Annotated in this window: 123 protein-coding genes, 1 tRNA gene and 1 pseudogene; 57 read left to right on the forward strand and 68 right to left on the reverse strand. The window is 50.1% G+C overall.

Annotated elements, in window-relative coordinates; all coding sequences use genetic code 11:
* The 25 genes from O4H47_RS16690 to dcm form a co-directional block, all read right to left on the reverse strand.
* A partial coding sequence (locus O4H47_RS16690) for a hypothetical protein (protein ID WP_269395150.1) occupies positions 1-2,333 on the reverse strand: 2,333 nt, incomplete at its 3' end.
* 9 nt (positions 2,334-2,342) lie between these two features.
* Complete coding sequence (locus O4H47_RS16695; protein ID WP_269395151.1) at positions 2,343-3,608, reverse strand: phage tail protein I; 1,266 nt, start codon at positions 3,606-3,608, stop codon at positions 2,343-2,345.
* On the reverse strand, positions 3,598-4,461 hold the full coding sequence (locus O4H47_RS16700; RefSeq protein ID WP_269395152.1) for a baseplate assembly protein: 864 nt from the start codon (positions 4,459-4,461) through the stop codon (positions 3,598-3,600). The genes O4H47_RS16695 and O4H47_RS16700 overlap by 11 nt, the downstream gene beginning before the upstream one ends.
* Before the next feature lie 8 nt (positions 4,462-4,469).
* A complete protein-coding gene (locus tag O4H47_RS16705) occupies positions 4,470-4,829 on the reverse strand; it encodes a baseplate assembly protein (protein WP_269395153.1) in 360 nt (119 codons plus the stop codon).
* Positions 4,826-5,017 (reverse strand): hypothetical protein, encoded by a 192-nt coding sequence (locus O4H47_RS16710; protein WP_269395154.1) that lies wholly within the window; start codon positions 5,015-5,017, stop codon positions 4,826-4,828. The genes O4H47_RS16705 and O4H47_RS16710 overlap by 4 nt, the downstream gene beginning before the upstream one ends.
* A gap of 10 nt (positions 5,018-5,027) precedes the next feature.
* A complete protein-coding gene (locus O4H47_RS16715; RefSeq protein WP_269395155.1) occupies positions 5,028-5,564 on the reverse strand; it encodes a hypothetical protein in 537 nt (178 codons plus the stop codon).
* Between the two features lie 10 nt (positions 5,565-5,574).
* Positions 5,575-6,336 (reverse strand): hypothetical protein, encoded by a 762-nt coding sequence (locus O4H47_RS16720; protein WP_269395156.1) that lies wholly within the window; start codon positions 6,334-6,336, stop codon positions 5,575-5,577.
* Positions 6,333-6,731, reverse strand: a complete 399-nt coding sequence (locus O4H47_RS16725; protein ID WP_269395157.1) for a hypothetical protein — start codon at positions 6,729-6,731, stop codon at positions 6,333-6,335. Before O4H47_RS16725 ends, O4H47_RS16720 begins: the two co-directional genes overlap by 4 nt.
* Positions 6,732-6,743: 12 nt before the next feature.
* Complete coding sequence (locus O4H47_RS16730; RefSeq protein WP_269395158.1) at positions 6,744-7,073, reverse strand: capsid cement protein; 330 nt, start codon at positions 7,071-7,073, stop codon at positions 6,744-6,746.
* Positions 7,074-7,141: 68 nt separating this feature from the next.
* Positions 7,142-9,103: a prohead protease/major capsid protein fusion protein gene (locus O4H47_RS16735; protein ID WP_269395159.1), complete on the reverse strand. Its 1,962-nt coding sequence runs from the start codon at positions 9,101-9,103 to the stop codon at positions 7,142-7,144.
* Between the two features lie 2 nt (positions 9,104-9,105).
* Entirely contained in the window at positions 9,106-10,623 is a 1,518-nt protein-coding gene (locus O4H47_RS16740; RefSeq protein WP_269395160.1) for a phage portal protein, read from the reverse strand.
* A gap of 2 nt (positions 10,624-10,625) precedes the next feature.
* On the reverse strand, positions 10,626-10,832 hold the full coding sequence (locus O4H47_RS16745; RefSeq protein WP_269395161.1) for a phage head-tail joining protein: 207 nt from the start codon (positions 10,830-10,832) through the stop codon (positions 10,626-10,628).
* Between the two features lie 3 nt (positions 10,833-10,835).
* Positions 10,836-12,929, reverse strand: a complete 2,094-nt coding sequence (locus tag O4H47_RS16750; RefSeq protein ID WP_269395162.1) for a terminase gpA endonuclease subunit — start codon at positions 12,927-12,929, stop codon at positions 10,836-10,838.
* A gap of 2 nt (positions 12,930-12,931) precedes the next feature.
* Positions 12,932-13,558, reverse strand: coding sequence for a DUF1441 family protein (locus O4H47_RS16755; protein WP_269395163.1), 627 nt, complete (start codon positions 13,556-13,558; stop codon positions 12,932-12,934).
* Positions 13,559-13,744: 186 nt separating this feature from the next.
* Positions 13,745-14,284, reverse strand: a complete 540-nt coding sequence (locus O4H47_RS16760; RefSeq protein ID WP_269395164.1) for a hypothetical protein — start codon at positions 14,282-14,284, stop codon at positions 13,745-13,747.
* A gap of 204 nt (positions 14,285-14,488) precedes the next feature.
* A complete protein-coding gene (locus O4H47_RS16765; RefSeq protein ID WP_269395165.1) occupies positions 14,489-15,085 on the reverse strand; it encodes a hypothetical protein in 597 nt (198 codons plus the stop codon).
* Positions 15,086-15,481: 396 nt separating this feature from the next.
* On the reverse strand, positions 15,482-16,927 hold the full coding sequence (locus O4H47_RS16770; protein WP_269395166.1) for a primase-helicase family protein: 1,446 nt from the start codon (positions 16,925-16,927) through the stop codon (positions 15,482-15,484).
* Positions 16,924-18,069, reverse strand: a complete 1,146-nt coding sequence (locus O4H47_RS16775) for a DUF7146 domain-containing protein (protein WP_269395167.1) — start codon at positions 18,067-18,069, stop codon at positions 16,924-16,926. The genes O4H47_RS16770 and O4H47_RS16775 overlap by 4 nt, the downstream gene beginning before the upstream one ends.
* A complete protein-coding gene (locus O4H47_RS16780) occupies positions 18,066-18,563 on the reverse strand; it encodes an HK97 family phage prohead protease (RefSeq protein WP_269395168.1) in 498 nt (165 codons plus the stop codon). The genes O4H47_RS16775 and O4H47_RS16780 overlap by 4 nt, the downstream gene beginning before the upstream one ends.
* Entirely contained in the window at positions 18,560-18,748 is a 189-nt protein-coding gene (locus tag O4H47_RS16785; protein WP_269395169.1) for a hypothetical protein, read from the reverse strand. Before O4H47_RS16785 ends, O4H47_RS16780 begins: the two co-directional genes overlap by 4 nt.
* Positions 18,741-18,947 (reverse strand): hypothetical protein, encoded by a 207-nt coding sequence (locus O4H47_RS16790; protein ID WP_269395170.1) that lies wholly within the window; start codon positions 18,945-18,947, stop codon positions 18,741-18,743. Before O4H47_RS16790 ends, O4H47_RS16785 begins: the two co-directional genes overlap by 8 nt.
* Complete coding sequence (locus tag O4H47_RS16795; RefSeq protein ID WP_269395171.1) at positions 18,937-19,236, reverse strand: hypothetical protein; 300 nt, start codon at positions 19,234-19,236, stop codon at positions 18,937-18,939. The genes O4H47_RS16790 and O4H47_RS16795 overlap by 11 nt, the downstream gene beginning before the upstream one ends.
* Positions 19,236-19,478: a hypothetical protein gene (locus tag O4H47_RS16800; RefSeq protein ID WP_269395172.1), complete on the reverse strand. Its 243-nt coding sequence runs from the start codon at positions 19,476-19,478 to the stop codon at positions 19,236-19,238. Before O4H47_RS16800 ends, O4H47_RS16795 begins: the two co-directional genes overlap by 1 nt.
* A complete protein-coding gene (locus O4H47_RS16805) occupies positions 19,475-20,584 on the reverse strand; it encodes a hypothetical protein (protein ID WP_269395173.1) in 1,110 nt (369 codons plus the stop codon). The genes O4H47_RS16800 and O4H47_RS16805 overlap by 4 nt, the downstream gene beginning before the upstream one ends.
* The gene (gene dcm, locus O4H47_RS16810) at positions 20,581-21,822 is read right to left on the reverse strand and encodes a DNA (cytosine-5-)-methyltransferase (protein WP_269395174.1); all 1,242 of its coding nucleotides are present in this window, start codon (positions 21,820-21,822) and stop codon (positions 20,581-20,583) included. The genes O4H47_RS16805 and dcm overlap by 4 nt, the downstream gene beginning before the upstream one ends.
* Before the next feature lie 98 nt (positions 21,823-21,920).
* Here dcm and O4H47_RS16815 point away from each other — a divergent pair, with 98 nt between their 5' ends.
* Complete coding sequence (locus tag O4H47_RS16815) at positions 21,921-22,181, forward strand: BrnT family toxin (protein ID WP_269395175.1); 261 nt, start codon at positions 21,921-21,923, stop codon at positions 22,179-22,181.
* Positions 22,171-22,446: a BrnA antitoxin family protein gene (locus tag O4H47_RS16820; protein WP_269395176.1), complete on the forward strand. Its 276-nt coding sequence runs from the start codon at positions 22,171-22,173 to the stop codon at positions 22,444-22,446. The genes O4H47_RS16815 and O4H47_RS16820 overlap by 11 nt, the downstream gene beginning before the upstream one ends.
* Positions 22,447-22,462: 16 nt before the next feature.
* Here the strand turns inward: O4H47_RS16820 and O4H47_RS16825 are convergent, their stop codons facing one another.
* From O4H47_RS16825 to O4H47_RS16845, 5 genes are read right to left on the reverse strand one after another with little or no spacing between them, the layout of a single operon-like run.
* Positions 22,463-22,711, reverse strand: a complete 249-nt coding sequence (locus O4H47_RS16825; RefSeq protein WP_269395177.1) for a hypothetical protein — start codon at positions 22,709-22,711, stop codon at positions 22,463-22,465.
* Positions 22,711-23,256 carry a GcrA family cell cycle regulator gene (locus tag O4H47_RS16830; protein ID WP_269395178.1) on the reverse strand — a complete coding sequence of 182 codons (546 nt, stop codon included), beginning with the start codon at positions 23,254-23,256 and terminating at the stop codon, positions 22,711-22,713. The genes O4H47_RS16825 and O4H47_RS16830 overlap by 1 nt, the downstream gene beginning before the upstream one ends.
* Positions 23,256-24,899 carry an MT-A70 family methyltransferase gene (locus tag O4H47_RS16835; RefSeq protein WP_269395179.1) on the reverse strand — a complete coding sequence of 548 codons (1,644 nt, stop codon included), beginning with the start codon at positions 24,897-24,899 and terminating at the stop codon, positions 23,256-23,258. The genes O4H47_RS16830 and O4H47_RS16835 overlap by 1 nt, the downstream gene beginning before the upstream one ends.
* Entirely contained in the window at positions 24,896-25,342 is a 447-nt protein-coding gene (locus O4H47_RS16840) for a hypothetical protein (RefSeq protein WP_269395180.1), read from the reverse strand. Before O4H47_RS16840 ends, O4H47_RS16835 begins: the two co-directional genes overlap by 4 nt.
* Positions 25,335-25,823 carry a phage regulatory CII family protein gene (locus O4H47_RS16845; protein WP_269395181.1) on the reverse strand — a complete coding sequence of 163 codons (489 nt, stop codon included), beginning with the start codon at positions 25,821-25,823 and terminating at the stop codon, positions 25,335-25,337. The genes O4H47_RS16840 and O4H47_RS16845 overlap by 8 nt, the downstream gene beginning before the upstream one ends.
* A gap of 43 nt (positions 25,824-25,866) precedes the next feature.
* On the opposite strand from O4H47_RS16845, the gene O4H47_RS16850 reads away from it, so the two are divergent.
* Positions 25,867-26,130 carry a hypothetical protein gene (locus O4H47_RS16850; RefSeq protein WP_269395182.1) on the forward strand — a complete coding sequence of 88 codons (264 nt, stop codon included), beginning with the start codon at positions 25,867-25,869 and terminating at the stop codon, positions 26,128-26,130.
* A gap of 5 nt (positions 26,131-26,135) precedes the next feature.
* Here O4H47_RS16850 and O4H47_RS16855 read toward each other — a convergent pair whose 3' ends face one another.
* Positions 26,136-26,405: a helix-turn-helix domain-containing protein gene (locus O4H47_RS16855; protein ID WP_269395183.1), complete on the reverse strand. Its 270-nt coding sequence runs from the start codon at positions 26,403-26,405 to the stop codon at positions 26,136-26,138.
* 64 nt (positions 26,406-26,469) lie between these two features.
* Here O4H47_RS16855 and O4H47_RS16860 point away from each other — a divergent pair, with 64 nt between their 5' ends.
* A complete protein-coding gene (locus O4H47_RS16860) occupies positions 26,470-27,135 on the forward strand; it encodes a LexA family transcriptional regulator (RefSeq protein ID WP_269395184.1) in 666 nt (221 codons plus the stop codon).
* Here the strand turns inward: O4H47_RS16860 and O4H47_RS16865 are convergent.
* The gene (locus O4H47_RS16865; protein ID WP_269395185.1) at positions 27,132-28,475 is read right to left on the reverse strand and encodes a hypothetical protein; all 1,344 of its coding nucleotides are present in this window, start codon (positions 28,473-28,475) and stop codon (positions 27,132-27,134) included. The two genes, O4H47_RS16860 and O4H47_RS16865, sit on opposite strands and share 4 nt — an antisense overlap.
* 150 nt (positions 28,476-28,625) lie before the next feature.
* Here O4H47_RS16865 and O4H47_RS16870 point away from each other — a divergent pair, with 150 nt between their 5' ends.
* The 4 genes from O4H47_RS16870 (at position 28,626) to O4H47_RS16885 (ending at position 31,112) form a co-directional block, all read left to right on the forward strand.
* A complete protein-coding gene (locus O4H47_RS16870) occupies positions 28,626-28,937 on the forward strand; it encodes a hypothetical protein (RefSeq protein WP_269395186.1) in 312 nt (103 codons plus the stop codon).
* 112 nt (positions 28,938-29,049) lie between these two features.
* Positions 29,050-29,631, forward strand: coding sequence for a hypothetical protein (locus O4H47_RS16875; protein WP_269395187.1), 582 nt, complete (start codon positions 29,050-29,052; stop codon positions 29,629-29,631).
* Positions 29,624-29,866, forward strand: a complete 243-nt coding sequence (locus O4H47_RS16880) for a hypothetical protein (RefSeq protein ID WP_269395188.1) — start codon at positions 29,624-29,626, stop codon at positions 29,864-29,866. Before O4H47_RS16875 ends, O4H47_RS16880 begins: the two co-directional genes overlap by 8 nt.
* Positions 29,867-30,044: 178 nt before the next feature.
* Entirely contained in the window at positions 30,045-31,112 is a 1,068-nt protein-coding gene (locus tag O4H47_RS16885; protein WP_269395189.1) for a tyrosine-type recombinase/integrase, read from the forward strand.
* 15 nt (positions 31,113-31,127) lie between these two features.
* On the opposite strand, the gene O4H47_RS16890 is transcribed toward O4H47_RS16885, so the two are convergent.
* Entirely contained in the window at positions 31,128-31,976 is an 849-nt protein-coding gene (locus tag O4H47_RS16890) for an AbiJ-NTD4 domain-containing protein (protein WP_331283688.1), read from the reverse strand.
* A gap of 94 nt (positions 31,977-32,070) precedes the next feature.
* Positions 32,071-32,147: transfer RNA gene (locus O4H47_RS16895), tRNA-Ile, on the reverse strand.
* A gap of 245 nt (positions 32,148-32,392) precedes the next feature.
* On the opposite strand from O4H47_RS16895, the gene O4H47_RS16900 reads away from it, so the two are divergent.
* Together O4H47_RS16900 and O4H47_RS16905 are read left to right on the forward strand one after the other, a co-directional pair.
* The gene (locus O4H47_RS16900; RefSeq protein ID WP_269395270.1) at positions 32,393-32,698 is read left to right on the forward strand and encodes an ArsR/SmtB family transcription factor; all 306 of its coding nucleotides are present in this window, start codon (positions 32,393-32,395) and stop codon (positions 32,696-32,698) included.
* A 135-nt stretch (positions 32,699-32,833) separates the two neighbouring features.
* Positions 32,834-33,562 (forward strand): SIMPL domain-containing protein, encoded by a 729-nt coding sequence (locus O4H47_RS16905; protein WP_269395191.1) that lies wholly within the window; start codon positions 32,834-32,836, stop codon positions 33,560-33,562.
* 33 nt (positions 33,563-33,595) lie between these two features.
* Here the strand turns inward: O4H47_RS16905 and O4H47_RS16910 are convergent, their stop codons facing one another.
* From O4H47_RS16910 to O4H47_RS16930, 6 genes and pseudogenes are all read right to left on the reverse strand, one after another.
* A complete protein-coding gene (locus O4H47_RS16910) occupies positions 33,596-34,420 on the reverse strand; it encodes a sulfite exporter TauE/SafE family protein (RefSeq protein WP_269395192.1) in 825 nt (274 codons plus the stop codon).
* Complete coding sequence (locus tag O4H47_RS16915; protein WP_269395193.1) at positions 34,420-34,872, reverse strand: ankyrin repeat domain-containing protein; 453 nt, start codon at positions 34,870-34,872, stop codon at positions 34,420-34,422. The genes O4H47_RS16910 and O4H47_RS16915 overlap by 1 nt, the downstream gene beginning before the upstream one ends.
* Before the next feature lie 31 nt (positions 34,873-34,903).
* Positions 34,904-35,827, reverse strand: a complete 924-nt coding sequence (gene rimK, locus O4H47_RS16920) for a 30S ribosomal protein S6--L-glutamate ligase (protein ID WP_419719643.1) — start codon at positions 35,825-35,827, stop codon at positions 34,904-34,906.
* A gap of 57 nt (positions 35,828-35,884) precedes the next feature.
* Positions 35,885-36,307: pseudogene (locus O4H47_RS18200) on the reverse strand (ATP-dependent zinc protease); the annotation flags it as partial.
* Between the two features lie 139 nt (positions 36,308-36,446).
* A complete protein-coding gene (locus O4H47_RS16925) occupies positions 36,447-37,061 on the reverse strand; it encodes a LysE family translocator (protein ID WP_269395195.1) in 615 nt (204 codons plus the stop codon).
* 61 nt (positions 37,062-37,122) lie between these two features.
* The gene (locus O4H47_RS16930; protein WP_269395196.1) at positions 37,123-37,761 is read right to left on the reverse strand and encodes a helix-turn-helix transcriptional regulator; all 639 of its coding nucleotides are present in this window, start codon (positions 37,759-37,761) and stop codon (positions 37,123-37,125) included.
* A gap of 294 nt (positions 37,762-38,055) precedes the next feature.
* On the opposite strand from O4H47_RS16930, the gene O4H47_RS16935 reads away from it, so the two are divergent.
* Together O4H47_RS16935 and O4H47_RS16940 are read left to right on the forward strand one after the other, a co-directional pair.
* Entirely contained in the window at positions 38,056-39,513 is a 1,458-nt protein-coding gene (locus O4H47_RS16935) for an MFS transporter (protein ID WP_269395197.1), read from the forward strand.
* On the forward strand, positions 39,513-40,949 hold the full coding sequence (locus tag O4H47_RS16940) for an MFS transporter (RefSeq protein WP_269395198.1): 1,437 nt from the start codon (positions 39,513-39,515) through the stop codon (positions 40,947-40,949). Before O4H47_RS16935 ends, O4H47_RS16940 begins: the two co-directional genes overlap by 1 nt.
* Before the next feature lie 31 nt (positions 40,950-40,980).
* On the opposite strand, the gene O4H47_RS16945 is transcribed toward O4H47_RS16940, so the two are convergent.
* Together O4H47_RS16945 and O4H47_RS16950 are read right to left on the reverse strand one after the other, a co-directional pair.
* Entirely contained in the window at positions 40,981-41,268 is a 288-nt protein-coding gene (locus O4H47_RS16945) for an HlyU family transcriptional regulator (protein ID WP_269395199.1), read from the reverse strand.
* A 666-nt stretch (positions 41,269-41,934) separates the two neighbouring features.
* Entirely contained in the window at positions 41,935-42,648 is a 714-nt protein-coding gene (locus tag O4H47_RS16950; protein ID WP_269395200.1) for an MBL fold metallo-hydrolase, read from the reverse strand.
* 134 nt (positions 42,649-42,782) lie between these two features.
* On the opposite strand from O4H47_RS16950, the gene O4H47_RS16955 reads away from it, so the two are divergent.
* Entirely contained in the window at positions 42,783-43,142 is a 360-nt protein-coding gene (locus tag O4H47_RS16955) for a winged helix-turn-helix transcriptional regulator (protein ID WP_269395201.1), read from the forward strand.
* Between the two features lie 48 nt (positions 43,143-43,190).
* Here O4H47_RS16955 and rpoD read toward each other — a convergent pair whose 3' ends face one another.
* The 4 genes from rpoD to O4H47_RS16975 all read right to left on the reverse strand — a co-directional run bounded on the left by rpoD (position 43,191) and on the right by O4H47_RS16975 (position 48,353).
* Positions 43,191-45,188 (reverse strand): RNA polymerase sigma factor RpoD, encoded by a 1,998-nt coding sequence (gene rpoD / locus O4H47_RS16960; protein WP_269395202.1) that lies wholly within the window; start codon positions 45,186-45,188, stop codon positions 43,191-43,193.
* A 183-nt stretch (positions 45,189-45,371) separates the two neighbouring features.
* A complete protein-coding gene (dnaG, locus tag O4H47_RS16965) occupies positions 45,372-47,315 on the reverse strand; it encodes a DNA primase (protein ID WP_269395203.1) in 1,944 nt (647 codons plus the stop codon).
* A 65-nt stretch (positions 47,316-47,380) separates the two neighbouring features.
* The gene (locus O4H47_RS16970; protein WP_269395204.1) at positions 47,381-47,893 is read right to left on the reverse strand and encodes a GNAT family N-acetyltransferase; all 513 of its coding nucleotides are present in this window, start codon (positions 47,891-47,893) and stop codon (positions 47,381-47,383) included.
* Positions 47,894-47,900: 7 nt separating this feature from the next.
* Positions 47,901-48,353, reverse strand: coding sequence for a GatB/YqeY domain-containing protein (locus O4H47_RS16975; protein WP_269395205.1), 453 nt, complete (start codon positions 48,351-48,353; stop codon positions 47,901-47,903).
* Positions 48,354-48,637: 284 nt separating this feature from the next.
* On the opposite strand from O4H47_RS16975, the gene carA reads away from it, so the two are divergent.
* The gene (gene carA / locus O4H47_RS16980; protein ID WP_269395206.1) at positions 48,638-49,813 is read left to right on the forward strand and encodes a glutamine-hydrolyzing carbamoyl-phosphate synthase small subunit; all 1,176 of its coding nucleotides are present in this window, start codon (positions 48,638-48,640) and stop codon (positions 49,811-49,813) included.
* A gap of 47 nt (positions 49,814-49,860) precedes the next feature.
* Here the strand turns inward: carA and O4H47_RS16985 are convergent, their stop codons facing one another.
* Both O4H47_RS16985 and O4H47_RS16990 read right to left on the reverse strand, forming a co-directional pair.
* Complete coding sequence (locus tag O4H47_RS16985; protein ID WP_269395207.1) at positions 49,861-51,042, reverse strand: acyltransferase family protein; 1,182 nt, start codon at positions 51,040-51,042, stop codon at positions 49,861-49,863.
* A 79-nt stretch (positions 51,043-51,121) separates the two neighbouring features.
* A complete protein-coding gene (locus O4H47_RS16990; RefSeq protein WP_269395208.1) occupies positions 51,122-52,042 on the reverse strand; it encodes a neutral zinc metallopeptidase in 921 nt (306 codons plus the stop codon).
* Between the two features lie 357 nt (positions 52,043-52,399).
* Between O4H47_RS16990 and O4H47_RS16995 the strand changes: the two genes are divergently transcribed.
* Positions 52,400-54,382 carry a bifunctional 2',3'-cyclic-nucleotide 2'-phosphodiesterase/3'-nucleotidase gene (locus O4H47_RS16995; RefSeq protein ID WP_269395209.1) on the forward strand — a complete coding sequence of 661 codons (1,983 nt, stop codon included), beginning with the start codon at positions 52,400-52,402 and terminating at the stop codon, positions 54,380-54,382.
* Between the two features lie 30 nt (positions 54,383-54,412).
* On the opposite strand, the gene O4H47_RS17000 is transcribed toward O4H47_RS16995, so the two are convergent.
* Both O4H47_RS17000 and adh read right to left on the reverse strand, forming a co-directional pair.
* A complete protein-coding gene (locus tag O4H47_RS17000; protein WP_269395210.1) occupies positions 54,413-54,751 on the reverse strand; it encodes a DUF779 domain-containing protein in 339 nt (112 codons plus the stop codon).
* 58 nt (positions 54,752-54,809) lie between these two features.
* Positions 54,810-56,327 carry an aldehyde dehydrogenase gene (adh, locus tag O4H47_RS17005; protein WP_269395211.1) on the reverse strand — a complete coding sequence of 506 codons (1,518 nt, stop codon included), beginning with the start codon at positions 56,325-56,327 and terminating at the stop codon, positions 54,810-54,812.
* Between the two features lie 220 nt (positions 56,328-56,547).
* On the opposite strand from adh, the gene O4H47_RS17010 reads away from it, so the two are divergent.
* From O4H47_RS17010 to carB, 5 genes are all read left to right on the forward strand, one after another.
* On the forward strand, positions 56,548-57,507 hold the full coding sequence (locus tag O4H47_RS17010) for a GAF domain-containing protein (RefSeq protein WP_269395212.1): 960 nt from the start codon (positions 56,548-56,550) through the stop codon (positions 57,505-57,507).
* Positions 57,508-57,642: 135 nt separating this feature from the next.
* Positions 57,643-58,107 carry a GNAT family N-acetyltransferase gene (locus O4H47_RS17015; protein ID WP_269395213.1) on the forward strand — a complete coding sequence of 155 codons (465 nt, stop codon included), beginning with the start codon at positions 57,643-57,645 and terminating at the stop codon, positions 58,105-58,107.
* Positions 58,108-58,134: 27 nt separating this feature from the next.
* Positions 58,135-58,731: a glutathione S-transferase N-terminal domain-containing protein gene (locus tag O4H47_RS17020; protein WP_269395214.1), complete on the forward strand. Its 597-nt coding sequence runs from the start codon at positions 58,135-58,137 to the stop codon at positions 58,729-58,731.
* 334 nt (positions 58,732-59,065) lie between these two features.
* Complete coding sequence (locus tag O4H47_RS17025; RefSeq protein ID WP_269395215.1) at positions 59,066-59,959, forward strand: DMT family transporter; 894 nt, start codon at positions 59,066-59,068, stop codon at positions 59,957-59,959.
* A 154-nt stretch (positions 59,960-60,113) separates the two neighbouring features.
* Positions 60,114-63,425, forward strand: a complete 3,312-nt coding sequence (carB, locus tag O4H47_RS17030) for a carbamoyl-phosphate synthase large subunit (RefSeq protein ID WP_269395216.1) — start codon at positions 60,114-60,116, stop codon at positions 63,423-63,425.
* A gap of 182 nt (positions 63,426-63,607) precedes the next feature.
* On the opposite strand, the gene O4H47_RS17035 is transcribed toward carB, so the two are convergent.
* Positions 63,608-63,820, reverse strand: a complete 213-nt coding sequence (locus tag O4H47_RS17035; RefSeq protein ID WP_269395217.1) for a hypothetical protein — start codon at positions 63,818-63,820, stop codon at positions 63,608-63,610.
* Position 63,821: 1 nt separating this feature from the next.
* Positions 63,822-64,262, reverse strand: coding sequence for a group III truncated hemoglobin (locus O4H47_RS17040; RefSeq protein ID WP_269395218.1), 441 nt, complete (start codon positions 64,260-64,262; stop codon positions 63,822-63,824).
* Between the two features lie 100 nt (positions 64,263-64,362).
* On the opposite strand from O4H47_RS17040, the gene O4H47_RS18205 reads away from it, so the two are divergent.
* The 5 genes from O4H47_RS18205 (at position 64,363) to O4H47_RS17060 (ending at position 67,864) form a co-directional block, all read left to right on the forward strand.
* Positions 64,363-64,791, forward strand: coding sequence for an RrF2 family transcriptional regulator (locus tag O4H47_RS18205; protein WP_367274485.1), 429 nt, complete (start codon positions 64,363-64,365; stop codon positions 64,789-64,791).
* A gap of 220 nt (positions 64,792-65,011) precedes the next feature.
* A complete protein-coding gene (locus tag O4H47_RS17045; protein ID WP_269395219.1) occupies positions 65,012-65,224 on the forward strand; it encodes a cold-shock protein in 213 nt (70 codons plus the stop codon).
* Positions 65,225-65,427: 203 nt separating this feature from the next.
* Positions 65,428-65,901 carry a transcription elongation factor GreA gene (greA, locus tag O4H47_RS17050; protein WP_269395220.1) on the forward strand — a complete coding sequence of 158 codons (474 nt, stop codon included), beginning with the start codon at positions 65,428-65,430 and terminating at the stop codon, positions 65,899-65,901.
* Between the two features lie 113 nt (positions 65,902-66,014).
* Positions 66,015-66,968, forward strand: coding sequence for a thioredoxin-disulfide reductase (trxB, locus tag O4H47_RS17055; RefSeq protein ID WP_269395221.1), 954 nt, complete (start codon positions 66,015-66,017; stop codon positions 66,966-66,968).
* Positions 66,968-67,864, forward strand: a complete 897-nt coding sequence (locus O4H47_RS17060) for a LysR family transcriptional regulator (RefSeq protein ID WP_269395222.1) — start codon at positions 66,968-66,970, stop codon at positions 67,862-67,864. Before trxB ends, O4H47_RS17060 begins: the two co-directional genes overlap by 1 nt.
* Here the strand turns inward: O4H47_RS17060 and O4H47_RS17065 are convergent.
* Positions 67,861-68,634, reverse strand: a complete 774-nt coding sequence (locus tag O4H47_RS17065) for a TetR/AcrR family transcriptional regulator (RefSeq protein WP_269395223.1) — start codon at positions 68,632-68,634, stop codon at positions 67,861-67,863. The two genes, O4H47_RS17060 and O4H47_RS17065, sit on opposite strands and share 4 nt — an antisense overlap.
* A 785-nt stretch (positions 68,635-69,419) precedes the next feature.
* Positions 69,420-70,295: a DMT family transporter gene (locus tag O4H47_RS17070; RefSeq protein WP_269395224.1), complete on the reverse strand. Its 876-nt coding sequence runs from the start codon at positions 70,293-70,295 to the stop codon at positions 69,420-69,422.
* Positions 70,296-70,427: 132 nt separating this feature from the next.
* Here O4H47_RS17070 and O4H47_RS17075 point away from each other — a divergent pair, with 132 nt between their 5' ends.
* A complete protein-coding gene (locus tag O4H47_RS17075; RefSeq protein ID WP_269395225.1) occupies positions 70,428-71,261 on the forward strand; it encodes an AraC family transcriptional regulator in 834 nt (277 codons plus the stop codon).
* Positions 71,262-71,326: 65 nt separating this feature from the next.
* Here O4H47_RS17075 and msrP read toward each other — a convergent pair whose 3' ends face one another.
* Entirely contained in the window at positions 71,327-72,295 is a 969-nt protein-coding gene (gene msrP / locus O4H47_RS17080; RefSeq protein ID WP_269395226.1) for a protein-methionine-sulfoxide reductase catalytic subunit MsrP, read from the reverse strand.
* Between the two features lie 182 nt (positions 72,296-72,477).
* Here msrP and O4H47_RS17085 point away from each other — a divergent pair, with 182 nt between their 5' ends.
* Entirely contained in the window at positions 72,478-73,353 is an 876-nt protein-coding gene (locus O4H47_RS17085; RefSeq protein ID WP_269395227.1) for a ribokinase, read from the forward strand.
* Entirely contained in the window at positions 73,350-74,303 is a 954-nt protein-coding gene (locus tag O4H47_RS17090) for a nucleoside hydrolase (protein WP_269395228.1), read from the forward strand. Before O4H47_RS17085 ends, O4H47_RS17090 begins: the two co-directional genes overlap by 4 nt.
* 67 nt (positions 74,304-74,370) lie before the next feature.
* Here the strand turns inward: O4H47_RS17090 and O4H47_RS17095 are convergent, their stop codons facing one another.
* From O4H47_RS17095 to O4H47_RS17110, 4 genes are all read right to left on the reverse strand, one after another.
* Positions 74,371-74,751 (reverse strand): VOC family protein, encoded by a 381-nt coding sequence (locus tag O4H47_RS17095; protein WP_269395229.1) that lies wholly within the window; start codon positions 74,749-74,751, stop codon positions 74,371-74,373.
* Positions 74,752-74,819: 68 nt separating this feature from the next.
* Positions 74,820-75,560, reverse strand: coding sequence for a helix-turn-helix domain-containing protein (locus tag O4H47_RS17100; protein ID WP_269395230.1), 741 nt, complete (start codon positions 75,558-75,560; stop codon positions 74,820-74,822).
* Between the two features lie 21 nt (positions 75,561-75,581).
* Complete coding sequence (locus O4H47_RS17105; protein ID WP_269395231.1) at positions 75,582-76,610, reverse strand: D-cysteine desulfhydrase family protein; 1,029 nt, start codon at positions 76,608-76,610, stop codon at positions 75,582-75,584.
* Positions 76,611-76,635: 25 nt separating this feature from the next.
* On the reverse strand, positions 76,636-77,835 hold the full coding sequence (locus O4H47_RS17110; RefSeq protein ID WP_269395232.1) for a pyridoxal phosphate-dependent aminotransferase: 1,200 nt from the start codon (positions 77,833-77,835) through the stop codon (positions 76,636-76,638).
* Positions 77,836-78,034: 199 nt separating this feature from the next.
* Here O4H47_RS17110 and O4H47_RS17115 point away from each other — a divergent pair, with 199 nt between their 5' ends.
* The 4 genes from O4H47_RS17115 (at position 78,035) to O4H47_RS17130 (ending at position 81,527) form a co-directional block, all read left to right on the forward strand.
* Positions 78,035-78,277 (forward strand): hypothetical protein, encoded by a 243-nt coding sequence (locus O4H47_RS17115; RefSeq protein WP_269395233.1) that lies wholly within the window; start codon positions 78,035-78,037, stop codon positions 78,275-78,277.
* Between the two features lie 251 nt (positions 78,278-78,528).
* Positions 78,529-79,158 (forward strand): Spy/CpxP family protein refolding chaperone, encoded by a 630-nt coding sequence (locus O4H47_RS17120; protein WP_269395234.1) that lies wholly within the window; start codon positions 78,529-78,531, stop codon positions 79,156-79,158.
* Between the two features lie 174 nt (positions 79,159-79,332).
* Positions 79,333-80,556, forward strand: coding sequence for an aminotransferase class V-fold PLP-dependent enzyme (locus O4H47_RS17125; protein WP_269395235.1), 1,224 nt, complete (start codon positions 79,333-79,335; stop codon positions 80,554-80,556).
* Positions 80,557-80,615: 59 nt separating this feature from the next.
* Entirely contained in the window at positions 80,616-81,527 is a 912-nt protein-coding gene (locus O4H47_RS17130) for a DMT family transporter (RefSeq protein WP_269395236.1), read from the forward strand.
* On the opposite strand, the gene O4H47_RS17135 is transcribed toward O4H47_RS17130, so the two are convergent.
* Positions 81,520-81,918: a DUF2147 domain-containing protein gene (locus O4H47_RS17135; protein WP_269395237.1), complete on the reverse strand. Its 399-nt coding sequence runs from the start codon at positions 81,916-81,918 to the stop codon at positions 81,520-81,522. The genes O4H47_RS17130 and O4H47_RS17135 overlap by 8 nt on opposite strands.
* Before the next feature lie 87 nt (positions 81,919-82,005).
* Positions 82,006-82,680, reverse strand: coding sequence for a DUF2461 domain-containing protein (locus tag O4H47_RS17140; protein ID WP_269395238.1), 675 nt, complete (start codon positions 82,678-82,680; stop codon positions 82,006-82,008).
* A 393-nt stretch (positions 82,681-83,073) separates the two neighbouring features.
* Here O4H47_RS17140 and O4H47_RS17145 point away from each other — a divergent pair, with 393 nt between their 5' ends.
* The 7 genes from O4H47_RS17145 (at position 83,074) to O4H47_RS17175 (ending at position 89,243) form a co-directional block, all read left to right on the forward strand.
* Positions 83,074-83,736: a thymidine kinase gene (locus tag O4H47_RS17145; RefSeq protein ID WP_269395239.1), complete on the forward strand. Its 663-nt coding sequence runs from the start codon at positions 83,074-83,076 to the stop codon at positions 83,734-83,736.
* Positions 83,737-83,739: 3 nt separating this feature from the next.
* Positions 83,740-84,117 carry an acyl-CoA thioesterase gene (locus O4H47_RS17150; protein ID WP_269395240.1) on the forward strand — a complete coding sequence of 126 codons (378 nt, stop codon included), beginning with the start codon at positions 83,740-83,742 and terminating at the stop codon, positions 84,115-84,117.
* A gap of 177 nt (positions 84,118-84,294) precedes the next feature.
* Positions 84,295-84,966: an SH3 domain-containing protein gene (locus tag O4H47_RS17155; RefSeq protein WP_269395241.1), complete on the forward strand. Its 672-nt coding sequence runs from the start codon at positions 84,295-84,297 to the stop codon at positions 84,964-84,966.
* A 178-nt stretch (positions 84,967-85,144) separates the two neighbouring features.
* The gene (rsgA, locus tag O4H47_RS17160; RefSeq protein WP_269395242.1) at positions 85,145-86,188 is read left to right on the forward strand and encodes a ribosome small subunit-dependent GTPase A; all 1,044 of its coding nucleotides are present in this window, start codon (positions 85,145-85,147) and stop codon (positions 86,186-86,188) included.
* Between the two features lie 86 nt (positions 86,189-86,274).
* Positions 86,275-86,691 (forward strand): hypothetical protein, encoded by a 417-nt coding sequence (locus tag O4H47_RS17165; protein ID WP_269395243.1) that lies wholly within the window; start codon positions 86,275-86,277, stop codon positions 86,689-86,691.
* 264 nt (positions 86,692-86,955) lie between these two features.
* Positions 86,956-88,155, forward strand: a complete 1,200-nt coding sequence (locus O4H47_RS17170) for a DUF1611 domain-containing protein (RefSeq protein WP_269395244.1) — start codon at positions 86,956-86,958, stop codon at positions 88,153-88,155.
* Complete coding sequence (locus O4H47_RS17175; protein WP_269395245.1) at positions 88,152-89,243, forward strand: alanine/ornithine racemase family PLP-dependent enzyme; 1,092 nt, start codon at positions 88,152-88,154, stop codon at positions 89,241-89,243. Before O4H47_RS17170 ends, O4H47_RS17175 begins: the two co-directional genes overlap by 4 nt.
* 14 nt (positions 89,244-89,257) lie before the next feature.
* Here O4H47_RS17175 and O4H47_RS17180 read toward each other — a convergent pair whose 3' ends face one another.
* A complete protein-coding gene (locus tag O4H47_RS17180; protein WP_269395246.1) occupies positions 89,258-89,491 on the reverse strand; it encodes a hypothetical protein in 234 nt (77 codons plus the stop codon).
* 230 nt (positions 89,492-89,721) lie between these two features.
* On the opposite strand from O4H47_RS17180, the gene O4H47_RS17185 reads away from it, so the two are divergent.
* From O4H47_RS17185 to O4H47_RS17210, 6 genes are all read left to right on the forward strand, one after another.
* Positions 89,722-90,447: an SIMPL domain-containing protein gene (locus tag O4H47_RS17185; RefSeq protein WP_269395247.1), complete on the forward strand. Its 726-nt coding sequence runs from the start codon at positions 89,722-89,724 to the stop codon at positions 90,445-90,447.
* An 82-nt stretch (positions 90,448-90,529) separates the two neighbouring features.
* Complete coding sequence (locus tag O4H47_RS17190; protein WP_269395248.1) at positions 90,530-90,901, forward strand: GFA family protein; 372 nt, start codon at positions 90,530-90,532, stop codon at positions 90,899-90,901.
* A gap of 40 nt (positions 90,902-90,941) precedes the next feature.
* Positions 90,942-91,160 carry a hypothetical protein gene (locus O4H47_RS17195; RefSeq protein WP_269395249.1) on the forward strand — a complete coding sequence of 73 codons (219 nt, stop codon included), beginning with the start codon at positions 90,942-90,944 and terminating at the stop codon, positions 91,158-91,160.
* A gap of 25 nt (positions 91,161-91,185) precedes the next feature.
* Positions 91,186-91,422, forward strand: a complete 237-nt coding sequence (locus tag O4H47_RS17200) for a GNAT family N-acetyltransferase (RefSeq protein WP_269395250.1) — start codon at positions 91,186-91,188, stop codon at positions 91,420-91,422.
* A gap of 123 nt (positions 91,423-91,545) precedes the next feature.
* Positions 91,546-91,932, forward strand: coding sequence for a DUF1761 domain-containing protein (locus O4H47_RS17205; protein ID WP_269395251.1), 387 nt, complete (start codon positions 91,546-91,548; stop codon positions 91,930-91,932).
* Positions 91,933-92,014: 82 nt separating this feature from the next.
* Positions 92,015-92,398 carry a DUF1761 domain-containing protein gene (locus O4H47_RS17210; protein ID WP_269395252.1) on the forward strand — a complete coding sequence of 128 codons (384 nt, stop codon included), beginning with the start codon at positions 92,015-92,017 and terminating at the stop codon, positions 92,396-92,398.
* Positions 92,399-92,474: 76 nt separating this feature from the next.
* Here the strand turns inward: O4H47_RS17210 and O4H47_RS17215 are convergent, their stop codons facing one another.
* Positions 92,475-93,953 carry an MDR family MFS transporter gene (locus O4H47_RS17215; RefSeq protein ID WP_269395253.1) on the reverse strand — a complete coding sequence of 493 codons (1,479 nt, stop codon included), beginning with the start codon at positions 93,951-93,953 and terminating at the stop codon, positions 92,475-92,477.
* A gap of 249 nt (positions 93,954-94,202) precedes the next feature.
* On the opposite strand from O4H47_RS17215, the gene uvrB reads away from it, so the two are divergent.
* Both uvrB and O4H47_RS17225 read left to right on the forward strand, forming a co-directional pair.
* Complete coding sequence (gene uvrB / locus O4H47_RS17220) at positions 94,203-96,692, forward strand: excinuclease ABC subunit UvrB (RefSeq protein WP_269395254.1); 2,490 nt, start codon at positions 94,203-94,205, stop codon at positions 96,690-96,692.
* A 530-nt stretch (positions 96,693-97,222) separates the two neighbouring features.
* Positions 97,223-97,942 carry a hypothetical protein gene (locus O4H47_RS17225; protein WP_269395255.1) on the forward strand — a complete coding sequence of 240 codons (720 nt, stop codon included), beginning with the start codon at positions 97,223-97,225 and terminating at the stop codon, positions 97,940-97,942.
* A 1,407-nt stretch (positions 97,943-99,349) separates the two neighbouring features.
* Here the strand turns inward: O4H47_RS17225 and O4H47_RS17230 are convergent.
* Positions 99,350-100,273, reverse strand: coding sequence for a DMT family transporter (locus tag O4H47_RS17230; protein WP_269395256.1), 924 nt, complete (start codon positions 100,271-100,273; stop codon positions 99,350-99,352).
* 129 nt (positions 100,274-100,402) lie between these two features.
* Between O4H47_RS17230 and O4H47_RS17235 the strand changes: the two genes are divergently transcribed.
* Complete coding sequence (locus tag O4H47_RS17235; RefSeq protein ID WP_269395257.1) at positions 100,403-100,747, forward strand: 5-carboxymethyl-2-hydroxymuconate Delta-isomerase; 345 nt, start codon at positions 100,403-100,405, stop codon at positions 100,745-100,747.
* A gap of 69 nt (positions 100,748-100,816) precedes the next feature.
* Here O4H47_RS17235 and O4H47_RS17240 read toward each other — a convergent pair whose 3' ends face one another.
* Positions 100,817-101,107: a hypothetical protein gene (locus O4H47_RS17240; RefSeq protein ID WP_269395258.1), complete on the reverse strand. Its 291-nt coding sequence runs from the start codon at positions 101,105-101,107 to the stop codon at positions 100,817-100,819.
* A gap of 155 nt (positions 101,108-101,262) precedes the next feature.
* Between O4H47_RS17240 and O4H47_RS17245 the strand changes: the two genes are divergently transcribed.
* Both O4H47_RS17245 and O4H47_RS17250 read left to right on the forward strand, forming a co-directional pair.
* Positions 101,263-102,300, forward strand: a complete 1,038-nt coding sequence (locus O4H47_RS17245) for a DUF1176 domain-containing protein (protein WP_269395259.1) — start codon at positions 101,263-101,265, stop codon at positions 102,298-102,300.
* A 19-nt stretch (positions 102,301-102,319) separates the two neighbouring features.
* Positions 102,320-103,174: a DMT family transporter gene (locus tag O4H47_RS17250; protein WP_269395260.1), complete on the forward strand. Its 855-nt coding sequence runs from the start codon at positions 102,320-102,322 to the stop codon at positions 103,172-103,174.
* On the opposite strand, the gene O4H47_RS17255 is transcribed toward O4H47_RS17250, so the two are convergent.
* Entirely contained in the window at positions 103,171-103,782 is a 612-nt protein-coding gene (locus O4H47_RS17255; protein ID WP_269395261.1) for a hypothetical protein, read from the reverse strand. The genes O4H47_RS17250 and O4H47_RS17255 overlap by 4 nt on opposite strands.
* Positions 103,783-103,952: 170 nt before the next feature.
* On the opposite strand from O4H47_RS17255, the gene O4H47_RS17260 reads away from it, so the two are divergent.
* Genes O4H47_RS17260 through O4H47_RS17285 form a run of 6 tightly spaced genes read left to right on the forward strand, consistent with a single transcriptional unit; the run spans position 103,953 to position 108,896 of the window.
* Complete coding sequence (locus O4H47_RS17260) at positions 103,953-104,927, forward strand: calcium/sodium antiporter (RefSeq protein ID WP_269395262.1); 975 nt, start codon at positions 103,953-103,955, stop codon at positions 104,925-104,927.
* A gap of 6 nt (positions 104,928-104,933) precedes the next feature.
* Positions 104,934-105,689: an SDR family oxidoreductase gene (locus O4H47_RS17265; RefSeq protein WP_269395263.1), complete on the forward strand. Its 756-nt coding sequence runs from the start codon at positions 104,934-104,936 to the stop codon at positions 105,687-105,689.
* Complete coding sequence (gene uvrC, locus O4H47_RS17270; RefSeq protein WP_269395264.1) at positions 105,689-107,575, forward strand: excinuclease ABC subunit UvrC; 1,887 nt, start codon at positions 105,689-105,691, stop codon at positions 107,573-107,575. Before O4H47_RS17265 ends, uvrC begins: the two co-directional genes overlap by 1 nt.
* Before the next feature lie 52 nt (positions 107,576-107,627).
* Positions 107,628-108,176, forward strand: coding sequence for a CDP-diacylglycerol--glycerol-3-phosphate 3-phosphatidyltransferase (gene pgsA / locus O4H47_RS17275; protein WP_269395265.1), 549 nt, complete (start codon positions 107,628-107,630; stop codon positions 108,174-108,176).
* Positions 108,173-108,424, forward strand: a complete 252-nt coding sequence (gene moaD, locus O4H47_RS17280) for a molybdopterin converting factor subunit 1 (RefSeq protein ID WP_269395266.1) — start codon at positions 108,173-108,175, stop codon at positions 108,422-108,424. Before pgsA ends, moaD begins: the two co-directional genes overlap by 4 nt.
* 1 nt (position 108,425) lies before the next feature.
* Complete coding sequence (locus O4H47_RS17285; protein ID WP_269395267.1) at positions 108,426-108,896, forward strand: molybdenum cofactor biosynthesis protein MoaE; 471 nt, start codon at positions 108,426-108,428, stop codon at positions 108,894-108,896.
* A 30-nt stretch (positions 108,897-108,926) separates the two neighbouring features.
* Here O4H47_RS17285 and O4H47_RS17290 read toward each other — a convergent pair whose 3' ends face one another.
* Positions 108,927-109,817: a branched-chain amino acid aminotransferase gene (locus O4H47_RS17290; RefSeq protein ID WP_269395268.1), complete on the reverse strand. Its 891-nt coding sequence runs from the start codon at positions 109,815-109,817 to the stop codon at positions 108,927-108,929.
* 135 nt (positions 109,818-109,952) lie between these two features.
* Between O4H47_RS17290 and O4H47_RS17295 the strand changes: the two genes are divergently transcribed.
* A complete protein-coding gene (locus O4H47_RS17295; RefSeq protein ID WP_419719642.1) occupies positions 109,953-110,492 on the forward strand; it encodes a MarR family winged helix-turn-helix transcriptional regulator in 540 nt (179 codons plus the stop codon).
* Here O4H47_RS17295 and O4H47_RS17300 read toward each other — a convergent pair.
* Positions 110,489-112,297, reverse strand: coding sequence for a diguanylate cyclase domain-containing protein (locus tag O4H47_RS17300; RefSeq protein ID WP_269395269.1), 1,809 nt, complete (start codon positions 112,295-112,297; stop codon positions 110,489-110,491). The two genes, O4H47_RS17295 and O4H47_RS17300, sit on opposite strands and share 4 nt — an antisense overlap.
* Between the last annotated feature and the right edge of the window lie 404 nt (positions 112,298-112,701).

The raw sequence follows: 112,701 nt of genomic DNA on the forward strand, positions 1-112,701 counted from the left end.
TGATTGAGAACGTCGGTCGTATCGCCATCAATCTGAATTTTGTACGACGACACCGGCGCGGCCAAATTGAATACAAACTTTTTCGATTTTAGCTTGTCCAAAGTCTCCGGCTCTTCTAGGTCCGTTGTCACATCAACTGCTTCAACGGTGTCATATGATCCACCGACTAAGATTTTGCATGTCAGTGTATGATCAGCCGCATCCCAATGCTTTGCCCGAAGAACCACTTCAACCGTGTCGCACGGTGCTGAAAGTGTACGGACGGTTGAGATATGATCCAAGTTGATATCACCGCGTGCCGCAACCATGCTGGACCGCGTATCGCCAATACCAAACGAAGGCATCGCGTCAGTTGTACCAATTAAGATGGCTTTCAATTGAACAATACTGGGTCGTGACGATAAAGCGCTCAACAAAGAACCCACGCCACCAAACAGCGCCTGCCACACACCGCCAATAAGTCCCTCAATCACAATATTGGTGCCCTCGGGAATTGACGTATCACAATTGATCAACAAATTTTCGATGCCACCAGCGAGTTCGCAGCCATTCAATTGCACTTCAACCCGCGTATCTTTATAGCCGTTGAACCACAACTCGAAAGCCAAATCGATATCGGCAGCAGCTGGCACCCAATCATCCCCGTTACGTTGGAAGAACGCGCCTTGAGCATATTTGTTGCCGGAGACTGTAGAACAGAAATGCGAACCCTGCGAGACGATCCAAATGCCGTAAAGTCGCCCTTTGACCAATGAAGCCGCCTCAACATCAAACGAGGTTGGAGTTAGGCCTGCAAGGTCTGCGTTCAACTCCGCTGGCGTTTTTGTCATTTTGTGCAAAACACGAGTAGGATCTGGGCGACCCGCCGCGTCAGTTTCAGTCAAGAACACATGCACATCCCCGCTCTCCGCTTTGCGCGTAAAATAGAGATTTATTCGTCCAAGCGAGCCTTCTTGCGAGTTTAAGAATGTTGAACCAATCTGAAAGCCCTGCACTGTTTCTTGACTGGTTATATCGTCAAAATACGGCTCCTCTATTGTGCGAAGGACGTGATGGCCCCAGTAATACTCACGAACTTTTGAGTATGTTTGCACCATGTCTGGGCTCAAATGCTTGACGGTTTTCTCGCCCCAATTCCATTCCCAAGCTTCAATGGCTTCGTTGGTGATCGGATCATAGCGCGTGAGCGTCCTAACCGTATCATTTCCATAATAGGGGAACCACTGAGTTGTTTCGCGCCAAACGCCATCGTTGGTATTTGGCACTTCCCCAGGTGCGAGTTTTAAATCCCCATGTTCCCATTGAGTACGCGTTCTGGTGAGCTTCACGGTTTCCGTCGTTGTGCTCGTGAATGTCGCCAGAGCAACTTCCCCATCGCGACCCAATACCGACAAACGTTTGATCAGGTCGTGACGCGGCATCACCATATTGTCGATAACAGTAATCCGTTCATCGAGCGGATTTACAAGCGAAAGTCCGACCGAAGTTCGAGCTGCATCCCTAAAATGCAAACCATTCCGCACTTTACAATCAAACTCAGCATGGTCTTTGTCGCTTTGTCCCAAATCGATAAAGTTATCTGCGCTCCAATTGGTGTAATTGTCGGGCAATTCATTCAACCGCTTTACGCGCGCAAAATCTCCAGCAAGGTTCACCACCATTTCCATTGGCGCCTTACCGCGTGCGGTGATGGCAAGTCCCGCTAGATCAGAGCGTAAGGTGTCGATCTGCGAACCTGCCAAATCCAAGCGTTTCTCAACGATTGTTAGGCGCGTGTTGAGCGATTTCAATGAGATCAGCCGATTGGCTTCAATCATCTCAATCTTTTCAATACCGGTTGTGGTCAAGGTGATATGAGCAACACCCAAAACATTGGCATCAAGTGCAGGCGGCTGTGGATCAACATTTTCCGTGCCAGCAACCCGATCGATGTTGGCTGTGCGGTGGTTCTCAGTTGAAACAACCCGCGCTTCAGTTGTCCGTGCCACCGCATCCAGCATAAATGTACGTGGCTCAACTGCCGCATCAATGCCAACGCCCCAGACAACAATCGTTACAATTCGTTTGGTGACGGCTGGCAAGAGAGAAACAAGATTGATGTTGGCGCTATCGTCTGCACGACCATATACTTTGCCATCGCGATAAAGGCGACCACCACCAACAGTCACTTCGGTAGGACTGGACTGCACTACAGATAATTGGATGTAGCCCGGTTGGTCGGTGATTGCGTCCGTCACAACATTGTCCAGAGCCTCTCGACTAAAAACACCAATGTTCTTGATGTCATCATTGGTAATGCGTTGATTTAAGCTCGGCGTGACAATTTTAGACATAAAAGTCTCCTAAAGGCTGGCAGGCACGCGCGCGTCTAAAGCGGTGCTTTGATCTAGTGGCAGGCCAAGATCGAGACTTGGCGCTTTGGTTGTTTGAAAGTCGACCAACAAGCGGTCAGTAAATCGTTTAGAAGCGCAGATTGCATCTAGCGATGCGTTGAGCTTTTTAAGATCATCCGTGCTGACAAAATCATCATCAAAAAAAGATTGGTCTGCAAAAATACCGTCGTGCAGCAAGACAGTACCTTCAGCACGCACCAGCATTTCGCCCGTATGAGCTGGGAAGCCCAATCGCGCGATATCAACAAATCCCATTGTGTCAATAATGGGTGCTGCAATATCCCGATCGTGGAAATAAATAATGTCAGAAATCAGTGCTTCTGCATAATCGTCACTTAGGCAACCGTCGTCTGCAAAATCTGCATCCAAAAAGAAGCCACCATGCCCCTCACCTTGTGACGATACACGCTCATATCGAGGCGACCGCGGCTCAAGACTTGCTCCAACACTATCGAGCGGTAAGTTGTCTATTTCACTATTCAGGCCAGCGTTCAGGCGAAACGAGTACACGGTTTGCACTGGATCACCCGACGCCAAAAAGTCTGTGTCTAAATAGCCTTCATCGGCATAAAAACCAGCTTCATCGCGCTTTGGCAGAGTAACACGTTCATAACCGTCACCATTTTCGTCACCACCCACTTCATCCAACCGCACTTCAATTTCTTCTTGCGCATCAGCAGCTTTGAAAAATGCACGGCGTCCGAGAAGTTCATGCGCTCGATCAACACCAAGAAAATCAACACCGTAAAATGAGTGATCCAGAAAAACACCGTCAGGCGGCAACCAGCTCCCTTCGCGGGTTTCCAAACTGATCCGAACACGCGGCATCCGTTTGATGTAGGCATCCCACTCTTGCTTATTGACCGGTCCACCGACAAAGAAACCCTGTGGTCCCGTTTTTGTCTCAACGAGCTCAGCATCAACGATATTCAGATAACGCCTATGGCCCTCTTTCGTGCCTTTCAGGCTGTGGTTTTCCAGCGATTGAGCGCAAACGGAGCGCTTCTTTAACTCGTCCCAATCTTCATCCCAGATATCAACCGATAGTTCGTGTGCCAAAAAATTGAGCAATTCAAAGGGACAAAGCCAAGGGTCTTTGAAACGCCGGATAACGTCTGGATCAAGCTGATCCCAGCGTTCACCAGAGACGCGCTCTACCGCCTTTTCCCACTGTGTGGAATTGGGTGGCAAAATGGTTTGGAAATCAGCCGTCATGAGTTGAGACCTTCACAGTAATACCCACACAGCGACCTAATTCCCCCTCCAGTCGCGCTATATGGCCAGTGGGTTGATTGATCACAACGCGATCAACAGGACCAACCGTTGCGGCTGCATGAATGGCAGAAGGCGGAATATCGCGCGCCGGTGTAAATCGAGCTGCGGCCATTTTGGCCAAGCTTTCCTCAACTGATGTTCGCACCGACAACGGATCGGGACCAGGCAGTACAAACACCTCAACATCAATCACATAATCAAACTGGCTGACTGATCCGACGTAAACCGTATCAGTAAATGGCTTGATATCGTCCTTGTGCAAATGAAACCGCACAAATTCAACAAGCTCAGCAGATGCAATCCCATCCACCCCTTTTGCTTGCACAGCAATCTGCGCCACCCCATCGCTCGGTGACCACACATCAACATTTGAAACATCTTTATGGGCAGATAAAGCGTGGAAGATATATCCACCACGAGTGCCAATCCCAGCCGCTTCCGGCTCCAACAGAACACGACGCCGGAATGCCTCGTCCAACTCTCCATCAAGACGCATGAGCGGCAACGCAAGATGATCAAGGTCAGAGCCAACAGCAAATGCCTTCATCACCGCCTTAATGGCGTCATTGATTTCAGACTTAACCAACATTTCCCGATAGGCATCAGTCTCTTGCAAAATCTTGCCGGGATCTGTTTCAAGCTCGGCAACATCATAATCAATATCTCGATCATCGAACAACGCAACAAGCCGCGTCATTCTATCCGCCAGAATGGCTTCGTAATCGACGCCACGAATGGCTAAAGGTGCCGGGAAACGTGAGAGGTCCAGCGTTTCTGCAGTGTATCGTGACATTGAAAATCCTAGAATAAGAAGGTTTGTTGAAATGCTACGGTTTGATCCCCAAGGTGCCCTCTTGGCAAATAGTCCCCATCAATGAAAAAGCCTAGCTTTCCCCTGGAAACATCGTGACCAGTCCGAGAGAAAAAACTTGTAGGTCTAAAACGCGGCTCCCACAGATCGATGGCAATTGCCAACAAATGGGCGAAACGAAGGAACAATTCTGGGCTCATGTTACGGCCCAAAAGCGCCAACCCAACCAAACCAAACTGCTCACGGCGAACACGCATGGTGATTTGAGTTGAGACTATGCACTTCAGAGCGGCCTGAACTTCGGGCCAACCGTTGATTGGTCTACCGGTTTTCCCATCGATTCCACTCATTTGACCTTGATAACCTTTGCCGGTTCGGCGGACACAGGCTTGGTGTCGTTGGTCTCTGCGATTAGGTGCCCCAACGTTTCATAGTACGCGGCAACTTTGTCGTTGAGTTCAATGACTTGATCTGGTTCAACTAACCTTCCATTAATTCGATCACCAGATTTATCCGTAACTCTGTATTTTTTTTGCATCGTTTCTCTCCTAAATTAGCACCCCTTCGGCGCCATCAACCGCTTTGTCTTCGGCAGTGTCCTTGCCGCCCTTAAAGTGAGCGGGCCGTGTGCCGTTGTTCAAAATTGTTTTGGTTGTGGTTTTGACTTCACCAGCTGAGACAAATAGACCGACACCACCCACCGTGATTTGAATACCGCCATCTACAATAAGGACGCGAGCATCGCCGCGTTGCAGCAATATCAAACCGTCACCAGCATCAGGCACCGGAAACTCATCTGAAAAGAAACCACCCATCGCGAAGCCCTGGCGCATATCTCCATTTGGCGCGAACGACATCATTGTTTGCCCAACAACTGGCGTCACTTTCGAACTGTTATTGCCCGCCGCTTCTGGCAATTGCATCCAAGGCGACAAGAATTTTTTGCGTCCGTCCGGCGCATAGTCCAATCTCACTCGGTGCGTTTCTGGATCATATTGATCCACCCGACCTGGCCGCATTATACGCGCCATGTCTTCAGACAAACGATTGTGGCGCCCTATCAAGCGAGCCAAATAACTGGTCATTGCACCCCACCTAATTGAAACTAATCTCAAACCCCAATGGCCATTCGGTTTCAGGCAAATCCACGGTTTCCAGATTAGGACCAAGTCCCAACAATGCGCCCCCGTTTGTGGTTGTTTCCAACCTCTCAATTGCCGCAACCCAATCGGCTTTTTCGCCTGCATTGAACCAGTTTGCGATATAGCTAGCGAAAATCACACTATCGGGGTTGTTTTCCAACGCGGATAAGCAATCAGCAAACACACCCGTCGCCGGCATGCTTTGCACTGGTTCTGCTATTGTTTGAAACTCAAACACCAATTGGCGGGCTGCAAATACCGCACCGCTTTCATTACTCGCACCACGTTTGATGGAAAACTTCATTGGTTTGCTTGCAGTCAGTTTGAGCAACAATTGTGCCCACGCGTTATCAGCACTTTGCAATGCGCCCACGATTTGTGCGCTTAAGTATGCAACGCGCAGATCCAACAATGCGTCCGTCAGAATGGGTTTCAATTGCGCCTGCGCGGCCTCAGACGTCGAAACACCAGCTTCGCTAGATTTGACAATTCTTGCCAGCGCACATTCAATCACCAACTCATGACGCGGACCTGCACCCTGCTCGATCGTATTTGAATATCCATCCGAATAAGCTACAACAATTGGAACTTCACCTTGTTCGCCGGCAATATCCTCAATCTTAGCCACCCGACTGTCCCAAACATTAGTTTGAGCCAGCGTTGTGCCAAGAAGCGCTTGCACGGCCAGATGGCGCAAAAGAATTTGGGTGATCATGTGCTTGCTAGCTCCAAAACCAAGCGTCCGTTCTCATCACGCGAAAAATCGTGAACAACAAGCAACGGCGCGTCAGCACGATGAGGCAAATGAATTTGGTCATCTTTACTGGGTGTATAGTCCAACTCATCGTCCGACAAAGTTGCCTGAACGCGGGTCCAGTTTATCTTATGATTAAACTCTTGGTTACCTGGTCGCGAACCGTCCAAACGCCCTTCAAGAGGCGTAAAGTTGATAATGGCTCGCGCTTCAATCTGTTCGTTGGATGCGATTTCAGGCAATCCCGTGAATTGACTGACCTTCAAAACTGGTAAAATCAAAACGGGCTCAGCAAAAACACGATCAACAATGTTGGCTGATCGCGCCGCTAAGCGATGAAATGGTGAGCCCGTCATCTTTTCAACAACCTATTTAGATTGTGCCAAACGCACGTCAATAGATGGTGTGGCTGCGGCTACTTCTGCAAGCTGAGCCGAATGACCAATGAATGTGTTGCTGGTCGCAACATCGGTGATCGCTGTACCATCCCAGTAAAGCGCAATGCCTGGCGCGAGTGCTTTGTCGGTAACCTTTGGTAGGGTGTAGACCCCAGTCAAATCCATTTCACCTTGCTCGCCAATTTCATATTTTCCGATAGCGACCCCAGCCAGTTTTCCAACCACCACTACCGCGCCAGATGCGACCGCAGCTGCTGCAATAAAGCTCAGCGTGCTGCCGGCTTGTACAAAATTTTTCATGATATTATTCCAGTCTTTGAGAAACAAAAAATGGCGTGGCCAATACCACGCCAAACGATGTTCAGCCGTTAAGCTGGTTGAGGAACTTTATGCAGGCCTTTTTCGCTCAGCACGTTCACACCAACATCTTGGCGGACTTTGAACTCAGTGCCATCTTTGCGCCAAACATCTGTTTGATCCAAAAATGGCTCTTCATTGCCCTCGAGATATGTAACCTCGATCGTGTCATGCGCGTGTTGATCTGCAAGTAAGAAGAAATCGCCATTGCTGATGCGCCCCTCTTGTACCAATTCAGCCATATTTCGCACAACGTTTGGCACGCCCACGTGTTTGGCATCAGGATCAGCCTGCGCGGCCAGCAACACAGCAATGTCATCAGATGTTTCTGGACCACAAATAATGTACTTTGGCGCAATGTTAAGTGCCGTAGCAACCTTGCCATCATCCTGCATCATTGCCATGCTCTTACGAGCAGCTTTCAGTGAAGAAATAGTGGGCAAAGAACCAGCGGACAAATTCTTATAGTCAGCGTGGAACAAGTCCTTGCCTTTGAACTTGTATGCAGGATTGGTAAAGACCAAGAATACCAATGTACCAATTGTGCGCTTTGCAGCCCGCCCCATCTTGAGCGGGATTTTAGTAATCGCGTTTAGATCATCATTGATGATCATTTCACGTGTTACACCGAACGTACGGCCATATGTGGATAGAAAGGCACTCACGCCACTTTCACCAATTGTTGCGTGCTTGTATTCACCACCCTCGCCCTTTGGCGCCAGTTCGGGGAACAGCCCCACATCAACACGTTTAACTTCTTTGAAGTCTGTATGGGTGCCAACTGAGGTGAACTTGGAGAAAGTTTCTTCAATCTCATCAAAGCCTTTTAGCATCGACAAGCGGGCAACATTTTGCAAGATAAGTGGAAAATCTGCAGTTGAATGCATACCGCTGCCAGAACGCGTGAACGCTTCCCCCACAAGAGGCATCCGATCCATACCGCGCGTTGACACACTGGTTCGCTCCAAGCTCTCACGTGCCAAGTCTTCAAGGCGCAGGCTGGTAAACTCATTTCGTTCACCCCCAATTGCTGCCCGTGCCATCATGCCCAATGATGCGCCTTCGATGAAACGATCGCGACCATCAGCGGTGATGGATGTTGTGGCAGTGATCGGAGCCGCCTCAGAAACCTTGGCCATTTTTTCAAACGCACGCTTGCGGAAATCATCCACGCTATCTTCGCTATCAATTGCCGTTTTGATATCGTCATGAGACATGCCGGCACGTTTCCCAATGTCATGAATTTCTGAGATGCGCGTGCGCTCTGCCCGTGTCACGGTATTCGCATCAACTTGCGTAGTTGCTTCTGCGATTGCGCCGCGTGTTTGCTCATCTGGCGTATTTTCAATTGGGGCAACACTTTGCCCTTCAGCTTTTTTAGGCACTTGCGTGACCTCCTGGTTGAATTGGGCATCGGCCCGATTGAAATCTTTGTGTGGAATGGCAGACCGAATGAGCGCCTCAGCATCGGCTGGCACCGAAACCAATGACACTTCGAGCAAAGTCCATTTTGTGGCGGTCAAAGTGTCATGATCAGCACCCTCAGTGCGCACCTGCGTCCATTGTTCGACGGTGTAACCAATCGAGAGTCCGCTCAATTCACCGTTGCGCACCATCTCTTCAGCCCGTTTGGCGGAATCGCCTTCCCCGAACTTGATTGTGCCGATCAATTTCCCATCGTTGATGGACGCGCTCACGACTTTGCCAAGAACAGCATCCAGCGATCGTTTATTGTGGTGGTCCAGAAACGGCACGATGTCTTTTTCAAGCCGCTCAAGGTTGATGGCCTCTTTCGAGATCTCCAACACCTCTTCGATGCCGTAGATCATCCGGCTTGACCCTGCTGAGAATACGGCCTCTACGGTTCGGTTTTCTTCGTCGTACGTAGATGGCGAGACCAAAACGAAGCGCGCAAGGTTATTCCCAATCAGTTCAGTGGGAACTGAAGGCACAATCTTTGATGTCTGAGGCATGATTAGTCTTCCAAAAGGCTAGACAAATGAGACAGATCCATATGGCGGACCGCTTCTTTGGTGATTTGGTTGTTTTTCAAGGTTGGCTTGCTGGCATCAAACGCAAAGTCGTGATCCAGGTCTTTGGTCGCAGTTTCAAATTGCTTGAACTCAGTGAGCATTTTTCGCCAATCAACACCGTACGTTGCGAAAAACTTTTGTGGCGACATTGCCCCCGCTCGCACCGCCAAAATGTCCGCTTGTAGATCCTTAAGCGGATCAATTGGCTCATGGACCGGCATAACATATTGGTGCGAATAACCATCGCGGCGCTTTGGCAGTAATCCAGCCAATTGAGTTCTGTTCAAGAAGCGGCTTGTCACACGAGCCATAAACTTTGGCACAAACTCAACGTGCTGGATTTGTGACACCAAACGACGAAGTTCGATTTTACCCGCTTTCAACGATGAATAGTTTGCTTGCCTAAGATCGCCTGTGCCTTGATCATAAGTGACGCCTGCGCCCGCGCAGATCATCATCATTGTGGTCATCCAAACAGTTTCATATTGACCAGTGCCAGAAGGTGAAACGACCTTTACATCTGCACCATGTGGCAAATATTTGATCAACCCAGGGGCGAGTTTTTCATCCGTTGGTCGTTCTTTCGAAGTGGTGCCAATGTTTTCGGGCCCGCCACCTTGATCACTTCCAGTTACCAGTGCAGTTACACACGCCTCAACACGGGTTTTGGTAACCATCGCGTCAATCAAATCAGCTAAATCCCGACCAGTCATGAGAGATGGCGCCATCCATGGCACCCCTCGCAACTGACCAGGCCGCAAACCGTGGTACAAATGCAAAATGCTCTCTCGATCGTGCAAAACCGGCTGATTTGCGCCGCGCCAATCGGCAGCCCCTGGGTGCTGTGGATAGAGCCAATAGCCTAAACGCTGGTCCCACTCACCCAGTTTGACGCCTAATCGTGTATCTTTATGTTTTGAAAAATTATCAAACCCAGCTGCGACTTGATCACCTTCAAATAGCTTTATTGCAAATGGCACAGTTCGATAATCGTCAAGCCTCAAATCGACGAATTTGCCAAAAACCTCGCCGCCCTCAACCATTGAGCGTGCAGCAAGAACTTGCTGCCCGGCATAGTTCGTTTCGCCTTCAATGTCAGAAGTGCTTTCAAACTCTTCATAGAGTGCTCCAACACGTCGATCCGATGCGTCAGAACCAGTGTCCCAAATTATTTTGATACCATTGCCCACAAGGTGCGATGTCATTGTTTGAACAATACGCGCGCCAATTGGTGTATTGCGGCACATATCACGAGAACGATTTCGCAAAGTTGCAAGGGCCGGTCCAATTTCCGCGTTAACGTCAGTCGAACGCCCCTTGAAACTGTTCGTGCGCCTACCATTTGAAGCCGCATCATAGCCTCGACTTTGGGTGACGATATCTAGCGCCTGGCGTTGCTGTGCGCGGCGCAGCGCCGTGCCAGGCGAAACCACCTTTATGGCATTCTCTAAAATATTCATGTCTAATCCCGAGAATGGACCGCAAAGGTCGTGGTTGGGCGCGCATTTTGATCAGCAATGCCAAGGCTTGTCGCGATCAGTTTGCGGATATGAAGCATGTCTGCCAGCGAACGGTATTTGACGCGGTGATTTGTAAACTCAACTTCAAAAGCGCCCAAGGCAATTGCCTCATCGATCGCCTTTAGGTCAGCTTCTGTCCAGTTATTCATCGACTAAAACCAATCTTTATCTTCAACCCAGTCACTTCGCTCAGTGTCCTTCGGGGGCTCATCGCGTGATTGAACCATTAGCGTTTGCGATCGATTATCAACAGTGCAAGAATTCTGAGGCACCGGCAGAGCCCAATCTGGTGGGTTGCTCGGATCTATCTTTTCAGCACCAATCACAATGACCACCGCTTTGCCGTAGCAACTCAGGTCAAGCGCTTCATTTCTTTTAACGCCAGGCTTCATCTGCCAGCCCTTGGCGGTTCTGCGCTCAGCACAGAACTCCGCATAGGCATCAACATCAATTTGCGAGCTGATATGATAGGAACCAGCACCAGGCTCAGTGCGCCTCAAGCTTGCAGTGACTTCGTCTTTCAAAATGTCAGTGCCAACCCAAATCAACGAAATGTCTGTTGCAGCCTTCTTGCCGTTGCTTGAACGCTCGATTTGTTTTGTGTAAGCACGCCGCTGTGTGGACACATCACCAGTCTTGTTCGAGTTTCCTTTAAGCAACCGAAACCGATCGCCAAGGCCCTCAGATTGCTTTCGACGCCAATATTCGTACGCCTTTTCGGTTACGCCTGGTTCGCCCGCACTATCTGAAGCTACAACGATTGGCACCAATGAGAACTCAGTGCCGTCAACTCTATATTCTCGCTTTAGAAGTGCATCCAACGTCAACCAATCTTCATGGTAACGAGCCGGATCGAATGGACGATCAGCGTCGTCAATCGGTTTGAATATCCTAAATCGATCGATCAAAGTGCGCTCTAAGCCATCTGCCCATGCATCGGCATGACAAATGAAGTAAGCCCCCTGCACGTCCACCACGATCGTGATGAAGCGCGTATTGCCTGGCGCGGTGCGCTCAGCCAATTGAATGACTTTCTTGCGCACATCGTTCACGGTAAGAGCGCCAGATTTGCTCATCGCCCGTGGCAGGTATGGTTCGCCACGGTCAACGTTCACCGTAGTTTTGAGCGGGCCTTCATCGCCAGTTTTTCGATAATGCTCCACACCTTCCAAAAAGCGCTGTACAAGCTGCTTCCAAGTCGAAAATGCAGCTGCCGGACCTTGCATCCAGTGACTTGCAATCGTTGTTGGCCGAATATCTCCGTCCAAGGTTACCAGATCGCCATGGCGTCCCTCGTGCAACCAAACTCCGTAGCTTTGCAATTCTCGTTTAAGATCATGCGTTATATCAGCATAGCCACAGTGCGGACATTTCATCTTAGCCATTTCCCCGGCTTCAGATGGACTTGCACCCTTTTCCCATTTCAACAGGTCGAAGATGGGTTCAAATTTCTCTTCGCAATGTGGACACGGCCAATACCACCGGCCCCGCGTTCCCATATTGTAGATACTAAGAATGCCGGTTGTTGGCGGGGCATCATGCCAAGCCTCAGGTTTCCAGTCTTCGTCCAATATTGGATGACCAGGCGATGATTCAACGCAAGTCATGCCTTGGCTAAAATATGTTTCATTGCGCTTGCGCATCAACGAAAACAGATCCCCTTCACCGTCGATATCCAAGGGCATCCGGTCATAGTCGGTGCCAAACATGTCAGGACTTTCATAACCCGATAGTTGGCTAATCGCGGGCCAATCAATGGTTAGCGTCATGCCACCCATAAATGCCTTATCAAAGGTATTGTTTGAGTTGCGCTCGCCCGTTAGTCGTTTGCTCAACTCCGGAGAATCCCGAAGCATCTTATCAATTTTTTCTTTGCTGAACTTACGACCCGTGTCTTTGGTCATATGGACGACGTGAATGTTTCTTGGCTGGTAAACAATCCGATGGGCGATGCCGTTCAGCAACAGCGCATCTGTTTTACCGGTCCTGGCAGGTCCACAAAATGCCTCCGCCTCAAAAACACGCGAATTCAAAACATCGGCTGGCTCAACCATGTATGGCGTTACTGAATTATCCCAAAGCCCACGATATGCAGGGCTGTTTAGCAGTCTCACCTTTTCTGCGCTTTGACTTACACTCACGCGGCTGGGTGGAACCAATGCCGGCAACGCTAACAATGCTGCATCACGTGCTGAAGCAAATGGCGGCAGCTGATGATCTTCAAATGCTTGCCCGATTTCTCGCATCGTCATCTCTTCGGTGCCAATTTCAATTCGATCTTGTGCTTAATGTCTTCCAGCACAGCATCGGTAAGCTCAATTGCCCGTTCGACTTGTTTGGCAGAAAGCCCCATGTCGCGTTCAAGCCGGTCTGGTAGTGATGTTGCGCCATCCCGCATCACAACGAAAACAGTTTCAAGCAAATCAACAACATCAGCGCGCGGAATTAGCTCTCCGCGCGACGTCGCAGTGATTTGATATTCGCGATCGGCCGCGTAAACTTCGCGTCGGTCTTTTGGACTAAGTCCGTTGTTTTCATCTTCTTCGCCATCAGGAAATAATGCCAAGCGCATTTGCTCGACACTGGCTTGTGCTTGAAGGGCAGATTTTGCCTCCGTCGCTTCGCGATCCCTGACCCAGGCATAGCAATGGGAAAGCAAAAACTTGTATTGCTTGCCATTTGTGCCCCGCTCAAGCATCGGCATGTCATGCCGCATCCAAGCCGTAATGGTTGGCTCAGTGACTTTGAGCGCAGTTGCAAGTTGCGATCGGTTAAGCTGCGCGTCTTCAACCCCCTCAGGTAGCGGATATTGTCGCAACAGTTCTGAAGAGATCTCTTTCGTTGGTGCTGCATGACTTAGACCAAGAGCCGACATTTTACCTCCGCCACCTCAGCTAGAGCAACAACAACAACAATGAAAACAGATAGTTACCAGAAAAACTACAAATCCGAACAGAATGCGCCGCCGCGTCACCGTGCGGGGGAAAGGGCTGGGAAGGACCCAAACTCCCCGCACTTGCGAGCGCACAATGGCAGCGCTTGAAGGCGCTGATCGTTGCGATCACCTGCTAAACAGAATGAAGTCAATCTCATGACGCACATCGTCAACCAGATCTTCAGTAAAGCCATCGGACCACTGATTGATTGCTGGTTCTTTCATTATCTCAACAGGGATGGCTGGGCCAAACACCTGCTTGATTGGAAATCGGGATGCACTTTCTCGTTTGAAGGCTAACCCGTTCAGCTTGGAAACGATGAACGCCCCCTTGAACGTCTGGCTTCTACCCCATGGGCTAGCCGAAACACCCTGTTCGGTCTGCGCTCCACCAAAGTGGGCGATGTTGATATGTGCGCCCGTGGCAGTCAATGCGTATTCCAAAGCGCTATAGCTGGCGCGGCGTGTCGCAATTGATTTGCGGACTGAGGTTGTTGGTAAGCCAGTTTGCTCTACCAACGCCCGGATAATCGCAGTGCGTCGTTTATTCCCGCGTCTGTTGATGCCGCGCCGAAACGCGTGGTGCAGTTCTTGGCCCGATAGTTTATCGAGCTTGTTTGCTATTGGAGCAAATGCACTGGCGTCCAATTCAAAGATCTCTTGCATGCCGCGCTCCAAATTCAATTCTGCAAATTTGCAGTTTTAGCATTCGGTGTGCGCGGCTTTGGTCGCGCTATGATCATTGGTCTGCTCCACCGTTGGGGCAAGGGCACAAAAAAGCGCCGCCGAGCAATTGCTGGGCAGCGCTATGTTTGAACCTTTTTTGTTGTGGTATTAGTGCTTCAAATCCAAATGACTCGTCAATAGGCCCTAGCCAACTTTTTTCAGATCGACTGCCCATGGTTCGCGCAAAACCGAGGTGGGCAAAGGGCTGAAGGCGGATAAAATATTTTTCAGATCGCACTGCAAAGCGTTTAAACCTTCCCACCAGACTGTGTGCGCAGCCCTTGCGGCGTTCACTATGTGAGGCGGATAGCCATCATAGGTGTAAAGATACCCGCTGCGCACCACACAGTCGCCCGTTTTGGCACCTTCGAACATTTTGACGGGTTTACCGTTCTTGCCCACTTGCGGCACCAACGTACCAACGCCTTCTTCTATCCAATCTGGTTGGCTGTCCTTTTTCGCATGGAAATAAACCAAATCCCGCGCTTGCCCCTTCAAATGCCAAAGGGCATCGAACACTTCGATCGCGTCAACATGGCAATTGGCGATAATGTTTTGATCGTTTGGCCCATGGCCATCAATGGTGCAGCCCAACATCAACATACGTTCAATCTTGGCAGTGCTGGTTAGGTTGGCCGTTGGCCCATCACCACGGCGCACGGCAGCTGCTGCTTGCTCGACACATTGATCAACCAGTGCCCACCGCACCAATTCTTGAATTTCGATCTGTTCTTTGCTCATTTTATCGCCTGTCCTAAGTGTCCTATTGCCGTGGTTTAGGTTGGACGCTGCAAAGCCCCGCTCACTGGGCTTTGTCCTATGTGTCCTATTAGTCCTATTAAAAATAGAGGTTATAAAATCAATTCAGTCGCCTTTACGCGCACGGGGCAGCTAAAAACATAGGACACATAGGACATATAGGACTCCTGTTTGAAATCATTGGCTTTTTCGGTGTCCTATTGAAGAAATTCAATAGGACGGGGTTGGACTCTCAGCGCCGAAGAAACAGGGCTGGAAGATTTTTTTGGCGCTTGAACGCGTTTGAACAGGCTTTTGTTGCCACACAATTGGCTCCAAAATCGGGTTTCACCCCATCTGGCCCTGTTTGTTTTCGCTGTGGTTTATGCGGTTTGTGGGTCAATTTTGGTCACCATAGGCGGCTTCATCGTTCGCCCATTCCACGTCTTGATTGACTGCCTCGGCAAAGCCAGCACGGCATTCTTCTAACGTTGGAAACTCGTAACACCACTCGCGTTTTGCATATTGATCGCCATTGGATGGCACCATGCGCCTGCGCTTTAGGTTGGGCACCAGCTTTTTAAGCGCCTTGCCCACCGTGCTTTCGTAGGATCGGCGCTTAATGCCCACCAGGTCTGACAATTTGATGTAATCATCATAAATCGCGCTGCATTTGACCACGCGTTCCCACTCACCGGATCCAGACAAGGTTTCACTGTTTGAGAGGTGGGTGAACCACCATGCCTCTGCGCTATCAAGCGATTGTATCTTTTGCTCAAGCAGCGCTGTGGTTTTGGGTATGGTCCAGAAATCAATGGTGCTTAGGTCAAAGTGCTGTAGGTCATATAGCAAGGCTTCACGCCCGCCATCGTCCAACTGTTCGTGCATTTCAGCAAAGTAACCGTGGTTTTGCAGCGCAGCATCACCCACATCCAGCACACAAAAGCGCCGTTCGTCTTTACCAGCTGGCACCACCCAATCTTCGTTTGACGTCATCACCAAGCGCACAAGGTTCTTCATGCGGATCGGGTCCACGCCCTTGGCCTCGATCATTTGGTGCTTTGAGGTAATTAGCCCTTTTAAGCGACCTTCAGCATTCTTATCACCTGCCCAAACCGCCTCTTCAGCCATCAACAGCAAGCATTTGGCCATGTGCGCATTGAAATTGCCGGTGATATATCGCGGGTCATCAACTTGATAGAAGTGGCTGGCGATCAATTCGCCCATCACCTCGCCCACCGTAGACTTGCCCGATCCCATGCGCCCGCGAAACACCAGGGCGGTGCCGGTGCGCTCGCGTGGCCGTTGCACCATGTGGGCAAACCAGCCAAACACCCAATCGCGCAGGGCTTTGTCGCCGCCGCACACATTGTTCAGCAAATGGTCTTCAAAAACAGAATAGCCCTGCTTTTTGGGCACCGCTTCACATGAGAACCCCTGCCATAGGTTGAGGTAACCAGGCGATCCGCCCAGCCCATCTGGATTGGGCAAAAACTCCATGCCGCGATATTGCCTGCGCCGCTCCGCGTGGATCCACGCCTTGGCCCAGGTCATCGGCTTCCGCTTGCCATCGGCCCCAGCGTAAAACACGAACTTATTGTCATACCAGCGGTTGAAAGCGTCGACCGTGCGGATTTGCAGCCGGTCTTCAATTTCATATGCATCTGGCTGCTCATGCACCATAACGGCCTTAGAGCCAAGCAACACCAACGCCCATTCTTCATTCATGTTGTCAATGGAGAAATCCCCCATCTCGGCCTGTTCTTCTTCGATGTGGTTTTGTGGTGTTACCGGCGCATCGATGGCTGTTGCTTGACCAATCGCACTTTGAATTTGGTTGCTCACTCAGCGCCCTCCACAAGCATATCGTTAAAGTCTTTGCCATCTGCGGCGTTGGCAATTTTGGCCACCAGCCCTGGGCGCAAGGCCATGGCGCGGCGACCGCAGCGCTGCAGTTGGTTATCTGTCTTTTTGCTGTCGCTATCGCCATCGCGTAACAACACCAGTTCTTTGCACCATGCGGGTGGCACAAAAGCTTCGTCATCGTTTAAATCGGGCAAGTGATTGCACCGCTTGCCGTTTTCATCTTCACCCGCTGCACCGGCCATGTTGCCTAGGTCTGCGCCGCACCAATATGCGGTGTTGGGCTGGTAAGCTTCTTGCAGCGCTGTCAGCGTTGTTTCAATGCCTTCACCAACCACCAACCGCGTTGGCGCTGATGGTGTGTACAGGCGAATGGCCCCGCTCTTTTTGGAGCCTTTCATGATTTTTGAAGGCAATGGGTTGCCCGTATTTGGGTCTGCTTTTTCGCGCTTACCCTTTGGCGTTGTAGGGTCAAGAAAGGTCATGTGCACCGCGTCCAAATCGTCGTTTGGCTTGATGATTTCACCCACCATGACAGGGCATTCATCAATGGTGATCCATTCCACTTTGCCCCCGTTTTTGACCGGAATTTTGCGTTCAAATCGTTCGATTTCGCGTAGCAAAATTTTGAAACGCCCTTGGGCAATCGTGTCCGCCAATTTGTCCAAACCGCGTTTGCGCAAATAGGCTTCAACCGGACCACCTGGCTTTGGCAAGCGTGCCAGGTTCATGATGCGACGGGCGGACCTTATTTGGTCCTGCCGATAGCGATTTGCCACGCGTTCCCGCGCTAGTCTGTCTTGTTCGGCCTGCGCTTTCAGCTCAGCTTCACGCGCCGGATCAATTGGCTCAGCCGCCTTGCGGCCTGTTATGCGCTCAAGGGCAGATTTGTAATCCAACCCTTCCATATGCTGCACCAGCTTGATCACATCGCCACCCACATCGCATTGGCGGCACAGCCACACGTTTTTTGAAATGTTGATGGCAAAGCGGTCCGTGCCGCCACAAAGGGGACAAGGGCCAAACCGATCATTGCCGCGTTTGGTGATGGCCCAGCCTTGGCGTTCGGCCCAATCAATGCAGCTGGTGTTTTGGGCTTCGTTTTTGAGGTGATCGAGGTTCATGGTAACCACCTCCAACGCGTGTTTTGCATTGGGAACAACACAAAAGAAACCTCCCAAAGCTGCACAAGGGTTATAACTCGTTTTCCATTGACTTTTTTGGCACTTAGGGTTCTGAAACCAACCGACAACCCTGCGATGTCCTGAATTACAAGGCGCTTCAACAAGTCGCGATTGATTTCGGCTGAGACGAAGAGCCCGTTTTGGCGTTGTTCAACCTGCCAATATCCGTCGAGTGAGTTCGGAACATGCTCCATAAGCATTCGAACATTGCGCACCGGTTGCAAGCTGTTTGGCGCAAACTCGTCGCCATTCACATCACTTGTGCCGTACCATGCTGCATACCCGCCAATCACGATTGGGTCTTTGGGCGAGGGTTTACGCCCCGTCAACATTGCAATTTCCAACATTTCCCGCTCAGCATTAAGAGCAGATTGAACGGCCTCTTGTCCGGCTTTGCCAAAGTGCCAAAGGAATTTTATGTCTTGCAAGTTCATCGCGCCACCGTGTCTTCACCGGCCCCGATAGTATTCAGCACCAAACGGCATTGATCGCATGCGCGGATCGTTTCGTTGGACACAAGCCCGCCGTTGCCGCCTTTACCGTGCGTGCCGGTCACATCATAGGTGATCGCATCGATCAGCTTGCTGGTGGCCGCTTGGAGTTTTTGAATGTTACTCATCTTCACCACCTACACTAATTGAAACAAAATCTAGTTCCTTCAACGCCGTTTCAATTTTGCCTTCACAGCCAGTCAACTGGAAGTGTTTGGTTTTGTATTTGGCTGTCATTTCAAACCAAGTTATGTGTCTTTCAAGTTGACTACGCCAATCGGCAGGAGCAATCGACATGTCGACAAAAAGCGTAACTTCATTCGCCATCATTCACCCCCAACCGTTTCAAATGCGCTTTGCGCGACCGTGTAGCCGCCGCTTTGTCTTTTGTGGATTTCCGCTTCGCCGCTGCTTTGGCGTTCACATCTTTTTCAACGATCAGATAAAGCCACTCCGCTTCGCGCTTTACGCCATCGCAAATAGGCAAACCTTTGTTCAGGCACATGCAGTTTGTTCGCCCGTTGGCGTATTTGCACATTGAGATTGCGACCTGTTCAATCGGCGGACGATCGGTTTCACTGAGAATTGAGGTCAGGTTTTCGCGTAGGATGGCCATCACATATCCCCACCAGTTTCGCTATACACCAACACCTCAACCTTTACGCGCCTGCCATTGGGCAAGTCTGCGGTGAATGCACCACGCGTTTCAAGAAGATCGGTTAAGTGTTCGATGAACCCATATGAAAGCCTTGCTTGTCGCCGATATTCATCGCGTTCCGCTTTCAACGCAGCCAGTTCAACTTCCATCGATAGTTCAACGGCACTAGGGAATTGCATTTCGAAATGTTGCTCACTCATTGTACCGTCATCCCCGCTGGTTTTAGGCGTAGGCCGATCATGTGGGTGACGCCGCCGCCCCATTTCTTTTTGAGCATGCCGAGGTTGCTGGTGTTATTTGTCAAATGGGGGGATTGACCTTTCTTGCCATTCGCACAAATCTGAACGAAATACTTTTGGAGATTTTTGTGTCCGTACCACCAGAGAAGCAAAGCCTGACTATGCTTGAGTTTGCCATTTACGGTTTCGCAATTGTGCTGTTCGTCTTTGTCATCATAATTCTGACAACAACAGTCTTCAGCCTCTCTGGCAGTACGATTGATATCAGAATTGATACCACTCAATCCGGCACCAATTTTTGGATTGGTGGTGCGGGAATTGTGCCGACAGTTATTAGCATTGTGGCTACCATTGCTGCTATTGTTGCAGCGTTTGCTGTTGTCGGTCAGCTCCGCCAATTGAGGCAGGATGCTGAGAGCAACAACCTGTATGAAAACATTAAGTTGTTGGCGACCAAAGACCAAGTTGGACATGCGTTCGCCTTGGGCTACTTGGAGAGGGAGTTTCTCGAGAACGAGAGCCGGAAAATGGATCGCCAATTGGTCGAAGATTGTATTCAAACCTACATTTCCAGCCAAAGCTACCAAACGCGGGAGAAGGTTTCGGATTCTAGCGGCAATTTTTCTGTGATCGGACCGCTCCACATTGACCGCGCCATTCAGCTTTTTGGCAAACACTTCGGTTCGCCAGAACACAAGGCTTCCGTTGAAATGGTATATTTTGCAAACAGCGGTAGCTTGTTGAGCTTTGAAAACCTCTATGTACAGATAGCAATTTTCCAAGGGTCTACATTCAAGTCTCCAGCGATTCAGAATGTGACGTTCCGAACGGCGAAAATCTTCGCCAATTTGGAGTTCGACGGCGTCAGATTCAGAAATGTCAAGCTTGAGAATATCCACAACATTGACCGCCCGGACTGGCAAATAATCCTTCGAAACTGCACCGGAGCATTGTCCGTTGGTGGCAGAGTTTTTGAGGTCGCAAGTGGCAAACAGCCGCTGATTATCGACAAATCGATGTTCCCCAGCAAATCCATCAAGCTTAAGTCCTTCTAACGGCGTCATCAAACCAACTCGCCCAAAATCTCATCAACCATCTTGATGCGCGCACCTAGCACCCGCATCACATTCACCGCCATGGAATTGCCCAGCGCTTTGTATCGCGGCCCGTCCGCTGCGGGCTTGCCGTGCGTGTGTGGCACAAGCGTATAATTGTCTGGAAAACCTTGAAGCCGCTCGCATTCGGTTGGCGTTAGCCGGCGCACTGCATAATTCGCTGGCACCAGGGCCCCTTGCTCATGTGGCAATCGCGAGGCGCTGCGCGACATGCCCGAAGTCAGCGGAAATGCCACCGCCATCTGCCCACCGCCATTTTGATGGCTGGTGGTTGAATTCATCGCTCGTAATGTTGGCGTCACATCGTTTTGAGCATCTGCGCCATAGTCCTTTGATAAAAAGGCAGTGGCGACATAGCTGTCCAGATCCTCTGCCAGACTGTCATTTCCCTTGGCCAACAATGGTCGTGAAGTATCGGGTACGAACATGGATGCGCCGCCAAGCGCATGCTGATCTTCAAGGCCAAGCTTTGAGCCAAATGACGCATTGATTGGAGCGGTCACTTCCGTCGGCCAATCGTGCACACCACCATTCAAGTCAAAATCGGTGCCGAGGCCACCACCGCCTGCAGTGCGGCTGCTAAGTGTGCCGGCAGCGTCTTGCCCCGTTTCGTGGCGCGGCGCAGAATCCCTGCGCAGGCTTTTGGCGTCAAAAAGTACCGCTGCTGCACTTCGCCAATCTCCAAGATATCCAACAACGAACACACGGCGTCGTGATTGAGGCACAGCCCTGGGGAATCCATCCACTCGACAGTATTGAGCGTCCAACACTCTGTAGGCCCACCCATACCCGAGTTGCGCCAGCCCTCCGACAAAGGCACCAAAGTCCCGTCCTTCGTTGGATGACAAGACACCGGGCACATTTTCCCAAAGGATCCAACGGGGCTGATATTTTTCAGCAATTGCAAGGTAGGTAAGGGCGAGGTTACCACGTGGGTCGCTAAGTCCTTTTCTGAGGCCAGCGACGGAGAATGATTGGCAGGGGGTTCCGCCGACAAGAAGGTCAATTGCATAGTCGAGCCATTCCTTATATTTGGTCATGTCGCCAAGATTGGGCACATCCGGATATCGGGCTTGAAGCAAGTTGCTTGGAAACTTTTCGATTTCCGAAAAGAACGCAGGTTTGAAGCCCAACGATTCCCACGCCACACTTGCCGCTTCAATGCCTGAACAGACAGATCCAAACCGCATCACACCACCCCGCATAAGTTTTTATTGTAACTACATTTATTCTTGACAAGTTCATTAAATGTAGTTACATTAAACCCATCAACAAAGTGGGATGCGACATGCTGGAATGGGATCACAACAAATCGGAACAATGCCGCGAGTTGCGCGGCTTTGGTTTTGATTTGGCTGAACAGTTCGATTTCAGCGCGGCCCAAATGATTGTTGATGAACGCAAGGATTATGGCGAAGTTCGGATCAACGCTTTTGGGCGTATTGACGGTGCGCCATTCGCCATCACCTTCACCCCACGAGGTAGAAACATTCGCATCATTTCGATGCGCCGCATGCATGAAAAGGAGGCCAGACGATATGGCATCTAAGAAACCAGATCCATTTGCGATCGATGAGGACAACAAGCCCTTATCTGACGAGCAAGTTGCCAAGCTGCGCCCCGGTAAGGACGTGCTTGCAGAACTTGGCGTTGACGCGCCGGAGCCAAAAAAGCGCGGTCGGCCTGTGGCTGACAACCCAAAGCAATCTGTCACCTTGCGGCTAGACGCAAAAGTGCTGGAACACTTTCGCGCCACCGGCAAAGGCTGGCAAACCCGCGTAAACGAGACATTGCGCAAAGCCATTGGTGAGTGATTGCGGGTTGAGGCCATCATTCAACCGCCCGCGTTGTTGGGTTTGTGCGCTCTGTTGGTCGACCGTCATCTGCATGAATTTCGGCCAAGGCATTGTTGAGCAAACCAAGCGCCTTGCGGGCTTCTTGTTCGCTCATGTCAAATTCAAGTGGCGATCCATCCAAATGCAGGCGAATGCGGTGATCGCCGCTTGGTGCTAGGTGCAACTTGCACAGCACATCGCGTGGGTTTGGTTTGGTCTGTCTTACGAAAGTGCTAAAAGCCATCACCAGCCCCCTTGCAAAGTGGCGTGTTTGGTGTGGGTTTCGCAGTAGCTGGATTTGCCTTCCCCATTGTCGTGACCGCAATAATAGGTTTTGCCATCGCGCTCGATCGGCCAGCGGCAGTGATGGTTTTTTAGGTCCATCATGGTGACAAAAAGCGCGTCCTGGTTGTGTGGCGCGGTGTCTTTGACACAGTCAAACAGCCCTTGCTCTTGTTTTTCAGCCGAAACTTGTTGCGACTTTTCGCTAAACTTGTGCTGCAGGCGATGTTCCAAATTTGTGTCTTTGCGGCCACGCGTTGTGCGCACTTTTGTTTTTGTGCGCGCACCGGCCATACGGCTAGCCATGGCCGGTTCTGCCATTTGTAATTTGTTGCGATCGACAAAGCCCAAAATGGCATTGCGTGAGCAGCCTAATTTGGTGCCAAGTGCAGCAGCGCTTATGCCCGCACGGCGCGAAATGTTGACAATGGAGACTTTTGTGTCCTTGTCCATATCATCCCACTGTGGGAGATCCATTTGCTCAAGGTCGGTGACAGGACTGTCCATTAGGCCACCTCACCTTGCTTGATGATCTCTAAGTCTTTTTCCAAATCCAACGGCAGAATTTTGCCGCCAACGGCCACCATTTCGCGCACCATCTCGTCGCCCTGTTGTCGCCCCTTTGGTTTTGGGTTGAACTTGGCGGGTTCTTTAAGCGACACGGTGTAATATTGGCCTGCAGGGCTTTCATATGGCCCGCCAACATTTAGAACGCGGTATTCTTCGATCTCACCTTTTGCAACCAGGTGCACCAAATCGCCAAAGGCCAGCAAATCTTTTACCGTGGGCTGCCCTTCTGGCACATCACGAAACATGCCATCTTCGATCCGTGCACCATTGTTGAGCAGTGCCATTTGTTCAGCCAGTTTGTTGGACTTTGCGGCCACCACTGGCAGGTTTTCAACTGCTGCGGGTGTTTCTTCTGCTTCAGGCGCTTCATTGCCCCACACATCCCAGCCAGGGCGGCAGGTGCGCGCGTTCAATTCGATTTTTGGCAATGACGGGTAGTGTTTTTCAATGAACTCATGAATTTCAGATGGCTTTTGCGAATGCTTGCCCTTTGGCGCTCTAAACACCGCATCAGGCTGTGTGCCCATGGCCGGTGCGGGCACCTTGCCACGCGTGGCGATGATGAAAGGTTCGCCATTGTCGCGCAACCAATAGCCATTGCCTGCATGCAACTTGTGCCACACACCAAATGTGCAAAACTTGAAGCCCCATGCTTCAACCACCCGCAAAGCGTTGGGGAAATTGGCGCGGGTTGCCCACATAATCAGCAAACAATCTTTGGCGGCAATTTCGCCCACCGGACGCGCCATAATTTCTTCGATCGCGCTTGTTGGGTAGTGGTTGTCGGCAGCTCTATCCATGCCGGTTTCTTGGCTATAAGGTTCAAACTTCCATTCAGGATCCGCCAAGATCACCCCATACTTTTTGTCGGGCAACGCAATTTGTTTGGCACCCAATGCTTGCTCTTTTTCAGCCCGCTTTTGTTTTTTCTCGGCGGTCTTTTTGTCGCGCAACTCTTTGGTGACTTTGGCGATGGCTTTGGGGTTTGCATCGCGCATGATTTCGGCTTGTTCTGCCGCTGGCAGTTTGGCCAGCGCGGCAGCGGCGCTGACCTTGAGCGCACCTTGCTCAACAGCCGATGCCAGTTCTGGTGCGCCATGTGCAATGACGGTCTTCGCGTGAGCGACAGAACGCTCAGAAACTTGTAGCTTTGCAGCAGCATCTTTGATTGAGGTTTTGGGTGCGCTATTCTGCAAATTTGCAGTATTGGACTTTGGCTGTGCCCCAACCGACATGTCTGCAATTTTGGCCGCAACGGTTGCCCGTTGGCTTGAGCTCAAGTGTCGTCGTTGCAAGTTTTTGGACAGCACAAATTGCAAAGGATCTGGCGAGATGTTGGCCAGCTTGCAGTACATTGCAAAGTCAATGAAATGCTTTGGGCCAAACTCGCCAATTTCTTGCAACGCTTTATAGCGATTGCGACCGTCTAGAATTTTGCCCTCAAGCAGAATGATCTGTTCTTGCAGACCGTTTTGCCGAATGTCGTCCACAAAATCGGCGAACCATTGTGTCGCCATGTAAGGGAACATATCGGCATATGGGTGCGGCTTAAGCGCGGTATAATTGGTCAGGTTTTTCATGCGTACGCTCCATGCCATTCGATCAGCAGCAGCAGGCTTTGCGCTTCTTGTCTTTCCTCGGCGAAAGCAGCGCATTCCGCTTCATGTTCAAACCGTTCCTTAAGAGCGCACTGCATTTTGTGGGAAAGGAGCGGCCTTTGTTCGCGACCATGGTTTTTGACAATGGTGCTTAGGCGCTCAACTTCTTGGTGCAGTGCAAAAATCCGTGCGCGGGCGGCACAAATGATTTCATCATGTTCAGTGTCGTGGCGCTTTAGCATCCGTATTTGGGTGTCGAGTTCCCAATCTGTCAGCTGATCAAAGGCCGAGGGGTCTTTGACCACAGCGTGGGTAAGTTGCGTCATGCGGAAGATTGATTGCGGGTCATCACCATGATTGGTGCCATCGCCAAATCGCAAGGCCGGTTGCAGGTCTTCAAGTTCAACTTTACTCGACTTACTCATCGCCCTGCCCTCGCTCAGCTAAATTGCGCAGTGCCAACAGCGCCAAAATGGCGTCGTCGATTTCTTTTAAATCGGCTTGGCGCTCTTTGTGGTCCCACTTGCCATCTGAAATGTGCACGCCAATGCTGGAAATGACTTCGCCGAATTCTTTGGCGGATTTGCCCATGGCGATCTGTAAGTCTGTAAAGCCGTTTGGCAGGTTGGGCAGCTCGATGACTTCACAACCAACTGCGCGTGCCATTGCCCGCAGAATGTGGACCTCACCACTTTCCTGCATTAGGTCGACCGCAATATCGATGGCGATAAAATTCTCGTGGGTGCTTTGCCCATATTCTGAAAAGGCTTGAAAGCGCTTGATGCGCGAATGCTCGACACAAGCCATGCACCCGCCACCCGCATCTACCTGGGCGCGTGTTGCTGCCTTTAGGGCCAGCCGCTGCGATTTTGTGGAATGCCGATCAACCACGGAAACAAACTCCATTGCTCCGTGTGACAGCCATGGCTGAGCGTGAGACGCTCAGCCCATGAAAACGATCACCACACCACAATTGGACTTGGCGCTTAAAGCGCTTGAACGGGCTGAAGCTGAATGCAAGTTGGCAGCAGAGCAAGATATGGTTGGAGCGTCGGGCATAAGGGGCACCCTCCCCACACCAAGCTCTGCCACCATTCGCCACACCGCGCTCACGGTGGTTCGAAATAAAAATTGGACGCAGCAAATGGCTCAATGCCGCGCCCAAGTTGACCAGCTGGTGAAAAGGAAACAACTGGTTGGGAGGAAAAAATGAGGCGCTCATGCGGACACCTCGACGGTTGGGAAATTCGCAACTTCGTTTGGTCTGTTGGCACGCAACCAATCTAGCCGCGTTTCATGCATGTCTTGCGCGGTGACCATGCCTTTTGTTGCTTTTACAATCTTTTCAACCACCAAGACTGGAGTTTGTCGCGAACCGTTTTCATAGCGATGTAGATCGCGAGCTGGGTTCACACCGTACATACCGCAGAGGGTTGCCAATTTCGCCAATGTTATTGCGTTTTTAGAACGCCATTCTTTCAAGGTCATGCGCACATATAGCGATATTGGCTATTAATTTGTCAAGCATAAAAATAGCCATAATGACTACAACATGGGTAGCCGTATCAGCTATGTTATTGAAATGAAAAACAGAATTAAGCAAATTATGAAGCAAAAAAACGTTTCGCGCGACGAACTCGCCGATGCTGTTGATGCGCACCCGATTACGATCAGCAAACTTGTTTCAGGCAAAATGAACCTGACAACTGATTGGATGGAAAGAATCGCTAAAGCCCTGCGTGTACGCCCTGAAGAATTGATCAGCGCAGCACCGGCTTTGCGCACTGTTACGGTAAATATGCATGTGGAAGCTGGCAGCTGGGCCGAAGCAAATGTTTGGGAAGATCCAGACCAGCAATATCAGATTGCCGTTCCAAATGACCCAGAGTTTGCAAACCTCACATTGCATGGTGCGGAGACGCGCGGCCCTTCAATGAATAAACGCTATCCATCTGGAACAATCGTTGTTTATACCAGCATTTATGAGACAGACGAAGAACCCGTCCCAGGACGTCGCTACATTATCGAATGCGAAAGAACTGATGGATTGCGCGAAGCGACGGTAAAAACACTTCACAAGGACGAACAGGGTTGCCTCTGGCTGATGCCTGAGTCTAATGATCCCAGACATCAGCAACCCATTGAGGTCAATGGCAACCTCGGCGACACAATACGAATTGTCGGCAGGGTTGTGTTTTCAGTGCAGAAAGAAACCTAACTCTTTTCTTCCGGGCCCTGATCATCAGCTTCAAGTTCACGCTCAGGCACTTTTACCGGCTTCGGCGCACTAGGCTGCCAATTACGAACGTTGGCCACCGCATTCTCATAAAAAACCAAAAGCGAATTCTCCAACTGTTCAATAAAGGTTTTTGAACCTGCGAACTTGCCACCTTGATCATCGACCAGAAGTACGTCAGCGGTAGTACAGGCCAAATCCTTGTGCGCGGTGAGAATGTCTGGATCTTCCCGTATTGCAGTCAACTCCAACATAGCCGCCTCTCTTCGGCCTGGAAAGTTCAGTCGCACATAGAAGCGTGGATCCGTTGCGAGTTTCAGCTGTTTCATCAGCCAGTTAACCCGTGCCTTGGTTGACTTGATGTCCTCCGGCAGCTTAACCCTCATACCAAAAGTCACGGTGCGCCGAGAAAGCACGGCCTCAACGTCAAGCGACCCAGCCGCATCAGGCACTGCAATTGAAGCCGTCAAGCGGTTAGCGCTTAACAGGGTGTCTGTAGTGGCTTTCTGCCACTCAGCGGAGGAGTCAAGGTGCGCGCGCGGTAATTTCAGAGTCACCGACCGCTTGACGAGACGTGAAAGTATTAAGCACATATCTTTTTGTTCTTCGTGCCAACTTGAAACCACGCCAAGAACACCAACGTCATTCTTGGGAAGGCGCGCGCCTGAAACTAGCGCCTTAACCACATCTTTCCACTCCTTGTTCATTTGCGTGAACCCAGCAATACTGGAAGCTGGGTGCCTAAGATATTCATGCAACTCGTGCAGGACCAGTGCACGATCAGGATCTTTAATTTCATCATTGGCCAACAACAGATCAACTGTGGTGGCAATCGCTGACCAGCTCAAATGGAACAAATCGCATTTGCGCTTTAGTTTTGAAGAAATGGAAACTGGAGAGTGACTTGGGGTAGCAGCGAATTCGTTAGAAACCGTCAACACAGCATCAATTTGCGGCTCCTTATTGGCAATCTCCAAATATCGCTCTAATTGGCTCTGACCAATTTTGTTATTGCCGAACTTTGCCTCCACCAAGCATCGCCACTGCGTCCGCCCGTTGTCGACGACAATTAAACCATCAGGTCGGCTAGAATTGTCGACCATGTCCTTTGTTTTCTTGAACACCACTTCAGTAAAACAAGAGACTTTTGAACGGGTGCCGATCTTCACACCCAGTTGCCCCAACAGTTCTTTTGACAATTCTGGTATCAAGGGCAGAGCACCTAACACCGGACCAATAAGACGATTCTCTTTGTTTGATTCTGAAACAACAGGCAACAACCGAGCACGTTGACCTGCCTCTAAATAATCTGGAAACCCCACAACAAATTCACTTTCCTCAATAATCTTAAATACTTAATGACAGTACCAAATCTCCTAGACAATGAAATAGCCATATTCGCTATTTATTGACTTGACAGGTATGTAGCCATATCTGCTACTTTATTACATCACCAACCATGGAGATGCACAATGAAGCACAACCTTTATTCAACTTTCAGCCCATTCGATAAACCGTTCCCAGGCATGGATTTGGACCAAACCTGCCAAGATGAAATTGAACAGCGCGACCCACCAGCAATTGCCGACCACAATGTGATTGAAGTTGGACGCCAATCGATTTGCGGCGTGGAAAAGCCAAACGAAATTCAGGTAAAACGCCGACTTGATCAATCGGGTCTAACAAAGGTTCAGATCGAAAGGAACCTCAACGCCATCCTTTCAGCCGCAGGGCCACGATTTGCCTGTGTTCTTGGTGGTGTTCGTCGCCAGATGGCTCACTAATGGGCGGCGTTCCCTTTAGCGAAATGGCGGCAGGCACTGCAGCGTTGGCTGCAAGTGCCCTCGTCTACACATTCACCTGCACCCCATATTCAATCTTCTTGTGGATCTCAGCATGAGCAAACAATTCATTGCTAACCGTGCAGACGGATCCAGCATCAATTTTGCGCACGTACACTATGGCCCATTCAACCCATGGGCCACATTCAAACAGATGAGCTTCATCAACCGATGGGCAGGCAACATCAAGTTTGAGTATAGCGTTTTGCAGCATTCTTTGTTGGTTGCTGATCTGATCGAAGCACCTGGCGAAAAGATTTATGGGCTGGTCCATGATGTACCAGAAGATGGCACCGGCGATCTAACGGGTCCGTTTAAAAGCTTTGTCGACCATGCCAGTGGTGGCTTTGTGGAAAAGCACGAACGCCACATGCTCGATATGTTTTTGCAATCGATTGAAGTTGAGTTGCCAAGCAATGGCGCAAGGGATCGCCTGCACGCAGCTGATATGATTGCCCGTGCCACAGAATTGCGCGACGTGGTGGAAAACACCAAAAACACTACTATCCCCTACCAACCGGCCACAACAGTTATTCAGCCACAAAAGCGTGAGGCGCTGCTGATCAAAGCCATAGATGCATTTGGCACTTATATGGAGTGGCACATGGATGCGCAAAAGGCCAATGCCAATGGCTAATACTGTTTACACCGCACAATGGTTTGGTTGCCGGCACTGCGACGTGATGTGGCTTGGCGGCACCTTGCCAATGTCCACCGATCAGACTGCAGCCATGAAACATGCCAACCGGACTTGCCCTGGCTGTTCCAGACCAACTCAGTTCCACGGCGGGCGCGCACAATTCACCGCCACCTACACATATTCTGGCCCTGCCAGCGACATTTTGCACTTGTTTGAAAGGAAAGTGGCGTGAACGTGGTTGATCTTGATGCTCCAATCCCGATCTCAAAGGCTGTGCCAATCATCTTCCCGCATGGTGGCGGCACTTTAAACACTGTTCGCACCCTCATTCGCAAGGGTGACTTGCCAGCATTGAAGCTTGGCCGTAGCTTCTTTGTAACAAGACGCCACATTCAAGAGATGAAACAAAGATGCCAGCTGCCGCAAAAGGCCCCTACCTTTGGTTTAGGAAAGAACGCCGTGACAAACAGTCAGGACGGATCATTGCCAACGGGCTCTGGATCATTATCGACAACAAACAACATATCGCCACAGGATGCACTAAACGCGAAGTTGAACGCGCTCAAGAAAAGCTGCGCCAATACTCAGAACTAAAGTACGATCCGCGCAAAAAGAAGCGCGACATTGATCATATTGGCGTCGCAGACGTTCTCAGCATCTACCTCACAGACAAAAACGCCAATATTGGACGCATACAGCGCCTAAATGAATTTTGGGGCAACAAGGCCCTGTCGGATGTTAACGGCGAGACATGCCGTGCCTATGTAAAGCATCGTGGCACCGTTCAAGGCGCAAGACGCGACCTAGAAGATCTGCGATCAGCCATCAACCATCATGCCAAGCAAGGCTTGCACCGCGAACTCGTTATGGTGGCACTACCACCTCGCAATCCATCCAAAGATCGTTGGTTGTCACGATCAGAAATAGCACGATTGCTTTGGACATGCCTTACATATCACGAAGTTCAGCGCGGCAAGAAAACCAAGAAGCGCCCATTACGCCATCTGGCGCGTTTCATTCTAATTGCTTACTACACTGGAACGCGACACAGCGCGGTGCTCACCGCATCATTCATGCGAGGTAAGGACCGCTCGTTTATAGACCTGGAGGCGGGCCTATTTTATCGCCTTGCTGAAGGTAAAAATGCAACCAACAAGCGTCAAACACCCGTTCCCATTCCACCGCGTTTGCTTGCCCATCTCAAAAGATGGAATCGAACAAGTGATGATTATGTGGTGCAGTTTAAAGGCAAGCCTTTGGCCAGCGTCAAAAACGCATTCGGAACGTGCGCAGAACTTGCCGGAATACAAGACATCACCCCACACACCCTGCGCCACTCAACGGCCACACACCTTATGCAAAGAGGCGTTGACAAGTGGGAAGCAGCTGGCTTCTTAGGTATGTCAATTGAAATGTTAGATCGTGTCTATGGCCACCATCACCCGTCTTACATGCGGGCAGCGGCGGCTGCGCTTTAGAGTTATACAATAGGACTAGCCGTCGACGTTTTTAGCGATCAGGTAAGATACAAAAGAAGCGCATGCACCCAGCATAAACAATGCATCGGCTTCATCAACCTGCACAGAATCAGGAAACACAATGGCGTGACGAGCGGCGGTGTTTTCGTCGTTTGTGTAGCTGTATAGTTTCTCGAACGCAGCTTTCAATTTTTCATTGATTACTTTGCGTTTTCCGATCTTCTTTAGAGCCGAGCCCAAAGTGCCTTTTTCGTCTTCGGAAATGTTCTTCGCGACCGATTCCACGGCATGAATACTCTCACGAACGCTTGAGCGCCAATCCTTTTCAGCTAGCATCTTCCCAGATGAGACTAGATGCTCCCGCGCACCGGCAAATCCACTTTCCTCGGCATCATCGACCGCGTTCAAGAAGGTATCCGCTTGCTCGGCGGTGCCGATTGCTACAACCTGCAAATCAATTATACGGTAAGCCAACCCGGCTTCAAGAAAAGCATTGATTAAATCAACTTGAAGCGTCGACGTGATCGCCCGATGTCCAACAAAAAACTCAATCAGATCAAACAGTCGGTTGTACTCATATGTACGGGTGCAGTTTTCTAGTTGCTCCTTTAAAATGTTGGCACTGTCGTTAAAAGTTCCAATCGACTTGCGATAGAACTTGACATGCAAATCCTTTGCAACGTTAACCCATGTTCCGAGAGAAGATCTACCCGGACCCCAAACCGTGTTGCGTTCGATTTCCGATTGAAAGGCATAGTCAACCAGCAAACGGAATTGGTTCGAAATCTCGTATAGGCGCAACTGGTCGGGCGCGGCCACAAGACCATTCCGCTCCGAAAAACTCTGCTTTCGTTTCTCACGCACAACATATCCAATCGTTTTATTGGTTTATTTATTGGCTGTGTCCGAACACCGCAGGTCGACGAAATAATAAACCATTGATATTATTTAAAAAAAATGGTGGGCCCGGTAGGACTCGAACCTACGACCAGACCGTTATGAGCGGTCGGCTCTAACCAACTGAGCTACAGGCCCAACCCAAACAGGCTAATAGCAAGCATCACAAAAAAATAAAAGCCATAAATGCCCCATTGATCACATTAACAGTTTTGAATAGGATTTAAGTTAGCCGTGCTGCTTTATGCCCGGCTTCATTTGAGCGGCGGCACTAGGTGCTATTTGGTATTTTCCACCAAAGCCCGTTGCTCGCCCACTATACTAAATCAATGGGGCCATATTGCCCCGAAAGTGATGTACTTATGTCTATAGATTCTAGCGAAATGCACACATTACCTTCATTCTCCACCGATTTGCATAGTTCCGTTGGGGAAGCCTCAAATATGCTCAAAGCGATCGCTCATGAAGGGCGCTTGATGATTCTTTGCCGCCTTTCAGAAAAAGAAGCATCCGTTTCAGAACTTGAGGATCTGCTGGAGGCACGCCAAGCGGCGGTATCTCAACAATTGGCGAGGTTGCGACAAGAAGGACTTGTGCAAACCAGACGTGACGGCAAAGCGATCTACTATTCGCTGGCCGATGATCGCGTCCGCTCAATCATAAGCGCGGTTCACGGCACTTTTAGCTGATCCACAGAGAATTATGGCGTTGCACTATTGAATCGCCAATGAAGGCAAACTTGGCCGAACAAGCTTGGTTTTTGCCCAAATAGAGCCGCAATAGCGTGGCAACAATTGTGCTCGACATTTTTTACGGAGATCAAAATGTTAAAGCGTATTTTGCCCCTTTCAACGGCCCTATTTTTGGCGTGCGCACCCTTGCCAGGCTTTGCGCAGGACAAAGTGCCGACGGCCACGATGAACATAAGTGCAACAGGTGCCGCTACTGCCGCTCCGGACATGGCCGTTGTCACCTCTGGCGTTGTGACTGAGGGCACAACAGCACGCGAAGCCCTTACGGCCAACAATGAAGCAATGAACGCACTCATTGACGTCCTAAAGTCAGCAGGCATCGAAACGCGCCACATCCAAACCTCGGATTTTTCGGTGCAGCCAAATTATGTACACACCGACATCCGCGATCAGAACGGTTATGTTTTGCCACCCAAGATCAGCGGCTATCGTGTGTCGAATATGGTGACCGTAAGCGTTGTTGATTTGGACAATTTGGGCGCGGTTCTGGATCAAGCGGTAACGGTTGGGGCCAACTCAATCAATGGTGTAAGCTTTTCCGTTTCGAACCCAAACAAGCTCCTAGATGAAGCCCGCCGTCAAGCGATGGCAGAGGCCATTAAAAACGCTGATGTTTATGCGCAAGCTGCAAATGTTACTCTGAGCCGGATCATCAATATCTCAGAAAACAACAATTATGGCGGCCAGCAATATAAACCTGTGGCCCGGATGGAAATGGCGATGTCAGATTCGGTGCCAATGCAAGCAGGCGAAATCGACTATTCGATTACCGTCAATGTGACATGGGAAATCGCTGAGTAACGTAAGATTTTGGGCGGCAAATTTGTCGCCCAATTATCCAAAGAGCGCTTGAATGATCATGCGGGTCCCCACGATCAAAAGATAGATAGCCAAAACACGCTTAAGAAGCACTGCAGAGAGCTTGTGCGCGATAAAAGCACCAACCGGGGCAAACATGATCGCGCCCACCGCCAACGCCGCCATTGCAGGCAGTGAAATATACCCAATTGAATACGCTGGCAGTCCAGCCACTCCCCAACCCGAAATGATAAAGCCAATTGCAGCGGGCAATGCAATAAACACACCGAGCGCAGAGCTGGTGCCAACCGCTGTGTGAACAGGGGTACCGAGCACAGTCATGGTTGGCACGCTCAAAGAGCCGCCACCAATTCCCATTAAAGATGATATATAGCCAATAAATGCAGCGCTTAAGCGATGTGTAATGGGGGATGCGGACAAGCCCTCCATCAATTTCTTTTGCAAGGGAACAACCGAGTTGATGGCGATAAAGAACGCCATCACGCCAAAAATGATGCGCAACACAAATGCCGAATAAAACCCAGCGCTAATGCCGCCAATAAATGAAGCAATCACCATTGCCGGTGCCCAAAGTACCAGCAAGTCCTTTGCAACGGCGCCACGCTTTGCATGTGAACGCGCGCTCGACAAGCCTGTGGGCACAATCACGGCCAGCGAAGTCGCCACTGCCATATGCATAATGATTTCAGTGGGCAGCCCCATGAGTTGAAACACGGTCGCCATAACGGGCACCATAACAATGCCACCGCCAACCCCCAAAAGGCCCGCCATCAATCCACCGGCAACACCAGCACCCACAAGCCAAAGCGCCATGGGCACCAGGTCAACCATCTGATTCATTATCTACTCATCGCTTCGCGTAAAATCTGTATGATCTGTTGTCGCGAATTTTGCGGGGCCTTGCAAGTCGCGTCTAACGCGGTTCGACCATCATTGGTCTTAAGGTGAGGATTTGCGCCAGCATTCAACAAGGCTAAAACTAGCTGCGGCGTGCACCAGCTCGCTGCATTGTGCAGCGCAGTGCGCCCCGGTGGGGTGGCGACATTCGGGTTTGCCCCTGCCCGCAAAAGCACAAGCAAAACCTCAAGACCGCCTTTGGGTCCTGCCGCCACATAAATCAGCGGATCCCCAACGCCATTTACCAAATTCGCGTCAGCACCGCCATCAAGCAGCGCACTAAGCTGCGCTGCATCATTATTTCTAACGATCTGGAAAATCTTGGGCTCAACGCCCATACGTTGAACACAAGCCGAAATCGATAAGAGGATGGTCAAAAGCAAGATAATTCGCATAACAACTCCTTCCCCCGATGATCGTTTTCCCTTATGCGCGTTTCCGTCTGGCCACACCTGCTGGCAAACGAGCATATCGCGCAACATATTCAACAACTTCACCAGCAATATCCACACCGGTGACCGTTTCCAACCCTTCAAGCCCCGGAGTGGAATTTACCTCCAAGACTTTTGGTCCATCATCTGAGCGTAGCATATCAACACCAGCAAATCGTAAACCCATCACTTTCGCTGCTTTGATCGCCAACAGTCGCTCTTTTTTTGTGATCTTCACTTTCACGATTTTGCCGCGCTGGTGCAGGTTTGAACGAAAATCGCCATCTGCGGCTCTGCGTTGCACAGCTCCGAGAACTTTATTGCCCAAAACGATGCAGCGAATATCAGCTCCGTTCGCTTCTGCCACAAACTTTTGCACCAGAATATTAGCACGCAAGTGCCGAAATGCAGCAATAACGCTTTCAGCCGCCTTCATTGTTTCCGCCAACACAACGCCGCGCCCATGCGCACCTTCCAATAGTTTCAGAACAAATGGTGCTTTACCAATAATGCCTAGCATTGCTTTCACATCAAGCGGCGAATGGGCAAACCCGGTCACCGGCATCGGAATGCCGGCCTTTGCGAGCGCCTGATGGGCGTTCAATTTGTCCCGTGCAGCCCCAATTGCGGCCCCATTGTTCAAGCTGAACGAACCAATCATTTCAAACTGTCGCACCACCGCCAAACCATAATAGTTCACCGATGCGCCAATGCGTGGGATGATCGCATCGTAATAGGGCAATTCCTTACCCTGATGATGGATGGCGGGATTGTCTGCGGTAATGTTCATATAACACCGGGTGGTGTTGATCACATCAATCTCAATGTCGTGTTTTTGAGCTGCAGCAACTATTTTCTTTGTCGAATAACTGTTGGGTTCCCGGCTCAACAAAGCCACACGTAACCGGCGTTCTGGCATATCTGGCGACAAATCATCATAGGCCGAAATGTCCAAATCACCATTGATTCGCACCGCCATAGGGTCCACGACAATTCGACCCTCCATTGCGGTGCGGCCAAGCAATTTACGGTAGTTCATCGATTCTCTGTCGGTCAGCGACAGCTCAATCTCCCACTGGTGCTCACCGACCTTGAGCATAGTGCGCACAATCGGACGCATTTCTGCCTGACCATTTGAAGATATGATTTCGCGATATGCAACAAGTGGCGCTGTACACCAAATTTGAACATCAGGACGCTCAACAACCGGCTGCACACCAAATCGGATCATCCGTTGCCCGTCTTCTTCTATTTCCTCGTAGGAAAAGGCGTGCAACGACGAGGTCTTTGCCCCAGTGTCTACTTTTGCCAATACAGCGGGCAGCCCCAAATCGGGGAAAGAAATCCACTCTTCGTGGCCCACGCTGATTTTTGGCATTTCTTCATCTGAAGTCGTCATCTCAAAATTCCCATCGACGTCGATACCCGTTGGCACCTTGCCATCAGCCTATCGCGAAAACTTAAATGCTGCATTACAGCAAAAAATCCCGCCACGCGACGGGATTTTTCAGTCATTTTAAGAATCTAAACCGGTGAATCTATTGTTCTGAAACGGCCAACTTTGCCGCCAACAAACCAAAACTCACTGCAACAGTACGTCTGAACCAGCGCATAAATGCTGGCGAATTCGTCAGAAGCTGGCGCACTGAAAACGCCAGAACAGCGAATATGGCAAAAACCAAAAACGTTAGCATCATAAATATGCCTCCCAACACCAACATCTCAACCGTACTATTTGCAGCTTGCACATTTACAAACTGAGGCAAGAACGCCATGAAAAATAGTGACAACTTTGGATTAAGTGAATTGATCGCTATGCCCGAACCAATAACCTTAGCCACTGTCGGCACCGCTTTTGGCTTCTCGTCCAACTGAATTGGCCCAGCAGATCGCAGCGTTTGCCACGCCAGATACAACAGGTAAGCAACCCCTGCATATTTCACAAATTGAAACGCCACCGCGCTTGTGTGCATCAAAACCGCAAGGCCAAATATCGCTGCCAATAGATGGGGTACAATGCCCATTGTGCTCGCAAAGGCTGCAATAAGCCCCGTGCGCCAACCACCCGCAATGGCCATCGCTACCGCATAAACCATGCCCGTGCCGGGGATCAAGATCACCACCATGCACGTTAGAAAATACTCAAATGTCATAACTGCCCTCCTCGGCGAATATGAGCGCGAGCCTATTCACAAAATGTGGCGCGAACAAGCGCTAGGGGGCCTTTTCAACGATCCTATAGGTACAACGCCGTGCGCCGGACACAATGTGGCTCTCACGCTGAACATCCGCATTCTCGCCCAGAACTGTTTGAAACAGTTTCAACTCGGATTTGCAAAATCCCTGGCATGTGGTCGCCGCAATACAAATGGGGCAATGGTTTTCGTGCAGCAAAAATCCACCTTCAACTGGCTCCACTTCTGCCATATATCCCTCAGCCTCGCGAATTTTCGCAAGGGTTTTGACCTTTGCCCCAAGCGCAGATTTTTGATCCAGCTTCGATTGATAAATGTCCAGCGAACGTTGTTCGCGTTTTGCGATCAATTTATCCAAACCAGCTTCGCCAAATGTTTCAATGACTGAACTTATCATTTCAATGGTCAAATCCGCGTGCCGATCCGGGAAACGCTGATTACCCTTGTCGGTGAGCTGCCAATATTTCTTCGGCCGCCCAACACTCTCGCGACGGTCCTCGCTAATCACCAAGCCTAGCTGGGCCAGTTTTTCCATATGCTGACGCACAGCGACAGAGGTCGTGCCCACCAACTCACCCAAGGCCACAGCTGTTTGTGGGCCACGTGTTTTGATGAGAAACAAAAGCCGCTCAATGGTCTTGTCATCAGACATTTTCATGAAAAACGATCCTTAGCTGTTGCGCCACTCTAATAAAAAAAGATTTGACTTGTCAAATAATCCTGCCTAATACCGATAAAGAAAGAATTTTCTTATTTAATAACGAGGTGCCAAAATGTGGATCAACAAATTCTTCAACACTCTCCCTAGAGCGTTTCCCCCTGTTGAGCCGTTGGCGCATCGTGCTGCCCTGTTGGTTGGCAATTCTGCCCCCGCCAATCAACAGGGCTCCCCCTATTGTCCGGCCTGTGAACAGGCAAAATCTGTTCACGAGTTCTATGCCGACATTGCAAAATGAGCACCCAAGACGAAAACGCGCATGTTAAATTCTCTGACCTGTTCAAAGAAGGGCGTGCCCTCTTAACGCTTACCCTAATTCTCAGTGTTGGCTCACACGCCACAAACCTGTTCGTCACGCGTACAGTGCTGCCCACCATTGTGGCGGATATTGGCGGCAAAGAATTGATGTATTGGGCGCTCGCCCTTTTTCAAATCGCGGCCATTGTCGGGGGCATGGGTTCCGCCCAGATCAAAGATAAACTTGGCGGCCGGCATACAATCTATTTGGCGGCTGCCTTGCTGGTCGTCGGCTCTTGTTTTGCAGGTTTCGCACAACACTTCGGTTACCTTGTTCTCGGTCGTGGCATCCAAGGTTTTGCTGAAGGCCTGCTGATATCGCTATCGTACATCATTTTGAGCGAAAGCTATCCCAACAATCTTATGGCACGCATGATCGGCATGCTTGCTGTGGTTTGGGCCGCAGCTTCAGCAATTGGCCCCCTCGCCGCTGGCCTGCTAGAATCCAGTTTTGGCTGGCGTAGCGCATTTTTGGTCAATCTCGTCATCGCCATCCTTCTTGTGGTGCAATCAAGATACGCCGTGAAACAACAACCGTCCCAAAAAGACGGACAGCGGATTCCTATCGCCCGACTAGCTCTTTTCGTTTCCGCAATCACCGGCATTTGCCTAACCGGACAATTTACAAACCCAGTTTTAATCCTTGCCATTTTAGCCTTCTCATTCACGTTGCTCGCTTTTGCGATCAAACGCGACAAGCGCGCGAAAAACCGGATGTTGCCCAATCAGATATTCACCACTAAAGGCACGATCGGTTTAGGTATTTGGACAAACATTTCAATCTCAATCGCGGTCGGCGGTCATGGTGTTTATGGTGTCGCTCTACTCCAAAGCATGTGGCAACTCAGTCCCATTTATGCAGGCTTCCTGGCATCAATCGTTGCAGCGGCTTGGTCTGTTGCATCGTGGGGATTATCTGGTGTCGCAAAGTTAAAAAACCAACTGCTGCTTATACGCACCGGCATCACCATGATTACCTTTAGTTTTCCAATTACTGCTTTAGCCTGGTCACTAACCAACCTCACCATCGCCACACTTGGCTTTGCAATTCTCGGCTTGGGATTAGGCACGTCTACGATATTTCTTGAAAAGAAAATCATGCATGCAGCCACGCATAAAGAGAAAGACCGAACATCTTCAATCCTACCTCCTATAGATAGCGCCGCGGGCGCCATCGGCGCAGCATTCGCCAGCATCCTAGCGCTAAGCCTTGGTCTGTTCGGTGGCACACCAACATTTGGCATTTTGGATGCACAAGTAGCCTCAGTCGTGGCAACGCAAATGTATTTGACATTCTTTGCCTTGTCGGTGCCTGCTATGGTGATGTCATTCCTACTTCCGCTTGATGATTCCCAATCCGAGCGATCCAATAATACTCAACCAATTGCAGAGTAATGAGCGCACCAACACAAAGACCGCCCGACCATTTCAACAAGCTGTTTTCAAAAGAATTCATTCTGTTGAGCATGCTGAACATTCTGATTGTCGGCTCACATGCTGTAAACAGCTACGTTACGGTCACCATTGTGCCTTCAATCGTTGTTGATTTGGGTGGTCGCGAATATATGTTCTGGCTGTTCGCGCTGTTTCAAGTCGGCTCCATCGTCGCCGGCGTGGTCGCAGGTAGCTACAAAAACCAGATCGGTGCGCGCAACATCTTTTCTATTGCCTGCTTGATCTTGCTTTTCGGCTCACTGCTCGGAGGTATGGCCAACCATTTGACCTTGGTCATTCTTGGCAGAGGACTACAAGGCATCGGCGAAGGCATGCTTTTGTCGCTGATCTATATATTGGTCGCAGACCTTCTACCCTCGAAACTACTGCCCCGCATGTTTGCGCTTAGCTCTGTCATTTGGTCAGTCGCTGCAGCTTCAGGTCCATTGTTTGCGGGGGTTATGGATCAGTTCATTTCTTGGCGCGCAGCCTTTTTGTTCAACGTGCCGCTTGTTCTTATCCTGCTGGCCATTGCCTGGCGCGCCATTCCCAAACAAGAGGCTAAAAAGCAAGCCGATCCATTACCGATCAAAAGGCTTGTGCTTCTCACCGTGGGCCTGCTGGTTATGGGCGCGGCAGGGCAGTTTACAACGCCAGCAATCCTCGCCGTCATCATCGTCACCTCACTTGCAATGCTGGCGGGCTTCATGTGGCTAGACAACAAAGCCACTAACCGTCTATTGCCCGCGCGGCCCTTCACCCAAGACACAGCTGTTTCGATCTGCATGACAATGATATTCCTCATTCCACTGGCGGCATCCGCAGGCAACGTCTATTTCGCGTCGCTCTTGCGCTCGGTTTGGGACTTGTCCGCACTTCAAGCGGGCTACGCATTGGCAATCATTGCTTTTGCTTGGACAACTGTCGCATGGCTCACCAACAAAATTGACGACCCCATCATCGAATTTCGAATGATCCAGCTCGGGAGTTTTTCCTATGCGGTGGGCATGGCCATTTCAGCCGCTGGTCTATATTTTGGCTCGCTGGGCATTGTGTGTTTCGGATTTGCGGTGCAAGGGGCAGCTATGGGTGCCAGTAGCCAATTCAACCGCAAAGTCATTATAACAAGAGCGTCTCAAGCCGAACGATCAACGACCTCAGGAGCGATCGCACCAACTTCATTTACCGGTGCAGTAATTGGCGCGGCACTTGCTGGGCTTACCGCTCAAATGTTTGGCCTTTTTGAAGGCACACCAACTTCATCTGTATTTGATCCAGATATCGCCCGCACTTCGGGCAGCATGATGATGTTGGTGTTTGCGGGCTTGGCATTCTGCGCGAACTTAATATCACTTAGATTGCGCCAAAGGCACCTCGCCGCGCCGATCCAAACCTAGCCCCACAACAACCAAATCAGCAGTCCACATGTCACCCAAACAGGCTATCGCCTTGTTCTTTGATGATTTGCTTGGCCTTGTCGATTGCCGCGCTTTTTGCCATTTCAGGACTGCCAAGTCGATCAGCACGTATGAATGTTGATGACTTCAATTCACCATCAATCTCTTTTTCAATGATGCCGGAAAGCTGATACTCAGATCCCACTTTCATTTCCGTTGCCTTGATCAGATAGTCAAGGTGGTGCTCCTCACCAAGCACCTTCGGCTCGCTTGATGCAGGCTCACCCCCAATGCCAAAGAGCTTTTTTAAAAATGACATAATCTTCCTTCTCTTCAACTGGGCTCGTTCCGTAAATCTACAACCAGTGCAGTTGCCAATAACAATCTAACTAACAGATTCACGCTCAATGCTCCAACTATGGTCAACTTTGTTTTGGGTCGTAAAACAAAAGTTCTTCGTAAAGCGCATTCGTTTTAACGAGTTGCTAGGTTTTAAAAGATAGAACAATTCAAGCTAATTCGGCTATCCTTATGAATTGATTCAACAAATCAAAACAACCATCTGAAATTGAATCACTATTTGCTATTCGCAGAGAAGCGCTCCTGTTTGGCATTATCTGCGCGAGTGCCAAGATCCAATCGAAAATAGTGCCGATAGCTTACTCATAATTTGATTCAAGAAAATGCTCTAACCACTTGGCATTGAATCACATTCCCTAAAGCCAGCCCATGTGCCCCATTACTCAGTTAGAGATTCCTGCATTTGTGACCCACAAAGCTTTTGTTGAATCAATTGAATCACTTAAGCTAGTTTTGTCCGTTTTTTCGTGACGTTAGCGCCGATCAAACCTCGTTTGTGCGTCCATTGGGCCGTTGGCGACGATCAAAATCACGAAAAACCCACCGGCAAACAACAAATGTACACCGCATAATAAAGGGCCCCGTCGGGGCCCTCCGTTAGACAAAAACCCGCGCAATTAAACGCCTACATTCTCCTGAGCAATTCAATATGCTTTTCAATCGCACGTGAAGCCAATTTAAATCCATGACCCAAATGAAAATGTCTAGCTCCATCAGTGAGCAATCTTTCAAGTTCCGTTGCAACCTGATCGGGTCGTTCCTCAAACGGTGGGCGTTTGGCAATTCCCGTTGGAATTATGCCACCCAGTCCTAATCCAGATGCTACGAGGTCGCTGACAAACGTATGACCATTCTCAAGCACAACAGAGATTGAACCCGGCGTATGCCCTGGTGTCGGCGTGACATAACCTGAGATGCCGTAAGGCTTAAGGTCAAAGCTGTCGTTTCCATCAATCGTAAGTTCGGGTGTAAAAAACTCAAATGGAGATTGCGGCGCGCCAGAGCGAAGCAGTAATTTTCCGACCCAGCCAGTTGGGCACAACATCATTTTCTCTTCGCCAGCGCAATAAATCGCCTCGCGCTTATGGATTAGCACCGGGGCATTGCAGAGTTTTCGAAGCACTGCTGCGTTCCCCGCATGATCAAAATGTCCATGCGTCACAATGATTAAATCGACATCCCTAAACTCTAGTCCTAGTCGTGCCAAACTCTTGGCGACGCGCGCCTCGCAATTTGGCAGTCCTGCATCAACTAAAATCACTCCTGACCCTGATTGAATGACATAGGCATTGACCATACCAAATCTCATAACGGGAACACGCTGTATTCTAAAATCCATATCAAATCTCCTGACTTCGCGCGGAGAATAGATGTTCAAACCCTGCAGGCAATCCGTTACAATTTTGTGCCCTATGGCTTTCCCGCTCGGTTGCGCATATACTGTGCATATACACGATGGATATTGGAGTGACCATGCAAGATATTGAACCGGCCGCGAATTACGCGATGAACGCAAGCAACTGCCCGGTGGCCTCTGCAGTCCAAACTTTTTCCGGAAAATGGAAACCGATTATGCTGCACATGCTTGCTGAGCGCGAAATGCATTTTGCCCAAATCATTCGCGCGTTACCGAATGCCAGCAAAAAGGTTCTCACAGATCAGCTCAGAGAATTGGAAGCAGAAGGCATCATACTTCGCACGCCTACCAATGAACGTCGACCAAGGGTCATCTACTCGTTGTCTGAGTTAGGAAAAAGCTTGGCACCTATTCTGCTTGAGCTCTATTATTGGGAAAAGAGCCGGCGCATCGAACATCGCAACCATGCCGCATAAAAAAGGGCCCCATCGGGGCCCTTAATCAATTCAACTATACCAACTCGATTAGTTATCGAGGAACGAGCGTAGCTTGCGGCTACGGCTTGGGTGCTTAAGCTTGCGCAAGGCTTTCGCTTCAATCTGACGAATACGTTCCCGCGTCACGCTGAACTGTTGACCAACTTCTTCCAAAGTATGGTCTGTGTTCATGCCGATACCAAAGCGCATCCGCAACACACGCTCTTCACGTGGTGTTAGCGAGGCCAAAACACGTGTTGTTGTTTCACGCAAGTTCGATTGGATCGCCGCGTCAATCGGTTGGATCGCATTGCTGTCAGGAATGAAGTCGCCCAAGTTGCTGTCTTCTTCGTCACCAATTGGTGTTTCCAAAGAAATCGGCTCTTTAGCAATCTTCAATACTTTGCGAACTTTGTCCAAAGGCATTTGCAGCTTTTCGCTCAATTCCTCTGGCGTCGGTTCCCGGCCAATCTCATGCAACATCTGGCGCGATGTCCGAACGATCTTATTGATCGTTTCAATCATATGCACCGGAATACGAATGGTACGGGCTTGGTCAGCAATTGAACGTGTGATCGCTTGGCGAATCCACCATGTCGCATAAGTCGAAAACTTATACCCACGGCGATACTCAAACTTATCAACCGCCTTCATCAAACCGATATTGCCCTCTTGGATCAAATCCAAGAACTGCAAACCACGGTTTGTGTATTTCTTCGCAATCGAAATCACCAAACGAAGGTTGGCTTCCACCATTTCCTTCTTGGCAATGGCCGCTTCGCGTTCGCCTTTTTGCACCTTATGTACAAGCTGGCGATATTCAGCGATATCCACCCCGGTTTCTTGCGCGAGGGTTTTAATCTCGTCGCGCAGCTCTTCAATCGTATCACGCTCTGCAATGGCAAAATTTGTCCAACCTGCAATTGGCAGCGTCGAAACACGGTCAATCCACTCTGGATCAAGCTCTGAGCCTTGGTACTGTCCCAAGAAATCTAGGCGCTTAATGCCATAGCTTTCCGCCAAACGCAGCAAACGGCCCTCAATACGCACCAAGCTTTTGTTGATGTCATAAAGTTGCTCAACCAGCGCTTCAATACGCCCATTGTGCAATGACAAGGACTTAACTTCCTTGATTACTTCAACATGCAAGGCTGCAAGCTTCTTCTGCTGAGCGGCAGTCAGCTCTTTTGAAATAAGACGAAGCTCAACTTGCTCGTCATGCAGCTTGCGCAGTTTGGCGTATGTGCTCGCGATTAGGTCGAAAATCTCAACGACTTGCGGTTTTAGTTCCGCTTCCATTGCGGACAATGAGAGATTGTTTTCGAACTCATCATCATCGTCATCATCATCGTCGTCAGTGTTTTCGCCTTCTGCACCCTCTGCCTTTTCTTCTTCTTTTGCTTCTTCCGCTTTTTTCGCGGCAGCATCAGAATGAATGTTAGGCTCTGCGGTTTTTGCATCTGGGCCAGCGTAAGTTGCCTCAAGATCGATAATATCGCGCAGCAAAATCTCGCCTTCAGCAAGCTGATCGCGCCAAATAATAATCGCCTGAAACGTCAACGGGCTTTCGCAAAGGCCTTCGATCATGGTCTCGCGACCCGCCTCGATGCGCTTCGCAATCGCAATCTCGCCTTCACGGCTCAACAGCTCAACGGTGCCCATTTCGCGCAAATACATGCGCACAGGGTCGTCTGTTCTATCAGAGCCTTCACGGGCGTTCGATTTAGACGCAATGGCCGTACCGGTTGCAACAGCAACTTCGGTTCCGGTTTTTGCACGCTGCTCCGCCTCGTGCTCTTCCACTTCATCTTCTTCGATTACGGATATGCCCATTTCTGAAAGCATAGCCATAATGTCTTCGATCTGCTCGGATGACACCTCGTTAGAAGGCAGCACCTCATTGAGCTGATCGTAAGTCACATAGCCGCGTTTTTTCGCGCCCTTGATCATTTTCTTGACCGCGGATGCGGAAAGATCGAGAAGTGGGCCGTCTTGGCTTTCGCCTGATTCTGGCTTCTCAGTTTCTTTCTGAGCCTTAGTCGCCATTCACATTCTCCTGAACGGGTAGCCGGCAAAATCGCCGAGTATATGTGGTGAGACAATCAGGCCAAGACAAGGGCGATTGCACTTCGTTCCCCAAAGGGAATAGACAATCATGCTTATCGTTTCGTTACCAAATGCAATAACTTAGCAGTTAGATGCACAAAAACGCCGACCGGCCACCCTAAATCACAGGTTCCGCGTCGAGCGCCCAGATAACGAACCAAACCCCTCAATCAGAGCCTCAGTGCCATCCACACTGGTAATCTGGTTCTGGATGTCTCGCAGCCTTTCATACGACTCTTCGCTCGGGTCATTGCCCAGCGCCATTTCGGCTGCCTTCAGCTCTCTATTTAATCGATGTGATTTATAATGCAAGGCCAAAGCGTGATTCAATCCAACCTCGGCGTCCTGACTGTTCGCTTCAGGCGTCACTTGCCATATGCCTTGTTGACGAACAACATTGTCAATTTGCGCCAAATCGATCGCGCAACCACGCCGCTCAAGCGCCTCGCGCAGCTGTTTGCTTTTGATTTCGTGATTGGCCGAAACTTGCGATATCACCACATCCAAGATTTTTCGAGCCGCGGACGACTGCAAATCAATTTGCGCCAAATCTTCAAGATGCATTTCCACAAGTTCGGGGTGATTAATCAACCCAACCAAAATCACCGCTTCGCGTGATGCCACGCCGCTCGTTGAATTGCTCGCCGAAAGAGATTTTTTAAGCGCATTGGACACTTGATAACCGCCACGCTGTGTTTTGGCGTTTGAGTATCCGCCAGACTTTGCGTCTTTGTTATATCCACTATTGTTCGTGCGCTGTTGCTGCCCACCATACTGACGCTGCGGCCGAAAGAACTTATAGAGCTTATCGTTAAACGCTTGCCCATAATGCTTGCGTACTGAAGCGTCCGCAATTTCATTGGCGATATTCTTTAGTTTGAACTCCAGCGCCGCTTTTGCTTCAGGTGTGCCAACGTTCGCACCGCGTGTTTCTCGCTCCCAAACGGCTTCAGACAATGGCAAAGCCGAATTCAGCAATTCTTCTAGCCCCTTGCGTCCCTCTTTCTGGATCAGATCATCAGGGTCCACACCGTCGGGCAGCGTCACAATTTGCGCAGTTACCCCTGGCTTAAGCATCGGCAGCATTATGTCCATGGACTTATAGGCAGCCCGTTGCCCCGCGCTATCTCCATCAAAACACAGCACCGGGTCGTTGGTCATCTTCCACAACAAGCCCAAGTGCTCGTCCGTTAGGGCCGTACCAAGCGGCGCCACAGCACCCTCAAAGCCCACCTGCACCAACGCAATCACATCCATATAGCCTTCAACCACAATCAACGGCTTGCCGTCGTGGGAGGCTTGGCGGGCCATTTGCCCGTTGTAAAGCGTGCGCCGTTTATGAAAGAGCTCTGTTTCCGGTGAATTGAGATATTTCGCCCGCGCTTCAGGCGACATGGCGCGACCACCAAAGGCCACCACCCGACCGCGAAAATCCAATATAGGGAACATCAACCGATTGCGAAACCGATCGAATGGCACTGCAATATCATCACCAGATACCAACAACCCACAAGCAATCATCTCGTTGGCCGTCACCCCGTTCGACGCGAGGTATTCTTTAAGTCCATTGCGGCTGTCTGGTGCAAAACCCAAACGGAACATCTGCTGAAACTTGGGCAACACACCACGCTCGTGCAAATAACCGCGCGCGCGGGCACCAACATTGGCAGCCAAAGCCTGCTCAAAATAGCTGGTCGCCAAATCCATCACATCATAAAGCGACTTGCGCTTACGATCTCGGGCTTCCTCTTGTGCATCTCTTGCGGGCAACTGCAGGCCCGCCTGCCCCGCTAGCTTTTCAACGGCTTCTGGAAATGGCAGCCCTGCCTTTTCAACCAAGAACCGAAAATGATCGCCGGAAACGCCACAGCCAAAACAATGATAGCGACCGCGCCGGTCGTCTGCGTGAAAACTGGGCGTTTTCTCACCATGGAACGGGCAACAGGCCCAAAAATCCCCTTTTTGGGGTTGCGACTTCTTCTTGTCCCATACCACATGCTCTCCCACAACTTGGGAGATCGAAATTCGATCACGAATATCGTCTAGGAATTGATCAGTGAACCGCATGGTCTCAATCTAATGGTCAAAGGGATGTAATGGCAAATGCAAAGAACGTTTCGTATCAGTTTGCGTCAAACAAGCCAACGCTCAAAAGACACCATATCCCCACCAAAGCCGCGCTGTTCACCGCCGCCAGTTTCGATATTAAACTTAGAAAAACCAGCGCGCTCAAGCACGCGGGTAGACCCCAGGTTCGTTGTCATCACCCGCCCAATGAGCCGATTGATCTTATAATCAGCGCACAGCATTTCAACGCCCAACTCTAGCATTTGCCCCGCAATGCCTTTTCCCAGCCAGCGCTCAGCCACCCGATAGCCAACCTCGGCCTGGTCGCCACCAATGGTGAAATTTATGCGTCCAACCACTTCATCACCAATAAGGCCAACAAAATAAAGCCCTTCTTGCGAACGCATATCCAACTCAAGCGCAGCAATTGCATGGCTCATGCCAACCTCGGTCAGCATTTCAGGCGCCCGTGGTGGCACAAACCCAGAAAAATAGCTGGCGTTTTCAAGTTCAAAACGCAAAAGCGCCGCACAATGATGCGGCGCAATCTTCTCTAAAACAACGGCAGGTTTTGCCATAATAAAGCTAGCCGTTCAACGCCGCTTTTACAAACCGCGAGGCTTGCCCAAAGTCGATACGACCGGGGAACTTGCCCTTCAGCACACCAACAACTTTGCCCATGTCCCGCAGGCCTTCAGCGCCAGTTTCTGCAATTGCGTCTTTGATTGCGGCTTGCACTTCATCTTCGCTCAACGGTTGTGGCAAAAACTCTTGAATAACCGCAATCTCTTCACGCTCTTGAGCGGCCAATTCTTCGCGACCATTTTCAGCATAAACAGTGGCTGATTCTTCGCGTTGTTTGACCATTTTTTGCATGATCTGCAAAATCTCTTGCTCGCTGGCAGGCTCTTTGCCCTGCCCCCGTGCTTCAATGTCCCGATCTTTGATCGCCGCATTGATCAAACGGTAGGTGCCCGTACGTCGCGCATCGCGCGCTTTGATGGCATCTTTGAGCGCTGAGCTAATTTTATCACGCATATTTTCGTAAAATTCCCTGATGATTTCTGCCTCGGTTATACCCAAGCAAAACGCTTATGCCAATTTTTTCTTTCCCAGTGCATTTAACCCACTGATTTTTCACTGCTAAATCTTTCCCTCGAATCTGTTGACGCCGCGCTTGTTCTCACATAGTGTCCGCCCGATCCGGACCAGTTTGAGCGCAGCGGGCCTTAAGGCATGGGCAAACGCACATCTAAGCGGCAAAAACGGGGTCTGAGGATCGGTCAAATTTACGCCCACAATAAGCGTCAAAAGGATTTGAGATGACCGGCTGGCAAGACGATAAAACCACCGCACTTTTGATTTTGGAAAATGGGACGCGCATTGAGGGCCAAGGCCTTGGCGCAACCGGACATGCTGTTGGTGAAGTTTGCTTCAACACAGCCATGACTGGTTACCAAGAGATCCTCACAGATCTTTCCTATGCGGGCCAAATCATTACCTTCACTTTTCCACACATCGGCAATGTGGGCACCAACGACCAAGATGTTGAAACACCTGAGCATGCAAGCGACACAGGCGCTAAAGGGTGTGTGCTAAAAGCCGACATAACCAACCCATCAAATTATCGGTCAACACAGCATTTGAATGCTTGGCTGCAAGACAGGAACATCATCGGCATTGCCGGGGTTGATACGCGCGCTCTCACTGCGTTCATCCGTGAAAATGGCCTAACAAATGGCGTTATCGCCCACGCACCAGACGGTGTTTTTGATGAAGAAGCGATTGCAAATGCCCTTGCTGGCTTCAAGGGGCTAGAACACGCAGACCTTGCGGCCGACGTCTCTACCGCCAAAACCTATGAGTGGAAACAAGGGCGTTGGGTGTGGAACGAAGGTTTCTCACCAATCCAAAATCCAAAAAATCACATTGTGGCAATTGATTATGGTGCGAAGGCAAACATCTTGCGCTGCCTCGCCAATGAAGACGTCACCGTAACCGTTGTGAGCGCGTCAACACCAGCCAAAGACATTTTGGACCTCAACCCAGACGGCATTTTTCTGTCCAACGGCCCAGGTGATCCAGCAGCGACAGGCCAATATGCGGTTGGCATTGTCAAAGAACTGATTGCCAGCGCAAAACCAATCTTTGGCATTTGCCTAGGCCACCAAATTTTGGCTTTGGCACTTGGCGGCAAAACGGTCAAAATGCACCAAGGCCACCATGGCGCAAACCACCCGGTTAAAGACCTGACAACAGGCAAAGTGGAAATCACCTCAATGAACCACGGCTTTGCCGTTGATGCAGATAGCTTGCCTGCAGGTATCGAGCAAACGCACATTTCTCTGTTTGACCAATCAAACTGCGGCCTTGCGGTTACCGGAAAACCCATCTTTTCGGTACAATATCACCCAGAAGCATCACCGGGCCCGCACGACAGCCACTATTTGTTCAAGCGTTTCTTGGACAATGTGCGCGGCGTAAAAGCGGACGCGTAGGTTCTAATTTCAAGCGTACCATTCAATCACAAACAAGCGAAGGTCTGTTAACTCAGACCTTCGCTTAGTTTTCTTGGTGCGTTCCGTGCAACTATGCTTAAAGTCCGCGCAAATATCCATTCCGCTGGCTTACGGAAACGCCACTCGAAAACCTTCGAGAACACAATCGCTAAACCATAAGTCGTCGCCATCGTCACAAGGACACTTAGCCAATAAGGCAGAGTCGGGTTTAACGCGTCCAGAAGCAAGAACCCAACGTTTTCGTGCAACAAGTACCAAGAGAAACTGAGCAGCCCTATGTGGGCTAATGCGCTGCCAAACAATGGGATATGCGGCATCCGCCATCCAACACTGTAGGCCCAGAAAACGACAATTAGCGCGGCAACAATCAGTGCTGTGGTGGTCGATTGCACGCTCAGCAATTGCGGCTCACCTTCCCCACTCATCAAGAACACAATAAGCACACTAAGCACTGCCAATTGACCAAACAGGTTGCTGAAATCTTTTAGATGCTCCTTCAGCTGCACGCCGACAACGCCAAGCGCAAAAAATGGCAAATATGGCGCAATCATCGCTTTCTTGAGCCCCGTGGCCAACTTTCCAATTACGGCAATGTCAGCACTTGCGACTTCCATCAACATCCATGCAATTCCCATTGCCAACGCAGTATAAGCGAAGAACCGCGCTAATTTCTTCCCGTCTTTCACCAGCATCGCCATCAAACCAATCAAAATATAGAACTGCACTTCCACAGTGATTGACCAAAACGAACCATTGACCCATTCAAATATTCCGCCAAGTAACAATAGATTGCCGAGCAAATCGGCCATAGTTGGTGCACTTTCGCGATAGAAGTATTCGGGCAAATTCGGCAGATGGAATACCTGATCTAAGGCGAACAAAAGGACAGCAGCAGCTGCGAACGCTGGATATATCCGCGAAAAACGTTTCGCAAAAAATGTCCAAATCGTCGGCGCACGTTCTAGCGTAAAGAAAATGCAAAAGCCTGAGATGATGAAGAAGAAATACACCCCAACCCAACCAAAACTCACGGCTGGAACAACGTGATCAACGGTGCCAAACACGGACTGAGGTAAGCGAGCTGTATAGTGAAACAAAACCACCAGCAGCACAGCGACCGCCCGGAATATATCCAGTGTTTGGTCACGTTTTGCGACTATTTGAGCACCAGGTTTAGAGATCTCTTGTAAAGGCGGCGCAAGTGGCATGTGTTTTCCTTCCGAATTCAACTCCCATTGAATACGGAAAGCTCTCACGCGCAATCTTTACCTCTTGTTAATGTTAATTTCAGAGCCGTTCAGCCCCAAATGTATCGCATTGCCCCACATTGCCACTTTTATATCCACGCTCAAACCAGCGTTGGCGTTGTTCTGATGTGCCATGGTTGAAGTTCTTTGGCACCACGAACCCTTGGCTGCGCATTTGAATGGCGTCATCACCAATCTGTTCTGCCGCATTTAGCGCTTCTGCAATATCACCGCGTTCGAGCAAGTTCATTTCCCCAACATAGCTCGCCCACACACCCGCGTAACAGTCTGCTTGCAGTTCTACCCGCACAGAATAAGCGTTGGCTTCGTTGGTGCTCATGGCGCGACGTTGCTTGTTAAACTCTGGCAAAACCCCAGTAAGCTGCTGCACATGATGTCCCACTTCATGTGCCAACACATAGGCCTGCGCAAAATCTCCACCTGCCCCAAACTGGCGGCGAAGCTGATCGTAAAAGCCCAAGTCTAAATAGATTTTTTCGTCTGCAGGGCAATAAAACGGCCCCGTTTGCGCACTTGCTGTGCCGCAAGGCGAGCTGGTTGAACCGGAAAACACAACCAATACCGGCGCGCGATAGCTCATATCATTTTGAGCAAAGACCTGTGTCCAAAGCGCTTCTGTTTCGTTCAGGTTGACCGCAACAAAGTCAAACAGTTCATCTTTCCCCGCATCAGGCAACGGACGGGTGTCCGAGGGGCGATATGGTGCATCGCCACCGGTTGAAATAGAGCCATCAAGAAAGCTCATAGGGTTAATCCCCAGCGCTAGAGAGATCACAATCACAACAACCAGCATCAATAAACCACCAGCGCCGCCCTTGCCAGCACGGCCACCTGGCATTGGAATGCGCACGCGGCGTCCGGTCGAACGACCAGAAGCACCTGAACGCTTGCCGCGACGGTCTTCAATATTTGAACTGCGATCCCGACCTTGCCACTTCATGCGCTCATATCCCCTTTTAAGCTTTGTCGATCATCTAACATCACCCCCTTAGAATACAAGCCCTTTTGCACGCATCCGGGAAACCCTATTTTCACAAAACTGTCGTCCAGTTGCCGCTAAACCGCAACACATCTGATCTAGCACTAAGCCATCAATAGCGGTTGGATCCCATGCACAATAAATACATTTTACCATTTGGTCTAAATATGACACACTCCGCTCGTCGCTTGCATACTCAGCGACCAATAGGTGGTGAAGCGCAGATAATAGCGCTCGATATTTCGGAACATTCCGCCCCACCAATAAGTGCGCCGATCCAACCGCACAAATTCAACATGACATAAGCGGAGGACTAAAATGTCACTTCTAAATTCAATTTCAAGACGTTCCTTTTTAGCAGGAACCGCCAGCGCAGGTGCACTCATTGCAATGCATCCATTTGCGGCAATGGCTTCCAGTTCACAGGCGCATTTGCGCTTAATGGAAACAACCGACATTCACGTGTCGATTTTCCCTTATGACTATTACGCAGATAACCCGAACGACACCATGGGACTTGCCCGCACGGCGACACTGATTTCCAACGTGCGCGCGGAGGCAACCAACTCGATGCTCGTGGACAATGGCGACCTCATTCAAGGCAATCCGATGGGTGACTATGTCGCTTATGAACGAGGGTTCAAAGAAGGCGATCTGCACCCCATGATTGCTGCAATGAATACCCTTGGCTACGACATAGCAACTGTGGGCAACCACGAGTTCAACTATGGCCTAAGCTTTTTGGATAAAGCGCTAGCCGGGGCTTCGTTCCCCTTCGTTAGCGCCAACATTGTCATGGGCACTGTTTTGGGCGAAGACCCAACCAAAGACAAAACCTTGTTCCAGCCGTATAAGATTTTGGAAAAAGAAATCACAGATGGCGCAGGCAACAAACGCCCAATCAAAATTGGCTTCATCGGCTTTGTCCCACCACAAATTATGGTGTGGGATTTCCAACATCTAAACGGCAAAGTCACCACCCGCGACATCGTGCAAACGGCAAAAGCATATGTGCCGCAAATGAAAGAAGAAGGCGCAGACCTGATTGTCGCCCTTTCTCACTCCGGCATCGACGGCTCAGGCCAAACCGATATGATGGGCAACGCTTCGCTTTATTTGGCGGGCGTTGAAGGCATTGACGTTGTGTTCACCGGCCACCACCACAATGTATTCCCAAGTTCGCAATATGACGGGATCGAAGGCGTCGACGCAGCAAAAGGCACATTGATGGGCAAACCGGCCGTCATGGCTGGCTTCTGGGGTTCACATATGGGGCTCATCGATCTGCTTATCGAGCATGATGGCAACGAATGGAAAATCGTGTCCCACACATCAGAAGCGCGTCCAATTTCGGAACGTATCGATCGTAAGGTCAACCCACTGGTTGAGAGCGACGCAGCGGTTTTGGCCTCCGTTCAAGCTACGCACGACCAAACGCTTGAATATGTGCGCACTGCCGTTGGCCAAACGGATGCGAAATTACACTCCTATTTCGCTCTTGTGGCAGATGACCCTTCCGTGCAAATCGTATCCCAAGCACAAATGTGGTACACAGAACAAATGATGCGCGGCACCCAATGGGAAGGCTTGCCCATTCTTTCTGCAGCCGCTCCATTTAAAGCGGGCGGTCGTGGCGGTCCTGATTATTACACCGATGTTCCAGTTGGCCCAGTAGCCATCAAAAACGTGGCTGATTTGTACCTCTATCCAAACACCGTTCGCGCGGTTGAAGTAACCGGTGCAGGCATTAAAGAATGGCTTGAGCGCTCGGCGGGCATTTTCAATCAAGTCGAAGTTGGCAAGACAGATCAACCCTTGGCAAATCCAGATTTCCCATCTTACAATTTTGATGTGATTGATGGTGTGACCTACAAAATCGACATTTCACAACCTTCAAAATACCCACCACGTGGTGGTGACGCGATCAACCCAGATGCAAACCGCATTGTTGATCTGCGCTACAATGGTGAACCAATCGACATGAACCAGAAGTTCGTTGTGGCCACCAACAATTACCGCGCAGGCGGTGGTGGGGCATTCCCAGGTCTTGGAGAAGATGTCATCATCTTTGTTGGCCCAGATACCAACCGTGACGTGCTCGTGCGGTACATCGTGGAAAAAGGCACCATCAACCCAAGTGCAGATAGTAACTGGTCACTGGCGCCATTGCCGGGCACTTCAGTGTTGTTTGAAACTGGCCCGAAAGCAAAAGACCATATCAGCGACGTCACAGCGGTCAACATCGAATATGTTGGCGAAGCTGAAAGCGGATTTGGTCAATACCGCATCAAACTTGACTAGGACGATTGGAGGGGTGCAATCCCCTCCTCTCTAACTTGATATCACACAAATCTCAGAACGGGTGAGGAAGCGCTTTTCTCGCCCGTTGTCGAGGGAAAACATGCCCCCGCGACCTGGCACCACATCGATGATTAAGTTGGTGTGTTTCCACACCTCATATTGATCTCCGCCAATGTAAAATGGTGCGCCGCCGATTTCGCCTAACAGCACATCATTGTCCCCGAGCAAAAAATCACCTTGCGCATAACACATGGGCGAAGACCCATCACAACACCCACCCGATTGGTGAAACATGATCTCGCCGTGGTCGGCTTGAATTTCAGCGATCAGCTCCAATGCAGCCGGTGTAGCTGTCACTTTCTCGCTCATTTGCCATCCCCTAAAATAAAAGAGGCCGGTTTGAAACCGACCTCATGCATGCATTGGATCAAAAGAAGCCAAGTTTTTGCGGTGAATAGCTTACCAACATGTTTTTGGTTTGCTGATAATGATCGAGCATCTTCAGGTGATTTTCTCGCCCAATGCCAGACTGTTTATATCCACCAAACGCTGCGTGAGCTGGGTAAGCGTGGTAGCAGTTTGTCCACACACGACCCGCCTGAATGGCACGGCCAAAGCGATAGCACGTGTTCGCCTCACGGCTCCACACACCAGCACCAAGCCCATAAAGCGTATCATTGGCAATCGAAAGCGCTTCTTCATCATCCTTAAAGGTCGTCACAGAAACAACGGGCCCAAAGATTTCCTCTTGGAAAATCCGCATTTTATTGTTGCCCTTAAAGACGGTTGGTTGAACGTAATAACCGTTCTCCAAGTCTCCACCCAAATGGGCCTGACTGCCACCGGCCAGCACTTCAGCGCCTTCTTGTTTTCCAATATCGAGATAGGAGAGAATCTTCTCAAGCTGCTCAGAAGAAGCCTGCGCGCCGATCATTGTCGCCGGATCAAGCGGGCTCCCCTGCACAATCGCGTTTACGCGTTTGAGCGCACGCTCCATAAATTCATCATAAATGTCCTCGTGGATCAGCGCGCGGCTGGGGCAAGTACACACTTCGCCCTGGTTCAGCGCAAACATCACAAAGCCTTCAATCGCCTTGTCAAAGAAATCATCGTCTTCGCGCGTCACGTCTTTAAAGAAAATGTTTGGCGATTTGCCACCCAATTCAAGCGTGACCGGAATAAGGTTTTGACTTGCGTACTGCATAATCAGTCGACCCGTTGTGGTCTCACCGGTAAAGGCAATTTTGGCAATGCGTTTGCTTGAAGCAAGCGGTTTACCTGCTTCCAGTCCAAAACCATTGACCACATTTAACACGCCTTTTGGCAAAACGTCAGCAATCAGCTCCATCAGGATCATAATCGAAGCAGGTGTTTGCTCCGCCGGCTTCAACACCACGCAGTTACCCGCAGCCAATGCAGGTGCCAACTTCCACGTCGCCATCAAAATTGGGAAGTTCCATGGGATAATTTGCCCCACAACCCCAAGCGGCTCATTGAAATGATAGGCAACCGTATCATTGTCGATTTGCGCGACAGACCCCTCTTGCGCACGGATCACACCTGCAAAATAGCGGAAATGATCAATCGCCAGCGGCATATCTGCCGCTGTTGTTTCCCGGATGGGCTTGCCGTTGTCCCATGTCTCAGCTTCAGCCAACAGATCAAGGTTTTCTTCCATGATATCGGCAATTTTGTTCAGCATCACACCGCGTTCGGCTTGGCTTGTGCGGCCCCAAGCATCTTTTGCGGCGTGAGCGGCGTCCAAAGCAAATTCAATGTCAGCTTCATTTGAGCGTGCAACTTCGCAGATCACCTGACCATTTACCGGCGAAGTATTTTCAAAATACATGCCCGACTTCGGCTCAACAAATTCACCATTGATGAAATTGCCATATTGGCTTTTGTAAATGCGGGACGCAGAGCGCGTAATATCAATCTTGTTCATTTTGTCCTCCTCTCGCCTTTGTTTGGCGTAAGGGCAGCATGTCTGAACCAACAACAGATCGTCACTAGGGGCAAACCAATCATGCCCCCTAACCTGTCTCATTTCCGCGACACAGATTGACAGCAAAAGCTCAAAACTAATGTCAAGCGCCGACATCGAGCGTCGCCACCCACTATATCAGTCAAAAATGCTGTGCTATTCTAAAGTTGGGAGGATACTAATGGCGACAAATATCACTCACGCAAATTATGTGCGCTCTATTGTTGAGAAAAAGCAATCAGCCGTTCGCTCAGGTTTGGCCGCTTCGTGGCGACGCTCCATGTTGCATTATGGCTTGACCCCAGAACAGCAACGCCGCGCCGATCTTGTTTCCGAACAAACACTACGCCATGCCCGCGAAAAGCTGGACTTTCTCCTCCACGTCGCCCAGCCCACTTTGCAAAAGCTTTTTACCACTGTCGACCGATCAGGTTGCGTTGTTGTTATGTCCGATATGGATGGGGTGATTATTGCCAGCCAAACTCAAGATGGCGACAAAATGGTATTTGACCAATGCGGTTTGACCACCGGCGCCGTGTGGAGCGAGTCTCAGCAAGGCACCAACGGCATAGGCACTTGTGCGGCAGAACAACGCCCCATCGTAATCCATAAAGATCAACACTTTAAGAGCCAAAACACAGCCATGAGCTGCATGGGCGCGCCCGTTTTTGACAATGAGGGTAACATGATTGCCGTGCTAGATGTCTCAAGCTGCCGCTCCGATTTGACCAGCGGATTTGCCAATGTATTTGGCAAAGTTGTTGCCGACACCGCCCACAAAATTGAACAAGACTATTTCCGTGCAACCTACCGTGACGCCCGTATCGTTATGGCTCCAACGCAAGATTTGAACGCGGCCTTGTTTGCTGTTGACCAAGATGAACTGGTGATCGGTGCAAACCGCCATGCCCGCAAAGCCTTCGGGCTGACAAATGATAAAATCGCCGATCCACGACCACTCAGCGATTTAATGGGGAATAGCGATCAGCAAGTAGCCAGTCTAAAAAGCGCTGAAAAATCCGAACTACGCCGCGCCCTCGCCCGCACCAAAGGCAATGTTTCGCTGGCCGCCAAACAACTCGGCATTTCCCGCGCCACCATGTATCGGCGCATGCAACGGCTCGATATTTCGGCAAACTAGGCCCTGTCCGCAGACGCGAGTCTCATTTCTGAGACAGTTTGAGACACCAAGTTCGATGTGCCATCACTACCAATTGTCTTGCCCGGTTTCAATGCGCGCATTAAGTTGCCTTCGCGTCAAAACTCGGAGCAAAATATGTCCCGCCTCATCTTTCGAAACGCCACCCGCAACGATATCGCCACCATTCTTACACTTGTTGTGGGGGGAAACGCCCCCGGCCGCAGCATTGTTGACGATGCAAATGACGCCGAAGCGCCAGAATACCAACGCGCGTGGGACGCAATCGAACAAGACCCGAACAGTTCCTATGTGATCGCCGAGATTTCTGGAGAAGCAGTCGGGTGCATGCAAATCAATATTTTGCATGGACTGGCCAGACGCGGCAAAGCACGGATGCAACTTGAAGGAGTACACATTCGAGCAGACCACCGAGGCCAAGGCCTAGGTTCTGAAATGATCCAATGGGCAGTTGAGCAAGCGCGCCAAAATGGTGCAGGCATTGTGCAACTTACTTCGTCCAAAATGCGCCCCGAGGCGCACAAGTTTTACGAGAACCTGGGATTTGAAAAAACCCACGAAGGCTTTAAGCTGCAATTTTAGCCTTCCCGTTTCCTCAAGGAATTTGCCATGAAATTGCTGTTCTCCCATGCGTCGCCCTACGCCCGCAAATGTCGCGTCACCGCCATCGAAAAAGGCATCCAGCTGGAAGAGATCCAAGTCAATCCAATGGAAGAGCCTGAAAAACTGAACCACATCAATCCTTTGGGTAAAATTCCCTGTTTAGTCTATGGCGAAGGCAAAACCCTTTTCGATAGCCCTGTGATTTGCGCCTACTTTGACGAAATTGGAGATGGTCCGCAATTGATGCCCAAAGAAGGCGCCGCCCACTGGGCCATGCGTCGCCATGAAGCCATAATCGATGGTATTTTGGATAGCGCGCTTGGCCTCGTGCATGAGTTTCGCAAACCAGAAGAAAAACATTTCGACTTGTGGATCAATCGCTGGGGCTGCGCGATCGATCGGTCATTGTCACAACTGAATAATGAATTGGACCAAATCGAGGGCGATATTTCCACCGCCCAAATTGGTCTGGGCACGGCCATCGGCTATTTGCAGTTTCGACTAGGCAAAAAACACTGGATTGGCCCTTATCCTGAGTTAAGCGCTTGGTATGAGAGCTTCGCGCAACGCCCAAGTATGCAGCAAACCAACCCCCAAACTTGATGCACATCATTGCAACCAAACACCGACAAGCCCAGCCTGAACTCGTTCTTTAAAGGATTATCAAAAGGAGGAAACCATGCATAATCTGGTCGTAATCGGTATTTTCTTAGCAAGTTTAGGCGTTTTTTTCATCGGCATCAGCGCGCTGTGGTGGATGTCATTGCAGACCAAGGCATCCAACAAATAGGCAATCGAGCCTAACGAGGTGGTTCAAGGCATTGGCACAAGCGGACTGTTGCGAGAATCTGATAGGATTTATCCAAACTTTGCTTCCTAAAGCTATGCGACATGCATATGTTGGAAACTTAGATTTTCAAACCGAGCGCAAAGCCCCATGTCACGCACCACTTCAACGCTCATTGGAGCGATCGCCATTTTGCTCTGGGCGTTTTTGGCTCTTTGCACGGCCGCAAGCGGCACAATCCCACCGTTTCAACTAAATGCGATGGCCTTCGCCGTGGGCACACTAGTTGGCATGGCCAAATGGATCAAAGCCCCTTCGTCCATCAAAAAGCTACGCCAACCACTAATGGCCTGGGCTTTGGGCGTCGCCGGTTTGTTTGGCTACCACTTTTTCTATTTTACTGCTCTGCGCAATGCCCCACCAATTGATGCAAGCCTGATCGGTTATTTGTGGCCTTTGCTCATCGTCTTATTCTCAGCACTTCTGCCGGGTGAACAATTGAAATGGCAACATATACTTGGCAGCATATTGGGCCTTGGCGGCGCTGTGCTGATTGTGACCGGTGGCAAAGGCTTCACCTTTAACGCTGAATATGGATATGGCTACTTCATGGCGTTTCTTGGTGCCCTCACATGGTCGTCTTACTCTGTGCTGTCGCGCCGCTTTGCCAATGTGCCCACAGATGCGGTAACGGGTTTTTGCGCCGCCACCGCTGTTTTGTCATTGGGCTGCCATTTGCTGTGGGAAACAACGGTCTGGCCACAAGACCTCTTACAATGGAGCGCGGTCATCGGCGTTGGTCTTGGCCCGCTTGGGCTCGCCTTTTATGTATGGGACCACGGCGTCAAACATGGTGATATCCAAATCATTGGAGCGGCGTCATACGCAACGCCCTTGCTCTCCACATTCTTGCTGGTCGGCTTTGGCTACGCTCAGTTCACATGGGCCATCGGCGCAGCTTGCCTGTTGATAACTTTTGGGGCGGTGATTGCGTCAAAAGACATGATTCTTGGCCGCAGATCGCGCGCTGTTAACGCAAACTGAGGTCTATCCGGCCAAAAGCGCATTTTTCTTAATTTGTGGGGTTCCCCTTTTCCCCATTACCCCCTAAAACGCGATCTCAGCCATACATGAGATGAATCGCCACGCGAACCGCGCCTCCCCGCCGTTCGTTTGTGCCCTGCTGAGAAGTGATGTTATGCCCAAACGCGAAGATATTTCCTCCATCCTGATCATCGGCGCCGGACCAATTATTATTGGTCAGGCATGCGAATTTGATTATTCAGGCACACAGGCCTGCAAAGCCCTCAAAGCCGAAGGCTACCGCGTTATTTTGGTGAACTCTAATCCAGCCACCATCATGACAGACCCTGATTTGGCCGACGCCACTTACATGGAGCCAATTACCCCAGAAGTTGTGGCCAAAATCATCGAAAAAGAACGCCCCGACGCACTTCTGCCAACGATGGGCGGCCAAACAGCGCTAAACTGCGCATTGTCCCTGCGCAAAATGGGTGTGCTTGAAAAATACAATGTGGAAATGATCGGCGCGACAGCCGAAGCCATCGATAAGGCTGAAGACCGCGACCTTTTCCGCGCTGCAATGGATAAAATTGGCCTTGAAACACCAACCTCAATGCTCGCGCATGATCTCACAGAAGCGCTTGAAGCACTCGAAGTCGTTGGTCTGCCTGCCATCATTCGCCCCTCATTCACCATGGGTGGCACCGGAGGCGGTGTTGCTTACAACCGCGAAGAATATATCGCGATTGTTGAAAGCGGCATTGATGCATCTCCAACCAATGAAGTGCTTGTTGAAGAAAGCATCATCGGTTGGAAAGAATATGAGATGGAGGTTGTCCGCGACAAAAAAGACAATTGTATCATCATCTGTTCCATCGAAAACATCGATCCAATGGGCGTGCACACTGGCGACAGCATCACCGTGGCCCCAGCGCTTACCTTGACCGACAAAGAATACCAAATCATGCGCGACGCATCTTTGGCGGTGTTGCGCGAAATTGGTGTGGAAACCGGTGGCTCAAACGTTCAGTTCTCCGTCAATCCAAAAGACGGCCGTTTGATCGTTATCGAAATGAACCCACGTGTGTCGCGTTCTTCTGCTTTGGCATCAAAAGCAACGGGCTTCCCAATCGCCAAAGTTGCAGCACGGCTTGCAGTTGGCTACACGCTTGACGAGCTCGAAAACGACATCACAGGCGGTGCAACACCGGCTTCGTTTGAACCGTCCATCGACTATGTGGTCACAAAAATTCCACGTTTCGCGTTCGAAAAGTTCCCCGGTGCAGACAATCACCTAACAACAGCCATGAAATCTGTTGGCGAAGCCATGGCCATTGGCCGGACGTTCCAAGAGAGCATGCAAAAAGCGCTACGTTCGCTTGAAACAGGCCTGACTGGCTTTAATGAAATCGGCATTCCGGGTATTGGCGAAGGCGACGACAAAAACGCGGTGCGTGCTGCCTTGGGAAAACCCACTCCGGATCGGATTTTGGTCATCGCCGACGCCATGCGTTTAGGCTTTGATGATGAGTTCATCCACAATGCCTGTAAGTTTGACCCATGGGTACTTGAGCAAATTCGCGGCATTGTTGAAATGGAAGCGAAAGTAAATGAACACGGTTTGCCAGAAACCGCGCAGCAACTGCGCAAACTCAAATCAATGGGCTTTGCCGATACGCGACTTGCGGACCTTACCGACAAAAAACCACGCGACGTGAAAGCGTTGCGCGACAAATTGGACGTTCACCCTGTCTATAAGCGCATTGACACATGTGCCGCAGAATTTGCCTCACCAACTGCCTATATGTATTCAACATATGAGACGCCATTTGCTGGCGCACCGGTGAGCGAAGCAGTGCCTTCTGACAAGAAGAAAATCGTCATTTTGGGTGGCGGACCAAACCGCATCGGCCAAGGCATTGAGTTTGACTATTGTTGCTGTCACGCCGCATTTGCGCTTTCTGAAGCGGGCTATGAGACCATCATGGTCAATTGTAACCCTGAAACAGTTTCAACTGACTATGACACCTCAGATCGTTTGTATTTTGAGCCATTGACCAAAGAAGATGTGCTCGAAATCCTACACCTTGAGCAGTCAAAAGGCACGCTTGAAGGCGTTATCGTGCAGTTCGGTGGTCAGACGCCGCTTGGCCTTGCCAATTCGATCAAACGCGCAGGCATCCCAATTTTGGGCACACAGCCAGAAGCCATTGATCTGGCCGAAGATCGCAACCAGTTCCAAAAACTGTTGCATGAATTGGAATTGACCCAGCCGCGAAACGGCATTGCATATTCGCTTGAGCAATCACGCATGGTGGCAGAGGATATTTCTTATCCGTTGGTTATTCGACCCTCATTTGTGTTGGGTGGCCGCGCCATGGCGATCGTCAACAATTCCGACGAATTTGAAGACTATGTGCAAAGCACCCTCACCGAATTGGTGCCGCCTCATATCCGTCAAAAATACCCGAACGACAAAACCGGACAGATCAACTCAGTCCTTGCAACCAACCCATTGTTGTTTGACAGCTATTTGGGCGGCGCAATTGAAATTGATGTGGACACCCTTTGTGATGGCAAAGACGTATTTGTCGCTGGCATCATGGAACATATTGAAGAAGCGGGTGTGCACTCCGGCGATAGCGCATGTTCTTTGCCATCGCGCAATTTGGATGAAGCAACAATTACTGAGATCAAACGTCAGGCCACTGAATTGGCGCTGGCCCTCAAGGTTGGTGGCCTCATGAACATCCAGTTCGCCCTTAAAGACGGCACGCTTTATGTGCTGGAGGTGAACCCACGCGCTTCACGTACGGTGCCGTTCGTCGCAAAAGTCATCGGCATGCCAGTGGCTAAAATCGCCGCGCGCATTATGGCGGGTGAAAGCCTTGCCAGCTTCAACCTCAAAGAGCCAGTTCTCAAGCATATCGCAGTCAAAGAAGCAGTCTTCCCATTTGCCCGCTTCCCTGGCGTTGATACAATTCTTGGCCCAGAAATGCGCTCAACCGGTGAAGTCATCGGCCTTGATACGGACTTTGGTATCGCTTTTGCAAAAAGCCAGCTTGGTGGCGGAACAAAAGTGCCAAAATCTGGCACCGTGTTCGTTTCCGTGCGCGACGAAGACAAAGCGACCATTCTGCCCAGCATCAAATTGCTTGAAGAAGTCGGTTTCAAGGTAATCGCAACCAGCGGCACGCGTCGGTTCTTGTTTGAAAATGGCGTAAAAGCCGAAAAGATCAATAAGGTTCTTGAAGGACGCCCGCACATTGTGGATGCCATGAAAAATGGCAACGTCCAATTGGTGATCAATACAACATCAGGCCAACAAGCGCTTAATGACAGCCGAGACCTGCGCCGTACTGCATTGCTCAACAAGATCCCCTATTACACCACAATTGCTGGTGCAATTGCAGCGGTTGATGGCATTGTTTCCTACTCGACCGACACATTAACTGTAAAATCTGTGCAAGAGTATTTCGCGGTTTAACAAACTCGGGCGGAGTTTACATTTTCAAGTAAACTCCGCCCATTGTTTACCTAAGTGTCTTATTTGATAATGGTAATTATCGCCCAAATATAGACAGGCATTGGCGCAAAGCCCCAGAGCAGAACCCAAGGCAATGCTGGCAACAGCCGTTCAAACGTTGTTTTCTTCTGCATGATTTTCCCTCAAGTTGTCAGTACGGTTGCAACAGCCGCCGCAACCAACCAAAACCAAAATGCGGTCTTAGCAGCAATATCCATCTGCAGCCCCACAGGGTCGCGCAACAGCGCAGTTCGCGGTTCATCGAACCGATCACGCTCACTAAATATGATGGTTGCGAACGCGGCTAGGACCAGCAGCGCCAAACCTTCAAAGACAAAGACCACATATATGATCATCTTATCGCTCCAATAGATCTTGTGCAGGATCGTAAAACATTCCCGTCATCAAACTACGGGCGATATTTTGAGCACGAGCGTTGAAAAAGTTTTTTGCTTCAGGCGAAGGTGCTATCTCCTCAAGGTTTTGCGCAAAGAGTTCAAGCCAGCGATCAAAATGCCAGCGCTCAACTTGCTTCAACTTCATATGTGCAGGCATGGGCCGACCATGATATTCGCCAGTCTTCAGCGCAATCGCACCCCAAAACTGCTTCATCTTATTCATGTGGGCAGGCCAACCCTCGCCGATCACCCCGTCAAATATCGGGCCCAGATCTGAATCTGCGCGTATTTTTGTGTAAAAGCTTTCAACCAACAACGAAACAAAGGCCTCATCTATGCCGTATCCATTAGCTTGTCGCCGATAGTTTTCTCTGTGCACCTCAGCAAAACTCTTGTCCATTAGAACACACCTTTAAAGATATATTTTCAATGCATCTTTACTGCAATTCGGGAAAGATGCAATATGCCCATCACACAAATCTAACCAAGTGAGACAATAAGTGCACCTGACCAGTCAAACCGATTACGCTTTAAGGCTTGTCATCTACCTTGGCGCCCTGTCCCCTCAAAAACGCACAATTGCCCAAATTGCAGACCAACTGCAGATTTCAAGAACCCATCTGATGAAAATCGTCAATCGGCTCACAAACGCTCAAATTTTGCATTCTGTGCGGGGAAAAAATGGCGGCGTGGCAATAAATCCGAACGCATACAGCATAACCATTGCAGAAATTGTTGGATATACCGAACCGAATTTCGCAATTGTGGAGTGTCTTAATAAAGAAGAATGCAGCTGCGTCTTCGCTGGATACTGCTCACTTACATCGTTTTTTACTGATGCAAAGGCAGTGTTTATTGAACACTTGCGCACAAAAACCCTTGGTGACGTAATAAAAGAGAATTCTGTTCTTCCACCTTCATTGAATTGACGCACGCGAATTCATCGATCGAAAATTCTGATTTTGGAATGTTTTTAGACTGTTGAAATTTTGGTGATTCAATTCTATATTTATTCCATCGAATATTGGCCGAACGACTTGGCCGGAGCTAACTCCGCGAATGCTACGTTTCTACCAACATCGATTTACCCCCAATAAAGCTTGCGGTGAGCAATTGGGACAACAAAGCTTTTCGCGAAAGGAATTTTCCATGGCTTCAGGTACAGTTAAATGGTTCAACACCCAAAAGGGTTTTGGTTTTATTCAGCCAGCAGACGGCGGCAACGATGTGTTTGTGCACATTTCAGCAGTTGAACGCTCAGGTCTTTCTACACTGAACGAAAACCAAAAAGTTAGCTACGAATTGGTACAGGACAAGCGTTCTGGAAAATTCTCAGCTGGTGAACTCTCTCTTGAAGACTAAGCCATAAAAGGCTAGTTCTTCTGCTTCGGAATTTGGCTTAATCGCCAGAATCACGGACAATACAAACTTCCTAGCCGCGACTTTCCCATAACGATGGGCAAACTTGCGGCTAAATTGGTTTTGCATGTTAACGGCCCTCAATACCAAATTTGGGGCCGGTTTTTTATGCATGCAACGAGTTTTATAAATGAAAGGGTGGGACCATGGATAAGATCCCAATGACTATTGCAGGCCACAAGGCACTGAGCGAAGAACTCGTACGCCGCTCGTCTGTTGATCGCCCAAACATTATCGCCGATATATCGGAAGCGCGCGCCCACGGCGACCTTTCTGAGAACGCGGAATATCATGCCGCCAAAGAGCAGCAGAGCTTGAACGAAGGCCGCATCCAAGAACTCGAGTCGATTTTGGCTCTTGCTGATGTCATTGACGTTACAAAGCTAAGCGGACACACAATCAAATTCGGTGCAACCGTTGAACTTGTTGACGAAGACACCGAAAAAGAAAAAACCTATCAAATCGTTGGCAACCCTGAAGCCAATGCCAGCGAAGGCAAAATATCATTGTCGTCTCCCATCGCGCGTGCCCTCATCGGCAAAGAAGTTGGCGACAGCATTGAAGTAACCGCGCCAGGCGGGTCAAAATCATACGAAGTGTTGAAAGTCAGCTACATTTAGTGCCGTTACGGCTTCACGTTTATGTGGGCCAATTCGGTTCTGCCTTGTAACAGGCGTGCCGCATACTTAAACTAAGTGCAACTCAACTATTCACTTAATAAAGGTTTGCGAAAATGCACGCACCCGTCATGATCATCGGCTCTGGCCCCGCAGGTTATTCAGCAGCAATCTATGCTGCCCGCGCAATGCTAGAGCCGGTCATTATTCAGGGCATCCAGCCCGGTGGCCAACTCACCATCACCACAGAAGTCGAAAACTATCCCGGTTTTGCTGACATGATCCAAGGCCCTTGGCTGATGGAACAAATGAAGGCACAAGCCGAGCACGTTGGCACAAAAATCGTTTCCGACATCATCGTCAATGTGGACATGGACAAACACCCATTTGAGCTTACTGGCGATAGCGGCACCATTTACACTTGCGATGCTCTAATCATCGCCACAGGTGCGCAAGCTAAATGGCTCGGCATTCCATCCGAGCAAGAATTCCAAGGTTTTGGCGTTTCAGCTTGCGCCACATGCGATGGCTTTTTCTACAAAGAAAAAGAAGTTCTGGTTATCGGCGGCGGCAACACAGCGGTTGAAGAAGCTTTATTCCTCACCAACTTCGCCTCAAAAGTAACGCTGGTTCACCGCCGTGACGAACTGCGCTCAGAAAAAATCTTGCAAAAACGTCTGTTCGCCAACGAAAAAATTGACGTTTTGTGGGACACAGAATTGGTTGAAGTAACCGGCACAACCGGCATTCCAAAATCCGTAACGGGTGCAAAATTGAAAAACCGCAAGACTGGCGAGATTTTCGATAAAGCATGCGACGGCATTTTCGTTGCCATTGGCCATGCGCCAGCCACCAGCTTGTTCGATGGCAAGCTAGAAATGAAACAGGGCAACTATCTCGTCACCGCACCTGATAGCACCGCCACCAACATTCCCGGCGTATTTGCTGCCGGTGATGTAACCGACGACATTTACCGTCAGGCCGTAACCGCCGCAGGCATGGGGTGTATGGCAGCTTTGGAAGCTGAAAAATACATCGCAGAGCAAGACGTAGCGGAAGCGGCTGAATAATGGGCATTGATTGGGATCGACTGCGGATTTTTCATGTTGTTGCCGAAGCTGGCAGCTTTACGCACGCCGGCGAGCGATTGGGCATGAGCCAATCTGCAGTATCCCGTCAAGTTTCTTCGCTTGAAGAAGGGTTGGGCTTAAAGCTCTTCATCCGCCATGCGCGTGGCCTTGTCATGACTGAGGTGGGGGAGCAATTGTTCAAAACCGCCCACCGCATGGCGTGGGAGCTTCAATCCGTTGAAGCCCAAATGAGTGAGAGCCGAGACAATCCGACCGGACCATTGCTGGTCACCACCACGGTCGGGTTTGGCTCGACTTGGCTGACATCGCGGATCAATGAATTTTTGGAGAGATATCCAACCATTCAGCTCGAAATTAAACTGAACGATTCTGAGCTGGATTTGGCCATGCGCGAAGCCGATGTCGCCATACGCTTGCATCGACCCAATCAATCAGAACTCATTCAGCGCAAATTGTTCACGGTGCATTTCCATTTCTACGCATCGTCAACCTATTTGGAAAAGCACGGCATTCCCAAAAGCATCGACGACATCGACAACCACAAAATCATCACCTTCGGCAACCCAAGCCCGGCCTATCTTGGTGATGTGAACTACCTTGAGACCATTGGTCGCCCAGAAAACAATCCACGCATTCCAGCCCTGCGCGTAAATGCCATCTATGGCATGATGCAGGCTTGCCGCGAAGGCATTGGCATTGCCATGTTGCCCGACTACATCACAGAAGATGAGAGTTCGCTGGTCCGCATTCTGGACGAAGTGGAAATGCCCGAGTTTGAAACCTATTTCGTTTATCCACCGGCTTTGAAAAACTCAAAGCGTGTCGGTGTATTCCGCGACTTCTTGGTCTCAAAAGCCCGAGGCTGGGAATTCTAGTCAGCGCTTGGCGTGCCCAACATGCGCTTGGAGATTGCCGTCCACATGTCGTTTTCGAGATCGTCAACACCAACAATCTGATCGTAGCCCACCAATTGGTTCTCAATGTTGAGATGTGCAAACCCATGCACCGCACTCCAATATAGCGCCACATCCACATACATTTGTTTGCTCAAGTGCCCCTGCCGAAAATCTTCAAGCGTTGCCGCCTGTTCGCCACGCAAGCCATGAACGATCTTCACGAAGGTACTATAGGCCCGCGCTTCAGCCGCACATAGATCTTGGTCGTCCGTGTCAAGCAGGTCACGTCGAAACATCAAACGAAACCGTTCTGGATTCTCTTTTGCAAATTGGGAATAGGATACCGCGAAGGTTTTTAACAACGCCTCGGGATTGCCATCAAATTGCGCATAGATTTTTTCAGCAACCACGGCAATCATGACAAAACTCTCAGCGGCAATTGCTGTGAGCAATCCCTTAAGCCCAGCAAAGTGATGGGCAGGTGCTGCATGTGACACCCCGGCCTGCCGTGCACAAGCTCTAAGAGTTAGTCCTTGCAAGCCTTTTTCCGCCAATACCTCAGCTGCCGCAAAAAGCATAGCTTGGCGCAAGTTGCCATGATGGTATGTGTCACTTTTTTTGGCCAAAACGATCTCAACTGCTTTCAAACACCTGTATTTAGGCATGTTTACAACGTCAAGAATGGCAGAACAAGCAGCGTCCCGCAAATAACCATGGTTCAATTTCCGGTATTTACAGCGCTTTCGCACCAATTAAATCCTTGAAATATATAAAGGTTACAACTGATATGCAAAAAACGCATGCCCGCCTTGCGTCAAACATGGTTGCTAAAAGATGAATTAGCAATCATATACCCCTCAAGAAAAGCGCGATGAGTTGTTCCTCCTCCCTCAACTCATTCGTTGTTCCCTCCTTGTTAGAGTTTTCTCTAATCTTTTTCTGGCTCTATCCTTTTGGATAGAGCCTTTTTTTTGCCCTGCTCATTTCATGCATTTGACGCATGGCTACTATGCAATCTTGCCGCTGGTAAAATTTAGACCAAACAGTCATATTGAACACATAGCGAGTTAGCAACGTATCCTCCTCCCTCGAAGCTAGCTTGCTTATTCGGCAGACACCGTCCCTCCTCCCTCGATGTCTGCCTACCTATTCAAAGGCTCCGTCCCCTCGACGGAGCCTTTTTTGGTTGTAGATCGTTCTATTGGTTGCAACTGTTTTCCAGATACCAATTAATCCAAGACATGCAATTTCTGCGGCAATTGGGCGCTCAATCGACCCACTTAAAGCCCATAACGCAATAGCTATGCGTAAATCGCATATCAAATATGCAATACATGCGCTTGTTTATTCCCGGGCCATGCCCCATATACACTTCATAACGAGTTGACAACGTATCCTCCTCCCTCGAAGTCAACTTGTAAAAAGCAGCAGACACCGTCCCTCCTCCCTCGATGTCTGCTACCTATTCAAAGACCCTGTCTCATAAAGACAGGGTCTTTTTTTTGTCAGCAAACACCATACCGTCCAACGCTGATCAAATTGAGCGCTTACGCCGTGGCGCAAACATCACCAGATTGCCAACCATCGTTAGCCCAATGCCAACAATGGCGCTCCAATGCCATTGGTACCCTTCAAACATAGTGGAGGCGAGCAATGCGACGATGGGGAAAACAACGGTTGCGTAGCCCGCTCTTGCCGAACCGATACGCGCAACCAGCATCAAATAAGTGGTAAAGCCGATCACCGATCCAACCACCGCCAAATAGGCGAGCGCAAGCAAATAACTCTGCGTTGTCACCAAAATAAGCGGCGTGCCAGTTACAAATATGATGGCCAATAACACCAAGGCACCAATGCCCATGCCCCAACTATTGGCAATCAGTGGCGACACACCCTCAAACGAGTTACGCCGGGATGCCATATTGCCCAACGAAAACAACATCGTCCCCCCCGTGGCCCACAAAATTCCGGTTAGCACATCCCAATTCAACTCGCCAAAAATGTCACGCCAAAACAAAAGCACCAATCCACCAACACCAATAAGTCCGGCAAAAATGGTGCGGAGTTCGATCTTTTCTCCAAAGAACAACCGCGCGTTAAGTGCGTTAAAGATCGACGCCAGCGAAAACACCACGGACACCAGCCCGGACGCCATAAGGGCCGTCGCATTGTAAAAAGCGATGAAGTTAAAACTGAACAGACAAAGCGCTTGCACAAAAACGAAACGCCAAACCAATGGGCGCTTTAGCTTACCCGCCAGCGCCAAACCCGCCAAGAATACGACCCCGGCCAAGGCAAACCGATAAAATACCGAAACAACCAACGGCACCTCACCCACTTGAAACGCAATGGCAATCCAAGTCGTGCCCCAAATCAGAACCGTTGAAACAAACAAAATGAAACTGGTCAAAACGCACCTCTTTTTGTTTCAGCCATAAACTGAACGCTTCGTGCGCTATTGCACAATCTTGCTATAAAATGGTGCAAGCGCTTTGCGCACGCCAAAAAGCTCATATATGTTTTGCGTTCACAGTGAGGTCGCATGCCCCTATCTTGCCAAGCCATATTGAGCAAATCCAAAAATGCCAAACAACTCTTCGCCCTGAACATTGGCGGCGAGCGGCAGATTTCAATTTGGCAAAACACCAATGATCAAGTGCATTATGATGACCCGCTGGGCCACACATTCAGCCGCTATCTGGCTGGAGGCCAGGGCACGCGGCGGCTAGATATAGAAGAGCGCGTGGGCTGGCCGGGCGCCGTATGCGTGTTTCCCGAAGGACACCCATCCCACTGGGAGATCAAAGACCCTTTTCGCTTCGTCCACCTTTATGTGCCGAACGCTCAATTGCGCGCACACTATGCCAAAACCCACGACCGCGATTGCCGCACTTTAGAACTGAGCGAACTCACACTGGCCCACGCACCAACATTTTCAGGTCCGCTTGCTGCCATGGCGCAAGCTGCAATCGATGGAAATGTACTACAAGCCGATGCAGCGTTTGCAGAGCTTATCGGTCGTCTAAACATTGGCAAAAAAGCGGTTGTTGGCGGCCTTTCCCCCCACACACTGCGCAGAATTGACGAGTGGGTCGAAGCCCACTTACACACAACCATTAGACTTGAAGACTTGGCGCAAGTAGCAGAACTTTCCGAATTTCATTTTCACCGCATGTTTAGCGCCAGCAGGGGAATATCACCCCACAATTGGATATTGGGCCAGCGCATAGAGCACGCCAAAGCACTTTTGAAAAACACTTCAATTGCGCAGATTTCAGCAGCTTGTGGTTTTTCAAGTCAAAGCCATTTCACGCGGGCGTTTAAAACCAGCACCGGCCTCACACCCGCCGCCTACCGTCGGGCCCTTTTTGGGTAAAAAAAAGCGCCGATGATAAATCACCGGCGCCCTGGGTCTTGGAGGAGGATAATATAGATACGCAGCTAGCGGTAAAGCAGATCACCCAAATCTTGTTTGTCCGCATATAAACTCGCCACCTGCTCTTCATAGCCATTGAACAACAATGTGGGCACACGCTCACCTGTGTGCAGAACCCGTTCTGTGGCCTGCGTCCAGCGCGGATGGGGCACTTTAGGGTTCACATTTGCCCAAAACGCATATTCACGCGCCTGCAATTGCTCCCAAAAACTGATCGGGCGTTCATTGGTGAAGGTAAACTTCACAATCGATTTGATGGACTTAAAGCCATACTTCCACGGCAACGCCAAGCGCAAGGGTGCGCCCATTTGATCGGCGACCTGTTTGCCATAAGCACCCACCACCAAGAACGCGAGATCGTTCTGCGCTTCTTCAACAGTAAGTCCTTCGATATAGGGCCAAGGATACCACGGTTGCGTTTTGATGCCGCGGGCCACGCTTGGATCGTTGAACGTTTCCATACGGATGTATTTCGCGCCCGCTTGTGGCCCTGCCATTTCAACCAATTTGGCAAACGGAAAACCAATCCAAGGCACTGTCATCGACCAAGCTTCTACGCAGCGGTGTCTATAGAGACGTTCTTCAATGCCCATCTTTGAAATCAAATCATCAATATCGATGGTTGTTGGATTGTCCACCAACCCATCAATCGTCACTTGCCAAGGCCGCGCTTCAAGCACCTGCGCATCTTTTGCGATTTCCTTGTGCGATCCGAATTCGTAGAAATTATTGTAATTCAAATTCACGTCTTCAGGCGTCAGCTCCCGATCAAGTTGAAAAGCTTCATTGCGGACGGCATTCATGGCCAAGCGCTCATCGCCGGGCGCAGCAAAAGCGCCCCGGACCGTGCCAAGCGCCCCAGCCAAGCCAATTGCGCCGGCCCCGGCCATGATTTGACGCCTATTCATATAGACACCTTCAGGCGTTGCCTCTCGTTCCGCAATTTCCCAGCTACGCTTTTTCTTGATCAGCATCTTTTTCTCTCGCTTCTTGGCTTTTCTCATGTGCAGCAAACAAAACTTCGCGATCACAGGCAACTGAGCAATTGTCAAATCACCGTGAGTACGTAACAAGGTTTGTAACGGGTTCATTTTATTTTTGACCATATGATAAAATATCTGTAAAAGGCCAAAACTTTAACCGCTGCGAGGTGCCCATGCCTGTCATCAACATCGGATCAATCAACATTGATTACGTCCATCGCGTGCCCCATTTCCCCGCGGCAGGCGAAACCTTGCGCAATCTTTCCTATAGTGCTGGGCTTGGTGGCAAAGGCGCGAACCAGTCAATTGCAATTGCTCTGGCGGGCGGCCAAGTGGATCATGTCGGACGAGTTGGAGAAGACGGACTTTGGGCTAAAGACAAGCTCACAGCGCATGGCGTCAACACATCCAACATTCTCACTGACAATGGCGCATCAGGCCACGCGGTGATCTATGTTGATAACGCGGGTGAAAACACAATCGTCATTCATGGCGGCGCCAACGAAAACTTGACCAAATCACAAATCGCCAATGCATTGGACAGCGCACAACCGGGAGATTGGCTGTTGCTGCAAAACGAAACCAATATGATCTTGCAAGCAGCCCAAGCCGCAAAAGCCAAGGGCCTCAAAGTTGCCTATGCTGCAGCACCTTTTGATGCAGCAATCGCCGCCAAAATGATCCCACATGTGGACCTAATCGCGGTCAATGAAATTGAAGCCGCTCAATTGGCAGACACAATGCATATGCCGGTCAATGATTTGCCGGTCGAAAAAATATTGATCACCAAAGGGTCAAAAGGCGCAACTTACTCCGATGGCGACGAGAGCTTTGGCGTCAAAGCGTTCAAAGTCACCCCCGTTGACACAACTGGCGCGGGCGATACATTCACGGGCTATTTTTTGGCCCGGCTCGACCTTGGCGATGATCCCGCCACTGCCTTAAAAATTGCAAGCGCTGCCGCCGCTATTCAGGTCACAAGACCCGGCGCAGCAGATGCTATTCCCACCATTTCAGAAGTATTTGAGTTCTTGGAGACACATAAATGACCGTCCACAAAATCATCATCGACACAGATCCGGGCATTGACGACGCAATGGCCCTGCACCACGCTTTCGCGGACGAACGGCTTGACGTTGTTGGACTGACCACTGTGTTTGGCAATGTGCCGGTTAAAACCGCTACCCGTAACGCCATTCACCTCACAGACCTTGCAGGACTAAACATACCTGTGGCCGAAGGCGCTGCCACGCCGTTGACCATTGTGCCCAACCCCCACGCAGATTTTGTGCATGGTGTCGAAGGCTTTGGAGATTATCCTCCACAAGTGCCAAGCCGGGAAAAAGACGCGCGCTCCGCTGCTGAGTTTTTGTGTGAAGTGACCAAAGCTAATCCGGGTGAAATCATCATTTGCGCCGTTGGTCCATTGACCAATTTGGCTCTTGCTTTGCAACATGACCCCGAGATCGCGAAAAACGCGAAAAAAGTGGTGATCATGGGCGGCGCTGTCGATGCACCGGGCAATGTCACCCCTTTTGCTGAAGCAAACATCTGGAACGACCCGCACGCGGCTCAAGTCGTATTTGACGCTGATTGGGAGGTCACTTTGGTGGGCCTAGACGTCACCCATTCAGTTAGCTGTAATATGGACGACTTCCGCGACGTTACCAAAAACTCGCCAGACATTGGCAAGTTCTTGGAACAAGTGTCTGACTATTACATCAAATTCTACACCGAAAATGTCGGCGTCAACGGCTGCTATTTGCACGACCCAGCGGCGGTGATCGCCATCACGGATCCAGAGTTTTTTGAGGTAAAAGAAGCGCCGCTAAACACCATTCTTGAAGGTGATGAAGTCGGCAACACAATCGCTGATCCAGCAAAGAATGGCCGCCCCATAAAAATCTGCTTCGAAGTCAACGACCAAGGCGTGAAGGACACGTTCCTCTCAACGCTCAAAAAGGCAGATGCCCGCCGCGACGCACGTCGGAGCATGTAAGCTAAAAACTGCATGGGCAACCAACCGGTTTGCCCATGCAACTATTTGATGACCGAATTGTTTGGTCTTACTTCATGGAGCTAAGGCCAAACATGTTGCCCTCAGTGTCCTGACACAAGGTGACCCAACCAAACTCCCCGATCGAGAATTTGGGCCGAACGACCTTTCCTCCTGCTTCTTCAACCTTTGCCTCTTCTGTCGCGCAATCTTCAGTCGAGAAATAAACGATTGTTCCGCCTATGCCAGGTGAGCCATGTGCTGACTTTGTCAATGCGCCACCAGCGCCATAGGCGCTCATATCGGCTGGGAAACTCATCATTTTTGTTTGCCCTGTTGGGTCTTTTAGCTCTTTAAGTTTTTGCCCCAGAACCGCTTCATAAAAAGCCACTGCGCGATCCAAATCATTCACATAGATATCGAACCAACCAACTGCATTCATTTTTGACATTTTCATCTCCGCCAAATGTTGTTTATGGCGCAGATCTATCAATCAGCATTCAGTGTGTATTGTAGATATCAGACATCAAACTTTTTGGAGTATTTTCCTGGCGTATATCCCGTGGCCTTGCGAAATGAATGGATAAAGTGGGACTGATCCGCATAGGACAAAGAAGGTTCGCCCCTCAACGCTTGTTGCAAGCGCAACACTTTGAGAAAATCATGTGGCGTAAATCCGGTTGTCCGTTTGAGCACACGTTGCAATTGGCGAGCGGACAAGTTCGCGGCTGTAGCCATATCAGCAACAGAATAAATCTCATCAAGCCGATGAAAGATCTTTTCTGTCACCGGATTTGAGACGACCAATTCATCATCAATAAGCCTTTCGACAAAATCTGACAAAACTGATTGCTTTTCAGCAAAACTCAATTGGCCCATCGCCCGATTTGTTTCAACCAGCGGCAGCTCACCACCATATGGATGGTCCACCATTCCATAGGTAACCGGCGCAAGCGCACTTTGCCAAACACCGGGCAAAAACCGAATGTTGATAAAGTGAAATTCTCTACCCAAATTCAACTCTTCAGACGAGGCCCGCAATTTGGTGACACCCGCAACGTCTCTATTTAATTGGTCAAAAACAATATACGTGCAGGCATCAGGCAAGGCATGAAATCGATAGTCTTGTGGCAAAACACCATCCGTCTTCAACTCTAAAAACCGATGTACAATTCCACGCAGGTGTTCTGGCGGTTCCAGCTCCGTAAACTGCACCGCTTGAATTGTTTTCTCTTTGCCATTTCCTTTGGGGTCATACATGTCTGCGGTGGTCCCAGGATCTTACGTTTTATCAACAAACAAACTCGAATAAGCGCCCAGCGCCTGTGCGCCGCCTGTATGCAAAAACACCACGTCGTCGCCCTTCTTCAGTTTCCCGGCTTCAATATCACCAATCAAACCCGCGAACGCTTTACCTGTGTAAACCGGGTCAAGAAGGATACCTTCCTGCTGGGCCATGAGCGCGATTGCCGCATTGCCCTTTGCGTTGGGAATGCCGTACGACGGCTCACCATATCCGCTGAGCACTTGCACATCATCTGATGTGCGCGTGATGTTCACACCCAAATGCTCCAGCATACCGTCGACCAATTCTCCAACGGTTGTTTGAATGGATGTTGGGTCTTCCTCATTATGAACACCAATGATGGGGAACGGGCGTCCACTTATTATAGACCCCGCCGCCAAACCGGCATGCGTGCCCCCGCTTGACGTGCAAAAATATAGGGCCTTTGGCGACAATTCCGCATCGGCGAGCTGATCATTCAACTCACCAAATGCAGCGACATAACCAAGCGCACCAATTACATTTGAACCGCCAAGCGGAATGAAATACGGCAGTTTTCCTTGATTGCCTACCATACGCATCAAATAATCACGCACATCGTCGCGATCATATACATCCGCGTAAACATGCACATGCGCACCCAAAACATGGTCAAGTGTCACATTGCCCGCCAAACGATATGCAGGGTCTTGCCAATTCACCTTATCGATAAGCGCAACATGACATTCGAGGCCCAATTTGGCTGCAGCGGCAGCGGTTTGCCTGCAATGGTTGGATTGTATGCCGCCAATTGTCACCACGCTCAGCGCATCATCGGCTTTCGCAGCCGCCATCAAAAACTCAAGCTTGCGCGTTTTGTTGCCGCCCCCAGCAAGCCCGGTACAATCATCGCGCTTGATATAGATTGTCGGCCCACCCAAATGTGCACTTATACGATCCAACCGCTGTAGAGGCGTTGGCAAATGGGCCAATTCGATCCGCGCCGAGTTCGCAAGAACCTTGTCAATTTCACTATTTAAACGCATCTCATTACCCCTTAAGCAGCAAGCCCTACTTCAAATCGCCAACAAACGCCTCAAACCGATCACAAGCGCGCGCGATGTCTTCAAGCGACACAGCATAAGAAACGCGGAAGTGTGGCGACAATCCATATGCCCCACCATGCACGGTGGCCACATCAACTTCGTCAAGCAACGCCAGCGCCACATCTTCATCCGTCACAAGCTTGCGACCGCCTTTGGTGGTCTTGCCCAACAATCCAGCGCACGATGGATAAACATAAAACGCGCCATCTGGTGTCAAACAGTCAAGGCCTTCGATTTGGTTGAGGCGCGAAACCAAATAGTCACGCCGTTCAACAAAGGCCGCGCGCCATCCGTCCAAAAATGTTTGATCCCCGTTCAATGCTTCAACCGCGGCCCATTGTGCAATAGAACATGGATTGGACGTGGATTGCCCTTGCAACTTGCGCATGGCTTTCAATAACCAATCTGGCCCCGTACAATAGCCAATCCGCCAGCCGGTCATAGAATAGGCCTTAGATACCCCATTCATGGTCAATGTCCGCGATGCCAAATCGGGCGCAATTTGCGCCATCGTGTAAAATTTGGTGCCATAAGTCAGATGTTCATAAATATCATCCATCAAAATATGGACCTGCGGATGCGCCCGCAGCACGAGGGCCAATGCTTCCAACTCTTCTTTAGAATAAACCGCACCCGACGGATTGCCTGGCGAATTGATCAAGAGCCACTTGGTTCTTGGCGTTATCGCTTTGGCCAACTCATCCGCAGTTATCTTAAAGCCGCTCGCCGCGCTCGTCTGCATAATCACAGGGGTTGCGCCGGTCAAATTGACCATTTCAGGATATGAAACCCAATAGGGCGCAGGCACCAATGCCTCATCGCCCGGGTTGAGCGTTGCCACCAGCGCATTAAAAATGATCTGTTTGCCACCGGTCGCCACAAAACAAGCGCTCGGCTCAACATTCAAGCCGTTCTCACGCGCAAATTTTGCCGCAATCGCGGCCTTAAGCTCTGGAATACCATCAACTGCTGTGTATTTTGTCTTGCCCGCATCCAGCGCGCGCTTGGCCGCAACTTTAATTTGGTCGGGCGTATCAAAATCCGGCTCGCCCGCACTCATGGGGATAATATCAACGCCTGCGGCACGTTTTTCCAAAGCAATTGCGGATATGTTCATACTGGCAGAAGGTTTCACGCGCTCAAGCGCATCAGAGATCATGGTCATGAAAAAGATTCTTTGGTTGGGTCCTATCAAAATGGATCAAAACAAGTTCGTTGCGGTTTGGCAAGCAGCAAGTGCCAAAAGCTGTTGCCACAAACTTGCCGCACAATTGAACGCAAATCTCCTCAGTTTCATCCAACTCTGAACGCAACTGATCGGCACATTGCCATCATCGAACAATGATACGGATTGGAACAAAGCAATGAGCGCGTTAAAAAAACGAAATAGCAGCTTGGCCAAATTCACCGGCGCCTTCGCAGGACTATTTGCCATTTTGCTGGTTGTCAGCCCTGCATTTGCAGCAAACGCTGATCATTCTAACGCGCTGGCGCTCAGCATCATCTTGCCAGCCCTTGCCCTTTGTTCCGCAATCATATTTGGCGTCTGGCACCAAATGAGCCGCGCTAAGTTCAAACATATTCGCGTGCGCAATCTGCGCCGCTAGAGATATTACTCAACGACCTCCATTCTGCACCGCTTTCCAGCAGAAGCCTTCTATTTTGGAAAGCATCCCCCAAAACTTGATGACCGGTGCCTCCCCCGCATCGGTCTTTTTTTGTCCGCTGTTTCAAACCTTTCCAAGCTTACCAATTATTCATCCGGCGGAAAACTTTAGGCAACGTGACATCCCCTATCTTCATTCTCGATCAGACGCACAACACGAAGCGCCCAACAGATCGGGCAAAGGAAAAAGAAATGAAAAAGCTCTCAGCACTCGTAACCGCAGCAACTCTTGTTGGCACACTATCAATCAGCGCGTTTGCTCCAGCCGCATTCGCCCAAGACAATTCAACCCAATCGCCAAAAGCTGAACAGAAGCAGGACCATAAAGGCAAAGGCCAATTCCGCCCAATGCGCGGTGGTCACGGTTTCCTAGGTTCCATTTGCTCAACTGAAGGCGCTGATCGTTTGGACAAAATGCTCGAAATCATGGCCATTCGCATCGATCTAACAGATGCCCAACGTCCAGCATTTGACGACCTGAAAACCGCAGCGCTAACTGCACAAACAGACTTTGCGACAAGCTGTGCGCCGCTTAAAGAACAAAAACCTGAAGGTGCGGCGGAAAAGCTTAAACACCGTTCCGCAATGATGGAACTGCAGTTGGCCAGCATGAACACAGTTATGCCTGCGTTTGAAGCCTTCTATGACTCATTGTCCGACGAACAAAAAGCGCAAGTCAACAAAGCTGGCGGCAAAAAAGGTCGTCAAGGCATGGAGCACGAAAACGGCGAGCGCAAAGGACAAAAAGGCCATTGGGGCAAAGATGGCAAAGGCCCGCGTGGCCAAAAAGGTCAATCAGCTCCTGCGCCAACCAACGGCTAACACGTAGCGATACACTGTCTGGCGGCAAGCCCCCGTCGTCAGACATTTCTCCCAACACTTGTTCCCGCAAAGGAGCGTCAATTGTCCCCAAGCAATTGGCGCTCTTTTTGACTTGCCGATCAAACAATCTCAAGCTACCAATGTGGTTCAACCAATTCTTTCGGGATGACGATCATGACATTGCCATTAAACTCCACGGCGGTTCGCGCCAATTTTCCTGCGTTCAAGCAAGCTGATTTGCAGGGTTGGGCATTTTTCGAAAATGCCGGCGGTGCTTATATGGCCCAACAAGTCATCGATCACTACAACCATTATTTCACGGCGCACAAGCTTCAGCCCTACGGTACCTACCCCGCATCACAAGAAGCAGGTTCGGAAATGGACCGGGCCCACGTCCGCTTGGCCAAGGTGCTCAACACATCCGTTGATGCGATCCACATTGGCCCATCCACATCCGCAAACACATATACTCTTGGCAAAGCGTTTGAAGAGTTTCTGAGCGCGGGCGATGCAATCATCGTGACCAACCAGTGCCACGAAGCAAATACGGGCGCATTCCGAAAGCTGGAAAAAATCGGTGTAGAAGTGCGCGAATGGCAAGTGAACACCGAAACCGCAGAATTAGAGCTTGATGCCCTAACTGCCCTGCTTGATGACAAAGTCAAACTGGTCACCTTCCCCCACTGTTCCAACATTGTTGGCCACATTAATCCAGTTAAAAAAATCTGCGAAATCGCCCACTCAGTTGGCGCGATCACCGTAGTTGATGGCGTTGCCTACGCCCCACATACTTTACCCGACATCACCGATTTGGGTGCAGATATCTATTTGTTTTCAACTTACAAGACTTACGGTCCCCACCAAGGGGTAATGGTGGTGGATCCAGATTTGGCCAAAAAACTGCCAAACCAAGGCCACTTCTTCAACAAAGACATTTTGCGTAAGCGGTTGGTGCCAGCGGGCCCAGACCATGCACAAATCGCGGCATGTAATGGCATCGTTGACTATTTAGATGAACTTGCAAAAATTGCTGGCACACAAGGTACGCCCGACCCTTATCGGGCAACATCTTTGAAAATGCGCGCGCAAGAAACACAGCTGGTTGAACCGCTTATGGACTATTTGCGCGGACGTAATGACGTGCGCATCATTGGCCCATCAACGCCAATCGACCGTGTGCCAACCATTGCAATTCATTGTGAAAAACCGGGCCAAGAGCTAGCGCAAGATTTGGCCAAACACAAAATCATGGCCGCCGGCGGCCATTTTTATGCCTATCGGTTGATAAAGGCATTGGATTTGGGTGTTGACCATGGCGTTTTGCGCATGTCATTTGTGCATTACACCGCTCAAAACGAAATCGACCAGCTCATCAAAGCGCTCGATCAAGTTCTTTAGTTTTTCGGCGACGCCTTATACTGGCGCAAAGCCCATCTAAGTTGTGAAAGTTGTCGCCCATGACGCGCGCCACCGCTACAGCATTGCTGATCGTTGCCACCATTATTTGGGGCTCGGCCTTTATCGCCCAAAAATCTGCAATGGGCTCAATGGAGCCTTTCACATTTCTAGCAGCACGCTATTTGCTTGGTGGCATACTAATTTTGCCGCTCGCTATTTGGGAAAGTCGCCGTGTCAACAAACCAATCACCAAAAAAGGCTGGCAATTGATTGGTCTTTTGATCATCGCATTCTTTTTTGGGTCTTGGTTGCAACAGATTGGGCTGCTCACAGCTTCGGTTACCAACACCGGGTTCTTGACCGGCTTCTACGTCTTTTTTGTGCCAATTCTCATGGTGGTTTTCACCAAGGCGAAACTGCACAACCTAATTTGGGTGGCTGCCGCGTTGGCCTTTTCAGGGCTATTTCTACTCAGCGGTGGCAAAATCGAAAACTTCGTTATCGGAGATTACTACGTCTTCGCCAGCTCGTTCTTTTGGGCAATGTATGTGTTCTTTTTGGGCACCACCGCTCAAACCACACAGCGCCCGATTACTGTGTCCGCGATCATCTTTTTGATCGGTGGCAGCATCTGCGCCGCTGGGGCATTGGGCACCGAAACGGTGACCATTGAGGCTATTCAGATCGGTTGGGTTGAAATCCTATACACCGGCATCCTATCCACAGCGATCGGCTTTACATTGCACACCGTCAGCCAGCAACATGTGCCAACCGCCAATGCGGCCCTCATACTTTCAATGGAAAGCCTTTTTGCAGCCATTGGCGCCGCCATTATTTTGGGAGAGCGCCTCAGCTCTAATGGCTATTTGGGGATTGTGCTGATTTTTTCAGCCATCGTGTTGGCCGAAGCGGGCCCGGTCTTTTTTGAAAAGGCCCGCCGCAAGAGAACAGCCGTTGGTAACTCTAGTTAGCCGCGACGCGATCAAGCAATACTTCTTCACACAAAAAGAATACACATGCTTTCACACTCAATTTGTCCGCAGCCAACTGCTTAACGGTCCCGTTGACCCGGTGTCCTTGAAAATTAATTGTGCCCCGCCATTTGGAACGACCGCGCATTGGAATCTCAGAGAACAAGTCAGTGCCCAATAGTTTCTTATTGTCATCATTGACGAACTTTGGGTCAATCCAGGCCACTTTGGCGCAAAGATCGGTGCCTTTGCCGCAGTAGCTAATGTCGTAGCGAGATTCTTTGTTGCCCGGCGTCCAAGTGCCTTCCGGGTTTAAGTTCTCAGCCATTGCTGGCCCGCTGATCGACATGGACAAAGCAACAACACTCATGATTTTGGCAAACTTGCTCATTTCTTCTCCAAACAAAACAATTGCCGCCCGCGCATTTTGTCTAATCTTTGAGTGTGGCGGCATTGTGAACCCGATATGCCAAACCCATCATTTAAGCCAAGCGTGATCCACTAAATATCTATTTATTGGCGACATCTTATCACAAATGCCAACAATCAATTGGGCAGCATCATCCAGTTTTTCAAGGGCTGGCACAAATGGCATTTCCCCGCTTTTGACGACAAGTCCCTTATGTCGCAACCATTCTGCCCCTTCTGCGGTTTTGTCAAAACCCCGTGGCACTCTTGATAACGCCGGAGGATCGAGCACAACACCATGCTTTGCAACAGCCCTTACGGCAGCTGAAACAGTTTCCGCGCCATCCAAAACGATTTGAGCGCGCATGCGCTCGAGCTGGTCCTTATCCAATCCCCAATGCCCTGAACCAAAGGCAAAGCTATCCGCGTTAAAAACCACATGAACGCCCGGCGATCTATTGGGATGTGCACCTGTCCAAAATATCAAATGCACATGCGTGTGATAGGGCGTCTTATCTTTTGAAAACCGTGTATCTCGATATATACGCCGAAGCGATCCATTCACCTTTGGTTCTGCCCTTAACGCAGGTGAAAGCTGGGACAGCGCACCGTCAACAGTGCCAATGAGTTCTAGCATTGGCCCAACCACATGCTTTTGGTAACGCGATTTGTTTACGTCAAACCATTCCCGATTATTGTTCTTGTCGAGCTCAAACAAAAAACTGCGAAAAGCCTCACCAATCATCTCTTAGTCCCCCGGTTCAAGTTGCCTATATTCAATATGTCGAACCGCAATCGACCTAGTCGACACATTTATCAAAAACCTAATCCCCTAAAAGGGCCGTCATCAGATTGTCACAAGTCCGTCACCCAGCTGTCATCATGGAACCTTAACTTGGTCCTTGTTCAAGATACAATGCCCCGTGTATTGGACAAAACACAGCACAGAGCTGTGTCAGACTGACGTGTCACCACCCCCAATCGACACGCAATGGCCGCTCCGTCAGCGGCCATTTTTTATCTCACAACCGCTTCAAAACTGGGGGCAGTTGACGATTTTCAGCCCCACACCTTCAAATTCTGTGAAAAAACCGCCTAGAATAAACCAACTCCAATCGATTCCATTAAGGGCGCTGGCATGGCGAAGCTTTATTTCTCATATGCGGCTATGAATGCTGGCAAATCGACAATCCTCTTGCAAGCAGCGCACAACTACCAAGAACGGGGCATGAATGCGCGCCTTTACACCTCTTCACTTTATGTCGAAGATGGTGTTGGTAAAATTTCATCGCGCATTGGCTTGGACGTTGCGGCCAACCTTTATGACCGCAAGATCGACCTTCTCGCCGATATAGAGGCCGCGCATCGCAACAAAAAGATCAATTGCATTTTTGTGGATGAAGCTCAGTTTCTAACCAGTGATCAGGTCTGGCAACTGGCCCGCGTCGCCGACCGGCTGAGCATACCGGTTATGTGCTTTGGTCTTCGTACCGATTTTCAGGGCAAATTGTTTGAAGGCTCTGCTGAATTGCTTGCCATTGCCGATGTTCTTCGAGAAATCCGCACCATTTGCGAATGTGGCTCCAAAGCTACCATGGTCGTACGCATGGATGAAAATGGCACCGCCATCCGCGAAGGCGATCAGGTCAGCATTGGCAAAGAAGTCTATGTGTCACTTTGCCGTCGCCATTGGGAAGAGCATATGAACCCAACAAGCGTCGTCAATATAGAGCACCAAACAGCATTTGACCTTGACGATGACGACGAAAACGATGTGCCCTCCATTTCTGCGATAGGATAAAAAATGAGCGAAGACGCGCCCAAAGGTGATTTGACCATCCGCACAATAGCCATGCCGGCAGACACAAACCCATCGGGTGATATTTTTGGCGGCTGGGTTCTAAGTCAAATGGATATCGCGGGCGGAATTGCTGCCGCGGAACGCTCCAAGAGCCGAGTAGTCACCGTAGCGGTTGAAGCCATGACCTTTATCGCGCCCGTCAAAATTGGCGATGTTTTGTGCATCTACACAACAATCGAACGGGTCGGCACAACCTCAATTTCCGTATTCATGGAAGCTTGGGCGCGTCGGAATCGGCTCGACGAACGCGAAAAAGTGACCGACGGTCGCTTTGTTTATGTGTCATTGGACGATCAAGGTAAGCCCAAAACCATAAAATAGCTAGCAGCGCGCATCTGTTCGTTACAAAAAACACACACTATCACCTTGAAATCACACACATTTTTCAAAAAAGGTAAAATGAACCGAAACTGAACATTACCGTTCAGTAACCATTCAGCAAGCTTTTGGTTAAGTGGCATCACCGAACAAGTGAAGCATCCAACTGGGAGATCTGAAATGGACTTTCGTAGATTTAGTAAAACCGCAGCCCTTGCCACAATGGGCATTGTTATCACCGCGTCATCTGCTTTTGCTTTCACCGCAAAATCATCAACAGCGCTTAACGTGCGCTCAGGCCCTGGCACTGGATATAACATCGTTGACGCTCTTTATACCGGCGAAAAAGTCAATGTGAACAAATGCACCAAGTCGAGAAAATGGTGCTACGTCACCCATTCTGGTCCTGATGGTTGGGTTGCCGCAAAATACCTAAAACGCGTGGGCGGACACAAGCCAAAACCAACGCCAACTCCATATCCAAGTGATCCTGAAATCACATTTGGTTTTCAGTTTGGCTCAGGTGGCTCCTCGTTTACATTCGGTTTTTCAACCGAAGACGGATATACCACGCCACATGAACCAAAGCCGCACAAAGCAAAGATCTGCTTTTACAGCAATGCCTACTACAAAGGGAAAAAGGCTTGTGTTGATGCCGGTACAAACAACCGCCTATTGTCGCCAAAATGGAATGACCGCATCTCCTCAATCAAAGTGATTGGTGATGCATCGGTCACGGTGTGTAAACACAAAAACTACAAAGGCATCTGTCGCACGATCGACAATAATATCCCAAAACTAGGTTTTCGTTTGAACGATGAAATCTCTTCATTCAAATCATACCGCTACTAAAATAGCCCAATTTGTCAGACCTCCACTGACACACATTGCCCCGGCATTTGCCGGGGCTTTTTTGTTCGAAAAATAGCTTGGCCCTATTGAATGTGATGACACCGCGCCCGTATGCTGATACCAACAAGGCGCTTAAATAGAAGGATTTCTGCATGCCATTGAAATTGGTGAAACATCAATGACATACAAGTTTTCACAACTTGCAGACTTTGGCTGGTCATCATTTTTTTCCGACCAACTTAATTCTTCCGACACAGAAAAGCTCATCCCCGTAAAAGTATCTGAAGTTCACCGCGCAAAGATCAGGGTATTGGCGCCAGATTTTGACGAATATGTGCCCCCATTTTATGCAAAGAAAAGCGACAACGAAGCCCGCGCAATTGTGGGGGACTGGCTATTGCTGGACAAAAACACGTTTGAACCTGCGCGCCTACTTACCCGCAAAAGCCTGTTGAAACGCCTAGCACCGGGCAAAGGGCGACGGGCACAATTGATCGCTGCCAATATTGACACGCTCTTCATTGTGTCCTCCTGCAATCAAAACTTTAATATCGCTCGAATTGAAAGATATTTGACCCTAGCCCAAGATGCTGGGGTACATCCGGTCGTGGTGCTCACCAAAGTCGATTTAACTGAAACCCCACAGGACTACGTCAAACAGGCCAAAACATTATTGCCTGATTTGGACGTGATCCTTTTAAACGCCAAAGACCCGGCCTCAGTCGAGCAGCTTCTGCCTTGGTGCAACAAGGGTCAAACCGCAGCGTTTTTAGGCTCATCGGGTGTGGGCAAATCAACATTGATCAATACTCTTACAGGCGACGATCAAATCGCCACCCAAGACGTTCGCCAGACCGACGACAAGGGCCGCCACACCACCACCAGCCGCGAATTGCATTTATTGAGCACCGGGGGCTTGTTGATGGACACACCGGGCATGCGCGAACTTCAACTCACCGACGTTCAAATGGGCGTTGAAGAGGTTTTTTCCGACATAACCGACTTGGCCCTCACCTGTCGTTTTCGTGATTGTAAGCACCAAACAGAACCCGGCTGCGCCATAAGAGCCGCTCTAGAGTCTGGAGACCTAGAGGAAACCCGTTTGCAGCGCTGGAAAAAACTCAGCGACGAAGACCAACAAAACACCCAAAACTTGGCCAAACGCCATGCCCGAGAACAAAGTTCAGGCAAAATGGCGAAACGGAGCAAAAAAGGGAAATAGGTAGGGGCGAAATCAACTTAACGCCGATGACACATTGATCGCAATAGGGCCTTTTACCATTATTTGTGTGTCTATCTGGGGTGAGTATGCTACAAAGCCCCACCCTGCACGCGATCATGCGTGCCTGTTCCGACACTGATTGGACGTATATCATGCAAATCCCTAAATGGACGAAACCTGCGCTTTGGGGCGCGGGTGCGGGTGCTATTGCTTTAGCAGTTGTAGGCTTTAACTGGGGTGGCTGGGTAACAAGCAGCGCCGCAGCGCAAATGGCAAATAAACAAGAAGTTGCAGCAATAGCCGCGGTGCTCACACCATATTGCGTTGAGAACTCAAAAACCGATCCAAAGTCCGCAGAAGTTTTTGTTGAATTCAAAAAAGGCAATTCCTATCAGCAGCGCCAGATTATTGAAAAAGCTGGTTGGGCGACCCCATTGGGATCAGACAAGCCGAACAGTGTTTTGGCCAGTGCTTGCCAGGCTGAATTGAGCAAAGATATCTAGCTAGTTTCCGCTGGGCACCCGCCAGCAAGTTAGCACAAGCGGCATCAATGCGATCTGATCGCCCCTATCTATTTGCCGATGTCTTAGTCTGCGTTTACCCGCGCAGACTAAGCCCAGCTGCCACATATTGGCATTGCGGAACGGACTTATTCAAGTTCTGCGACCACATCGAAAATGCAAACCGCAGTTTTTACCTGAACCCAGAAACTTTGTCTGTTTCGCTGGCGCAATCTTGCTGCCGGCCAAAACCATTTAAGGAAAACCATGACCGATATACTTGATCCAAAAATCGACAACGCACATAAACAAGATGGCAAACCACACAGCCAACCCACAACCAATTCTATTGTGCAACTGGCAGAACATGGCTTGCCCATCACATCAAAAACCGCCATCGTCTATTGTGAAGGCAATTTTGGTGCTTTGGATGGCAAAACAGCAAATGGCCTGGTTCGGCATTCAGAAAAATACGAAGTCTGTGCAGTTATTGACAGCAAACTGGCCGGTCAAGACAGCGGCATGGTGCTGGACGGCATTGCAAATTCGATACAAATTCATAGTAACCTTGCAACAGTTTTAGACCACCTAGAACATACGCCCGACTTCTTCATTTTTGGCATGGCTCCGGCCAGCGGCATGTTATCAACCCACGAACGCGGCCTGATTATTGAGGCTATGAGCCATGGCATGAACATCGTCAATGGACTACACGAATTTCTCAACGAAGACCCAGTGTTCGCTGCAGCGTGTCTTGCCTATGAGGTTACCATCCTTGATGTGCGCAAACCACGTGCCAAAAAAGATCTCAGAATGTTTAGTGGGCGGATCAAAGAAGTCACCTGCCCGGTTATCGCAGTGCTTGGCACAGACGGCGCCATTGGCAAGCGAACCACATCAACCATTCTAACGGATGCACTTAAGGCCTACGGAATAAAGGCCACCATGATTGGAACAGGACAAACCGGTCTCATTCAGGGTGCGCGGTATGGCATAGCCATTGATGCAATCCCAGCTCAATTTTGTTCCGGCGAAATGGAATCTGCGATTGTTGAGGCATTTGAACAAGAAAACCCAGATGTAATCATCGTCGAAGGTCAAGGTGCCCTCAGCCATCCCGCCTATTTGACTTCAGCTTTCATCTTGCGCGGCAGCCAGCCTGATGGCGTCATTTTGCAACATGCGCCGAAGCGAACCCACTTGGGAGATTTTCCGGATACTGAAATGCCAACGCCAGAAAGCGAGATCAACCTCATCGAAACCTTTGCGGACACAAAGGTTATTGGGCTCACCATCAACCACGAAAACATGAGCGACGATGAAGTCAGCTCAGCGATCAAAACTTATACGCATCTGTTGGGCATTCCAGCAACAGATGCACTGACCAGACCAACAGCCCATCTTGTTGATATGGTGCTCGCAGCATTCCCACAACTTGCGCCCAAACGTGTTGCCAATTCCCATTGACGGCCCCTCGTCTGGAGATTGACCTGGACAAAATAAGGCACAACGCACAAGTGCTGGTCAAAAAGCTTGCGGCGCGTGACATCGGCGTTTCTGGTGTCACAAAGGCAATGTTGGGCAACTCACTTTTTGCCAACACTTTAATTTCCGCTGGGGTGAAAGGCCTAGCGGACTCTCGGGTAGAAAACCTGCAAGCCATGCGTCAAGCCGGCGTAAAGGCACCCATGACACTCATTCGATCGCCAATGATTTCTCAAGCGGCGCAAATCGTCAAATCCGCACATATCAGCCTTAACACAGAACTCGATACCATCGCCGAGCTTTCAGAAGCTGCTTCAGCTCAAAACTGCGTGCATGGCGTATTGCTGATGGTGGAATTGGGAGATCTGCGAGAAGGCATTATGCCCGCAGATCTCGAGGATATGGTCCGCAAAACCTTGCGGTTCCAAAATATCAAACTTGAGGGCATTGGCACCAATTTGGCCTGCCAAAATGGCGTTGTTCCGGATGCAAGAAACATGGGTGAACTCTCAGCACTTGCTGATGCGATTGATGCAACATTCAACGCAAAGCTACAGATTATCTCTGGCGGAAACTCTGCCAATTTGACATGGGCGCTAGGGGATGAAGCTAAAGGTCGGATCAACAATCTACGTTTGGGCGAAGCCATTTTACTTGGCTGCGAACCACTCTATCGTCAACCGCTTGACGAACTATTCACAGATGCATTTGTACTCTTCGCCGAAGTAATAGAATGCAAAATCAAACCATCACACCCCACGGGCGCCATTGCGCAAACAGCGTTTGCTTCCACCAAAACGGCCAGAAACAGCGGACTCATCCATCAAACAACCTTAGCACTGGGGCAAATGGATACAGACCCAACTGGTCTTTCACCCGTTCGAAACATCAAAATTTTGGGGTCAAGCAGCGATCATATGGTCTTGGACACGCTTAACGAAGACTTCCCAATAGGATCAGAAGCGGCCTTTCATCTCAACTATAGCGCGTTAATTCACGCCATGGCTTCGCCCTTTGTCACAAAACAATATCGTTCAAACAATATTGCGACAAAAAGGCGAGCGCACTGAAAACTAGAGTTGGGTTAGTCCATTAGTTCTGGCGGCAAACTGCCGTGTCTGGAAAGGACCATAGGTTCATCATAACAATCGGTTTCAACATCGATCTCTTGAGAAAATGAAACCGCTCCGTCGCGGGTCAAAGAAACCCGTTCAGCCAAAGCTATCGCGGCTTCAGCCGTCTTGGCGGATTGCATTGGATCGGCAACCAGGGCACGGCCTTTTTGTCGAAAGCTCATTACTGCAAATCGTAACGTCATAGCTGCCTCTTATGAAAGAAGCAGCATAGCACGTTTGCTCAGATACAATGATTTATTGTCACAATTCGGCAATTAAACTCAGACTAGATATTGGACAAAAGCAGTAAAATCCGTAGAACAAGCTAATCTTCTTTCTCGCCCCCTTTTTGCACCTCAATCCCCCGCCCCATTTCCGCCGCCTTCATGCGCTTTGCTGCCTTTATACTGAAAACCTAAGTTGAGGCGTTGCCATGAACCCGCTTTCCGTTTTTTCTGCTGCCATCATCGCTGTTGGTTTGGCATTGAGTGGGTGGTTGTTGGGTCAATCGCTCGAAAACAGCCGCAAGCCGATCCGCACGGTGACGGTTAAGGGCCTTGCGGAGCAAAACGTAAGAGCTGATCTTGGTTTTTGGCCAATCCGGTTTGTTGCGACCGGCCCAACGCTAGAGACGGCGCGATCCAACTTAGAGCTTTCTGAAAAAGCTGTGCGCGCATTTCTAGCAAAACGTGGGTTCAAAGACACAGAAATCGAAATCCAAAACCTACGGGTTGAAGACCGCTATGCGGGCTACAACGGGGGCAATTACCCAGCCGACGTTCGCTTTAATCTCAACGAAGATATGCTGGTAACCACTGACCAAGTGGATGCCCTAGCCGCCGCTTCGCGCGATATTGGCGAATTGCTCAAAGCAGGAGTTGTCTTTTCGTCTGACAGTTGGTCGGGCGGCCCAAGCTTTGTGTTCACTGGCATTGCTGATCTTAAAAGTGAAATGTTGACAGAGGCCACAGGCCGCGCGCGCGACGCAGCGCAGCAATTCGCAAAAGAATCTCAATCAAATGTAGGCAATATTCAAACCGCCAATCAAGGCGTGTTCCAAATTCTGCCCGCTGTCGATATTCCAAACGATCGACCCGACAAGCAGATAGACAAAAAGGTGCGCGTGGTTTCAACCATCACCTATTTCTTGGTGGACTGACCAACCTCTCCGCTTCATTGGCGATAGACGCAGTGCGCAGTGAGCGTTAGCATCCATGCAGAACAACCAGCGGGGGTGCAAAATGGACAAAATTGAAGGTGGTTGCCTTTGTGCATCAGTTCGCTTTGTCGCTACTGGATCACCAGACCGAGTGGGCATTTGCCATTGCTTGGATTGCCGAAAGCATCACGGCGCGCTTTTTTACGCGGCAGCTATATTCCCAGCGAACACACTCATCGTAACAGGCAAAACAAATGCCTATAATGGCCGACATTTTTGCCCAACCTGCGGCTCGTCAGTTTTTGCTTACTCTGGTGAAGAAGTTGAAATTCACCTTGGTGCCCTTTATGCGCCAAATCAATTCACCCCCACATACGAAATCTGGTGCGAACGGCGCGAAGCATGGCTGCCAACGTTTAAGAACACAGTGACATATGGGCGTGAGCGACATTAGGATAGACCAGCATTAGTGCCTAAAGGGGTGAAGCAGATAAATGCAAAACACACAAACCAACATTCGACCAATGAGCCAATCAGAGTATGCTATTTGGCTGCCCCATTGCACGAAGGAGTTCGCCAAAGAAAAGGCTCAGGCCATGGCGATCAGCCAAGACGAAGCGCTTAAACTCTCAGAGCAATCGTTCAAGAGCATCCTGCCAGAGGGGTTGAACACACCCCGACAGCTACCTGTTCCCCATTCTGAATGGCGATGATCAAAAAATCGGCACGGTCTGGTTTGTGATTTCAACAAAATGGGGTGTCACTACCGCATTCATTTATGACCTCGAAATTGCGGCAAACTTTCGTCGCTTGGGGCACGCTCAAGTTGCAATGCGCCTCATCGAACCGGTTGCAAGTGAGTTGGGTGCAACCAAATTGGCGCTACATGTATTCGGTTTCAATTCCGGTGCGATAGGTCTTTATGAAAGCCTTGGATATAAGACCACAGACATAAACATGGCCAAATCTCTCTAAGAGGAAGCAACTTCCAATAGTTAACAAATACTTGCCAAAATGTCGCACCCATGCAAAGTTTTGCATGCCGTATGGGGCGATGGCATGTTTTAGGGGAACCGCCCCAAAGCAATGGGGACTAATATGGAAGAAATCACCGCAAATGTAAGTTGGCTGGCCATAATCGTGGGCGCCGTTGCCGCTTTTTTGGTAGGTTGGCTTTGGTATTCACCAAAATTATTTGGCACCAAGTGGGCTGAGGGCAGCAAAGTTGAATTGGGCGATGCCAGCGAGATGCCGATGGGGGCAATGGCAACACAAGCTCTTGGTCTTATCGGCCTAGCATGGGTTGTCGCTATTACAGCGGCAACAAACAGCCTCTTGACCATCATCTTGATCACGGTTGCATTTGTTTTGTTGCAATGGTCGGGCAACTCATTCACGCAAAAATCTACTTACGCGAAATTGGTTGATGGCGGTTATTGGGTGATCGCAGTTGTGATCATGATCGCTGTGCAAATGGTGCTTTAGCCAAGAAAAATACTGCGGAGAGAGAGGCCCCGTCCTTAGTTGGATGGGGCTTTATTGATCACATTGGTAGAAAGACACAGAAATGATTGATGTTTTTGAGGTCAGTTGGATTGCCATAATTGTCGGCACAATAGGTTCTTATTTGTTAGGCGTTGTTTGGTATTCACCCGTTTTGTTCGTAAAAAAGTGGGCCGAGGGGATTGGCGCGAAGGCAGACAAGCCAGCAATGCCGCCATTAAGCGCCATGCTCGCACAGTTTGTCGGGCTGTTTTTGCTCGCGTGGATAATTGAGCTATTTAGCCCTTCTCAGAATTGGGCTGCGGTTGTGTTGATCAGTGCCATGTTTGTTGTCTTGCAATACGGCAACAACACATTCACGGGTAAATCCACTTACGCAAAACTAACTGAAGGCGGCTACATCCTTGCCTGCGTAACCATCATAGTCCTGGTGCAACTGCTGCTCTAAAAACGCTGACATACCTTTGGGTGAAAACGGCCCCGACCATAAATTGGACGGGGCCATATTTGTTGAAGCTGTGCACCTAGTGCGCGCTGCCTTGTGCCGACACCGCGGGCGGGCGTTGCACAAAAAACGCCAAGACCAAAGCAACAAGAAAGATCGCCGCTCCGCACATAAAGGCCAGCTGAATGCCACTGGTCAAGGCAGCTGTTGCATCAAGCCCCGCAGCAACAGAATTTCGCGTTTGGATGGACATAACCGCCACAAACAAAGCCACCCCTGCAGCGCCTGCAACCTGCTGGATACTGCCCAACATTGCGCTGCCGTGCGAATAGAGCATGGGTGGAACGGCCCCCAAACCAGCGGTAAAAAGTGGCGTGAAGACCAACGCCAAACCAACGCTTAATACCATATGTCCGATCAAGATATTCCACATGCTCGTGTCTTGCCCGACGCGTGTTAATGCCCACAAAACCGCTGCAACCAAAATGGCACCCGGAATGACCAAGGGCCGAGGACCAATTCGGTCATACAATCGGCCAACACTGGGGGCGAGCAAACCCATGATCAACCCGCCCGGCATCAAAATAAGCCCGGTTTGTAACGCATCAATTCCCAACACATTTTGGGTATAGATCGGCAATAGAATGATTGTGCCCAACAAAGTCATCATGCTGATTGCCAACATGGCCAAACAAATCGAATAAAGCTTGGACTGGAAGGTGCGAAAATCCAGCAGGGCCGCATCCTTTTTCTGTAACGAAAGCTGACGCAAGATGAAGACAACCATCACCACAGCGCCGATCAACAAAGTGCCCCATGCCGGCAAACCAGCAATTTCTGCGGTTTCCTCACCACCCAATCCCGAAAGCCCGTAAACAATGCCACCAAAGGCAATCGCGGACAGGATAACAGAAAGAAAATCTAAAGGCGCATAGCGCGGTTCGGTAACATTTTTCATCCATTTGGCCCCAAGCACCAAAGCCAACAAGGCAATCGGTAGCACAAGAATAAACAGCCAACGCCATTCCATATAATTCAAGATAAATCCAGAAATGGCAGGCCCAATTGCTGGCGCAACAGATATCACAATAGAAATATTGCCCATTGTTTTGCCCCGCGCTTCGGGGGGCACCAAAGTCATCACGGTCGTCATCAACAAGGGCATCATAATGGCGGTACCCACCGCCTGCACAACCCGGCCAAAAATGAGCAGTTCAAGCCCGGGGGATAAGGCGCAAATCAACGTTCCCAGTGCAAAGATACTCATCGCCAAAATAAAAATGGGCCGTGTGTTCATGCGTTGAATCAAAAATCCGGTGACCGGAATAACAACGGCCATGGTCAGCAAAAATGCAGTTGTCAGCCATTGAACCGCGCCTGCAGAAACATCCAGCGCCACCATTAGGCGGGGCAGCGCCACCGTCATAATCGTTTCGTTGAGAAACACAACAAATGTTGAGCCCAACAATAGTGCAATCACTAGTCTATTGCGCGCAGTGTGATCGGCCCCCTTGTCAGTTTGTTCGGTCACACGCGCCGTTTGATCTAAATCTGCCATAAGTACCTTTTTGAAAAACCGTGTACAGACGACAAAGAACACACGGCTTAGAACAAGCACGCGAATTTATTCTCGGCCATCACCCTATTCGAAATGATCCATTTGCGGCTAAGCTAAATCGATTTTCTCTGGCGCACAACTGAAAATGTTCTCTTTACGTTCACAAAAAATCTTCCTATATTGCAAGACAACTCGGCGAACGAATGAGCAGCGCCACTCCTTTACTATTCGACCAATGGACCCTGCAATATGAGCGGCGACGACAAAAAGCCCCAGCGCCCCGAAAAGCCAGATTTCTCAATCGACGATTTCATATCGGAGATCGAAAAAGCTGAGGACATTGTTGCGTCCAAACCCCTGCCCCAGCATCGCTTGCGCAACGCGCGCGCGCTCGACCGCGCCGAGGCGGAGGAAGCGAAACGCAAAAACACCAAAACATCCAATCCAGACACCGTCACCGGCATGTCGAAAAAGTCACCAAAATCCAAGGCCAACGCGGTTGAACGGCCCGGAAATTTGGATGGATTTGGCGAAACCCAACAAGCGGGCTTCAACCATGTGCCCGAATCCCAAATTCGCAACAAAGGGGCCGACAAGGGGCAGTTCGCAGACGCCAGCACTGGCGTTTCTGAAACCGTCAAAGCGCTAGAAAATCTCATCCAATTCGGCCGCGAAGAAGTGGAAGGCGTTGAAGCCTGGAAACCACACCGCCCGGCCCGCCCGCCAAAAATGGAAGGCGGCATCAAGTTTGATCTGGTCACCAAGTTCGAACCACAGGGCGATCAACCAACCGCCATCGCTGAATTGCAAGAAGGCATTGAGAATGGGGAAACAGATCAGGTGCTGCTGGGTGTCACCGGTTCGGGTAAAACCTTCACCGTGGCCTCGCTGATCAACAATACCCAGCGCCCCGCGCTCATTTTAGCGCCCAACAAAACTTTGGCCGCGCAGCTTTATGGCGAATTCAAAAGCTTCTTCCCCAACAATGCGGTGGAATATTTCGTTTCGTTCTACGATTACTATCAACCAGAAGCCTATGTGCCGCGCACCGATACATTCATCGAAAAAGAAAGTACCATCAACGACCAGATTGACCGGATGCGCCACTCCGCCACCCGCGCGGTGCTGGAACGTGATGATGTGATCATCGTTGCGTCCGTGTCCTGCATTTATGGTATTGGCTCGGTTGAAGGCTACACCTCAATGATCGTTGACCTCAAAGAAGGTCAAAAAATCGATCAGCGCGAACTGCTCGCCCAGCTGGTGGCTCTGCAATATAAACGCAACGAAGCCTCCTTCGTGCGCGGCACCTTCCGGGTGCGCGGCGACACGATTGAGATTTTCCCCGCCCACTTTGATAGCGCGGCGTGGCGGGTTTCCCTGTGGGGCGACGAGATTGAATCCATCGTGGAGTTTGACCCCCTGACGGGCCACAAAGCGGCGAACATGAAGTACATCCGGCTTTATGCGAACTCGCACTATGTCACCCCGCGCCCCACGCTCAACCAGGCGATGATTTACATCAAAAACGAACTGCAGGGCCGTTTGCAAGAACTCAACGGTATGGGCCGTTTTCTTGAGGCGCAGCGCTTGGAACAACGCACCCTTTTCGATTTGGAAATGATGGGCGCCACCGGCTCTTGCGCGGGCATTGAAAACTATTCGCGCTACCTCACCGGCCGCCAGCCGGGCGAGCCGCCCCCAACCCTGTTTGAATATCTGCCAGACAATGCGCTTGTGTTCGTTGACGAAAGCCATGTGACAGTCGGTCAATTGGGCGCCATGTACCGGGGTGATTTCCGCCGCAAAGCGACGCTGGCCGAATATGGCTTCCGCTTGCCTTCGGCCATGGACAACCGCCCGTTGCGGTTTGAAGAATGGAACGCCATGCGGCCCCAATCTGTATATGTGTCCGCAACGCCGGGCCAATGGGAAATGGACCAAACAGGCGGCGTTTTCGCCGAGCAAATCATTCGCCCAACCGGCCTTATTGACCCGCCGGTGGAAATCCGCCCGGCCACCAATCAGGTGGACGATGTGATCGACGAAATCAAAAAGGTCGCCAAGGTCGGCTACCGCACATTGGTGACCACTTTGACCAAAAAGATGGCCGAAGATCTCACCGAATATATGCACGAACAAGGCATCAAAGTGCGTTACATGCACTCAGATACCGACACGATTGAGCGGATCGAAATCATCCGCGATCTGCGCCTTGGCGCGTTCGACGTGCTGATCGGCATCAACTTGCTGCGCGAAGGGTTGGACATTCCCGAATGTGGCTTGGTGGCGATTTTGGATGCGGATAAAGAAGGCTTTTTGCGCTCCGAAACATCCCTCATCCAAACCATCGGCCGCGCCGCGCGAAACGCTGAAGGCCGGGTAATCCTTTATGCGGACAAGGTGACAGGCTCTATGGAGCGCGCGATTGGCGAAACCAACCGCCGCCGCGAAAAGCAAGAACAATATAACCTTGAACACGGCATCACGCCGCAATCGATCAAATCCGACATTAAGAACATCATGGATTCCGTCTACGAAGGCGACCGCGTCACCATCGGCACCGGTGATAAATTCGCCAAGGGCGCGGTGCACGTGGGCGATAACCTCGCCGCCACCATCAAAGACTTCGAAGCCAAAATGCGCGAAGCCGCCACCAACCTCGAATTCGAGGAAGCCGCCCGCCTGCGCGACGAGGTAAAACGGCTTAAGGATATGGAATTGGATATTATTGATTAACGGCGTGGGCAAACATTTCGTCACCACAATGAGACCCCGCATCAAGTGCGGGGCGGTGCGTTTGGCGTGACGTGATTTCCCCCATCACCGTCCTCCCGCACTTAGAGCGGAATAATAAACTGCCCCCTCACCACAATGACGCCCTGCATCATGTTGGGCGCGGTGCGTTTGGCGTGATGCAACTTCCCCCGCACCGTCCCGCACTTGATGCGGGACCAATATATTGCACCATCGACTCCACCACTCTCCGCCTTCACCCTGAGCTTGTCGAAGGGCAAACAACGCGCCCTCGCGGTTCGACAGGCTCAACATGAGGGGCAAGGGGCGCTGCCTCAAATACAGGCAAAAGTCAGCTGTGTGGACAAACCGACCACGCAGTTTTTTCCGGCAAAGCTCAAATGAGCGAGAAGAAGGTACTCGCGGCACAGGCGGAGCAGTTCTACAGATATACCTGTGCAGCCAATAGCTTAAATACTATACTTCGAATTATCGCCCTGTTTGGAGCGAGCTCTCGATATATTTAGGATAATATGCATACCGAAGAATCACTCAGAGAAATTGCGAAAATGTCTGCGGCCGAACGATGGATTGTCGCCAAAGAAAAACTGAGCAATACTAGTAATCGTGGCGCTGTTTCGGCGTTGCTAAACCACCTGCCCGTTCATGAGAATACTCGATGGCTAATCTTCCAACCGCAGCTTGCAAATCAAGTGGCGACTTCAAGTGCCGCGCACGCATTTCGATCTCTTCAGATAAGCAATCTTCACTATGAACTTATTCGGATTTGCACGTTCTGGGACCCAGTTGACCTAGATAGCTACAGCATTCCTACAATCGTTGCGCTAGCAGACGACCCAAGCGTCTCGCTGTGCGTATATGAAGACCACTTTAGCCGTTGGCCCAACGAGCCCGTTTGGGCAAAGGAGCAAGGCAACAAGGCTAGAAGACGCTTGCGTAACAGCATTCGTGATGCCAAGAAAGTTGAAAACTCTGATGTTTTGCGTTCGGCTAGAAACTACCGTGACAAACTCGCGCATTTGCTTGAACAAACCAGAGCTGAGAAAAAGGAAACCATACCGCCTCCGAAATACGGCGATGAAAGAAAGCTCTTGGAGAAGACTATCTCGGCCGTGAACCGTCTCTACCTTTCGCTCAATGGTGTAAATTTCGACTGGAAGGGTGCCAAAAAAATGCACCGGCGGAATGCGGATTCGTTTTGGAAGGGCGTGTCGATCGAAGTGCTTCGCTGACTCGACGTGTCTAATCTGGCGCATAGCGCGAAATGCTGATCATGCCGAAAACCGATGTGTGCTTTGGTCGCGAGCAGCAACATCCATCGCCTCCAAAAAAATCTTATCCCCGTCTCCTCCACTTCCTTTACACTACTCCCCATCTTCTTGCCCCAAGCGGCCATCGACGGATGGTGGGGCTCTGAGTGCGGCTCGCGTTGTTCTTGCCTTTCCCTCACTTGTTTTGAGGGCATATGGGACGATCAAATGGCGGGGGTGCCGGGGAAGGCCTGAAGGGCCGACGGCGGCGTGCAATAACTCTTCCGGGGGTGCCGGGGAAGGCCCGAAGGGCCGACGGCGGCGCGCAAAATGTCTGGGCGTTTGGCACGGTGATCCAGAAAAGCAAACAGCTTTCGGTCATGGTCAAACAAATAGGCACATTCAGAGCAAAGAAGAGGCAGGTGCCCCATCCGGCCGCGGGTGGGGAACGCCGCAACCAATTGTCCAGCCCAACACCGAGGGCAGCTGTAAACCGTTTGGTGAGTATTGTTTCTCACCTTCGCCTTAAAAGGGCGATCACCAAATGATCATGGCGATCAAAACAATTTTGGTGGAGTGTTGGTAAGGGGATAGAAGGGTTTAGCACCCCGGGGCAATTGGGCGTTGGCGAAAAACAACTGTCCACACGAGGCGTTTATTGTCTCATCATTTACTACCCATAACGAGACAACAATCGCCTCGTGTGAAACGCAATTTGAGCGTTGTCAGCAAAAGTGGGAACCGGTTTTTCGGTTCGACAGCGCGAATATAAAGACAAAGGTCGAATACGGGTGCATGTCGGGGGCTTTGGTGTGGCTAAATAGACCCCGGATCAGGTCCAGGGCTGATAAAAAAGATGCGAGTGTATTTCTCATTATGGCGCGGACCGCCCTTTTACGGCATTCCCAGCCCCTGAGCCGGGATCAACTGTTTGCTGATCTGCGCGTCAATTGGCGGGGATGTCGGGGAAGCAAATAGGTTCGCGACGGCGCGTTTCAAAAATGTACGCCTGTTCCGGCCAATCGATGGTGCGGTTTTAACGGATCATCAGGTCGTCGAAACGTACCGCGGGCGAAAAGAACGTTTCAAATGTAACTACAGCACAATTGATTTATATCAATTATAAGAATCAAGAACTCTGCGCATAGTGAGGACAAGTTGAACGGATTGATCGTCACCAGCCTCTGACTTTTCTGGTTTTGATCCTTCAATCAGCACTTCGCAAGTGGTGCTGTGCAATAACCTTGGCGGGTGTGCAATCATCTCATGCCTCGCAAAGCCCGCCAGGTTTATTGCCAACAAGTGTTCGGACAGGTGTGGGCATGTTCTCGCGATCATCCCCTATCTGATCTCTCCGCGTATGTCGCGCCTGTCCGATCCATTGTTCCCCTAACGTATTGGCATTTGTTTAATTGCGTCGCGTTGCGCAGCTTTTGCCTTTTGCCGTTCACGCCACCACACAAATAGCCCCGCACCCACTGTCAGCGTTGCACCAAAAAGGCTAATCATATCAATCCAGTGACCGAAAAAGATCACCGTCATGATGATAGCGGCGGGCAAAATTAGGAAATTGAAGGGCTGCAATGCGCTTGCAGGTGCTTCGCGATAAGCCATCGCAAAAAGCGTGTGCGCCACATTGGCCGTCACAATCACCAATAGCATCAAAAGCCAAGCGTTCAGCGTCATCGGAACCATGTTGAAAATGCCAACGCTTGTGGAAAGGACAACCCCAACAACCGCCATATAGGCCATCGAGGTTGTGGTGCTATCCGTGCGCGCAACCAACCGCGTCAGAACGGTATAAAGCGCAAACGTTGTTACCGCCCCAAGCATAAACCAAACCCCAATGTTCACCTCTTGAAAGCCGGGGCGGATGATGATCATCGTGCCCAAAAACCCGACCCCAATGGCTGACCACCTGAATATGCCAACCTTCTCTCCCAATATCGGTATGGCAAACAAAGTCACAACAACCGGAAACAGCATGAAAATGGCTTGCAAATCGCTCAGTGGCATAAACTGTAGCGCCGCGCTGAAACACCAAATATCCAGCACCAACAATATGCCACGTGCAATTTGCATGACCGGTCGTTTGGTGTGAAAGGCCTTCCCAATTGGCCCTTCCCGCATAATCCACACAAGCGTGAACATCGCAACGCCCCAAAACCGGAACATAACCACCTGTGTAGGTGGATAATCCGTCACCAAATACTTCACCGCAACATCCTGCACGGAAAAAATCAGAATGGAAATCAATGTCAGGGCAATACCCTTGGAAATGTTATTCCCGGTGTCGGGATTGATGTTATTCATAAGAGAACCTGAAGGTAAAAGCGCACGATCAATTCAGCACGCCAAAGAGTGAAGACGTAAACCGTAGCACTGAATTTCTAAACCGCCTATAAGAATAACATGAGAATTATGCCAAGAGTTTGAACCATTATGCCCCATATCATTATCGAATACTCAGCCCCACTTGCAGCACAATATGACCTCAGTGCTCTATGCGAAGAACTTTTTGAAGCAGCCATGAGCACTAGCGCTTTTGATACACCGCAGGATATAAAAGTGCGCATGCTGCCAGCGTCCCACTGGTTCCAGCAAGTGGAAAACCCAAGCTTTGTGCATATTACCGTAAGGCTACTGGTTGGCCGCACGCTTGCGCAAAAGCAAGAAGTGACATCCTCGATATTGCAGGCAGCATTTCAGCGCTTAACTGATGTGGGTAGCATTTCGGTAGATATCAAAGAAATTGTGCGCGAAACCTATGTAAAGCGTGCGATTTAGAGTCAGCGGCAAACAACAGTGATGGCGGGCAGAAATATACATTTTAGGTGCCGCACAATTGGTGCCGCATCAACTCTCGCGGGTCGCGTTTTCAATTGCGTCTTTGACGATGAAAACCGCCAACCCAAACAACATGCCAGCCCCCAGCCCCACTACTGCTTCGCCCATAAATGCAATGCTGAAGTACGAGCCGAATGCGGGAATAGCACTTATCAACGCATAACCGACCAAACCACTAAGGGCACCGACAATGGTGATTTCAGCTGTGTTGAAATGTTTTTCGCGCTTTATGCAAGCGATCAGAACGGCGCCAAATCCGCCAGCAACAAGTTGCACGAGCATTGAAAATGCCGTTTCCATCTATCCTCTCCCCCAAAAAATCAAATGTCCCTGAGTGATAGTTTACAAAGATTAGGAGCATTGAGAAAGAAATCATATTCCGCATCTGGAATGTTGTATTCCTTCCAATTACAGCGATTATTGATATGCTAGTAGAGAATGAGGAGAGATTTTCGATGCGGTTAATCACATTGCTCACATTGGTGTTATTTTGCGTTCTGCCCGCCCAAGCCCAAACGCCTGGCGAAAAACACGCTTACTTCAAAGACTGGCTAGCAGCATGCAGGACCGATACTGGGTATTGCTCTGCAATATCGTATATTAACCCAAATCCAGGTAATGGCGCTGTGGCGGACCACTGGTTGCGCGTTGGTCGGAACAAGAGCAACGACAAATGGGAAATATCGATAACCCCAATTCTCACCATGCCATCGAACACCACAACTTTCTATTTTTGGGTGGGTGAGGAAAGCTTCTGGTTCACCAAAGGGGACAGTGCGCTTGCCTATGGTGCGGTAAATGACATCTTCCTGCTCAATAATGATGCGACAAAATTACTGTCGGCCATGTTGGCGGGCAACCGGTTGAAGGCCAGTTTTGATGATCAACAGGGCCGACGTGTTGATATTGAATTTTCACTTTCTGGATTAACGGCTGCATTATTATGGATCGACGAGCAACAAGGACGGGTTGGCGATGCACGCGTCGCAGGTGATATCCCGAAAGGTCTAGAACTTGCGGAACCAAAACTGCCGCTGCCTGAAGCATTGCCAAATGAGATCATCGCCAAGCACGCCAAAAATGAAAATTGCGATCCGCTAACAGAATTGGTGCACGGTGAGGATTGGCAAGTCCACCAAGTCAACAATTCCACTTTGCTCTACATGGTGCCCTGCAGCGCCGGAGCTTACAATTTCTCCTACGCATTTTATAGGCAATCAGTCGACAACGGCGATATTTCCAAGCTTCTCTTTGTCGACTATTGGGACAGTCTGGGATGGACCGGAACAGACGTGCTTTTCAACGCCGGTTTTGACCCACAAACGCGCATTCTAACGAGCTACTACAAAGGACGCGGACTGGGGGACTGTGGCACAGCAGGAGAATGGCAATGGCAAGAATATGGTTTTAAGATGCTCAAATTCTTCGCCAAATCTGAATGTGACGGCTATGCTGACGATGCCGACATGTCATTTCCACAAATTTTTCCGTAAAAACCGAATCTGAGCCAACATGCTAAAACTCATTGCGCTAACAACTTTGGCGATGGTCGCTTTTGCAGCAAATTCCGTCTTCACACGTATTGCCCTAGTGGAAACTGAAATTGGGCCCATCATGTTCACAGCCATTCGGCTGACAACCGGCGCACTCATGTTGCTACTAATCGTCGCCATCCACAAACGTTCGTGGACTTATCCAAAAGGCAGCGGCAGCACAAACGGTTCATTCGCTCTTTTTTTCTATGCGATTTTTTTCACCTTCGCCTATCTGTCACTGGGCGCCGGGCTTGGTGCTCTGGTGTTGTTTGCATCTGTACAAATCACCATGATCATATGGGCAATTGTAAAAGGCGAACGCCCCAGCCCAATTGAAATTGTCGGCATCCTTTTGGCATTTGGCGCTTTTGTGTATCTGGTTTCCCCTGGGCTTGTGGCCCCAGATCCCATTGGCACGGGCTTGATGGTCGCATCTGGAATCAGCTGGGGCGTTTACTCACTGCTCGGGCGCGGGTCAAAAAACCCGCTAGAGGACACAATGGGAAATTTCGTGCGAACTTTGCCTTTAATTCTTGGTGTCACACTTGGTTTAGCATTTGTCTCCAACATGTGGCCCACAGATCCCAAAGGCATATTGTTTGCCGCGCTTTCGGGGGCATTGGCTTCAGGTGTTGGCTATGCGATTTGGTATTTAATATTGCCACAGCTTGCACGCACCAGCGCGGGCGTTGTGCAGCTTACGGTGCCTGCTATTGCTGCAGCTGGTGGCATTTTGTTCCTTGGTGAAGAACTCAGCGTTCGATTTATCATCGCCAGCACATTAATATTGCTCGGCGTCGCACTCGCAACCATGTTCAAAAAACAGAGCTAGATGACAAATCTTCGCAGTAAAAACCCAATGGCCAACACATAGGGCAACGCCAAAACAAACAGGCCCAACCGCGGCAACAAAGAACCAAACCGTCGCCAAATTACGGTCGCACATAAAAGACCCAATACGACCTCGAAAGCGCTGACCCAATTGCCATGAAATTGGGACTGCCAATAGGAAATTGGCGAGTGAAACCGCTCTCCGGTCAACGGCCAAAAATGCACATGCGCGTCGTCCGCATGCACGGGCAGATCAAACAATACATGCATCAGGCATGCGGCAGAAAACAGCGCAAACGCAAGCCACAGGCCCCGAAAACCTCGCTGCCGCCGCACCAGAAACATAAAAACAAGCAACGCAACAATATAAAGAGGAATCGAATTGGAAAGCGCCGACAAAAACTGCCAAGGCTCCTGCCAATACATCCCATCAGGCTTTCGCCAAAGATTGGCAACTTCCGATCCGGGCAACCGCCCCACCAATGCCATAATAAACACCGAGAGATCGGGGAACAATCCACCGAAAATCACAATCAGGTTTTGACTTTTAGAAAACCTGGGCCGCGTCAAAGCGGCCGCAGCGATCAGAATATGTGTGTTGGTCAGCATCGTGTTCCCCTACTGTTAAAACAGTATGTGGAAAATAATTGTGTGGCCAGCGCATCAACTCAGTTGTGATGTCTTTACATATATTTCCTGATCACCATATGTGACACTCTTGTGTTTTACGTCGATCTTTGCCACTACCAAGCGCACGCGTTTTAAAGAAAAAGGTTCAAATGCACTATTTGCTGCTCGTACTGGGCCTAGCCACGTTAGTTGTAACGGGTGATTTATTGGTTCGTGGTGCTGTTGGTCTATCCAATCGCATGGGAATCCCTCCTTTGGTGATCGGTCTTACGGTCGTTGCTTTTGGGACTTCCGCACCCGAATTGGTCGTATCTTTGTCGGCAGCGGCAGAAGGCGCACCGGGCCTTTCAATCGGCAACGTGGTTGGCTCCAACATCACCAACATCCTATTTGTGTTGGGTGTACCCGCACTATTCTTCTCCATCGATTGCAAGCAAACCGGATTGCGCCGCTCAACTGCTTTTATGGTTTTTGTGAGCGTGCTGCTGATCTTCCTCAGCTTGGATCAAACGATTAGCTTTGCCGACGGCCTCATTCTGATGGCCTTACTCGCCGCCTACTTGGTTTATAACGGCGTCGAAGCGAACCGCATGCGCAAAAAGGGTCAAGCGATTGAGGAAATCGTCGAAGAAATTGACGATGCACCCGATGATACTCGCAAGATCGCCATTTACCTGCTTATTGGCATCATCGGTTTGCCATTGGGCGGAAAACTGACCACAGACAGTGCATTGGCCATCGCCGCTGTAATGGGCGTTGCTGAAAGCACCGTGGGTCTGACCATCGTTGCCCTTGGCACGTCACTACCAGAATTTGCTGCCGGCATGGCAGCTGCACTAAGGAAACAATCGGCCGTTGCCATTGGCAACGCGGTTGGCTCTAACATTTTCAATATTTTGTCGATCATTGGGGTCACTTCGATGATCATTCCACTCCATGTGGATATCAATTTCCTCACCTTTGATTATTGGGTGATGTTGCTTGTCTCCGCAGCACTCTTGCCCATTGTCTTTATGCATCGCAGTATTGGAAGATTCGAAGGGCTAATTATGGCCGGTCTTTACATCGTCTATATGTACTTCGTGTTTCAAGTTGGCCACAGTGTAATTGAGGGGAGCATTTAGCCAGCAATGTCAAAAGGTGTTGCACTGATAACCGGAGCCGCAGACCGTATCGGCGCAGCCATTGCAACAGCCTTGGCGAGCGATGGCTATCACACGATTATTCACTACAATAGTTCCGGCGCGAAAGCCGATGCCTTGGCCGCGCATATCATCGCCTCAGGCGGCACTGCGGCAACCATCGGCGCAGACCTATTGAACAGGGATGAAAGAGACAGCCTAATTGAAAGGGCGAGCGAACTGTTCGGCCCGATCGACATCTTAATAAACAATGCGTCCATTTTTCAACCCGACAGCATTGCAGACTTATCAGCTGACCTTTGGCAAAAGCACTTCTCAATCCACGCGGAAACACCCGTCTTCTTAGCGAGTGCATTTGCAAAACAACTAAGCAAAGATCAGCACGGCAACATCATCAACATGATTGATCAGCGTGTTTGGGCGCTCAAGCCAACCTTCTTTTCCTACACTTTGTCCAAATCCGCCCTATGGACCGCAACCCAAACCATGGCCCAGTCCTTGGCGCCACAAGTGCGAGTCAATGCCATTGGGCCAGGACCAACCATCAAGAACATTCATCAAAACCAATCAGATTTTGAACAAGAGATCGCAGCATTGCCCCTCAAGGTTGGGCCACAGCTCAACGAAATATGCAACGCAGTACGGTTCATTCTTTCTGCCCCTTCAATGACCGGGCAAATGCTTGCACTAGATGGTGGAGAGCACTTGAAGTGGACGCATAAAGGTGAAAACATCGCGCAATAATGAGCGACGCACCCCAACTACCCGGCCCTGAAATCATCAAATCATTCGTCAAAACCCTGCCTTCAGGCCCAGGGGTTTATCGCATGTTTGATGAAGCGGGCACGGTGATCTATGTGGGCAAGGCGCGTAACCTTAAAGCGCGCGTCACCAATTATACCCGCTACGAAGGCAATTCGGTTCGCATTGGCCGCATGATTTCGGCCACCCGTTCGATGGAGTTTGTCACCACAAACACTGAGAGTGAAGCGCTACTTTTAGAAGCAAACATGATCAAGCGGCTCAAGCCGCGATACAATGTTTTGTTGCGCGACGACAAAAGCTTTCCCTATATTCTGATGGCGACCGAGCACAAGGCTGCCGAACTCACCAAACATCGGGGCGTGCGCCGAAAAAAGGGGCACTATTTCGGCCCCTTCGCATCGGTAACAGCCGTCAACCGCACCATTGCCGCGCTGCAAAAAGCATTTCTGCTGCGCAATTGCTCAGATAGCTATTATGAGGGGCGCACCCGACCGTGTTTGCAACATCAAATCAAACGTTGCGCGGCGCCTTGCACCGGCGAAATCTCGATTGAAGACTATCAACAACTTGTCGATGATGCGGTCAAATTTCTATCCGGCAAGTCGCGGACGGTGCAGGCCGATCTTTCTTTGGAAATGCAAAAGGCATCTGAAGAAATGAATTTTGAGCGCGCCGCCATGTTGCGCGATCGCATTGCCGCGCTTTCGCTGATCCAAGGTCAGGGCGATATGAGTGCGCAGTCCGTGTCGGACGCGGACATCTTTGCCATCCACCAAGAAGCGGGGAAATTCTGCATTCAAGTGTTCTTTTTCCGCGCCCACCAAAACTGGGGCAATCACGCTTACTATCCACGCGCAGATAAGAGCTATGACGAGAAAGAAGTACTCACCGCCTTCATCGCCCAGTTCTACGAAGCACGCACCCCGCCAAAATTGGTACTCGTGTCACATCCGGTCGAAGAACCTAAATTGTTGGCCGAAGCCTTGGCCATTCGAGCGGACCGAAAAGTCGAGGTTCTAGCGCCACAGCGCGGCGAAAAACGCTCGCTGGTGGAACATGCGCTCAACAACGCCCGCCAGGCATTGGGTCGCCAATTGTCCGAAAGTGCATCGCAAATTCAATTGTTGGAGGGTGTGGCCAAAACGTTCGGATTAGACGCGCCACCGCGCCGCATAGAGGTTTATGACAACTCCCACATTCAAGGCACCAACGCTGTTGGTGCAATGGTGGTTGCGGGGCGCGAGGGCCTATCCAAAAAGCACTACCGCACCTTCAATATTAAATCGACAGACATCACGCCGGGCGATGATTTTGGCATGATGCGCGAGGTGCTCACCCGCCGGTTTACGCGGCTGGTCAATGAATATGAACCCGCAGATGACAGCGCTGATGCAGATAAAGACGCCATGCCCGATTGGCCCGACGTGTTGCTGATTGATGGTGGCAAGGGCCAAATGACCGCCGTGCGCGAAACGCTCAAAGAGTTCAACTTACCCCAAAAGGTGACGCTTATCGGTATCGCTAAAGGCGAGGAGCGCAACGCGGGCCGCGAGACCTTCATCCTTGAAGGTCGAGAACCCTTTATGCTGCCAGCGCGCGACCCAGTGCTCTACTATTTGCAACGTTTGCGCGATGAATCGCACCGATTTGCGATCGGCACACACCGGGCCAAACGCTCAAAACAGATTGTGAAGAACCCGCTCGATGAAATCGAAGGCATTGGCCCGACGCGAAAGAAAGCGCTGCTTACCCATTTTGGTTCGGCCAAAGCGGTGAGTGGTGCAACGTTGAAAGACCTGCAGTCTATATCCGGTATTTCCAAACAAATGGCGCAAAACATCTACGATCATTTCAATCGCTCTTGACCTATCCACACAACTCAGCTTGCTTGGGGACAAGGCAAAGGGGACCAATTAAGTGAACATACCAAATATTCTTACCATGTCGCGCATCGCGGTTATTCCGCTCATCGTGACCCTGGTCATGATGAACAACCTCACCGCTCAATGGATCGCCTTCACGCTTTATGTGATTGCCGCCTTGACCGATTTTTTGGACGGTTATCTGGCGCGCAAACTCAACGTCGTATCTTCCCTTGGCCGCATGTTGGACCCTATCGCTGACAAACTGATTGTCGGTGCCTTACTCATCACATTTGCCTATGAGGGCAGTTTCTCAGCGTCCCTCACATTTGCAGCAGTTTTCATCCTCATGCGTGAAATCGCAGTTTCTGGATTGCGCGAGTTTTTGGGGCCACAACAAATCATCATCCCCGTTTCAGGCATCGCAAAATACAAAACCACTTCTCAACTTGTGGCCCTCGGGTTAGTAATGGCATTGCCCATTGTGCCGGGCCTCAACTTGGCAGCAAGTGCCTCCATGTGGCTCGCCACTGGTTTGACCCTTTACACTGGCTATGAGTATTTTGCGGGTGCATGGCCCCATCTAACCAAAGAAGAACAATGAAGATTCTCTATTTCGCGTGGTTGCGCGAGCGCATGAACAAAGGCCAAGAAGATGTTGCACCGCCCGAGGCAGTGACCACAATTGATCAGTTGATCGATTGGAAAGCAGCAAATGACGAGGGCTTTGCCCTTGCCTTTGAGGACCGTGCCATCATCCGCGCATCGATCGACGACGAGCTGGTTGACCATGATGCCCCAATCGCCAACGCGCGCGAAATTGCATTTTTCCCGCCCATGACAGGCGGCTAATATGTGGGTGCGCATTCAACGAGAGCCGTTCGACCCCGGTGCTGAAAGCAACGCATTTTTTGCCACTGATGGCGCCGCCGGTGCAACGGTAACTTTCACCGGCCTGGTGCGCTCAACGCCTGACAAGCCTATTGATGCACTTATACTTGAGCATCACCCGACTATGGCAAAAAAGCAGATCGAACGATTTGCGACAGAGGCCATGGAAAAATTTGAACTCGTCGACATCGCCGTCATTCATCGCTTCGGCGAAATGAAAGTCGGTGAAGTCATCGTGCAAGTCATGGCCGCCTCCCCCCACCGCCAAGCGGCATTTGATGGGGCAAACTACGTCATGGATTGGCTAAAGACAGACGCCCCATTTTGGAAACAAGAAGTCACCTCAGATGGCGCGAAATGGGTTGAACACCGAAAAGCCGATGATGATGCCAAGAACAAGTGGAATACAGAAACGCCGCCCAAATCAGTTTAGGCGGCATTTCAATTTCTATTAGCTAAATGCTTATTCAGCAGCAGCTTTCTTTGGCTGAACTTCAGCCGAATAGGCCTTCATCATCGCGCTACAAATCTCGCGCTCAGGGAAGATATTCCCTTCGATTTCAGCAACCGGCACAACTTCTGCAGCTGAGCCTGTCAGGAAGCATTCGTCAAAATTGCCGAGTTCTTCAGGCATAATCACCCGCTCGGTCACTTTGATGCCAGCTTCGCGCGCCAAGCCGATCACTGTTCGGCGAGTAATGCCGTCCAAGAAGCAATCAGGAATTGGCGTGTGGATTTCACCGTCTTTAACAAAGAACACATTTGCGCCAGTGGCTTCAGCAATTTGACCCCGATAATCAAGCATCATCGCATCTGCAAAACCACGCGCTTCGGCCGCATGTTTGGACAAGGTGCAAATCATATAAAGACCGGCAGCTTTTGAAGCGAACGGTGCTGAGGTTGGTGCTGGGCGACGCCAGTCAGACAAGGCAAGGCGTGTGCCTTTCAACTTGTCTTCATGGGAAAATAGGCTGGGCCATTCCCATGCTGCGATGGCCACATGCACCGGATTATTGTGCGCGCCAAGTCCCAGTTCGGCAGAACCACGAAACGCAACTGGGCGCATATAGGCATCAACCAAATTGTTCTTCGCCAAAACGTCGCGACAAGCTTGATCAAGCTGATCGGCAGTGTAAGGCACTTCAAAATCAAGCAATTCAGCAGACTTACGCAAGCGCAAAGAGTGATCATGCAGCTTGTAAATCTCGCCGTTATAAGCCCGCTGGCCCTCAAATACGCTCGATGCGTAGTGCAGAGCATGGGTGAGCACATGCACCTTGGTGTCTTTCCAAGGTATCATTTCACCATCAAACCAAATCCAACCGTCCCGTTGGTCCAAAGGCACGCCGGCCATGTCAATTCTCCCTTAAGTCGACGCCCCTTCCCGGGTGGCGCCAAATAAACTGCTTTTCCCCAATAAACACCCACATACTTGGCAAATCAACTCAAGCTTGTGATAAGAAGAAGAAAAGCGATGATGAAGGGCAGCATGCCAGCCACAAAAATAAATGTCAATAAGACTGACATAAATTTGTCACTTGTCGATGAGCCCGCTGAATCAAGCGCGGACATGCCGCTCGATTTGATGGGTTTATTGTTCTTTGCCTACCGCGATTTCGTGCGCGATGCTGATGCGTTGTTGGCCAAACAAGGGTTCGGCCGCGCCCACCACCGGGTGCTTTATTTTGTCAATCTTAGGCCGGGCATGACGGTCGCAGATCTGCTGGACATTCTAAAAATTACCAAACAAAGCCTTGCCCGCGTATTGCGCCAATTGGTTGATGGCGGTTATATCGAGCAACGCCCGGGACCCAACGATCGCCGGCAACGCTTACTTTACCCAACGGTCACCGGTTCTAAGTTTTTTGAAACACTTTCCACTTCACAAGCCCAACGTATTGCGCGCGCTCTAGAGCCTATGCCCGTTGAAACCCGACAGTTGGTCACAACCTTTTTGGCTTCAATGATTGACCCGGACGACAGGACGACGCTTGAAAATCTCAACTTAGTAGAGATTGATAATCCTTAACTTGCCAATTGATTTGATTGATGTTGGCCCGACGCGAAATCATAAACCTTATAAGATCCGCGCCCTGCTTGCTTGGCCGTATAAAGCGCGATATCCGATTGCGTCAACAAGTCGTGACGGCTGACTTGCCCATCCTTTGAAAAAGCAACTCCCACGCTCGCGCGACATACACAAAGGTTTCCTTTAATTCTTGCGGTCTGGTCAAGTCGTTCGCACAAACTTTTTGCGACCCGTTGCAGTCGCGCGATTTCATGTTCCCCTGAAACGATCACAATGAACTCGTCCCCACCCATTCTAGCAACAAAATCATCTTGTCCGACGACGTCGCGAATTATGGTTGCAGCCTGCAATAGCACATCATCTCCCACATCGTGACCGTAAGTATCATTGATCACTTTGAATTTGTCTAAGTCCAAAGTGAACAAAGCAACTGGCGACATATTTCTCTGCGCCATTAACAACCGCTCGGTCAGTTCGCGTTCAAAATATCGACGGTTGGGCACCCCAGTAAGCACATCATGCAAGGACTCATGCGCGAGCCTCTGCTCAAGTTCGCGTATGTCCGTAACGTCTTCATGTGTTCCAATCCATCCCCCAACTGGTGTTGGCGAATGCGCAGTTTTGATGAACCGACCTGTGCCAAGCACAGTATCTGTCAAATACGCCTCGCCACGTCGAACATGAGACATGATCTTGTTCACAAGATCCATTGGTTCACCTGCAAAATCACCGCGTTCCTTTTGTAATTCTAGCAATGATAAGAACGACTGCCCCTTGAACACATCGCTTTCGTTCATGTTGAAGGCCTGCAAATACTGTTCGTTCCACAAAACCAAATTATGGTTTTCATCGAAAACAGAAACACCTTGGTTCATGTTGCTCAAAGTTATATCTAAGACGTTTTTTCGTGCCGCTAAATTGGCTTGGCTGATCTCCAAATTCGAAATCGCGACAGCAATCAAAAAACTCGGAAATGTGCAAAATAGAGCAAGAGTTTGCTGTTGGAAAACAGCATCGCGCAACGGTAGGTCCACGGCAATACTCGGCCAATAGCCCATAACAACAGCCGCAGAAGTTGCAAGCGACAAGACCGAACTCACCATGGCCACTTCAAAGACCTTGCCTTTCAAGGCAAGCCACAAAGTTGGAAAAATCAATACGATGGCCGGGGGCAGATGCAAGAACAAGAGCACCACAAAACCAAACCCGAAGCTTGCGCCAAGCACTGCCCATTCAGCAATGTTTTCTTTCTTGAGGTAACGTTTAAGGTTCTGAGCAAAGGTACCACGATGCGCTGAAAAGACCGGCAAATAAACGATCATTGAACTAACGATATCACCGGCCCACCAATGCACAAATGCGTCCGAGAACGCTCCGCCAAATACAATAGAAACCGTCAGAGAACCCAGCCCCGCAGCGGGCACAGCCGCCAGGGCAACAACAGCCAACAAGACCAAACCGCGCCGTGGGGTAACAATCGGTTTGCTTTGAAACTTCAGTAGTTGGAAGCCGGTGTAAACACTCACCATTTCAACAAAGTTGGCCAAAGGAAACCCAACGGCAAGTTGCCAAATGTCACCATAAACCAGCTGCGTCGCCGCATTTGCAATTAATCCAGAAAACAAGAGTATCGCAGCATCCCTGCGCGACATGGCCATCGCCATAGAGACGAGAACAGCGTTCGCTGGCCAAAACACGGCTACATTGTGGGAAACACGTGCCAGCAATACGCTGGCCACTGCCAACCCAAAATAGACAATGAATCCAAGAAGAAACTTCCGCACGATGTCTGATAATCGCGTCATATGTATAATGCTGACCTATTCTTAAACCAGACAGCCGTCCAATGAACTGCCACATTCTGCTTTCAACCTAAGTCAAAGCAATCCATGAATGGTTAACCAACTAGAAAAGCAAGATGAATCACACTGTCAACCTATATCGAACAATGATGTGAACAATTGAAAAACACTGTCGTAGATCGATAATCAATCGCCATTAAACTGACGGTCTAGTCACTTATTTCTGCACATACCAACACCCTTGCACCGCAGGTTCCGGCCAAGTTGAAAGTGAAATGCAGACACGCGAGGCATTTAAGGTCTCGTGTTATTTGGTAGTAAAAATGAGACGTTAAACGCCTCGCGTGAAATGGCTTTTGCCTTAAAACTGAAATACCCCGAGGTGCTAAACCCTTCTATCCCCTTGC

The sequence above is a fragment of the Maritalea porphyrae genome (assembly GCF_027213965.1).
Lineage (GTDB): Bacteria > Pseudomonadota > Alphaproteobacteria > Rhizobiales > Devosiaceae > Maritalea > Maritalea porphyrae_A.

Excerpts from the sequence above, each read along its gene's own strand:
- O4H47_RS16695 (WP_269395151.1), bottom strand. The coding sequence starts at position 3,608 with ATGACGGCTGATTTCCAAACCATTTTGCCACCCAATTCCACACAGTGG.
- O4H47_RS16700 (WP_269395152.1), bottom strand. The coding sequence starts at position 4,461 with ATGTCACGATACACTGCAGAAACGCTGGACCTCTCACGTTTCCCGGCA.
- O4H47_RS16705 (WP_269395153.1), bottom strand. The coding sequence starts at position 4,829 with ATGAGTGGAATCGATGGGAAAACCGGTAGACCAATCAACGGTTGGCCC.
- O4H47_RS16710 (WP_269395154.1), bottom strand. The coding sequence starts at position 5,017 with ATGCAAAAAAAATACAGAGTTACGGATAAATCTGGTGATCGAATTAAT.
- O4H47_RS16715 (WP_269395155.1), bottom strand. The coding sequence starts at position 5,564 with ATGACCAGTTATTTGGCTCGCTTGATAGGGCGCCACAATCGTTTGTCT.
- O4H47_RS16720 (WP_269395156.1), bottom strand. The coding sequence starts at position 6,336 with ATGATCACCCAAATTCTTTTGCGCCATCTGGCCGTGCAAGCGCTTCTT.
- O4H47_RS16725 (WP_269395157.1), bottom strand. The coding sequence starts at position 6,731 with ATGACGGGCTCACCATTTCATCGCTTAGCGGCGCGATCAGCCAACATT.
- O4H47_RS16730 (WP_269395158.1), bottom strand. The coding sequence starts at position 7,073 with ATGAAAAATTTTGTACAAGCCGGCAGCACGCTGAGCTTTATTGCAGCA.
- O4H47_RS16735 (WP_269395159.1), bottom strand. The coding sequence starts at position 9,103 with ATGCCTCAGACATCAAAGATTGTGCCTTCAGTTCCCACTGAACTGATT.
- O4H47_RS16740 (WP_269395160.1), bottom strand. The coding sequence starts at position 10,623 with ATGAATATTTTAGAGAATGCCATAAAGGTGGTTTCGCCTGGCACGGCG.
- O4H47_RS16745 (WP_269395161.1), bottom strand. The coding sequence starts at position 10,832 with ATGAATAACTGGACAGAAGCTGACCTAAAGGCGATCGATGAGGCAATT.
- O4H47_RS16750 (WP_269395162.1), bottom strand. The coding sequence starts at position 12,929 with ATGCGAGAAATCGGGCAAGCATTTGAAGATCATCAGCTGCCGCCATTT.
- O4H47_RS16755 (WP_269395163.1), bottom strand. The coding sequence starts at position 13,558 with ATGTCGGCTCTTGGTCTAAGTCATGCAGCACCAACGAAAGAGATCTCT.
- O4H47_RS16760 (WP_269395164.1), bottom strand. The coding sequence starts at position 14,284 with ATGCAAGAGATCTTTGAATTGGACGCCAGTGCATTTGCTCCAATAGCA.
- O4H47_RS16765 (WP_269395165.1), bottom strand. The coding sequence starts at position 15,085 with ATGAGCAAAGAACAGATCGAAATTCAAGAATTGGTGCGGTGGGCACTG.
- O4H47_RS16775 (WP_269395167.1), bottom strand. The coding sequence starts at position 18,069 with ATGAACCTCGATCACCTCAAAAACGAAGCCCAAAACACCAGCTGCATT.
- O4H47_RS16780 (WP_269395168.1), bottom strand. The coding sequence starts at position 18,563 with ATGAACTTGCAAGACATAAAATTCCTTTGGCACTTTGGCAAAGCCGGA.
- O4H47_RS16785 (WP_269395169.1), bottom strand. The coding sequence starts at position 18,748 with ATGAGTAACATTCAAAAACTCCAAGCGGCCACCAGCAAGCTGATCGAT.
- O4H47_RS16790 (WP_269395170.1), bottom strand. The coding sequence starts at position 18,947 with ATGGCGAATGAAGTTACGCTTTTTGTCGACATGTCGATTGCTCCTGCC.
- O4H47_RS16795 (WP_269395171.1), bottom strand. The coding sequence starts at position 19,236 with ATGGCCATCCTACGCGAAAACCTGACCTCAATTCTCAGTGAAACCGAT.
- O4H47_RS16800 (WP_269395172.1), bottom strand. The coding sequence starts at position 19,478 with ATGAGTGAGCAACATTTCGAAATGCAATTCCCTAGTGCCGTTGAACTA.
- dcm (WP_269395174.1), bottom strand. The coding sequence starts at position 21,822 with ATGCGGTTTGGATCTGTCTGTTCAGGCATTGAAGCGGCAAGTGTGGCG.
- O4H47_RS16815 (WP_269395175.1), top strand. The coding sequence starts at position 21,921 with ATGCTGGAATGGGATCACAACAAATCGGAACAATGCCGCGAGTTGCGC.
- O4H47_RS16820 (WP_269395176.1), top strand. The coding sequence starts at position 22,171 with ATGGCATCTAAGAAACCAGATCCATTTGCGATCGATGAGGACAACAAG.
- O4H47_RS16825 (WP_269395177.1), bottom strand. The coding sequence starts at position 22,711 with ATGGCTTTTAGCACTTTCGTAAGACAGACCAAACCAAACCCACGCGAT.
- O4H47_RS16830 (WP_269395178.1), bottom strand. The coding sequence starts at position 23,256 with ATGGACAGTCCTGTCACCGACCTTGAGCAAATGGATCTCCCACAGTGG.
- O4H47_RS16835 (WP_269395179.1), bottom strand. The coding sequence starts at position 24,899 with ATGAAAAACCTGACCAATTATACCGCGCTTAAGCCGCACCCATATGCC.
- O4H47_RS16840 (WP_269395180.1), bottom strand. The coding sequence starts at position 25,342 with ATGAGTAAGTCGAGTAAAGTTGAACTTGAAGACCTGCAACCGGCCTTG.
- O4H47_RS16845 (WP_269395181.1), bottom strand. The coding sequence starts at position 25,823 with ATGGAGTTTGTTTCCGTGGTTGATCGGCATTCCACAAAATCGCAGCGG.
- O4H47_RS16850 (WP_269395182.1), top strand. The coding sequence starts at position 25,867 with ATGAAAACGATCACCACACCACAATTGGACTTGGCGCTTAAAGCGCTT.
- O4H47_RS16855 (WP_269395183.1), bottom strand. The coding sequence starts at position 26,405 with ATGACCTTGAAAGAATGGCGTTCTAAAAACGCAATAACATTGGCGAAA.
- O4H47_RS16860 (WP_269395184.1), top strand. The coding sequence starts at position 26,470 with ATGGGTAGCCGTATCAGCTATGTTATTGAAATGAAAAACAGAATTAAG.
- O4H47_RS16870 (WP_269395186.1), top strand. The coding sequence starts at position 28,626 with ATGAAGCACAACCTTTATTCAACTTTCAGCCCATTCGATAAACCGTTC.
- O4H47_RS16875 (WP_269395187.1), top strand. The coding sequence starts at position 29,050 with ATGAGCAAACAATTCATTGCTAACCGTGCAGACGGATCCAGCATCAAT.
- O4H47_RS16880 (WP_269395188.1), top strand. The coding sequence starts at position 29,624 with ATGGCTAATACTGTTTACACCGCACAATGGTTTGGTTGCCGGCACTGC.
- O4H47_RS16885 (WP_269395189.1), top strand. The coding sequence starts at position 30,045 with ATGCCAGCTGCCGCAAAAGGCCCCTACCTTTGGTTTAGGAAAGAACGC.
- O4H47_RS16900 (WP_269395270.1), top strand. The coding sequence starts at position 32,393 with ATGCACACATTACCTTCATTCTCCACCGATTTGCATAGTTCCGTTGGG.
- O4H47_RS16905 (WP_269395191.1), top strand. The coding sequence starts at position 32,834 with ATGTTAAAGCGTATTTTGCCCCTTTCAACGGCCCTATTTTTGGCGTGC.
- O4H47_RS16910 (WP_269395192.1), bottom strand. The coding sequence starts at position 34,420 with ATGAATCAGATGGTTGACCTGGTGCCCATGGCGCTTTGGCTTGTGGGT.
- O4H47_RS16915 (WP_269395193.1), bottom strand. The coding sequence starts at position 34,872 with ATGCGAATTATCTTGCTTTTGACCATCCTCTTATCGATTTCGGCTTGT.
- rimK (WP_419719643.1), bottom strand. The coding sequence starts at position 35,827 with ATGCCAGAACGCCGGTTACGTGTGGCTTTGTTGAGCCGGGAACCCAAC.
- O4H47_RS16925 (WP_269395195.1), bottom strand. The coding sequence starts at position 37,061 with ATGACATTTGAGTATTTTCTAACGTGCATGGTGGTGATCTTGATCCCC.
- O4H47_RS16930 (WP_269395196.1), bottom strand. The coding sequence starts at position 37,761 with ATGAAAATGTCTGATGACAAGACCATTGAGCGGCTTTTGTTTCTCATC.
- O4H47_RS16935 (WP_269395197.1), top strand. The coding sequence starts at position 38,056 with ATGAGCACCCAAGACGAAAACGCGCATGTTAAATTCTCTGACCTGTTC.
- O4H47_RS16940 (WP_269395198.1), top strand. The coding sequence starts at position 39,513 with ATGAGCGCACCAACACAAAGACCGCCCGACCATTTCAACAAGCTGTTT.
- O4H47_RS16945 (WP_269395199.1), bottom strand. The coding sequence starts at position 41,268 with ATGTCATTTTTAAAAAAGCTCTTTGGCATTGGGGGTGAGCCTGCATCA.
- O4H47_RS16950 (WP_269395200.1), bottom strand. The coding sequence starts at position 42,648 with ATGGATTTTAGAATACAGCGTGTTCCCGTTATGAGATTTGGTATGGTC.
- O4H47_RS16955 (WP_269395201.1), top strand. The coding sequence starts at position 42,783 with ATGCAAGATATTGAACCGGCCGCGAATTACGCGATGAACGCAAGCAAC.
- rpoD (WP_269395202.1), bottom strand. The coding sequence starts at position 45,188 with ATGGCGACTAAGGCTCAGAAAGAAACTGAGAAGCCAGAATCAGGCGAA.
- dnaG (WP_269395203.1), bottom strand. The coding sequence starts at position 47,315 with ATGCGGTTCACTGATCAATTCCTAGACGATATTCGTGATCGAATTTCG.
- O4H47_RS16970 (WP_269395204.1), bottom strand. The coding sequence starts at position 47,893 with ATGGCAAAACCTGCCGTTGTTTTAGAGAAGATTGCGCCGCATCATTGT.
- O4H47_RS16975 (WP_269395205.1), bottom strand. The coding sequence starts at position 48,353 with ATGCGTGATAAAATTAGCTCAGCGCTCAAAGATGCCATCAAAGCGCGC.
- carA (WP_269395206.1), top strand. The coding sequence starts at position 48,638 with ATGACCGGCTGGCAAGACGATAAAACCACCGCACTTTTGATTTTGGAA.
- O4H47_RS16985 (WP_269395207.1), bottom strand. The coding sequence starts at position 51,042 with ATGCCACTTGCGCCGCCTTTACAAGAGATCTCTAAACCTGGTGCTCAA.
- O4H47_RS16990 (WP_269395208.1), bottom strand. The coding sequence starts at position 52,042 with ATGAAGTGGCAAGGTCGGGATCGCAGTTCAAATATTGAAGACCGTCGC.
- O4H47_RS16995 (WP_269395209.1), top strand. The coding sequence starts at position 52,400 with ATGTCACTTCTAAATTCAATTTCAAGACGTTCCTTTTTAGCAGGAACC.
- O4H47_RS17000 (WP_269395210.1), bottom strand. The coding sequence starts at position 54,751 with ATGAGCGAGAAAGTGACAGCTACACCGGCTGCATTGGAGCTGATCGCT.
- adh (WP_269395211.1), bottom strand. The coding sequence starts at position 56,327 with ATGAACAAGATTGATATTACGCGCTCTGCGTCCCGCATTTACAAAAGC.
- O4H47_RS17010 (WP_269395212.1), top strand. The coding sequence starts at position 56,548 with ATGGCGACAAATATCACTCACGCAAATTATGTGCGCTCTATTGTTGAG.
- O4H47_RS17015 (WP_269395213.1), top strand. The coding sequence starts at position 57,643 with ATGTCCCGCCTCATCTTTCGAAACGCCACCCGCAACGATATCGCCACC.
- O4H47_RS17020 (WP_269395214.1), top strand. The coding sequence starts at position 58,135 with ATGAAATTGCTGTTCTCCCATGCGTCGCCCTACGCCCGCAAATGTCGC.
- O4H47_RS17025 (WP_269395215.1), top strand. The coding sequence starts at position 59,066 with ATGTCACGCACCACTTCAACGCTCATTGGAGCGATCGCCATTTTGCTC.
- carB (WP_269395216.1), top strand. The coding sequence starts at position 60,114 with ATGCCCAAACGCGAAGATATTTCCTCCATCCTGATCATCGGCGCCGGA.
- O4H47_RS17035 (WP_269395217.1), bottom strand. The coding sequence starts at position 63,820 with ATGATCATATATGTGGTCTTTGTCTTTGAAGGTTTGGCGCTGCTGGTC.
- O4H47_RS17040 (WP_269395218.1), bottom strand. The coding sequence starts at position 64,262 with ATGGACAAGAGTTTTGCTGAGGTGCACAGAGAAAACTATCGGCGACAA.
- O4H47_RS17045 (WP_269395219.1), top strand. The coding sequence starts at position 65,012 with ATGGCTTCAGGTACAGTTAAATGGTTCAACACCCAAAAGGGTTTTGGT.
- greA (WP_269395220.1), top strand. The coding sequence starts at position 65,428 with ATGGATAAGATCCCAATGACTATTGCAGGCCACAAGGCACTGAGCGAA.
- trxB (WP_269395221.1), top strand. The coding sequence starts at position 66,015 with ATGCACGCACCCGTCATGATCATCGGCTCTGGCCCCGCAGGTTATTCA.
- O4H47_RS17060 (WP_269395222.1), top strand. The coding sequence starts at position 66,968 with ATGGGCATTGATTGGGATCGACTGCGGATTTTTCATGTTGTTGCCGAA.
- O4H47_RS17075 (WP_269395225.1), top strand. The coding sequence starts at position 70,428 with ATGCCCCTATCTTGCCAAGCCATATTGAGCAAATCCAAAAATGCCAAA.
- msrP (WP_269395226.1), bottom strand. The coding sequence starts at position 72,295 with ATGCTGATCAAGAAAAAGCGTAGCTGGGAAATTGCGGAACGAGAGGCA.
- O4H47_RS17085 (WP_269395227.1), top strand. The coding sequence starts at position 72,478 with ATGCCTGTCATCAACATCGGATCAATCAACATTGATTACGTCCATCGC.
- O4H47_RS17090 (WP_269395228.1), top strand. The coding sequence starts at position 73,350 with ATGACCGTCCACAAAATCATCATCGACACAGATCCGGGCATTGACGAC.
- O4H47_RS17095 (WP_269395229.1), bottom strand. The coding sequence starts at position 74,751 with ATGTCAAAAATGAATGCAGTTGGTTGGTTCGATATCTATGTGAATGAT.
- O4H47_RS17100 (WP_269395230.1), bottom strand. The coding sequence starts at position 75,560 with ATGTATGACCCCAAAGGAAATGGCAAAGAGAAAACAATTCAAGCGGTG.
- O4H47_RS17105 (WP_269395231.1), bottom strand. The coding sequence starts at position 76,610 with ATGCGTTTAAATAGTGAAATTGACAAGGTTCTTGCGAACTCGGCGCGG.
- O4H47_RS17110 (WP_269395232.1), bottom strand. The coding sequence starts at position 77,835 with ATGACCATGATCTCTGATGCGCTTGAGCGCGTGAAACCTTCTGCCAGT.
- O4H47_RS17115 (WP_269395233.1), top strand. The coding sequence starts at position 78,035 with ATGAGCGCGTTAAAAAAACGAAATAGCAGCTTGGCCAAATTCACCGGC.
- O4H47_RS17120 (WP_269395234.1), top strand. The coding sequence starts at position 78,529 with ATGAAAAAGCTCTCAGCACTCGTAACCGCAGCAACTCTTGTTGGCACA.
- O4H47_RS17125 (WP_269395235.1), top strand. The coding sequence starts at position 79,333 with ATGACATTGCCATTAAACTCCACGGCGGTTCGCGCCAATTTTCCTGCG.
- O4H47_RS17130 (WP_269395236.1), top strand. The coding sequence starts at position 80,616 with ATGACGCGCGCCACCGCTACAGCATTGCTGATCGTTGCCACCATTATT.
- O4H47_RS17135 (WP_269395237.1), bottom strand. The coding sequence starts at position 81,918 with ATGAGCAAGTTTGCCAAAATCATGAGTGTTGTTGCTTTGTCCATGTCG.
- O4H47_RS17140 (WP_269395238.1), bottom strand. The coding sequence starts at position 82,680 with ATGATTGGTGAGGCTTTTCGCAGTTTTTTGTTTGAGCTCGACAAGAAC.
- O4H47_RS17145 (WP_269395239.1), top strand. The coding sequence starts at position 83,074 with ATGGCGAAGCTTTATTTCTCATATGCGGCTATGAATGCTGGCAAATCG.
- O4H47_RS17150 (WP_269395240.1), top strand. The coding sequence starts at position 83,740 with ATGAGCGAAGACGCGCCCAAAGGTGATTTGACCATCCGCACAATAGCC.
- O4H47_RS17155 (WP_269395241.1), top strand. The coding sequence starts at position 84,295 with ATGGACTTTCGTAGATTTAGTAAAACCGCAGCCCTTGCCACAATGGGC.
- rsgA (WP_269395242.1), top strand. The coding sequence starts at position 85,145 with ATGACATACAAGTTTTCACAACTTGCAGACTTTGGCTGGTCATCATTT.
- O4H47_RS17165 (WP_269395243.1), top strand. The coding sequence starts at position 86,275 with ATGCTACAAAGCCCCACCCTGCACGCGATCATGCGTGCCTGTTCCGAC.
- O4H47_RS17170 (WP_269395244.1), top strand. The coding sequence starts at position 86,956 with ATGACCGATATACTTGATCCAAAAATCGACAACGCACATAAACAAGAT.
- O4H47_RS17180 (WP_269395246.1), bottom strand. The coding sequence starts at position 89,491 with ATGACGTTACGATTTGCAGTAATGAGCTTTCGACAAAAAGGCCGTGCC.
- O4H47_RS17185 (WP_269395247.1), top strand. The coding sequence starts at position 89,722 with ATGAACCCGCTTTCCGTTTTTTCTGCTGCCATCATCGCTGTTGGTTTG.
- O4H47_RS17190 (WP_269395248.1), top strand. The coding sequence starts at position 90,530 with ATGGACAAAATTGAAGGTGGTTGCCTTTGTGCATCAGTTCGCTTTGTC.
- O4H47_RS17195 (WP_269395249.1), top strand. The coding sequence starts at position 90,942 with ATGCAAAACACACAAACCAACATTCGACCAATGAGCCAATCAGAGTAT.
- O4H47_RS17205 (WP_269395251.1), top strand. The coding sequence starts at position 91,546 with ATGGAAGAAATCACCGCAAATGTAAGTTGGCTGGCCATAATCGTGGGC.
- O4H47_RS17210 (WP_269395252.1), top strand. The coding sequence starts at position 92,015 with ATGATTGATGTTTTTGAGGTCAGTTGGATTGCCATAATTGTCGGCACA.
- O4H47_RS17215 (WP_269395253.1), bottom strand. The coding sequence starts at position 93,953 with ATGGCAGATTTAGATCAAACGGCGCGTGTGACCGAACAAACTGACAAG.
- uvrB (WP_269395254.1), top strand. The coding sequence starts at position 94,203 with ATGAGCGGCGACGACAAAAAGCCCCAGCGCCCCGAAAAGCCAGATTTC.
- O4H47_RS17225 (WP_269395255.1), top strand. The coding sequence starts at position 97,223 with ATGCATACCGAAGAATCACTCAGAGAAATTGCGAAAATGTCTGCGGCC.
- O4H47_RS17230 (WP_269395256.1), bottom strand. The coding sequence starts at position 100,273 with ATGAATAACATCAATCCCGACACCGGGAATAACATTTCCAAGGGTATT.
- O4H47_RS17235 (WP_269395257.1), top strand. The coding sequence starts at position 100,403 with ATGCCCCATATCATTATCGAATACTCAGCCCCACTTGCAGCACAATAT.
- O4H47_RS17240 (WP_269395258.1), bottom strand. The coding sequence starts at position 101,107 with ATGGAAACGGCATTTTCAATGCTCGTGCAACTTGTTGCTGGCGGATTT.
- O4H47_RS17245 (WP_269395259.1), top strand. The coding sequence starts at position 101,263 with ATGCGGTTAATCACATTGCTCACATTGGTGTTATTTTGCGTTCTGCCC.
- O4H47_RS17250 (WP_269395260.1), top strand. The coding sequence starts at position 102,320 with ATGCTAAAACTCATTGCGCTAACAACTTTGGCGATGGTCGCTTTTGCA.
- O4H47_RS17255 (WP_269395261.1), bottom strand. The coding sequence starts at position 103,782 with ATGCTGACCAACACACATATTCTGATCGCTGCGGCCGCTTTGACGCGG.
- O4H47_RS17260 (WP_269395262.1), top strand. The coding sequence starts at position 103,953 with ATGCACTATTTGCTGCTCGTACTGGGCCTAGCCACGTTAGTTGTAACG.
- O4H47_RS17265 (WP_269395263.1), top strand. The coding sequence starts at position 104,934 with ATGTCAAAAGGTGTTGCACTGATAACCGGAGCCGCAGACCGTATCGGC.
- uvrC (WP_269395264.1), top strand. The coding sequence starts at position 105,689 with ATGAGCGACGCACCCCAACTACCCGGCCCTGAAATCATCAAATCATTC.
- moaD (WP_269395266.1), top strand. The coding sequence starts at position 108,173 with ATGAAGATTCTCTATTTCGCGTGGTTGCGCGAGCGCATGAACAAAGGC.
- O4H47_RS17285 (WP_269395267.1), top strand. The coding sequence starts at position 108,426 with ATGTGGGTGCGCATTCAACGAGAGCCGTTCGACCCCGGTGCTGAAAGC.
- O4H47_RS17290 (WP_269395268.1), bottom strand. The coding sequence starts at position 109,817 with ATGGCCGGCGTGCCTTTGGACCAACGGGACGGTTGGATTTGGTTTGAT.
- O4H47_RS17295 (WP_419719642.1), top strand. The coding sequence starts at position 109,953 with ATGCCAGCCACAAAAATAAATGTCAATAAGACTGACATAAATTTGTCA.
- O4H47_RS17300 (WP_269395269.1), bottom strand. The coding sequence starts at position 112,297 with ATGACGCGATTATCAGACATCGTGCGGAAGTTTCTTCTTGGATTCATT.